109 protein-coding genes, 3 tRNA genes, 1 other RNA gene and 2 pseudogenes (2 of these 115 running past the window's edge) are annotated in these 110,971 nt (G+C 70.0%); 65 read left to right on the forward strand and 50 right to left on the reverse strand.

From position 1 onward, the window contains the following. Positions 1-30, reverse strand: partial view of a potassium channel family protein gene (locus ACLBX9_RS07530; RefSeq protein WP_447718486.1) — the 5' portion only. The gene continues 489 nt to the left of window position 1, outside the view; 30 of the gene's 519 nt are visible here — the first part of the coding sequence; its start codon is at positions 28-30; the stop codon falls past the left edge of the window. Positions 31-216: 186 nt separating this feature from the next. On the opposite strand from ACLBX9_RS07530, the gene ACLBX9_RS07535 reads away from it, so the two are divergent. From ACLBX9_RS07535 to ACLBX9_RS07560, 6 genes and pseudogenes are all read left to right on the forward strand, one after another. After that, entirely contained in the window at positions 217-456 is a 240-nt protein-coding gene (locus tag ACLBX9_RS07535; protein WP_447718487.1) for a biotin/lipoyl-containing protein, read from the forward strand. Positions 457-473: 17 nt separating this feature from the next. Then, positions 474-845: an SPW repeat protein gene (locus ACLBX9_RS07540; protein WP_010684827.1), complete on the forward strand. Its 372-nt coding sequence runs from the start codon at positions 474-476 to the stop codon at positions 843-845. Further along, positions 842-1,195, forward strand: coding sequence for a c-type cytochrome (locus ACLBX9_RS07545; RefSeq protein ID WP_447718488.1), 354 nt, complete (start codon positions 842-844; stop codon positions 1,193-1,195). Before ACLBX9_RS07540 ends, ACLBX9_RS07545 begins: the two co-directional genes overlap by 4 nt. Before the next feature lie 19 nt (positions 1,196-1,214). Further along, on the forward strand, positions 1,215-1,403 hold the full coding sequence (locus ACLBX9_RS07550; protein WP_447718489.1) for a hypothetical protein: 189 nt from the start codon (positions 1,215-1,217) through the stop codon (positions 1,401-1,403). 155 nt (positions 1,404-1,558) lie between these two features. Further along, positions 1,559-1,846, forward strand: a pseudogene (locus tag ACLBX9_RS07555) (glucokinase); the annotation flags it as partial. Between the two features lie 224 nt (positions 1,847-2,070). Continuing rightward, positions 2,071-2,889: a universal stress protein gene (locus tag ACLBX9_RS07560; protein WP_010684830.1), complete on the forward strand. Its 819-nt coding sequence runs from the start codon at positions 2,071-2,073 to the stop codon at positions 2,887-2,889. 92 nt (positions 2,890-2,981) lie between these two features. On the opposite strand, the gene ACLBX9_RS07565 is transcribed toward ACLBX9_RS07560, so the two are convergent. The 3 genes from ACLBX9_RS07565 to ACLBX9_RS07575 form a co-directional block, all read right to left on the reverse strand. Continuing rightward, a complete protein-coding gene (locus ACLBX9_RS07565; RefSeq protein ID WP_447718490.1) occupies positions 2,982-3,110 on the reverse strand; it encodes a hypothetical protein in 129 nt (42 codons plus the stop codon). A gap of 468 nt (positions 3,111-3,578) precedes the next feature. Continuing rightward, positions 3,579-4,334: a Crp/Fnr family transcriptional regulator gene (locus tag ACLBX9_RS07570; RefSeq protein WP_447718604.1), complete on the reverse strand. Its 756-nt coding sequence runs from the start codon at positions 4,332-4,334 to the stop codon at positions 3,579-3,581. 1,362 nt (positions 4,335-5,696) lie between these two features. Then, positions 5,697-5,771: transfer RNA gene (locus tag ACLBX9_RS07575), tRNA-Thr, on the reverse strand. Between the two features lie 581 nt (positions 5,772-6,352). Between ACLBX9_RS07575 and ACLBX9_RS07580 the strand changes: the two genes are divergently transcribed. Then, a complete protein-coding gene (locus ACLBX9_RS07580) occupies positions 6,353-6,586 on the forward strand; it encodes a hypothetical protein (RefSeq protein ID WP_010684835.1) in 234 nt (77 codons plus the stop codon). A 142-nt stretch (positions 6,587-6,728) separates the two neighbouring features. Here ACLBX9_RS07580 and ACLBX9_RS07585 read toward each other — a convergent pair whose 3' ends face one another. Both ACLBX9_RS07585 and ACLBX9_RS07590 read right to left on the reverse strand, forming a co-directional pair. After that, entirely contained in the window at positions 6,729-6,857 is a 129-nt protein-coding gene (locus tag ACLBX9_RS07585) for a hypothetical protein (RefSeq protein ID WP_447718491.1), read from the reverse strand. A gap of 470 nt (positions 6,858-7,327) precedes the next feature. Further along, positions 7,328-7,534 (reverse strand): hypothetical protein, encoded by a 207-nt coding sequence (locus tag ACLBX9_RS07590; RefSeq protein WP_010684836.1) that lies wholly within the window; start codon positions 7,532-7,534, stop codon positions 7,328-7,330. A gap of 520 nt (positions 7,535-8,054) precedes the next feature. On the opposite strand from ACLBX9_RS07590, the gene ACLBX9_RS07595 reads away from it, so the two are divergent. Continuing rightward, on the forward strand, positions 8,055-9,608 hold the full coding sequence (locus ACLBX9_RS07595; protein ID WP_447718492.1) for an alpha/beta hydrolase domain-containing protein: 1,554 nt from the start codon (positions 8,055-8,057) through the stop codon (positions 9,606-9,608). 311 nt (positions 9,609-9,919) lie between these two features. On the opposite strand, the gene ACLBX9_RS07600 is transcribed toward ACLBX9_RS07595, so the two are convergent. After that, positions 9,920-9,995 (reverse strand) — tRNA-Ala (locus ACLBX9_RS07600). A 122-nt stretch (positions 9,996-10,117) separates the two neighbouring features. Between ACLBX9_RS07600 and ACLBX9_RS07605 the strand changes: the two genes are divergently transcribed. The 3 genes from ACLBX9_RS07605 to ACLBX9_RS07615 are packed head-to-tail and all read left to right on the forward strand — an operon-like array spanning position 10,118 to position 12,147. After that, entirely contained in the window at positions 10,118-10,420 is a 303-nt protein-coding gene (locus ACLBX9_RS07605; RefSeq protein WP_010684838.1) for a YggT family protein, read from the forward strand. Positions 10,421-10,432: 12 nt separating this feature from the next. Beyond that, positions 10,433-11,476 carry a MaoC family dehydratase gene (locus ACLBX9_RS07610; protein ID WP_447718493.1) on the forward strand — a complete coding sequence of 348 codons (1,044 nt, stop codon included), beginning with the start codon at positions 10,433-10,435 and terminating at the stop codon, positions 11,474-11,476. Between the two features lie 38 nt (positions 11,477-11,514). Continuing rightward, positions 11,515-12,147, forward strand: coding sequence for an N-acetyltransferase family protein (locus ACLBX9_RS07615; protein ID WP_447718494.1), 633 nt, complete (start codon positions 11,515-11,517; stop codon positions 12,145-12,147). Positions 12,148-12,163: 16 nt separating this feature from the next. Here the strand turns inward: ACLBX9_RS07615 and ACLBX9_RS07620 are convergent, their stop codons facing one another. Together ACLBX9_RS07620 and ACLBX9_RS07625 are read right to left on the reverse strand one after the other, a co-directional pair. Next, positions 12,164-12,796 carry an outer membrane protein gene (locus tag ACLBX9_RS07620; protein WP_447718495.1) on the reverse strand — a complete coding sequence of 211 codons (633 nt, stop codon included), beginning with the start codon at positions 12,794-12,796 and terminating at the stop codon, positions 12,164-12,166. Positions 12,797-13,027: 231 nt separating this feature from the next. Continuing rightward, positions 13,028-13,588: a L,D-transpeptidase gene (locus tag ACLBX9_RS07625; protein ID WP_010684842.1), complete on the reverse strand. Its 561-nt coding sequence runs from the start codon at positions 13,586-13,588 to the stop codon at positions 13,028-13,030. A 170-nt stretch (positions 13,589-13,758) separates the two neighbouring features. Here ACLBX9_RS07625 and ACLBX9_RS07630 point away from each other — a divergent pair, with 170 nt between their 5' ends. The 8 genes from ACLBX9_RS07630 to ACLBX9_RS07665 all read left to right on the forward strand — a co-directional run bounded on the left by ACLBX9_RS07630 (position 13,759) and on the right by ACLBX9_RS07665 (position 24,804). Further along, complete coding sequence (locus ACLBX9_RS07630) at positions 13,759-14,211, forward strand: hypothetical protein (RefSeq protein ID WP_447718496.1); 453 nt, start codon at positions 13,759-13,761, stop codon at positions 14,209-14,211. A gap of 152 nt (positions 14,212-14,363) precedes the next feature. Beyond that, the gene (locus tag ACLBX9_RS07635) at positions 14,364-15,659 is read left to right on the forward strand and encodes an efflux RND transporter periplasmic adaptor subunit (RefSeq protein ID WP_447718497.1); all 1,296 of its coding nucleotides are present in this window, start codon (positions 14,364-14,366) and stop codon (positions 15,657-15,659) included. A gap of 18 nt (positions 15,660-15,677) precedes the next feature. Further along, on the forward strand, positions 15,678-18,836 hold the full coding sequence (locus tag ACLBX9_RS07640; protein WP_010684845.1) for a multidrug efflux RND transporter permease subunit: 3,159 nt from the start codon (positions 15,678-15,680) through the stop codon (positions 18,834-18,836). A 424-nt stretch (positions 18,837-19,260) separates the two neighbouring features. Beyond that, positions 19,261-20,877: an ABC transporter substrate-binding protein gene (locus tag ACLBX9_RS07645; protein WP_447718498.1), complete on the forward strand. Its 1,617-nt coding sequence runs from the start codon at positions 19,261-19,263 to the stop codon at positions 20,875-20,877. A 10-nt stretch (positions 20,878-20,887) separates the two neighbouring features. Continuing rightward, positions 20,888-21,868: an ABC transporter permease gene (locus tag ACLBX9_RS07650; protein WP_447718499.1), complete on the forward strand. Its 981-nt coding sequence runs from the start codon at positions 20,888-20,890 to the stop codon at positions 21,866-21,868. Positions 21,869-21,878: 10 nt separating this feature from the next. Continuing rightward, positions 21,879-22,850: an ABC transporter permease gene (locus ACLBX9_RS07655; RefSeq protein WP_010684848.1), complete on the forward strand. Its 972-nt coding sequence runs from the start codon at positions 21,879-21,881 to the stop codon at positions 22,848-22,850. After that, the gene (locus ACLBX9_RS07660) at positions 22,847-23,827 is read left to right on the forward strand and encodes an ABC transporter ATP-binding protein (protein ID WP_447718500.1); all 981 of its coding nucleotides are present in this window, start codon (positions 22,847-22,849) and stop codon (positions 23,825-23,827) included. Before ACLBX9_RS07655 ends, ACLBX9_RS07660 begins: the two co-directional genes overlap by 4 nt. Next, entirely contained in the window at positions 23,824-24,804 is a 981-nt protein-coding gene (locus ACLBX9_RS07665; protein WP_010684850.1) for an ABC transporter ATP-binding protein, read from the forward strand. The genes ACLBX9_RS07660 and ACLBX9_RS07665 overlap by 4 nt, the downstream gene beginning before the upstream one ends. Before the next feature lie 133 nt (positions 24,805-24,937). Here the strand turns inward: ACLBX9_RS07665 and ACLBX9_RS07670 are convergent, their stop codons facing one another. The 5 genes from ACLBX9_RS07670 to ACLBX9_RS07690 form a co-directional block, all read right to left on the reverse strand. Next, entirely contained in the window at positions 24,938-25,351 is a 414-nt protein-coding gene (locus ACLBX9_RS07670) for a hypothetical protein (RefSeq protein WP_447718501.1), read from the reverse strand. Positions 25,352-25,768: 417 nt separating this feature from the next. Beyond that, on the reverse strand, positions 25,769-25,972 hold the full coding sequence (locus tag ACLBX9_RS07675) for a hypothetical protein (protein WP_010684852.1): 204 nt from the start codon (positions 25,970-25,972) through the stop codon (positions 25,769-25,771). Between the two features lie 130 nt (positions 25,973-26,102). Continuing rightward, entirely contained in the window at positions 26,103-26,918 is an 816-nt protein-coding gene (locus tag ACLBX9_RS07680; protein ID WP_447718502.1) for a YfdX family protein, read from the reverse strand. Between the two features lie 239 nt (positions 26,919-27,157). After that, the gene (locus tag ACLBX9_RS07685; RefSeq protein ID WP_447718503.1) at positions 27,158-27,601 is read right to left on the reverse strand and encodes an MEKHLA domain-containing protein; all 444 of its coding nucleotides are present in this window, start codon (positions 27,599-27,601) and stop codon (positions 27,158-27,160) included. Positions 27,602-27,671: 70 nt separating this feature from the next. Next, a complete protein-coding gene (locus tag ACLBX9_RS07690; protein WP_447718504.1) occupies positions 27,672-28,847 on the reverse strand; it encodes an L-dopachrome tautomerase-related protein in 1,176 nt (391 codons plus the stop codon). A gap of 717 nt (positions 28,848-29,564) precedes the next feature. Between ACLBX9_RS07690 and ACLBX9_RS07695 the strand changes: the two genes are divergently transcribed. Further along, complete coding sequence (locus ACLBX9_RS07695; RefSeq protein WP_447718505.1) at positions 29,565-30,269, forward strand: nucleotide-binding protein; 705 nt, start codon at positions 29,565-29,567, stop codon at positions 30,267-30,269. A gap of 2 nt (positions 30,270-30,271) precedes the next feature. Here ACLBX9_RS07695 and ACLBX9_RS07700 read toward each other — a convergent pair whose 3' ends face one another. Further along, complete coding sequence (locus ACLBX9_RS07700; RefSeq protein ID WP_447718506.1) at positions 30,272-31,654, reverse strand: M20/M25/M40 family metallo-hydrolase; 1,383 nt, start codon at positions 31,652-31,654, stop codon at positions 30,272-30,274. 449 nt (positions 31,655-32,103) lie between these two features. Between ACLBX9_RS07700 and ACLBX9_RS07705 the strand changes: the two genes are divergently transcribed. The 5 genes from ACLBX9_RS07705 to ACLBX9_RS07725 all read left to right on the forward strand — a co-directional run bounded on the left by ACLBX9_RS07705 (position 32,104) and on the right by ACLBX9_RS07725 (position 36,823). Then, positions 32,104-32,628: a (2Fe-2S)-binding protein gene (locus ACLBX9_RS07705; protein ID WP_010684858.1), complete on the forward strand. Its 525-nt coding sequence runs from the start codon at positions 32,104-32,106 to the stop codon at positions 32,626-32,628. Then, positions 32,625-33,632: an FAD binding domain-containing protein gene (locus ACLBX9_RS07710; protein ID WP_010684859.1), complete on the forward strand. Its 1,008-nt coding sequence runs from the start codon at positions 32,625-32,627 to the stop codon at positions 33,630-33,632. Before ACLBX9_RS07705 ends, ACLBX9_RS07710 begins: the two co-directional genes overlap by 4 nt. An 8-nt stretch (positions 33,633-33,640) precedes the next feature. Next, the gene (locus ACLBX9_RS07715) at positions 33,641-35,893 is read left to right on the forward strand and encodes a xanthine dehydrogenase family protein molybdopterin-binding subunit (protein WP_447718507.1); all 2,253 of its coding nucleotides are present in this window, start codon (positions 33,641-33,643) and stop codon (positions 35,891-35,893) included. A gap of 262 nt (positions 35,894-36,155) precedes the next feature. After that, positions 36,156-36,593, forward strand: coding sequence for an EamA family transporter (locus ACLBX9_RS07720; protein WP_447718508.1), 438 nt, complete (start codon positions 36,156-36,158; stop codon positions 36,591-36,593). A 74-nt stretch (positions 36,594-36,667) separates the two neighbouring features. After that, entirely contained in the window at positions 36,668-36,823 is a 156-nt protein-coding gene (locus tag ACLBX9_RS07725; RefSeq protein WP_010684862.1) for a hypothetical protein, read from the forward strand. 28 nt (positions 36,824-36,851) lie between these two features. On the opposite strand, the gene ACLBX9_RS07730 is transcribed toward ACLBX9_RS07725, so the two are convergent. The 3 genes from ACLBX9_RS07730 to ACLBX9_RS07740 form a co-directional block, all read right to left on the reverse strand. Further along, a complete protein-coding gene (locus tag ACLBX9_RS07730) occupies positions 36,852-37,532 on the reverse strand; it encodes a glutathione S-transferase family protein (RefSeq protein WP_039893781.1) in 681 nt (226 codons plus the stop codon). Positions 37,533-37,605: 73 nt separating this feature from the next. Then, on the reverse strand, positions 37,606-39,075 hold the full coding sequence (locus tag ACLBX9_RS07735; protein WP_447718509.1) for a M48 family metalloprotease: 1,470 nt from the start codon (positions 39,073-39,075) through the stop codon (positions 37,606-37,608). A gap of 5 nt (positions 39,076-39,080) precedes the next feature. Then, positions 39,081-39,920 (reverse strand): thermonuclease family protein, encoded by an 840-nt coding sequence (locus tag ACLBX9_RS07740; RefSeq protein ID WP_447718510.1) that lies wholly within the window; start codon positions 39,918-39,920, stop codon positions 39,081-39,083. 561 nt (positions 39,921-40,481) lie between these two features. On the opposite strand from ACLBX9_RS07740, the gene ACLBX9_RS07745 reads away from it, so the two are divergent. The 4 genes from ACLBX9_RS07745 (at position 40,482) to ACLBX9_RS07760 (ending at position 45,466) form a co-directional block, all read left to right on the forward strand. Next, positions 40,482-40,889: a helix-turn-helix domain-containing protein gene (locus ACLBX9_RS07745; RefSeq protein WP_010684866.1), complete on the forward strand. Its 408-nt coding sequence runs from the start codon at positions 40,482-40,484 to the stop codon at positions 40,887-40,889. Positions 40,890-41,335: 446 nt separating this feature from the next. Continuing rightward, on the forward strand, positions 41,336-42,514 hold the full coding sequence (gene metK / locus ACLBX9_RS07750) for a methionine adenosyltransferase (protein WP_010684867.1): 1,179 nt from the start codon (positions 41,336-41,338) through the stop codon (positions 42,512-42,514). A 336-nt stretch (positions 42,515-42,850) separates the two neighbouring features. Beyond that, a complete protein-coding gene (gene trmB, locus ACLBX9_RS07755) occupies positions 42,851-43,588 on the forward strand; it encodes a tRNA (guanine(46)-N(7))-methyltransferase TrmB (protein ID WP_010684868.1) in 738 nt (245 codons plus the stop codon). A gap of 162 nt (positions 43,589-43,750) precedes the next feature. After that, positions 43,751-45,466 carry a sensor histidine kinase gene (locus ACLBX9_RS07760; RefSeq protein ID WP_010684869.1) on the forward strand — a complete coding sequence of 572 codons (1,716 nt, stop codon included), beginning with the start codon at positions 43,751-43,753 and terminating at the stop codon, positions 45,464-45,466. Between the two features lie 63 nt (positions 45,467-45,529). Here ACLBX9_RS07760 and ACLBX9_RS07765 read toward each other — a convergent pair whose 3' ends face one another. Then, a complete protein-coding gene (locus ACLBX9_RS07765; RefSeq protein ID WP_447718511.1) occupies positions 45,530-46,378 on the reverse strand; it encodes a hypothetical protein in 849 nt (282 codons plus the stop codon). Between the two features lie 304 nt (positions 46,379-46,682). Between ACLBX9_RS07765 and ACLBX9_RS07770 the strand changes: the two genes are divergently transcribed. From ACLBX9_RS07770 to ACLBX9_RS07785, 4 genes are all read left to right on the forward strand, one after another. Continuing rightward, complete coding sequence (locus tag ACLBX9_RS07770; RefSeq protein ID WP_010684871.1) at positions 46,683-47,282, forward strand: superoxide dismutase; 600 nt, start codon at positions 46,683-46,685, stop codon at positions 47,280-47,282. A 201-nt stretch (positions 47,283-47,483) separates the two neighbouring features. After that, positions 47,484-49,010, forward strand: coding sequence for a murein biosynthesis integral membrane protein MurJ (gene murJ / locus ACLBX9_RS07775; protein ID WP_447718512.1), 1,527 nt, complete (start codon positions 47,484-47,486; stop codon positions 49,008-49,010). Between the two features lie 71 nt (positions 49,011-49,081). After that, positions 49,082-49,759 carry a haloacid dehalogenase type II gene (locus ACLBX9_RS07780; protein WP_447718513.1) on the forward strand — a complete coding sequence of 226 codons (678 nt, stop codon included), beginning with the start codon at positions 49,082-49,084 and terminating at the stop codon, positions 49,757-49,759. A 281-nt stretch (positions 49,760-50,040) separates the two neighbouring features. Then, positions 50,041-50,400: a hypothetical protein gene (locus tag ACLBX9_RS07785; protein WP_447718514.1), complete on the forward strand. Its 360-nt coding sequence runs from the start codon at positions 50,041-50,043 to the stop codon at positions 50,398-50,400. Positions 50,401-50,471: 71 nt separating this feature from the next. On the opposite strand, the gene ACLBX9_RS07790 is transcribed toward ACLBX9_RS07785, so the two are convergent. From ACLBX9_RS07790 to tlpA, 3 genes are all read right to left on the reverse strand, one after another. After that, on the reverse strand, positions 50,472-52,229 hold the full coding sequence (locus ACLBX9_RS07790) for a carbamoyltransferase family protein (protein ID WP_447718605.1): 1,758 nt from the start codon (positions 52,227-52,229) through the stop codon (positions 50,472-50,474). Positions 52,230-52,341: 112 nt separating this feature from the next. Beyond that, positions 52,342-53,544, reverse strand: coding sequence for a Na+/H+ antiporter NhaA (gene nhaA, locus ACLBX9_RS07795; protein WP_010684876.1), 1,203 nt, complete (start codon positions 53,542-53,544; stop codon positions 52,342-52,344). A gap of 54 nt (positions 53,545-53,598) precedes the next feature. After that, positions 53,599-54,240, reverse strand: coding sequence for a thiol:disulfide interchange protein TlpA (gene tlpA / locus ACLBX9_RS07800; RefSeq protein WP_010684877.1), 642 nt, complete (start codon positions 54,238-54,240; stop codon positions 53,599-53,601). 42 nt (positions 54,241-54,282) lie between these two features. On the opposite strand from tlpA, the gene argH reads away from it, so the two are divergent. From argH to ACLBX9_RS07815, 3 genes are all read left to right on the forward strand, one after another. After that, positions 54,283-55,662, forward strand: coding sequence for an argininosuccinate lyase (gene argH, locus ACLBX9_RS07805; protein WP_158168658.1), 1,380 nt, complete (start codon positions 54,283-54,285; stop codon positions 55,660-55,662). 603 nt (positions 55,663-56,265) lie between these two features. Then, positions 56,266-56,562: a hypothetical protein gene (locus tag ACLBX9_RS07810; RefSeq protein WP_010684878.1), complete on the forward strand. Its 297-nt coding sequence runs from the start codon at positions 56,266-56,268 to the stop codon at positions 56,560-56,562. A 127-nt stretch (positions 56,563-56,689) separates the two neighbouring features. Next, positions 56,690-57,409, forward strand: a complete 720-nt coding sequence (locus tag ACLBX9_RS07815) for an invasion associated locus b family protein (protein ID WP_447718515.1) — start codon at positions 56,690-56,692, stop codon at positions 57,407-57,409. A gap of 30 nt (positions 57,410-57,439) precedes the next feature. Here ACLBX9_RS07815 and ACLBX9_RS07820 read toward each other — a convergent pair whose 3' ends face one another. Both ACLBX9_RS07820 and ACLBX9_RS07825 read right to left on the reverse strand, forming a co-directional pair. After that, on the reverse strand, positions 57,440-57,709 hold the full coding sequence (locus ACLBX9_RS07820; protein ID WP_010684880.1) for a hypothetical protein: 270 nt from the start codon (positions 57,707-57,709) through the stop codon (positions 57,440-57,442). Positions 57,710-58,104: 395 nt separating this feature from the next. Further along, a complete protein-coding gene (locus ACLBX9_RS07825; RefSeq protein WP_010684881.1) occupies positions 58,105-58,782 on the reverse strand; it encodes an HAD family hydrolase in 678 nt (225 codons plus the stop codon). Positions 58,783-58,984: 202 nt separating this feature from the next. Here ACLBX9_RS07825 and ACLBX9_RS07830 point away from each other — a divergent pair, with 202 nt between their 5' ends. Continuing rightward, positions 58,985-59,305: a hypothetical protein gene (locus tag ACLBX9_RS07830; RefSeq protein WP_010684882.1), complete on the forward strand. Its 321-nt coding sequence runs from the start codon at positions 58,985-58,987 to the stop codon at positions 59,303-59,305. A 21-nt stretch (positions 59,306-59,326) separates the two neighbouring features. Here the strand turns inward: ACLBX9_RS07830 and ACLBX9_RS07835 are convergent, their stop codons facing one another. Beyond that, entirely contained in the window at positions 59,327-59,821 is a 495-nt protein-coding gene (locus tag ACLBX9_RS07835; RefSeq protein ID WP_447718516.1) for a PAS domain-containing protein, read from the reverse strand. A gap of 201 nt (positions 59,822-60,022) precedes the next feature. Here ACLBX9_RS07835 and msrA point away from each other — a divergent pair, with 201 nt between their 5' ends. Next, positions 60,023-60,679 (forward strand): peptide-methionine (S)-S-oxide reductase MsrA, encoded by a 657-nt coding sequence (gene msrA / locus ACLBX9_RS07840; protein WP_039893709.1) that lies wholly within the window; start codon positions 60,023-60,025, stop codon positions 60,677-60,679. A 3-nt stretch (positions 60,680-60,682) separates the two neighbouring features. Here the strand turns inward: msrA and ACLBX9_RS07845 are convergent, their stop codons facing one another. Next, positions 60,683-60,838, reverse strand: coding sequence for a hypothetical protein (locus ACLBX9_RS07845; RefSeq protein WP_010684885.1), 156 nt, complete (start codon positions 60,836-60,838; stop codon positions 60,683-60,685). A gap of 291 nt (positions 60,839-61,129) precedes the next feature. Further along, complete coding sequence (gene mepA, locus ACLBX9_RS07850; protein WP_010684886.1) at positions 61,130-62,050, reverse strand: penicillin-insensitive murein endopeptidase; 921 nt, start codon at positions 62,048-62,050, stop codon at positions 61,130-61,132. Between the two features lie 128 nt (positions 62,051-62,178). On the opposite strand from mepA, the gene ACLBX9_RS07855 reads away from it, so the two are divergent. Beyond that, positions 62,179-62,607 (forward strand): PRC-barrel domain-containing protein, encoded by a 429-nt coding sequence (locus ACLBX9_RS07855; protein WP_010684887.1) that lies wholly within the window; start codon positions 62,179-62,181, stop codon positions 62,605-62,607. Positions 62,608-62,620: 13 nt separating this feature from the next. Here the strand turns inward: ACLBX9_RS07855 and ACLBX9_RS07860 are convergent, their stop codons facing one another. The 4 genes from ACLBX9_RS07860 to fumC form a co-directional block, all read right to left on the reverse strand. Further along, complete coding sequence (locus ACLBX9_RS07860; RefSeq protein ID WP_447718517.1) at positions 62,621-63,238, reverse strand: ParB-like protein; 618 nt, start codon at positions 63,236-63,238, stop codon at positions 62,621-62,623. A gap of 81 nt (positions 63,239-63,319) precedes the next feature. Further along, on the reverse strand, positions 63,320-63,550 hold the full coding sequence (locus ACLBX9_RS07865) for a ribbon-helix-helix domain-containing protein (RefSeq protein WP_447718518.1): 231 nt from the start codon (positions 63,548-63,550) through the stop codon (positions 63,320-63,322). Between the two features lie 77 nt (positions 63,551-63,627). Further along, positions 63,628-63,831, reverse strand: a complete 204-nt coding sequence (locus tag ACLBX9_RS07870; RefSeq protein ID WP_010684890.1) for a DUF4169 family protein — start codon at positions 63,829-63,831, stop codon at positions 63,628-63,630. A 53-nt stretch (positions 63,832-63,884) separates the two neighbouring features. Then, complete coding sequence (gene fumC / locus ACLBX9_RS07875) at positions 63,885-65,294, reverse strand: class II fumarate hydratase (protein WP_010684891.1); 1,410 nt, start codon at positions 65,292-65,294, stop codon at positions 63,885-63,887. A gap of 121 nt (positions 65,295-65,415) precedes the next feature. Between fumC and ACLBX9_RS07880 the strand changes: the two genes are divergently transcribed. After that, complete coding sequence (locus tag ACLBX9_RS07880; RefSeq protein WP_447718519.1) at positions 65,416-66,804, forward strand: cytochrome P450; 1,389 nt, start codon at positions 65,416-65,418, stop codon at positions 66,802-66,804. Positions 66,805-66,889: 85 nt separating this feature from the next. Beyond that, positions 66,890-67,168 carry a hypothetical protein gene (locus tag ACLBX9_RS07885; RefSeq protein WP_010684893.1) on the forward strand — a complete coding sequence of 93 codons (279 nt, stop codon included), beginning with the start codon at positions 66,890-66,892 and terminating at the stop codon, positions 67,166-67,168. Between the two features lie 484 nt (positions 67,169-67,652). Here the strand turns inward: ACLBX9_RS07885 and ACLBX9_RS07890 are convergent, their stop codons facing one another. Both ACLBX9_RS07890 and ssrA read right to left on the reverse strand, forming a co-directional pair. Next, the gene (locus ACLBX9_RS07890; protein WP_447718520.1) at positions 67,653-68,273 is read right to left on the reverse strand and encodes an SspB family protein; all 621 of its coding nucleotides are present in this window, start codon (positions 68,271-68,273) and stop codon (positions 67,653-67,655) included. 66 nt (positions 68,274-68,339) lie between these two features. Then, positions 68,340-68,721: a transfer-messenger RNA gene (gene ssrA, locus ACLBX9_RS07895) on the reverse strand. Between ssrA and ACLBX9_RS07900 the strand changes: the two genes are divergently transcribed. The 7 genes from ACLBX9_RS07900 to ACLBX9_RS07930 all read left to right on the forward strand — a co-directional run bounded on the left by ACLBX9_RS07900 (position 68,713) and on the right by ACLBX9_RS07930 (position 75,790). Continuing rightward, positions 68,713-69,570 carry a CPBP family intramembrane glutamic endopeptidase gene (locus ACLBX9_RS07900; RefSeq protein ID WP_010684895.1) on the forward strand — a complete coding sequence of 286 codons (858 nt, stop codon included), beginning with the start codon at positions 68,713-68,715 and terminating at the stop codon, positions 69,568-69,570. The genes ssrA and ACLBX9_RS07900 overlap by 9 nt on opposite strands. 76 nt (positions 69,571-69,646) lie before the next feature. Beyond that, positions 69,647-70,441, forward strand: coding sequence for a thymidylate synthase (locus ACLBX9_RS07905; RefSeq protein WP_447718521.1), 795 nt, complete (start codon positions 69,647-69,649; stop codon positions 70,439-70,441). Next, positions 70,438-70,929, forward strand: coding sequence for a dihydrofolate reductase (locus ACLBX9_RS07910; protein ID WP_447718522.1), 492 nt, complete (start codon positions 70,438-70,440; stop codon positions 70,927-70,929). Before ACLBX9_RS07905 ends, ACLBX9_RS07910 begins: the two co-directional genes overlap by 4 nt. Before the next feature lie 300 nt (positions 70,930-71,229). Then, entirely contained in the window at positions 71,230-72,414 is a 1,185-nt protein-coding gene (gene hflK, locus ACLBX9_RS07915) for an FtsH protease activity modulator HflK (protein ID WP_010684898.1), read from the forward strand. After that, a complete protein-coding gene (gene hflC, locus ACLBX9_RS07920; protein ID WP_010684899.1) occupies positions 72,411-73,379 on the forward strand; it encodes a protease modulator HflC in 969 nt (322 codons plus the stop codon). Before hflK ends, hflC begins: the two co-directional genes overlap by 4 nt. Before the next feature lie 115 nt (positions 73,380-73,494). Then, positions 73,495-75,042 (forward strand): DegQ family serine endoprotease, encoded by a 1,548-nt coding sequence (locus ACLBX9_RS07925; RefSeq protein WP_447718523.1) that lies wholly within the window; start codon positions 73,495-73,497, stop codon positions 75,040-75,042. 307 nt (positions 75,043-75,349) lie between these two features. Beyond that, entirely contained in the window at positions 75,350-75,790 is a 441-nt protein-coding gene (locus tag ACLBX9_RS07930) for a DUF1640 domain-containing protein (protein ID WP_447718524.1), read from the forward strand. A 4-nt stretch (positions 75,791-75,794) separates the two neighbouring features. Here ACLBX9_RS07930 and serB read toward each other — a convergent pair whose 3' ends face one another. Beyond that, the gene (gene serB, locus ACLBX9_RS07935; protein WP_447718525.1) at positions 75,795-76,688 is read right to left on the reverse strand and encodes a phosphoserine phosphatase SerB; all 894 of its coding nucleotides are present in this window, start codon (positions 76,686-76,688) and stop codon (positions 75,795-75,797) included. Between the two features lie 14 nt (positions 76,689-76,702). Here serB and miaA point away from each other — a divergent pair, with 14 nt between their 5' ends. Continuing rightward, entirely contained in the window at positions 76,703-77,617 is a 915-nt protein-coding gene (miaA, locus tag ACLBX9_RS07940; protein WP_447718526.1) for a tRNA (adenosine(37)-N6)-dimethylallyltransferase MiaA, read from the forward strand. 279 nt (positions 77,618-77,896) lie between these two features. Here miaA and ACLBX9_RS07945 read toward each other — a convergent pair whose 3' ends face one another. Then, a complete protein-coding gene (locus tag ACLBX9_RS07945) occupies positions 77,897-78,766 on the reverse strand; it encodes an NAD(P)-dependent oxidoreductase (RefSeq protein ID WP_447718527.1) in 870 nt (289 codons plus the stop codon). Positions 78,767-79,054: 288 nt separating this feature from the next. Between ACLBX9_RS07945 and ACLBX9_RS07950 the strand changes: the two genes are divergently transcribed. The 5 genes from ACLBX9_RS07950 (at position 79,055) to ACLBX9_RS07970 (ending at position 85,729) form a co-directional block, all read left to right on the forward strand. Then, entirely contained in the window at positions 79,055-81,115 is a 2,061-nt protein-coding gene (locus ACLBX9_RS07950) for a carbon starvation CstA family protein (RefSeq protein ID WP_447718606.1), read from the forward strand. A 5-nt stretch (positions 81,116-81,120) separates the two neighbouring features. Continuing rightward, entirely contained in the window at positions 81,121-81,342 is a 222-nt protein-coding gene (locus tag ACLBX9_RS07955) for a YbdD/YjiX family protein (protein ID WP_010684906.1), read from the forward strand. Between the two features lie 74 nt (positions 81,343-81,416). After that, entirely contained in the window at positions 81,417-81,617 is a 201-nt protein-coding gene (locus ACLBX9_RS07960) for a DUF3606 domain-containing protein (RefSeq protein ID WP_010684907.1), read from the forward strand. An 84-nt stretch (positions 81,618-81,701) separates the two neighbouring features. Then, positions 81,702-82,136, forward strand: coding sequence for a tellurite resistance TerB family protein (locus ACLBX9_RS07965; RefSeq protein WP_010684908.1), 435 nt, complete (start codon positions 81,702-81,704; stop codon positions 82,134-82,136). A gap of 320 nt (positions 82,137-82,456) precedes the next feature. After that, on the forward strand, positions 82,457-85,729 hold the full coding sequence (locus ACLBX9_RS07970; protein WP_447718528.1) for an efflux RND transporter permease subunit: 3,273 nt from the start codon (positions 82,457-82,459) through the stop codon (positions 85,727-85,729). Between the two features lie 243 nt (positions 85,730-85,972). Here ACLBX9_RS07970 and cynS read toward each other — a convergent pair whose 3' ends face one another. Continuing rightward, positions 85,973-86,461, reverse strand: a complete 489-nt coding sequence (cynS, locus tag ACLBX9_RS07975; protein ID WP_010684910.1) for a cyanase — start codon at positions 86,459-86,461, stop codon at positions 85,973-85,975. Positions 86,462-86,683: 222 nt separating this feature from the next. Between cynS and tsaE the strand changes: the two genes are divergently transcribed. From tsaE to ACLBX9_RS07990, 3 genes are all read left to right on the forward strand, one after another. After that, positions 86,684-88,273 (forward strand): tRNA (adenosine(37)-N6)-threonylcarbamoyltransferase complex ATPase subunit type 1 TsaE, encoded by a 1,590-nt coding sequence (tsaE, locus tag ACLBX9_RS07980; RefSeq protein ID WP_447718529.1) that lies wholly within the window; start codon positions 86,684-86,686, stop codon positions 88,271-88,273. A gap of 18 nt (positions 88,274-88,291) precedes the next feature. Further along, the gene (locus ACLBX9_RS07985; protein WP_447718530.1) at positions 88,292-89,044 is read left to right on the forward strand and encodes a nucleotidyltransferase family protein; all 753 of its coding nucleotides are present in this window, start codon (positions 88,292-88,294) and stop codon (positions 89,042-89,044) included. A gap of 104 nt (positions 89,045-89,148) precedes the next feature. Then, positions 89,149-89,225: transfer RNA gene (locus ACLBX9_RS07990), tRNA-Arg, on the forward strand. A gap of 112 nt (positions 89,226-89,337) precedes the next feature. Here the strand turns inward: ACLBX9_RS07990 and ACLBX9_RS07995 are convergent. Continuing rightward, positions 89,338-89,895 (reverse strand): annotated as a pseudogene (locus ACLBX9_RS07995) (IS630 family transposase); the annotation flags it as partial. 522 nt (positions 89,896-90,417) lie between these two features. Here ACLBX9_RS07995 and ACLBX9_RS08000 point away from each other — a divergent pair. Beyond that, positions 90,418-91,572, forward strand: coding sequence for a winged helix-turn-helix domain-containing protein (locus ACLBX9_RS08000; RefSeq protein WP_447718607.1), 1,155 nt, complete (start codon positions 90,418-90,420; stop codon positions 91,570-91,572). 90 nt (positions 91,573-91,662) lie between these two features. Here the strand turns inward: ACLBX9_RS08000 and ACLBX9_RS08005 are convergent, their stop codons facing one another. Both ACLBX9_RS08005 and gntA read right to left on the reverse strand, forming a co-directional pair. Continuing rightward, a complete protein-coding gene (locus tag ACLBX9_RS08005) occupies positions 91,663-93,150 on the reverse strand; it encodes an aminotransferase class I/II-fold pyridoxal phosphate-dependent enzyme (protein ID WP_447718531.1) in 1,488 nt (495 codons plus the stop codon). Further along, a complete protein-coding gene (gene gntA, locus ACLBX9_RS08010) occupies positions 93,147-93,932 on the reverse strand; it encodes a guanitoxin biosynthesis heme-dependent pre-guanitoxin N-hydroxylase GntA (protein WP_447718532.1) in 786 nt (261 codons plus the stop codon). Before gntA ends, ACLBX9_RS08005 begins: the two co-directional genes overlap by 4 nt. 417 nt (positions 93,933-94,349) lie before the next feature. On the opposite strand from gntA, the gene ACLBX9_RS08015 reads away from it, so the two are divergent. The 4 genes from ACLBX9_RS08015 to ACLBX9_RS08030 all read left to right on the forward strand — a co-directional run bounded on the left by ACLBX9_RS08015 (position 94,350) and on the right by ACLBX9_RS08030 (position 97,464). Beyond that, complete coding sequence (locus tag ACLBX9_RS08015) at positions 94,350-95,255, forward strand: SDR family oxidoreductase (protein ID WP_447718533.1); 906 nt, start codon at positions 94,350-94,352, stop codon at positions 95,253-95,255. A 260-nt stretch (positions 95,256-95,515) separates the two neighbouring features. Continuing rightward, complete coding sequence (locus ACLBX9_RS08020; protein WP_447718534.1) at positions 95,516-96,376, forward strand: cobalamin B12-binding domain-containing protein; 861 nt, start codon at positions 95,516-95,518, stop codon at positions 96,374-96,376. A 75-nt stretch (positions 96,377-96,451) separates the two neighbouring features. Then, positions 96,452-96,697, forward strand: coding sequence for a DUF6894 family protein (locus ACLBX9_RS08025; RefSeq protein ID WP_447718535.1), 246 nt, complete (start codon positions 96,452-96,454; stop codon positions 96,695-96,697). Between the two features lie 2 nt (positions 96,698-96,699). After that, positions 96,700-97,464 (forward strand): Crp/Fnr family transcriptional regulator, encoded by a 765-nt coding sequence (locus ACLBX9_RS08030; RefSeq protein ID WP_447718536.1) that lies wholly within the window; start codon positions 96,700-96,702, stop codon positions 97,462-97,464. A 5-nt stretch (positions 97,465-97,469) separates the two neighbouring features. Here ACLBX9_RS08030 and ACLBX9_RS08035 read toward each other — a convergent pair whose 3' ends face one another. The 6 genes from ACLBX9_RS08035 to pufL are packed head-to-tail and all read right to left on the reverse strand — an operon-like array spanning position 97,470 to position 102,531. Continuing rightward, on the reverse strand, positions 97,470-97,955 hold the full coding sequence (locus ACLBX9_RS08035; RefSeq protein WP_447718537.1) for an HPP family protein: 486 nt from the start codon (positions 97,953-97,955) through the stop codon (positions 97,470-97,472). A gap of 11 nt (positions 97,956-97,966) precedes the next feature. Then, positions 97,967-98,623: a photosynthetic complex putative assembly protein PuhB gene (gene puhB, locus ACLBX9_RS08040; RefSeq protein ID WP_447718538.1), complete on the reverse strand. Its 657-nt coding sequence runs from the start codon at positions 98,621-98,623 to the stop codon at positions 97,967-97,969. Beyond that, positions 98,620-99,543: a photosynthetic reaction center subunit H gene (gene puhA / locus ACLBX9_RS08045; RefSeq protein WP_447718539.1), complete on the reverse strand. Its 924-nt coding sequence runs from the start codon at positions 99,541-99,543 to the stop codon at positions 98,620-98,622. The genes puhB and puhA overlap by 4 nt, the downstream gene beginning before the upstream one ends. Then, a complete protein-coding gene (pufC, locus tag ACLBX9_RS08050) occupies positions 99,540-100,634 on the reverse strand; it encodes a photosynthetic reaction center cytochrome PufC (protein ID WP_447718540.1) in 1,095 nt (364 codons plus the stop codon). The genes puhA and pufC overlap by 4 nt, the downstream gene beginning before the upstream one ends. Next, positions 100,631-101,632, reverse strand: a complete 1,002-nt coding sequence (gene pufM / locus ACLBX9_RS08055; RefSeq protein WP_100252568.1) for a photosynthetic reaction center subunit M — start codon at positions 101,630-101,632, stop codon at positions 100,631-100,633. The genes pufC and pufM overlap by 4 nt, the downstream gene beginning before the upstream one ends. 59 nt (positions 101,633-101,691) lie before the next feature. Further along, positions 101,692-102,531 carry a photosynthetic reaction center subunit L gene (pufL, locus tag ACLBX9_RS08060; RefSeq protein ID WP_447718541.1) on the reverse strand — a complete coding sequence of 280 codons (840 nt, stop codon included), beginning with the start codon at positions 102,529-102,531 and terminating at the stop codon, positions 101,692-101,694. Positions 102,532-102,676: 145 nt separating this feature from the next. Between pufL and ACLBX9_RS08065 the strand changes: the two genes are divergently transcribed. The 3 genes from ACLBX9_RS08065 (at position 102,677) to ACLBX9_RS08075 (ending at position 104,966) form a co-directional block, all read left to right on the forward strand. Then, the gene (locus tag ACLBX9_RS08065; RefSeq protein ID WP_447718542.1) at positions 102,677-103,036 is read left to right on the forward strand and encodes an SH3 domain-containing protein; all 360 of its coding nucleotides are present in this window, start codon (positions 102,677-102,679) and stop codon (positions 103,034-103,036) included. Positions 103,037-103,123: 87 nt separating this feature from the next. Beyond that, the gene (locus tag ACLBX9_RS08070; protein WP_447718543.1) at positions 103,124-103,798 is read left to right on the forward strand and encodes a DUF6629 family protein; all 675 of its coding nucleotides are present in this window, start codon (positions 103,124-103,126) and stop codon (positions 103,796-103,798) included. A 139-nt stretch (positions 103,799-103,937) separates the two neighbouring features. Further along, the gene (locus tag ACLBX9_RS08075) at positions 103,938-104,966 is read left to right on the forward strand and encodes an SDR family oxidoreductase (protein WP_447718544.1); all 1,029 of its coding nucleotides are present in this window, start codon (positions 103,938-103,940) and stop codon (positions 104,964-104,966) included. A 24-nt stretch (positions 104,967-104,990) separates the two neighbouring features. On the opposite strand, the gene ACLBX9_RS08080 is transcribed toward ACLBX9_RS08075, so the two are convergent. The 5 genes from ACLBX9_RS08080 to ACLBX9_RS08100 form a co-directional block, all read right to left on the reverse strand. Next, positions 104,991-105,431, reverse strand: a complete 441-nt coding sequence (locus tag ACLBX9_RS08080; RefSeq protein ID WP_447718545.1) for a cytochrome o ubiquinol oxidase subunit IV — start codon at positions 105,429-105,431, stop codon at positions 104,991-104,993. Next, entirely contained in the window at positions 105,428-106,054 is a 627-nt protein-coding gene (locus ACLBX9_RS08085; RefSeq protein WP_447718546.1) for a cytochrome c oxidase subunit 3, read from the reverse strand. The genes ACLBX9_RS08080 and ACLBX9_RS08085 overlap by 4 nt, the downstream gene beginning before the upstream one ends. Beyond that, the gene (locus ACLBX9_RS08090; RefSeq protein WP_447718547.1) at positions 106,051-108,153 is read right to left on the reverse strand and encodes a cbb3-type cytochrome c oxidase subunit I; all 2,103 of its coding nucleotides are present in this window, start codon (positions 108,151-108,153) and stop codon (positions 106,051-106,053) included. Before ACLBX9_RS08090 ends, ACLBX9_RS08085 begins: the two co-directional genes overlap by 4 nt. Next, positions 108,150-109,088, reverse strand: a complete 939-nt coding sequence (locus tag ACLBX9_RS08095) for a COX aromatic rich motif-containing protein (RefSeq protein ID WP_447718548.1) — start codon at positions 109,086-109,088, stop codon at positions 108,150-108,152. The genes ACLBX9_RS08090 and ACLBX9_RS08095 overlap by 4 nt, the downstream gene beginning before the upstream one ends. Positions 109,089-109,490: 402 nt before the next feature. Beyond that, positions 109,491-110,971, reverse strand: partial view of a glycoside hydrolase family 15 protein gene (locus ACLBX9_RS08100; RefSeq protein ID WP_447718549.1) — the 3' portion only. 286 nt of this gene lie beyond the right edge of the window; the window shows 1,481 of its 1,767 coding nt (coding positions 287-1,767); its start codon lies beyond the right edge, outside the window — the gene reads right to left on this strand; the stop codon is at positions 109,491-109,493.

Genomic DNA, 110,971 nt, shown 5'->3' on the forward strand with positions numbered 1-110,971 from the left:
GACGACGCTGACCGCGAGGGCGAGGAGCATGGCGCGGGACCGGGTGGATGCTGTCGGTGAGCCTGCACCAGGAGCCGAGAGCCTCATTGACCTGGCTCAAGGCCTCCGAAAGCCGCGCCGTGATCCAGATCAAGGCGGCTTGCCGCCGGATGACCTTCTCTTCCGGAGGTGCCCGCGGATGTGCCCGCGACGGGCGTCCCGACCCGGGAGGCGGCCATGGCCGACGTACAGGGAGCGGAGGAACTCTGGTCCACGGCCCTGCTGCCCGAGGGCGTCCTGGAGCGGTGGTTCGTGGCGGACGGGGCGCGGGTGCGGGCCGGCGAGACCGTAGCCGCCGTGCGCATCGGCGCAGCCCTGCACGACATCGCCTCGCCGGCCGGGGGCCGCCTGACGGTCCTGGCGCCCGTCGACGGATTGGTCGACCCCGGCCGCATCATCGCCGAGGTCAACGCCTGAAACCTTGGAGGCAGCCCATGTCCCACACGAACACGGCCACGCCGTCGCCGACTTGGCGGACGGAAGAGATCCTGGTTGGCATCCTGCAGCACGCGGCCGGCGTCGCGCTGCTTCTGGCGGCGTGGGTGCTGGTCTTCACCGACCATGCTCGCGCGGCCGGGTCCGCGCTCGTGCCGGGTTTGCTCATCATCACGCTCTACGGTGTCAACCAGATCCGCTTCCGGGCCGTGCTCGAACGGGCGGTCCTTCTCGTCGGGGCCTGGACGCTCGTCGCGCCCTGGGCGCTCGGGTTCGCGGCCAATGACGGAGCGACGTGGGCGCATGTTGCGCTCGGTAGCGTGGCCATCGCGACCGCCGTGGCCCTGCTGCGGATCGCGAGGCGGCCATGACGCTCCCGGCGCGCGTCGCCCGTGCGGCCGCCCCGGTCGCCCTTCTGGCGGCCTGTACCGCCAACTCGTCTGCCGGTGCCGCCGAGGACCACCGCATCCGGGGATGGACCATCGCCACGCAGCTCTGCAGTCCGTGTCACGTCATCGGCCGCGCTTCGCAGCCCGGCGAGTTCGTCGGGCCGGCGTTCCTCCGGGTCGCCGGCATGCCCTCGACGACCGGACCGGCGCTCAACGTCTTCCTGCAGAGCCACCATCGGCGGATGCCGAGCCTGCGGCTCGACCGGGACGAGCTGGACGCGGTCATCGACTACATCCTCAGCCTCAAGGAGGCAGAGGCCGTACAACGGTGAGGCCTGTTTCGGAGGGGCGGTGACGAATGAGGCGAAGGCTCAACCAACCGAAGCACGCCCCGCTCTCCAGGTCGCTCTCGACGGCCTCGTGGACGGACAGTCACCGCGCCTGACGAACGCGGAGTGCGATCGCCTCTTCGGCGTCAACGATGCCCTCGTCGGTCGGGTCGCCAACTGCGCGCGTGGCCACCAGGGCATCGTGCTCTGAGGCGCGACCGGCTGACCGTTCGCCGGCAGCCGCGAGCCTTTGGCGAACCCGATTCCGAGGCTCCCGAGATCCAGGTCGGAGGCGCGGCCGTGTTGCCCTATCCCGTGCGCTTGGCCGACATCGGTGGCACTGGCGCCCGCTTCTTCGTCCTGCCCGTGCCGCACGGGCGTCCGGGCGCGATCTGGACGGTGTCGACGACCGCCTTCCCCGGCCCGGTCGATGCCATCAAGGCCTATCTCGCCTGGCATGACGTGGATCGGCCGCGCTCGGCCTTCCTCGCGGTGGCGCGGCGCGTCGACGGCGGGATCGCGGCCGAGAGGCTGCTGTCCGGACCGGGGCTCGTCAGGCTTGCCCGGGCCATCGCGGCGGTCCGCGGCGCGGCTTCCCGCTGGGATCTACCCGCCGCGGTCCTCGACGAGACGAAGGCCGACCCACTCGCCAGAGAGGCGGACTACCAGTTCGCGCGCCTGCTGGGCCGGTTCGCGGGCGATCCCGCGCTTCGTGGTCACCCGCCCGGAGCCGGCCATCGGCGACCTCGCGGCGCTCCCGGCCGACGAGGACCGCTTCCTATTCCCCGGCCAGGACTGGCGGGCTTGAGGCAGGTCAAGGTCGCTCGACCCGGGCGCCCGCACAGTGACGGCCGGAGATTCGATCCCAGGAGACCACCATGTCCTATGCGAGCATCTTGGTCGCGGTCGACGACGGGCGTCACGCGCCGGCACGGGTGCGCCTTGCCGCGGAATTGGCACATCGCCTCAGCGCGCGCCTCGTCGGGGCCGCCGCCTGCGTCCCGGATTATCCCCGGGGCTACGGCGAGACCGCCGTGCCCATGGGTATGGTCATCGAGGAGATCCGCCAAGCGGCACTGGACCGGATCGCGGGTGTCGAACAGGTCTTCAGCCAGGGCTCCTGCCTGAACGACCGCGTCGAGTGGCGCTCGGACCTCGATCATCCCGTGCATTTCCTCGAGCAGCAGTCGCGGGCGGCCGACCTCGTCGTGGTCGGCCGCTACGCAGACGATGAGGGCGTGACGGTCGGCTTAGCCGTCGACGCCGGCGACGTCCTGATGGGGATAGGGAAGCCCGTTCTGGTCGTACCGGCTGGCGTCGAGCACCTGGAGGCCAGGCGCGTGCTCGTCGGCTGGAAGAACACTCCCCAGACGCGGCGGGCGGTGTCGGACGCCCTGCCGCTGCTCAGACGCGCCGAGGCGGTGCAGGTATTCCGCGTGTCGGACGGCGAGGACCGGGCTGAGGTCGAGGACGTGGCCCGATACCTGGCGTTGCACGACGTCAATGCGACGGCGCAACTGGCCAAGCCCTCGGGCTGGACCGTCGCGGACGACGTCCGGAAGGCGACGCGTGATTTCGACGCCGACCTGATCGTGACCGGCGCGTACGGCTACAGCCGGTTGCGCGAGTGGTTCTTCGGAGGGGTCACGCGTGACCTGCTGACGCAGGCGCCTGTCTGCTGCCTGCTGTCCCACTGACCGGAGGGTGTGGCGATGGCCGATCCGGGCAACCCTGGCAATCCTGCGCCGGACTTCCCGCCCCCGTCTCCCGTCCGCCCCCCGGAGCCGGGTCAGAACCCGCTGCCAGAGCCATTGGGCGTGCCGCCCTCGGAGCCGGAAGACGTGCCGCCGGCGAACGAGCCGCTCGGCATCCCGGGCGGGATGCCGCCGGAGATCGTACCCTGAACGCCCGCGCTCACGGGACGCTCGGCTGAATCCTCTGGTCCGTGAACGGCATGGTGGTCGGCGTTTGGATGCGGATGACTTACACGCCGCCGGCCGTGTGGCAGGCATTGCAGGCTGCCGTCAGCTCCGCGAAGGCGATCTGGGACCTCCGTTGCGTCCGTTCGCCGGGCCGCCTCTCGCATGCGAGCGAGGCCGCGGTCCGAGTCCATCACGAACTCGACCGGTATGTCCCTGTACAGCAACGCCCGACGGTCAGATCATCCGAGACGTGACGCAACTGTATGCGACCAACGCCCAGTCCTCCCCCCTGCTGCCAACCAGATCCTGGTAAGACAGGCCGAGATCACGCCAACATCCGGAGCAAAATGTTCTCGAGGCCTGGTTGGGCTCGATTCGGGGACGATGAGGATGGAGGTCGAGCGTACGGAGGCTGCTGACCCGTGGCATCGGTGCAGAGGACGACGCTATCGAGCAGATCGACGCTATCGGGCAGATTGGTAATGGCTCGATCCATAGCGGTAGGTCTCCGGCGGTCGGGCTGGGACCGGGCCAACGGCGTTCGCCGCATTCCGACGACCGAGGTGGAGATAGTTCGGGCGGAACAGTGAGGCGCGCTCCAGCGCGGGCAAGTCGAGGATGGTCAGCCAGCGGCCGCGCAGCGTGATCAGGTCCCGGTCGCGCAGCGCCCTGAGGCAGCGATTGACATGCACCTCCGTCAGGCCCAACGCGTCGGCGAGTTCCGACTGGCGCAGCGGCAACCCGTAACCGAGGTCCCGCGTCAGCCCGACGGCCCGAAGCCGGTGGAACAATTCGCAGAACAAGTGGCCGAGTCGCGCGATCCCTTCACGTCGGGCGATGTTGACCGTCCACTCGCGCTGCACGGAGACTGCGGCGAGCATCTCCCACCACAGCGCCCGGCCGACGATGGGGCGGCTGCCGACGAGGGCGTCCAGCCGGTCGCGGGCGATCTCTGCCAGGGTGACCGGGGTGATCGTTCCGATGGAATGGTCCATCTCGCAAAGCACGTTCACGTGGGTATCGCACAGGTCGCCGGGCAACAGGATGGCGGTGATCTGGCGGCGGCCGTCATCCAGTTGCCTGTATCGGCAGGCCCAGCCATCCAGGATCATCCGGACGGGCCCGTGCGCTTGGCCCTCGTGAGCGATATCCTCCCGCGCCCCGACCTGCCGCCGCTTGGCGGTCGCCCCGTGGAGGGCTAGGCGGTCGGCGTCCGACAAAGGCGTGAACCATTGCAGCTTCGCGATGACGAAGTTCGGCAGTACGGCCTTGAGATTCGAGGGCCTCGTCGCGCGGTGCGATTTTCCGGGCAGGGGAGTCGGCGCGCGCATTCGGCAGGACCCATGCTCGATCTGCGTTGGGGTGGCCCAATCTGATCTTGGCAACGTCCCGCAACATTGAGATGCATCAATCCTTCATTCGCAAAAGACTCCCGCATGCCATCCCGATGGAACCGATCAGGATCGGGACCTCCACGAGGCGCGGCCGGAGGCTTGCTGCGCGCGCACAGCACCGTTCGTTCCGGATGCCGCAGCCCAGCGTGCCACCACGGCTCGAACGCGCGCCCCGAGGCGGGAGGCAGTTCCAGCCGCGCGACCCGTGAGCGCGAAGTCCCGGGCCTGCCCGGGATCCGGCCCAGGCGATCACCGCTTCTCAATCCAGAGATCCTTCGCCATGGAGCGCGTGGCCCAGCACCCGTCCAATGGATCCGGACCGCCGCTGGATGTCTGCTGCGGAGCAGGCGTCATCGTCGTTGGAGCGGCTGTAATGGGCCACCGTATTCGAGGACCGGTGACGGCCCGAGGTGCGACGGAAGGGGAGACGATCCGCTCGCCCATCTCGGCATAACCCGCCGTCGGCGAGCATCAGCCTGTCGTCGTGCTGCTCGCCGTAGCGGATGCCAATGGCATCGCCGGCCTCGGAGGTGGTGCCGACGAGCCGGAACAGGGAAGCGGACGCCGTGCAGCACGCTATCATCCTGAGGGGCCAGGCCGAGGCGCAGGACCGGAACGTGCCTCTGGCCAGCATCCGGAGCCGCGCGCATCGCGGCGCGACGCCTGGCCCTGGCCCGGGGGGCCGGGATGGCTCGGCAAGGAAGGGGTCGGCGACGAGGCCGAGGATGACTGACCGCTCCGCAGGTTCGTCGCGGGCGCCAACGCCCCCGGACGGCGCTGCGCCGCCGCCTATGCTACCCCGGCCGTTCGCACCGCCTGAGTTTCCGCCAGCCCACTACTGCTCGACGGCGACGTGCCGGCTCCCAACCGGGGCCACGCCGCAAACAGCCCCCTGCTAGGAGCCGAGCCCGAGCCGGCGCCCTGGGCGAAGGCAGCGTGCATCACGGCAACGATAAGTCCATTCGCGAGGGCGATGGTCAGGCCGCAGGTTTTCACGGGCGGTTTCCCGTCATCGAGGGTGTAGATCAAGGGTCGTGCTTGGCCGACCCAGCCTTACGGGCACCGTTCCGCATCCGGCGCGTGCGGTCTCGCCGACACGAAATCGGGCCCCCGTAACCGCGTCTGTTATCCAGCGGATGTCGCGGAACGTCTGACCGGCGTGAGATGAAAATCAGTCTTTGTTCTGACTGGTGCCGGTGGAGAGGATCGAACTCCCGACCTTCGGTTTACAAAACCGCTGCACTACCGCTGTGCTACACCGGCGGGCGCTCTGAAACCATTGGAGACGCTCAGGGTTTCGGCGCGTCAGAAGCGCTTTTGACTACGTTTGGGGGCGCTTCGTCAAGGCACAAGATGCGGCATCCCCGTCCACGGCGGGCCGGTGCAGGACGTGGAGCGGGCGTGGCCGATCGAATCCGGCTCGTCGGGAGGCACGGCGGATCGGCCCATGGCCGGACGAGGCTCGTTGACCGCGCGCTGCTGAATCGGACCTCCAACCGCGGCTGCTCGCGCGCGAAGGAGGACCCGGCGCATCCAGCCGCCGGCCTGGCATCGGGTCGCCCGGCCGGGCCGGCGCGGCTGAGCGCGATCTTCGACAGGCTGAGCGATGATCCGTTCCAATACTCACAGGATGTATCTGCCTCATTCGTGCTGCGATCTTGCATCGAATTTCCGGCTTCGCGCGTTTGAACCATCGAAGGACCGATATTTCGGTGTGATAGTCGACAGAATGGAGGCGTCAATGCTCCGCGGTGGTTTGCTGTGGTTGTTGGGAATCCCGCTCCCGATCATCCTGTTGCTGTGGTTCTTCGGCGTCTTCCACTGAGCGCGCGCGGGCCGGCACCATGCCTTACACGGTCGAGATCACGACGCCGTCAGTTGAAGTGAACGGTGCGGAGCAGGCTGCGCGGATGTACCAGCTGCCCGACCCGTTCAGCACGCTGTCCGAGGCCCAGGAGGCGGCGATCGCCCACATTGCGGACCTCGGGCTCGATCCCAGCAAAGTCCTGTACACCGTGTTCGACCGTGAGGGATTCACGGTCGCGTCCAATGCCGATCAGCCGGCCGAGGCCGGGTGACACGCGGGTCGAAGGCGATCCACCCTCGGCCGCCCGATCGGCTCTCGCCGTCGCGCTGGCCGGATACGCATTCGCGCCACGTCGAACGGGGCGGCAGCATCGCCGTGGGCGGCCCTCGGGGACCGGCTTGATGGACGACGCGTCAGTCCGTTGCGGTGGCGATCAGCGAGAATGAGCCGGCGCGCAGGAATGTGCCCGCGATGAGCGACGCGATCGGAAGCAGGTTGGATGCCTCGGGCGCCGAACGGCGCCGCTCCGACAGACCGTCCACGGCTACGCTGGGTTGCTGGTGGGTCCGCGTGGAAGGGGCCGGCCAAGCGGGGGCTGACGACCGGCCGACCTGGTCGCCAGCCCGATCCCATCTTACTCAGCGGCGGCCAGCCCCCCGCGACGCGGCCTTAACGATCCATTTACCATGGGCTCACAAGCATCGGCCTGCAACCGGAGCGCAGTGACCCGCCATGCTTGACGTCGTCTTCTGGTGGTGCGCGATCGTGGCCCTTGTCGGATCTGCCGCATTGGTCGGCATCACGCTCTTGGTCGGGCGCGCACCCAGATCGCACCCGACCGGGCCCAAGCTTCCGAGGCAAGAGCAGCTGATGATGCGGCACTTCGGTCGAGCCTGAGCAGATCTGCCTCGGCAGGCCGACGCTTCGTCCGTGAAAATCTGCGGTTGGCCGCAGGTTGTCGTTGTGGAACCGAGGGCCGCCGTCGCGAGACCGGCTCAGCCCGCGGGGATCTTCAACCGTCGCCGTCGCCGGCCTCGTCGCCCGCCTCCTGCAGCCAATCAGGCAAGCCGGGGATCACCTCGCCGGCCACCTCGCCAGCGCTCTCGAGGGCGCGCCCGGCCTTCGCCTCGGGATGCTCGGCCCGAACCTCGGCGAACAACTTGCGCGCCAGCCGATCGATCTCCTCGTCCGACAGGGACTGGTTTTCCGGGTCCGGCATGAGACGCCTCCTCGAAGTGCAGGGCCGTCCGCTGTGGTCCGCGCCGCTCACGCATCGGGGAGCGCCGGATCCCACGGGCGGTCGGGCCGATCGCGCCGCGGCCCGCGCGCATGATGACGGGAGAGGCTTAGCCAGCCGTGACACGCGCGCGCCGGCGGTTGTGCCGGAATAGGGCGCCGCGTCTCCGGACGAGCGGAACGGATGGGCATGCCGCGGACGCCGAGGTGACTCTCGCGACGGCCAGTTCACTGGCCGCCCCAGCCGGGGCTCCGCGCCGGATCCGCGGCCCGTCCGGCGCTCCGCGGGCCGTGCGCGGCGAGCGGGTCTCGGTCGTGCCCTTCGATTGTGCCCTTCGAGCGGCTCGCGAAGATCCGCCGCTGAAACCGGGGCTGGCGTCATCGTGTGTGGCAGGCTGCGGGAGGATCGGTATCGACTTCGCGCTTCGGAGGTGTATCGATCCGGCAGCCTTGAGCGCCTGAGGACAGCTTTCATGGACATGGCATCCCGGAAGCGAAGCGCGGTGCGTGCAGCCGTGCTGCTCGTCGCCGTGCTGGGCGGGAGCGCCCAGGCCAAGGTCACGCGGCTCGAGATCGCGTCCCGGCAGGCCTATGGCTCGTTCAAGGCCGGGGATTACCTGCGCCTCGACGGGCGTATCGCCGGGGAACTTCCGCCCGACGAAGCCGGCATCCCCGATCTCGACAAGGCGACGCGCAACGCGGCTGGCCGGGTCGCCTACAGTGCGCGCATCATCCTGTTCATCCCCACCAACCCCGCCGCGGGCAACGGCGCGCTGCTGGTCGACGTGCCCAACCGCGGCAAGGCCTACGCGAACGCCCTCTACAACAGCCCGCGCACCCATCCCGCGCAGTCCGGCAATCTCGATGCCGGCACCGGCTTCCTGGAGGATCGCGGCTACGCCGTCGCCGAGGTGTACTGGGAACTCGGCCGCGGAGCGGACCTGCCCGCCTTCGCCGACGCCGACGGAAAGCGGCGCTTCGTCGAGGGCGTCGGCTTCGCCATCGTGCGTGACGCGGCCGACTTCCTGGCGCACGCCGCGTCCGACACGGCCGGGACGCCGAACCCGCTGGCCGGGACGATCAGCCGGACGCTGGCCACCGGCAAATCGCAGGATGGCCGGTTCCTCAAGACGTTCCTGCTCCACGGCTTCAACCTGGCGGAGGGGCGGCGCGTCTTCGACGGCATGCACGTCTTCGTCTCCGGCGCCGGCCTGCTGCCGATTCTGCAATCGGGCACCGGGCCGGACTCGAGCGCCGACAGGACGCCGAACTTCGCCGATCCGGACTTCCCGGGCGTCAATGACGGGCCGCTCACGATCGGTGAGATCGCCGCCGCCGTGGAGTCCCGCGGCGAGGTTCCGCCGAAGATGATGCTGCTCAATTCCACGGTCGATTACGCGTCGCTGCGCGCCTCCCTGGGCCGGACCGGCGCGCACGGCACCGCCGACCTGCCGCTGCCGCCGAGCGTGCGGATGTACGATGTCGCCGGTGCATCGCACGTCACCGTCGTGAAGGCCCCCGCCTGCGAGCGGCCGCCGGGGCGACTCGACTGGGCGCCGGTCGCCCGCGCCACGCTGCAGCGGCTCGACGGATGGGTGGCGCACAACGAGGCGCCCCCCGCCACGCGGCTGATGCCGCTCCAGCCTGCGAAGGACGACCCGGCCGTGCTCCAGGCGCCGCGGACCCTGCCGGAGGCCGTCGTGCAGGTGCCGCAGCGCGACGCGGACGGGAATCCCCTGGGCGGCGTGCGCCTGCCCGACATCGCGGTGCCGCTGGGCGCGCATGGCGGTCAGAACGCGCCCCTGACGACCTTCACGTGCTCGCTGGTCGGAGCCTATCAGCCGTTCGCGCGGGTTCGGGCACCGGGGGAGGGCGGGCCTGCGTCCCTGGCCGAGCGGTACACGGATCAGCAGGACTACGTGAACAAGGTCCGCGTCGCGGCGCGCGCGGCGGAGGCGGACGGCTTTCTGCTGCCGGAGGACGCTGCCGTCATCGTCAACGCGGCGGCCGAAAGCTCCGTTGTCGAACAAAAGGCGCAGGCCGACCCGCCTCGCTGAGCCACGCGCTCCGGACGGCGGACGGGTGATCCGAGCCCCGGCGAGGCCGGACCGGCCTGCGGGCGGCCCCGCTCAGGACCGGTGGTGAAGCGGCCTCGGTCGTCCATGGTGGGCGGGCACGGGCGGACGGGCGCGAGCGGACGTCCCGGACGCCGAAGAGCCCGACCTTGGGCGCGGCCCGGCACAGCCGCAGATTCCGAGGACCCACGGCCAGCGACGATCGCGGGAGCCGCCGTTGACGGCCGCTAAATCCCGACCGCGGCAGAACTTTCGCCGAAAGCGCAGAACGTCGACTTGTCACCAGGAAAGCCTGGTGGAGCTGAGGGGATTCGAACCCCTGACCTCCGCAGTGCGATTGCGGCGCTCTCCCATCTGAGCTACAGCCCCGTCGAGGCGCCGGCCTTGTAGGCGCGGGCGGCTCAGCCTGTCAATTCCTGTTTCACCGTCGCCCGCCGCGCGCCGCTCCGGCGCTGGGGCGCGAGCGCCCCGAGGATAGCGCGCGAACCCGCATGAACGCCCTGATCTGGCTCTTCGACACGGTCGTCCAGCTCTTCATCTACGTCCTCATCGCCAGCGCGGTCCTCAGCTGGCTCGTGGCCTTCAACGTGGTGAACGTGCGCAATCCGATCGTCGCGCAGATCGGCGAGGTGCTCTACCGGCTCACCGAGCCGGTGCTGCGGCCGATCCGCAACCTGCTGCCGAATCTCGGCGGCGTCGACATCTCGCCGATCATCCTGATCCTGCTGCTGCTGTTCATCAGCCGCCTGCTGCACGAGTACGCCGTGCCCGCCACCTACGTTTACGCGCAGTAGGATCGCCCGCCCGTGAAGACAAATCCCGGCCGCTTCTTCGAGGATTTCCGCCTCGGCGAGACCATCCGCCACGCCACACCGCGCACCGTGACGGTCGGCGACGTGGCGCTCTACACGGGGCTCTACGGGCCGCGCTTCGCCGTGCAGTCCTCGGACGCCTTCGCGCGCGCCTTCGGCTACCCGAAGAGCCCGCTGGACGACCTGCTCACCTTCCACATGGTGTTCGGCAAGACCGTGCCGGACGTCTCCCTCAACGCGCTCGCCAATCTCGGCTACGCCGAGGGCGGGTTCCGGCGGCCGGTCTATCCGGGCGAGACCCTCTCGACCGTCTCGGAGGTGATCGGCCTCAAGGAGAGCTCGAACCGCCAGACCGGAATCGTCTACGTCCGCTCGGTCGGCTCCGACGAACGCGGTGAGACCGTGCTGAGCTACTGCCGCTGGGTGCTGGTGCGCAAGCGCGACCCCGAGGCCGTGATCGCCGAGGAGCACGTGCCGAGCCTCGCCAAGGTGGTCGACCCGCAGGATCTCGCGGGCGCCCTGCCGAAGCTCTCGGCGGCCGCCTACGACACGGATCTGGCCGGCAGCCCGCACCGCTTCGCCGACTACGCGGCGGGTGAGAAGATCGACCACGTCGACGGCATGACCGTCGAGGAGGCCGAGCACCAGATCGCCACGCGCCTGTTCCAGAACACCGCCAAGGTGCATTTCGACGGGCTGGCCGCCAAGGACACCCGGTTCGGCCGGCGGCTGATCTACGGCGGCCACGTCATCTCGCTCGCCCGGGCGCTGAGCTTCAACGGGCTCGCCAACGTGTTCGCGATCGCCGGCATCAATGCCGGCCGCCACGTGGCGCCGCTCTTTGCCGGCGACACGGTCTATGCCTGGAGCGAGGTGCTCGCCACCGCCGATGTCGGCCGCGACGATGTGGGGCTCCTGCGCCTGCGCACGGTCGCCACCAAGAATCAGCCCTGCGGCGCCTTCCCGGACCGCGCGGGCGACGGCTACGATTCGGCGGTGATCCTCGACCTCGACTACTGGGCCTTCGTGCCGAAGTAGCGCGGACCCGCACGGCGCGGCGCCCGGATCCGAAGCCCATGGCGGCGACCAGGAGCGCGAGGGCGGCCGCCCTAGCGGTGCGGCGGGCCGGGCCGGAGGATGCGGCCGCGATCGCCGCGATCCACGTTGCCGCCTGGCACGAGACCTATACCGGCCTCCTTCCCGACGAGATGATCTCCACGCTCACCGTCGAGGTGCGGCAGGCGTGGTGGGCGCAGCTTCTGAGCAGTCCGCCGGCGACGCGCGGCGGCGCGGCCTACGTGGCCGGATTCGGCGGGAAGTCCGTCGGCTTCGGCACGTGCAACGCCCAGCGCTCCGAGGTGCTGGCGGCGGCGGGCTTCGACGGCGAGATCAGCAGCCTCTACGTGCTGCGCGCCTTCCAGGGGCGCGGGGTCGGCCAGGCCCTGCTGGCGCGGATGGCGACGCGTCTGCAGAGGGCTGAGTACCGCGCCGCCGGCCTCTGGGTGCTGCGCGAGAGCGAGGTCGCCCGGCGCTTCTACGAGCGCTGCGGTGGCCTCTCGCTCGACGGGGAAGTGGGACTGCGCGTCCAGGGCCGGTTCACGGAGGTCGCCTATGGCTGGCGCGATCTCGCGACGCTGGCGGCCCTCGCGCCGGATCCAGGTTCCCGGCCTCCGGCGCGCGGCACCCGGCGGGCGCGCGCAGGCGATTGACCGACAGCCCGGTGCCTCAGCGGATACCGCCCCCCACCACGCCGGCCTCCACCCCCAGCGAGAGACGGTCCGTGACGGCCCACTCGACGCCGACCCCCGCCACAGGCCGCACCGCGATGTCCTGGCGGGTGAACGGCAGCGTCGACGGCGTCGGCCCGACGCGCAGGGTCTCGTGGAGGGCCACGCCGCCGCCCTTGGCGTAGACCAGCACGTCCGGCGTCAGCAGCGTCCCGACCTTCACCTCCAGGGCGCCGGCGAAGTCGCGGGCATAGGCCAGGCGCCCGAAGCCCGGCGTCAGGTTGCCGTCGAGGCCGGCCAGATAGTCGAACCCGCCGCTGATGCCGTAGAGGATCGGGCCCTCCTGCCACATCCGGCCGCCCTCGAAGCCGAGCGTGGGGCCCGCGTAGCTGCCGAAACGGCGGGAGGTGGTCACGGCATACCCGGTCGACAGCCGCGCGTAGGAGCCGGTCCAGCGGCCATACGCGTCCCCGGCCGGCTCGGGCCACGCGAAGGCGGGCAGCGGCGCGAACCCGATCCCCGGCCATAGCAGGCCCTGGGCCGCGGCCGGGCAGGCCTGAAGCAGGCCGATGCCGAGGCCGAGACCGGCGGCACGGCGGCGGAACGGACGCGAAGCGGCACGGCGACTCATGCGGCCATGCTAGCCGAAGGCATCGGGCCGAAACAGGGCAGAGGGGGCGAGCCCGCCGCATCCCGGCCGGGACGCGCCAGAGCACAGGGACCGCCGCCGGTTCGCAATCGGCGTGGGCCGCCGCGGACGGCCGGAGGTGCGGCGCCCTCGTCCCGGCGGGTGCCGGAGCGCGGGTCTTCGTCACGACGGCGGGGACCTCGCGAACCCCGCCGGTCTCGCTATCGCCGACGATCAGTCGCGCACGACCACCTTGGTGCCGACCCGGGCGCGGTCGTAGAGGTCGACCACGTCCTTGTTGGTCATGCGGATGCAGCCGGAGGACACCGCCGCGCCCATCGTCTCGGGCTCGTTCGAGCCGTGGATGCGGTAGAGCGAGGAGCCGAGATAGAGGGCGCGCGCGCCCAGCGGGTTATCCTGGCCGCCGGCCATGTAGCGCGGCAGGTCGGGGCGGCGGGCCAGCATCTGCTGCGGCGGGCGCCAATCCGGCCATTCCTTCTTCATGGTGACGGTCTTGGTGCCGGACCACGAGAAGCCCTGCCGGCCGACTCCGACGCCGTAGCGGACCGCCGCACCCCCGCCGAGCACGTAGTAGAGCCGTCGCTGGCGGGTGGAGACCACGATGGTGCCGGGCCTCTCCTTGCCGGTCCAGGCCACCGTCTCCCGCGGGATCGCCTGGCTGCGGAAGATGTTGAGGAAGTCGGCGATCGGGCCCCTGTCCAGCGGGTTGGCCGCCGCGGGGGCGCTCCCGAGCAGCAGCCCCGCGAGCCCGAGCATCGCGATCCGTCTCGACATGGTCTTCGTCCTCCATCGGTCGTGGCGCAGACCTTCGCTGAGGCTGCGCGCTCGTCCGGGCGACCCGGCCCGGACTTCGCGGCGAGGTTGAGGCCGGCCCGCGGGGGAGGACACTTCCGCGGGTAGCTGTGTGCTGTACGCAACACTCGCCGGGTGGCGCGACGCTGTGGGTGATTGCGCCCGGCGACGGCCATGCTTATCTCGGGATCGTGATCCGATCCGCCGCCCTCCTGGTCCGCCGCGTCGCGGGCCCGCCGGACCGCCTCGTCCGGGGCCTCGCCGTGCTGGCGCTGCTCGTCCTCGCGACGGCCGCGATGGTCACCGCCCCTGCGCGCGCCGAATCCGCGCGGGCCGAAGGACCGGCCTGCGCCATCGCGGGCCCGCGCCTGGCGATGCTGTCGGGTGCGCCGGATGCGCAGCCCGAGGCCGAGCGCTCCGCCTTCGGCCGCACCGATCTCTGCGCCGCCGATTGCGAGATCCTCACCGAACTGGGCCTGCCGCGCCCGCCTGTCGACGCGCCGCGGCCCCGTCACACCGCCGCCGCATCGTTCGATCACAGGTCCGACACCGTGCCGGCCTCCGCGCCGGACGGGACGTTGCACCGGCCTCCACGGCTGGCCTGACGCGCGTCCGGGCCTGGCGGCCGGCGGGGGCGCACCTGTCCCGATCTCCGCGCGGCCGGCCCCTTGACCGGCCCCGAGATCCGACTCGACGATGCGCGGGCCCCTGCTCCGCGCCAGCCTTCAGACGCATGTTCCCAGGAGCGTCGGTAACCGTGACCCGCACTCTGTCCGCCCAAACCCTGTCCTCGTTCCGCGCGACGACCCGCGCGACCGTTCTCCTGCCCGCTGCCCTGCTCCTGCTCGGGCTCGCAGCCTGCAACCCGAAGCAGGCCGCCGCGCCGACCCCGCCCGTCCCGGAGGTGGGCTTCGTGAAGGTGGAGCCCCAGGCGATCCCGTACCTGCGCGACCTCCCGGGCCGCGTCGCCCCGATGCGCATCGCCGAGGTCCGCTCCCGGGTCTCCGGGCTCGTGGTGAAGCGGCTGTTCGAGCAGGGCAGCATGGTCAAGGAGGGGGACATCCTCTACAAGATCGACCCGGCGCCCTACGAGGTCGAGCTCGCCAGCGCGGAGGCGGCCCTCGCCCGCCAGGAAGCGGCCCTCGTGCTCGCCCGCCAGCAGGCCGACCGGCTGGAGCAGCTGCTCACCCGCGCCACCGCCAGCCAGGCCCAGTACGACGCCGCCTTCGCGGCCAAGAAGCAGGCGGAGGCCGAGGTGGCCGGCGCCAAGGCGACCCGCGACCGGGCGCAGCTCAACCTCGGCTGGACCGACGTGCGCGCGCCGATCACCGGCCGCATCGGCCGGGCGCTGCTCACCGAGGGCACCCTGATCGAGCCCGGCTCCACGGGGGCCCTCGCCACGATCCAGCAGCTCGACCCGATCTACGTCGACATCACCCAGTCGGTGGGCGAGCTGAACCGCCTGCGTCGGGACCTCGCCAGCGGCGAGCTGGCGCGGCTCGAAGACAACACCGCCAACGTCCACCTGATCATGGACGACGGTTCCCTCTACCCGCTGGCGGGCCGGCTGCTGTTCTCGGACGTCACCGCCGACCCGAGCACCGGGCAGGTGACCCTGCGGGTGCAGTTCCCCAACCCGCACGACGAGCTCTTCCCCGGCATGTACGTCCGGGCGCGGATCAAGCAGGGCATCGACTCCGACGCCATCGCGGTGCCGCAGCAGGCGATCCAGCGCACCGACGACGGCCGCGCCGAGGTCTGGATCGTGCGCGCCGACGAGACCGTGATGCGCCAGCCCGTCGAGGTCGGGCCCGTGGTCGGGCAGAACTGGCTGATCCGCTCGGGGCTGAAGGCCGGCGAGCGCGTCGTGATCGACGGTTTCCAGAAGATCACCGTGGGCGCCAAGGTGAAGCCCCTCGACCAGACCCCGGTCCACGGCGAGACCGGCCCGAAGCACGATGCGGACGAGGCCCCCGACGCTGCGAGCGAGCAAAATCCCGGCGATAAGGCGGAGGCCGCCCCGCGGGCCGCCGCCGTCCAGCCGCGCCGCTGAGCCCGGGAGAGCCCGATCATGGCACGCTTCTTCATCGACCGCCCGGTCTTCGCCTGGGTGGTGGCCCTGTTCATCTGCCTGGGCGGCGCCCTCGCCATCCCGAACCTGCCGGTGGCGCAGTACCCGGTAATCGCGCCCCCCTCCATCGCACTGTCGACAGCCTATCCCGGCGCCTCGGTGGAGAGCCTCTACATCGGCACCACCCGGCTCATCGAGGATGAGCTCAACGGCGCGGCCAACATCATGAGCTTCGAGTCGACCACCGACTCGTTCGGCTCGGTCAACATCACCGCCACCTTCCAGCCGGGCACCGACCCGTCGCTCGCCTCGGTCGAGGTGCAGAACCGGCTGAAGCGCGTGGAAGCGCGCCTGCCGGCTGAGGTGCGCCAGCAGGGCATCCTGGTGGAGGAGGCCTCGGCCGCGACCCTCAACATCATCACGCTCGTCTCCAAGGACGGGTCGATGGACGAGGTCGGCCTCGGCGACTTCCTGATCCGCAACGTCATCAACGAGATCCGCCGCATCCCCGGCGTCGGCCGCGCGACGCTCTACTCGACGGAGCGGTCGCTGCGCGTCTGGGTCGATCCCGACAAGCTGCGCGGCCTCTCGCTCAGCGCCTCGGACGTCACCGACGCGATCCGCAACCAGAACGTCCAGGTCGCGTCCGGCTCGGTCGGCGCGCAGCCGAGCCCGACCCGGCAGTCGCTCACCGTGCCGATCATCGTGAAGGGGCAGCTCGGTACGATCGAGGATTTCGGCGCCGTCGTGCTGCGGGCGAATCCGGATGGCTCGAACGTGCGCCTGCGCGACGTCGCCCGGATCGAGCTCGGCGGCGACGCCTACCAGTTCTCCACGCGCCTCAACGGCGGCCCCGCCGCCGGCATCTCGGTGACGCTCGCCCCCGACGGCAACGCGCTCGAGACTGCCAAGGCGATCCGCGCCAAGATGGTGGAGCTGTCCCAGTTCTTCCCGCCGGACCTGAAGTGGGACATCCCGTACGACATCACCCCGGCGGTGGAGGCCTCCATCGAGAAGGTGCTGCACACGCTGGTCGAGGCGGTGGTGCTGGTCTTCCTCGTGATGTTCCTGTTCCTGCAGAACATCCGCTACACCCTGATCCCCACCATCGTGGTGCCGATCGCCCTCATGGGCACGGTCACGGTGATGTGGATCTCGGGCTTCTCGGTGAACGTGCTCACCATGTTCGGCATGGTGCTGGCCATCGGCATCCTGGTCGACGACGCCATCGTGGTGGTGGAGAACGTCGAGCGGATCATGAACGAGGAGGGGCTGCCGCCGAAGGAGGCCACCAAGAAGGCCATGGGGCAGATCACCGGCGCGATCATCGGCATCACCCTGGTGCTGATCGCCGTGTTCATCCCGATGGCGTTCTTCCCCGGCTCGGTGGGCATCATCTACCGGCAGTTCTCGATCGCGATGGTGACTTCCATCGCGTTCTCGGCGCTGCTCGCCCTGTCGCTGACGCCGGCGCTCTGCGCGACCTTCCTGAAGCCGATCGAGAAGGGCCACGGCCACGCCAAGGGCGGCGTGTTCGGGATGTTCAACCGTATCGTCGATCGCGAGACCGCCCGCTACGGCCGCGGCACCGCAGCGTTCATCCGGAAGTCCGGCCGGGTGATGCTGGTCTACGTCGCGCTGGTGGCGGGCACGGCCTACGCCTTCGTCAACCTGCCGGAGGGCTTCCTGCCGGTCGAGGACCAGGGCTTCTTCACGGTCGACATCCAGACGCCCCCGGGTGCCTCCTACAACCGCACCCAGGAGGCGGTGCGCAAGGTCGAGGAGCACCTGCTGGCGCAGCCCGGCGTCGCCACCGTGACGATGCTCAACGGCTTCTCGTTCTCGGGGCAGGCCCCGAGCACCAGCCAGGCCTTCGTCACGCTTAAGCCCTGGTCGGAGCGCGACGCCAAGAACTCGGCCGCCGCCCTCGTCGCCGGCACCAACGCGGCGCTGGCCAGCTACCGCGACGCCACCGTCGATGCCCAGGAGCCGCCGCCGGTGGACAACCTCGGCAATGCGGCGGGCTTCTCGTTCCGCCTGCAGGACCGGGCCAACCGCGGCTACGCGGCGCTGCTGTCGGCCCAGGAGCAGCTCCTGAAGCTGGCCTCGCAGAGCCCGATCCTCCAGAAGGTGAAGATCGAGGGCCTGCCGCCGACGCCGCAGGCGGAGCTGGTCATCGACCGCGAGAAGGCGGCGGCGCTCGGCGTGAAGTTCGAGGACATCAACGCCACGATCCAGCTCAACCTGGGCTCGGTTTACCCGAACGACTTCCCCAACCGGGGCAAGATGCAGCGCGTCTACGTGCAGGCCGAGCAGCTCCAGCGCATGAACGCCTCGGACATCCTCAACTACGCGGTGAAGAACGCCACCAACACGATGGTGCCGATGTCGTCCTTCGCGGAGCTGAAATGGAGCATGGGGCCGAGCCAGATCGTCGGCTTCAACGGCTACCAGTCGGTGCGCTTCACCGGCGAGCCGAACCCCGGCTACACGTCGGGCGACGCCATCGCCGAGATGGAGCGGCTGATGCTGCAGCTGCCGAAGGGCTTCGGCTACGCCTGGACGGGTCAGTCCTACCAGGAGAAGCAGGCGGGCAGCCAGGCGAGCCTGCTGCTGGCCCTCTCGGTGCTGATCGTGTTCCTGTGCCTCGCCGCGCTCTACGAGAGCTGGGCGATCCCGGTCTCGGTGATGCTGGTGATCCCGCTGGGTGTCATCGGCGCGGTGGCGGCCGTGTACCTGCGCGGCATGCCCAACGACGTGTACTTCAAGATCGGGCTGATCACGATCATCGGCCTCTCGGCCAAGAACGCGATCCTGATCGTGGAGTTCGCCAAGGATCTCTGGAAGCCCGGCACCTCCGTGGTGCGGGCCGCGGTCGAGGCGGCCACCCTTCGGTTCCGGCCGATCGTGATGACGTCGCTCGCATTCATCTTCGGCGTGGTGCCGCTGGCCATCGCCACCGGCGCCGCCTCGAAGAGCCAGCAGGCGATCGGCACCGGCGTGATGGGCGGCATGATCACCGCGACCGTGCTGGCGGTGTTCTTCGTGCCGGTCTTCTTCGTCGTGGTCATGCGCCTGTTCCGGCGCAAGGCGGTGACCGAGGGCGAGCGGGCGGAGGCACAGACGCGGCACGAGCCGGCGCGGGTCGCGGCGGAGTGAGGCGGCGATCGCCGGTACGCGGTGTGCCCAGACTAAAACGTTAAGAAGTATAGCACTTTCCCCTCCCCCTTGTGGGGAGGGGTCAGGGGTGGAAGTGGTGCCGGATCGCGCGTGACGGTGCCTCCTGAACCACCCCCACCTCCAACTCCTCCGCACAAGGGGGAGGAGAGCGCGTCCCCGCTAGCGGTGTCGGAATGTCGTAGCCCGCAGAGGGGGCGGGGTGCGCGTGTCGCGCCGCGTCAATTCCGCGATGCGTCAACCATGATCGGGCGGGGAAAACGCACTTTGAAAGTCGACCAATGTCACTCGCCCGCGACAGGCACGGTCCTCGTCTTGTATACAGATGGTCCGATGCTTGCTGACGCCGCGGTGGACACCGCCGGGGTAGCTGGCCGGTGGCGCATTCACGGTCTCGGAGATCCGCTTGTCCCGTTCAGCCCTGAAGACCCTCGCCCGCGGCGTCTCCGCGGTCGCGGTCGCGACGTTCGGGTTCGCCGCGCTGCCCGCGCAGGCCGCCAACGTCTTCCGCTTCGCCTTCCAGGGTGACCTGAAATCCCTCGACCCGTACTCCCTCAAGGAGAGCTTCACCGAGGGGATGCAGCAGGCGGCCTACGAGTCGCTCGTCACCCTCGACAAGAACCTGAAATTTGCGCCGGCCCTCGCGGAATCCTGGGAGACGCCCGAGCCGACCCGCTGGCGCTTCCACCTGCGCAAGAACGTCAAGTTCCACGACGGCACGCCGTTCACCGCCGACGACGTGCTCTTCTCCGCCCAGCGCGTCCGGGCCCCGGGCTCGAACTTCACCACCAACGTCCCGGCCGACGCCGAGTTCGTGAAGGTCGACGACTACACCGTCGACATGGTGCTGAAGAAGCCGAACCCCATCGCCATCGCCCAGTTCCCCACCTGGGTGATCATGTCGAAGGCGTGGTCCGAGAAGAACGGCGTCGTCCAGCCGACGCCCCCCAGCGCCACCAGCCCGAGCTACGCCACGCTGCACGAGAACGGCACCGGCCCGTTCGTGATCGCCGAGCACCAGCCCGGCGTGAAGACGGTGTTCAAGAAGTTCGACGGCTACTGGGGCAAGGTCGAGTCGAACCTCGACGAGGCCATCCTCACCACCATCGCCAACCCGGCGACCCGCGTCGCCGCGCTGCTCTCCGGCGAGGTCGACTGGATCGACCCCGTGCCGCTGCAGGACCAGCAGCGGGTCAATGCCAGCGGCACCGCCACCGTGATGGCGGGGCCTGAGCTGCGCACGATCTTCCTCGGCATGGACCAGGACCGGGACGAGCTGAAGGATTCCAGCGTCAAGGGCAAGAACCCGTTCAAGGACATCAAGGTGCGCGAGGCCTTCTACCTCGCCATCGACGAGGACACGATCGCCAAGCGCGTCATGCGCGGGCAGGCGGTGCCCTCCGCGCTGATGATCGCCCCGGCCCTTTACGACCGCGGCGCCGAGTTCAAGCGCCCGGCCACCGACCTCAAGAAGGCCAAGGAGCTGATGGCCCAGGCGGGCTACCCGGACGGGTTCTCGCTGACCATGGATTGCCCGAACGACCGCTACGTCAACGACGAGGCGATCTGCCAGGCGGTGGTCTCGATGCTGGCCCGCATCAACGTCAAGGTGAACCTGAACGCCCAGCCGAAGGCCAAGTACTTCGCCAAGGTGCTGGCGCCGGCCTACGACACCTCGTTCTACCTGCTGGGCTGGACCCCGTCCTCGCTGGACAGCCACAACATCCTCTACGAGATCGTCGGCTGCCGGAAGCCCGGCGACAAGTCGGGCCGGGGCAGCTGGAACCTCGCGGGCTACTGCGACCCGAAGATCGACGAGATCGCCGACAAGGTCGAATCCGAGACCGACAAGACCAAGCGCGACGCGCTGATCAAGGAGGGGTTCGACGTCCTCAACACCGACTGGGGCTACATCCCGCTGCACCAGCAGGCTCTGGCCTGGGGCGTCTCCAAGAAGGTCCACCTGACGCAGCGCGCCGACAACCTGCTGCTGCTCTACTGGGTGTCGAAAGACCCGCAGTAGGGTCGGAGGCGTGCTCGCCTTCCTCCTGCGCCGGGTGATCCAGGCGGCCGCGGTCCTCGCGGTCGTCGGGCTCATCGCCTTCGCGATGTTCCGGTTCGCGGGCGATCCCGTGAACCAGATCGTCGGGCCCGACACCACCGTGGCCGAGCGGGCTCAGATCCGGACGGATCTCGGCCTCGACGATCCGGTGCTGGTCCAGTTCGTCCGCTACGCCGGCAGCGTGGTGCGGGGCCAGTTCGGTATCTCGTACCAGTTCCGGCAGCCGGTCTCCCAGTTGCTCGCCGAGCGCATGCCGGCGACGCTGGAGCTCGCCTTCTGTGCCACGGTCTTCGCCCTGGTGGTGGGGATCCTGATGGGCGTCTACTGCGCGCTCTTCCGCGACTCCTGGCTCGCCGGGCTGTTCCAGGCGGTCTCGCTGATCGGGATCAGCCTGCCGACCTTCCTGATCGGCATCCTGCTGATCTACCTGTTCTCGGTGACGCTCGGTTGGCTGCCCTCCTACGGGCGCGGCGACACGGTGCGGCTCGGCTGGTGGACCACCGGCTTCCTGACCGCCTCGGGACTCAAGGCGCTGATCCTGCCCTCGGTGACGCTCGGCCTGTTCCAGATGACGCTGATCATGCGGCTGGTCCGCGCCGAGATGCTGGAGGTGCTGCGCACCGACTACGTCCGCTTCGCCCGGGCGCGGGGGCTCACCACCCGCGCCGTCCACCTGCGGCACGCCCTGAAGAACACGCTGGTTCCGGTGATCACCATCGCGGGGCTGCAGCTCGGCTCGGTGATCGCCTTCTCGATCATCACCGAGACGGTGTTCCAGTGGCCCGGCATGGGCCTGCTCTTCGTCCAGGCCGTGCAGAACGTCGATATCCCGATCATGTCGGCATATCTGCTGCTCGTCGCGCTGATCTTCGTGACCATCAACCTCGTGGTCGACATCCTCTACACGGTGGTGGACCCGCGCCTGCGGCTGCCCGCCGGGCGGGCGGCGTGAGGGGCGGGCGATGAGCGGATACGACCTCGACGCGGGCGACGCCCCGCCGGTCCCGCTGCCGGAGGCGAAGCCCTCGCGGCTCGCGCGCTGGCGCGAGTCCGACCTGCTGGCGAACTTCCTGCGCTCGAAAACCGCCGTGGCGGCGCTGATCGCCACGGTGCTGATGGTCGGCCTCGCCTTCGCGTCGCCGTGGATCGCGCCGCAGAACCCCTACGACCCGGCCCAGCTCGACCTGATCAACTCCAACCTGCCGCCGATCTGGCAGGCGGACGGGCAGGCGCCCTATTATCTCGGCACCGACGACCAGGGCCGGGACGTGCTCTCGGCCGTGCTGTACGGCCTGCGCCTGTCGCTGATCGTCGGCGTGCTCGGGGTGGTGACCTCCGGCATCCTCGGCATCGCGCTCGGCCTGATCGCCGGCTACGCGGGCGGCTTCCTCGACACGCTGATCATGCGGGTCGCCGACGTGCAGCTCACCTTCCCGGCGATCCTGATCGCCCTGGTGGTGGACGGCGTCGCCAAGGCGAGCTTCGGCAGTGCCCTCGATGTCGGGCCGCTGATCGGGCTGATCGTGGTCTCGATCGGCCTGTCCTTCTGGGTGCAGTACGCCCGGACCGTGCGCTCCTCCGTGATGGTCGAGAAGGGCAAGGACTACGTCCAGGCGGCGCGGCTGATCGGCCTGTCGCCGCCGGTGATCATGGTCCGCCACGTCCTGCCGAACGTCACCGGCCCGGTCTTCGTGATCGCGACGATCAACCTCGCGCTCGCGATCATCACCGAGGCGACCCTGTCGTTCCTCGGCACCGGCCTGCCCGAGACCATGCCGTCGCTCGGCACGCTGATCCGCACCGGCAACCGGTTCCTGTTCTCCGGCGAGTGGTGGATCGTCGCCTTCCCGGGGCTGGCGCTCGCCGGGCTGGTCATCGCCATCAACCTCCTGGGGGATTGGCTGCGCGACGCGCTCAATCCGAAGCTGCAATGACCGAGACCATCCTCTCCGTGCGCGACCTGACGGTCGCCTTCGACACCCGCCGCGGGCCGCTCACCGCCATCGACCGGGTCTCGTTCGACATCGGCCGCGGCGAGATTTTGGGCGTCGTCGGCGAGTCCGGGGCCGGCAAGTCGGTGACCGGCTCGGCGGTGATCGGACTGATCGACCGGCCCGGACGCATCGCCGGCGGCGAGATCTCCTTACGCGGCGAGCGGATCGACAACCTCTCCCCGGAGGCGATGCGGCGGGTGCGCGGCAAGCGCATCGGCATGATCTTCCAGGATCCGCTGACCTCCCTCGACCCGCTGTTCCGCGTCGGCGACCAGATCGTCGAGACCCTGCGCACCCATACCGACCTCTCCGCGAAGGCGGCCCGGACCCGCGCCATCGATCTGCTCGCCGAGGTCGGCATCCCGGCGCCGGAGCGGCGGATCGACGGCTACCCGCACGAATTCTCCGGCGGCATGCGCCAGCGGGTGGTGATCGCCCTGGCGCTCGCCGCCGAGCCGGAGCTGATCATCGCCGACGAGCCGACCACGGCGCTGGACGTCTCGGTCCAGGCCCAGATCATCACGCTGCTGAAGCGCCTGTGCCGCGAGCACGGCACTGCGGTGATGCTGGTGACCCACGACATGGGGGTGATCGCCGAGGCCGCCGACCGGGTGGCGGTGATGTATGCCGGGCGGGTGGCCGAGATCGGCCCGGTCGCCTCGGTGATCGCCAAGCCCCACCACCCCTACGCGGTCGGCCTGATGGGGGCGATCCCGACCCTGTCGCAGGAGGCCGACCGGCTCAGCCAGATTCCCGGCTCGATGCCGCGGCTCACCGCCATCCCGAAGGGTTGCGCCTTCAACCCGCGCTGCCCGAAGGTCTTCGCGCGGTGCCGCGTCGAGCGGCCCGAGCCGATCCCGGTCGATGCCAGCCGGGTCGCCTGTCACCTGTGCGATGCAGCGGAGCGCGCGGCGTGAGCGCCTACGTCGAGGTCACCGACCTGCGCCGCCGGTTCGACGTCTCCAAACCCTGGCTCAACCGGGTGATCGAGCGCGAGCCCCGCAAATTCCTCACCGCGGTCGACCGGGTCGGCTTCGCGATCGAGAAGGGCGAGACCTTCGCGATCGTGGGTGAATCCGGCTCCGGCAAGTCGACGGTGGCCCGCATGGTGGTCGGCCTGCTGCCGCCCTCCGCCGGCGAGGTCACGATCACCGGCGTCTCGATGACCGACCCGCGCCAGGCTGCCGCCCGGCGGCGCCTGCGCGCCCGCATCCAGATGATTTTCCAGGATCCCTACGCGTCCATGAACCCGCGCTGGCGGGTCGGAAAGATCATCGCCGAGCCGATCCGGGCCTTCGACCTGATCCAGGGGGAGGGGGCGATCCGCGCCCGGGTCAGCGAGCTGCTCGGCCTCGTCGGTCTCCACGCGGATGACGCCAGAAAATACCCGCACGAGTTCTCCGGCGGCCAGCGCCAGCGGGTGGCGATCGCCCGGGCGCTGGCGAGCGAGGCCGAGTTCTTGGTGGGCGACGAGCCGACCTCGGCGCTCGACGTCTCGGTTCAGGCGCAGATCCTCAACCTGATGCGCGATCTGCAGGACCGGCTGGGGCTGACCTACCTGTTCATCTCCCACAACCTCGCCGTGGTGCGCCACATGGCGACCCGGGTGGGCGTGATGTATCTCGGCCGTCTCGTGGAAGTCGCCTCCGCCAGGGACCTGTTCGCGCGGCCGCGCCATCCGTACACGCGGATGCTCCTCGACGCGGTGCCCGACCTCGCCCATGTCGGCCGCGCCCGGGTGCCGGTCTCCGGCGAGATCCCGAACCCGATCGACCCGCCTCCGGGCTGCACCTTCCACCCGCGCTGCCCGCTGGCGAACGAGCGCTGCCGCGCCGAGGTGCCGGCGCTCCTCGACGGCGTCGCCTGCCACGCCGTGCAGGAGGGGCGTGCCTGACCAAGAGCGCGCGATGTCGGATCCATGTCGCCCGCGGCGGCACTCGCGGACGGTGATGGCATTCAGGCCGTCTGCGCTCTTGTCCGGGGATCGAGAATCCGATGCTGAGCCAAGGTCGTCGGTTGCCGGTGCACTACCGGGCGTTGATCTGACTGATGAAGACGTCGCCGCGGCGATCGGATGAACGCCAAGTCCTCGTCGTCCCGAAGGTGGAAACCTGTTCGATGTGAACGCGGTAGCGATCCGGCCCGGCCGATGCGCGCCAGTCGAATTGCTGCGGTACCGTGGCGCTCTCAGCAAGCCCCAGGCGCACCCTCACCTTGGATCTTGCGACCGGGGCGGCGTTGACCGGAGCGGCCAGATGATAGCCTCCGCGCCTGTAATACGGCTCGAGCGATGACGGATCTTCACCATTCGATAAGATTGTCACGGGAAATGCCGGCCTGCCACCTTGCTCGATGAAGAGGCAGTACCGCAGATCGGTCGGATCTGTCAGGAAGGTACAATCGTTGATCTTCGAAGGTAGGGCCTGAGCCCAGCCATACACCGGAACAGTCCATAGGACTGCTGCGAGAATTGTTCTTCCTAAAAGCATCGTCGGGACCAGATTTCAGCCAAGAGATTCGGCTTCAATCAAGCAAATGTCGTGCGCGGTCCGAAAGGCAAGCGGCCGTCGCCCGTTGTACTCGACTTTATACCCGGTCCTGATCGACGCGCAGGCTGCCCGGTGTCCCTGCGCACCGTCGCCGAGCGTTGCAACGGCGGACTGGCGTGGTCGGGAGCACCCGATACAGGTCCTGTTTGAACGCTTCGGGTTGCTGCGTCCCTCCCGTCTTCACGAGCGAAGCGAAGTGGCGCGGGAAAATAACCCGGGGTGGCGCGACCTGATGCGGGCGCACCACCCCTGGATTGCGTCGCGTCCCTCGCGAGGACGGCGATGCCGAGGGGCTCGAGCGGAAGCCGCTCAGCGGCGGTTCTTGATGAGGCTGTCGACGTTCCTGTTGGCCTCCCTGTTCTCCTTCCGCTGCATGGCAATCGCGTGCCGGGTGTCCTTCATCGACATCCGGTCGCGCTTGCCTTGCGGCATCCCGTTCGGCGCCGCCAGGGCCGGCGTGACCGCCCAGAGGGTTGCCAAACACAGGGCAGCGCGCGTCGTCTTCTTGAGCATGATCGATCCTCCATTCGGTCGGTGGGGCAGGATGTCTGCGCGAAACCCTCTGCGGATCAGCGGGTGCCGGTGACCGGTGTCGGCCGGCGCGCCGCGCCGGCCGGGACGGGCTCGGGTCAGCGGGACCCGTTCACTTGCCGGCCTTGGTGCTCGCCGTCGTGCCGGAGGCCTGCGGCGCCGTCGTGCCGGTCGTGGCGGACGTCGTGGCGGACGTCGTGGCGGCCTTGGCCGCCTGAGGCACGGCGACGGCGTCGATCACGTCGAAGCGCATCGCGTCCTGCGCGGTCTTCAGGATCGCGTTCGCCTCATAGTACTTGCCCTGCCCGATCAGCGTCGCCGCCTGATCGACGTCCGCCATGGTCTTGTTGAGCGGCAGGACCGCCATCGTGAAGTTGACGTCCACGTGGGCGAGCTTGAGCTTCTCCAGCGCGCCCTTCTGGTCCCCCTGCGCGAGGTTCTTGTTCGCCTCGGTCACGGCCGAGGCCTTGGCGGGCGTGGCCACGAAGTCGTCGCCCAGGGTGAGCTGCGCATCCACCGGCACCCAGGCGACCGGATCCTTGGACGCCGGCTTCGCGTCGGCCTTCGCGGCCGTCGCCGTCGCCTTCGCCTTGCCGGTCATGTCGGCGGGCGTCTTGAGGTCGGCCTCCGCCCTGTTGAACACCGCGTCGTCCGTCTTCGCCTTGGCGAAGGCCGCCTGTGCCTTGCCGATCATGTCCTTGGCCTGCGCGGGATCGGCCTCGAAGATGGCGATGCGCGTGAGCTGGAGATCCCTGAAGCCCTGCGCGCCGTCCTTCGAGAGCTTGCCGACATCCGCGTCGACCGCCTTCTGGCTCGCGCTGATCGGCATGCTGTTCTGCTGAGCCGCCTGCTCGGCCGCGAAGGCGGTCCCGCCGAGGATGGTGGTGAGCACGAGCGCCGCAGCCATAGACTTGTGGTAAGTCATCATTCGTCTCCATCTGAGCGCCGGATCTAAGGCTTTGCTTTGAATTCGCCTTATTCATTCCGTGTTCAGATAATAGACTTGGGTCGTCTTGGTCGCATGTCCGGACGATTAAAAAACCGCAATGCAGGGCCGGGGGCGTGGCATCGCAAGCCGCGACGCCGACCCAGGTCGGGCATGCCTCTCCGGCGACGCGGACAGGCCCGGCGAAGCGTGGCGTTACGAGCGGGCGGGCGCCCCGGCGTTCACGCGTCGCGCCACTCGGAAAACGTCGCCGCCTGACCCACAGTCACGCCGTTGCGGTCGAGCTGCCAGACCACCGCCCGCTCGATCCAGAAGCGGCGCCCGTCCTTGGCGATGCGCAGGCCGCGGTAGCCGCGGGTGAACCCGTCCCGGGTGACCGCGTCGAGCAGCCGCTGCCGCTCGGCGCGCTCGGGCGCCTCCGCCGAGAGCCGCGACGGCAGGCCGATGAGTTCCTCACGCCCGTAGCCGAAGCAGGCCTGCGCGGCCCGGTTGGCGTAGACGAAGCGCGGATCCGCGCCGCCGTCATGGGCGAGGACCGCGAAGGGCGCCGCGTCGTAGAGCCAGCCGGCATCCCTGCCCGGCGGCACCAGGGGCGTGCCGAGGCGGCGCGCGTAGCTGCCGGCGAGGACGGCGAAGAAGTCCGGGTCGCGCGACAGGTCGGCCATGGCCGGCGGGTGCCTCTCTTGGCGCGCGCGCCCCGGCGCCGAGCCGGGGTCCATAGCGGCGGAGAACGCCTTAGATGACCGGATCGGCGTCGATTCGCATCCTCAGGATCGCGTAGGGGGGCTGTTGCAGGTCCGTGCCGCGGTTGAATTCCGGCCGTCGGTTGACCTGCGCGGCGGAGATGTAGAGCCAGCGATCGGGCGTGATCCAGAACGTGTCGGCCCAGACCAGCCTGTCGTCGGCGGCGAGCACCTCGATGGTGCCGTCCGGAAGGCGTCGGCCGACCGCGTTGTGCTCCTGAAGGCTCAGATAGATCCGGTCCTGGGAATCCGTGGTCAGGCCGCCGGTCATGCCCTTCTCGCCGAGATCCCGGACCGCGGCCGCCACCGCGTCCCCGGAGGCGTTCGGGTCGCGCAGCGCAGCGGTCTCGACCGCGTAGAGGCGCCGGCTCATGAGCGGGGCGTAGTACAGGCGGGTGCCGTCGGGACTGAGCGCGATGCCGTTGGCGCCGCCCTTCGGACTCTTCGGCGGCGCGTCTCCCTTCCGCTCCATCACCGGCCGGCGCTCCACGAACTTGACGAGGCCCTCCTCGGACTTGGTGCTCGGATGCCCGTCGAGCCGCCGCACCACCTGGCCGCTGTCGAGATCGACCGCCAGGATCGCGCCCGTGCCGGCCTGACCCTGATCGGTGATGTAGGCGCGGGCCCGGCCGTCGCGCACGTCGACCCGCAGATCGTTCAGAGACGACGTCGGTACGACCCCGGCATCGAGGGGAATTGTCCGGAGGATCCGGTTCTGCGCGATGTCGATCGCCACGAGCTTCGCACCGTCCGGCACCGGCGTGCCCTTGCCCTCGGGCAGGCCGGCATCCAGCACCCAGAGCGTGTCGTTGCGGTCGAAGACGCCGTTGGGGACATGGAACAGCGTGGATTGCGCCGCCTTCGGATCCGGCCGGTTGGCCGCGGCGTCCGGGTAGGGTGTCACCGAGCCGTCGGGCAGCACCTCGCCGAGGGTCACCGGCTCGGCTCCCGTGAAGCGCGGCATCATCACGAAGATTCGCCCGCCCCGGGCGATCGCCAGCCCGGTGGGCGTGGATGGGGCGTCCGCTGCGATCGCCAAGTCCAGCGTGCCGACGGGCCGGCTCACGGGCGGCTCGCGGCGGGGAGGCGTTCCGGCTCCGGCCAGGTCCGGTCCTGCCGCGAGGACGGCGAGGCCGGATCCGATCAGGCGGCGGCGGTCGAGGGACATGCGTATCCTGTCGTGGCAACGGCTGGCGTGGCGGGCCCGTCGGCTTTCGCGGTCGCGAGGCGCCGTTCCCAGGGCGACACCCATGGTGACTCTCAGGGCGACGTGCCAACGCGCCGCGAAGGCAGGTGATCCCGCGCCGGCCCGGCGGCGCGCATCGGCGGCCGATCATGGGGGCGCTGTCGGGCATGCGGGCGCGGATGTGGCCGTCCGCGCCGACCACGATAGAGCCGGCAGAAATTTTTCCGAGATGGTCGCTTCCGGACAAAGCTGACGATGGAAATTAGATCAATATAAGCCGATCGGATCCGGCTGATGCTGGCAAATAAATTTACATATAATGATCAATATGGGCTGAGAGATCTATAGTGTATCGCGAATAGCGTCGACTTGACGCGAGTGCTGCATGCGCGCTAACAGGACCGAAGTATAAATAATCGATCTTCTCGTCAGAATTTGCCTGTGCATCAGCCCTGTGGTGATGTGGGCGGGTCCAGGTCGCGCCGGTATTGGGTCCTGACCCGCGAGATCTCGGCGCATCGCCAGGATAGTCCGTGTCGATGTTGGATCACCCGTGTGCCGGCCTCCGGTGCGCATGATCTCGACGTCATGTGCCCGGCCTACATTCGACACGGGGAGAGGCGGGGGCGGTGCCAGGACCGGCCGCGTCCCGGCGTTGGTCTCGGGGCCCGGGCATGACATCGGAGAGGTGGGACGCGCATGGATCCTGAAGGATCCGGAGGGAGGCCGGACTTCGCGCCGCGGGGCGCCGACGGGCCGCTGCGGGTGGTGGCGATGGCGGTGCAGAAGGGCGGCACCGGCAAGACCACCCTGGCGGCGTCCCTGGCCGTCGCCGCCGCGGAGGCGGGCGAGCGGGTGACCGCGCTCGACCTCGACCCGCAGGGGTCGCTCGCCGGCTGGGGCGCCCTGCGGCAGGAGGAGTCCGTCGCGGTCGATCGGGTGCAGCCCTGGGAGATGGGCCAGCTCTCGGACATCCTCGGTGTCCTCGCCGCGCAGGGCACGACGCTCGCCGTCCTCGACACCGCCGGCAGTTCGGCCGGCCTCGCGCCGGCCCTGAAGGACGCCGATTTCGTGCTGATGCCGGTGCGGCCGTCCCGGCTCGACATCGTGGCCGCGCGCCCGACGCTCCAGGCCCTGGTCAATCTCGGGCTGCGGCAGCGCTTCGCCCTCGCGCTGAACCAGTGCCCGCCGCCACCCTCGCCGCGCACCAGCGCCTACGCGGCACAGCTGCGGGCGCTGGGCGTGCTGGCCGAGCCCGGCATCATCCACCGGGTCGACCACCAGGATGCCCTGGCCACGGGCCTCGGCGTCACCGAATACGCCCCCGGCAGCCCGGCCGCCGAGGAGGTCCGGGCGCTGTGGACCTGGATCGACGCGAAGATGCGGGCGGCGACCGCCCGCTGAGGTCAGCGCTGACCGAGCGCCGCCAGGATCCGCGCCCAGGAGCGCGTGCCCTTGTGGAAGCTCGTCAGATTGTACTTCTCGTTGGGCGAGTGGATGCGGTCGTCGTCGAGGCCGAAGCCGATCAGCAGGGTGTCGCGCCCGAGGATCCGCTTGAAGTCGCCGACGATCGGTATCGAGCCGCCCGCGCCCACGGTCACCGCCGGCACGCCCCACTCATCCTGCAGCGCCGTCTTGGCGGCGCCGAGCTGCGGCATGTCGAAGGGCAGGCTGATCGCCCGCGAGCCCTTGTAGGTGATGACCTCGACTTGGCAGTCCGCCGGCACCCGCGCGCGCACGAAGGCCTCGAAGCTCTCGGCGAGCCGCTTCGGATCCTGGTCGTCCACGAGGCGGAAGGAGACCTTGGCCGAGGCGGTAGAGGCGATCACCGTCTTGGTGCCCTCGCCGGTATAGCCGCCGATGATGCCGTTGGCGTCGCAGGAGGGGCGCGACTGCACCAGCTCGATCGGCATCCGCCCGCGCTCGCCCGCAGGCTCCTTCAGGCCGATCGGGCCGAGCAGCGTCTCCGCCGTCAGGCCGAGGCCGCGCCACTGCTCCAGAACCTCGGGCGGCCGCTCGTGCACGCCCTCGTAGAAGCCCGGGATCGTCACCCGCCCGTCGGCATCGTGCAGGTCGGCGATGATCTTGGAGAGGACGTGGATCGGGTTGCGCGCCGCGCCGCCGAAGAAGCCGGAATGCAGGTCGCGGTCCGCGCAGGTGACCTTCACCTCGAAATAGGCGAGGCCGCGCAGCGACGACGTGATAGCCGGCGTGGTCTTGTCCCACATGGTGGTGTCGCAGACCAGGACCACGTCGCAGCCGAGCTTCTCCCGGTTGGCCGCGACCCATTCGGGCAGGCCCTGCGAGCCGCTCTCCTCGGCGCCCTCGATCAGGATCGTCACGCCGCAGGGCAGCGCCCCGCTCATGGCGATGTGGGCCCTGCACGCCTCCACGAAGGTCATCACCTGGCCTTTGTCGTCGGAAGAGCCGCGCCCGACGATCGTCTTGCCGCCCGCGCCATCGGTGATGTGCGGCTCGAAGGGCGACGTCTTCCACAGGTCGAGCGGATCGACCGGCTGCACGTCGTAATGGCCGTAGAACAGGACGTGCGGCGCCCCGGGCTTCGGCCTGTGGGCCAGCACCACCGGGTGGAGCGAGGTCTCCTCCACGGAGGTCTCGAACCCGAGCGCCGTCAGGTCCTGGGCGAGCCAGGCGGCGGCCTCGCGGCAATGGCCGGCATAGGCCGGATCGGTGGAGATCGACGGGATCCGCAGGAAGGCGAACAGCCGCTCCAGGGCGTTCTCCAGGTCCGTGTCGATATCGTTGAGGATCGCGTCGAGCGCGGCCATCGGGGGCTCCGGGGTTTTCTCGCGGGACGAGGGTTAGCCGAGGCGGGGCGGAGGGAGCAACGTCGGGGAGCGGAGATCGGATGTTGAGCCGCTCCGCGGCGTATTCCTGCGCTGGGTCCCGGATCGGGGTCCGCTGTCGCTCCACCTGTCCGGGAAAGGGTGGCGCTACGAAGTGAGACGCGACGCCTTCTCCCGGGCGCATGGAGCGCCAGCGGAATGCGACCCGGGGCCTAGCACGAGATTCGGCGCGAAGCGGATCCACGCCACCCAGCAGCATGGGTGCGGAACCGCAGCCTGACCCTCCGATCCCGACGTGAGATCAACCATCCCGGAACAGGCGCAGATTGGAATGGTTATCGACCGAGATCGTCAGGCCGGCGCCAGCACGTTCCGCCTGGGTGCCGATCCGTTCCCGTCCGGCCCCGGCCGGCCCAGACCGTGGACACGCCATGCGCCTCGAGACCCAGCCGCCCGTGTCGGCGGACACGCCCATCGGCATCACGCTCACGATCAACGGGCAGCGGCGCGAGCTCCAGGTCGCCCCGTGGACCACCCTGCTCGATCTGCTGCGCGAAAGACTCGACCTCACCGGCACCAAGAAGGGCTGCGACCACGGCCAGTGCGGCGCCTGCACGGTGCTGGTGAACGGCACCCGGGTGAATTCCTGCCTGACGCTCGCCGTGATGAAGGACGGCGCCGAGATCACCACGGTGGAAGGCCTCGCCGGCCTCGGCGACCGGGCGGGCAGCAACGCCCTCCACCCGATCCAGGAAGCCTTCATCGAGCACGACGCCTTCCAGTGCGGCTACTGCACCCCGGGCCAGCTCTGCTCCTCGGTCGGCCTGATGAACGAGGGTCACGCCCACACAAGGGACGAGATCCGGGAGGCGATGAGCGGCAACATCTGCCGCTGCGGCGCCTACACCAACATCGTCGACGCCATCGAGGACGTCATGCAGGGAGGCGCCCGATGAACCGCTTCGATTACGTCCGCGCCGGCACGGTGGCGGAGGCGGTGCAGGCCTTCGGGGCCGGGGCGCGCTTCATCGCCGGCGGCACCAACCTGATCGACCTGATGAAGTACGAGGTCGAGAAGCCCGGCCGGCTGATCGACATCACCCGGCTGCCGCTGGACCAAATCGAGGACCAGGGCGGCGGCCTGCGGATCGGCGCGCTCGCCACCAACGCCAAGGTGGCGTACGACGATCAGGTCGCGGCGCGCTATCCGCTCCTGCGCAATGCCATCCTGGCCGGCGCCTCGGCACAGCTGCGCAACGCCGCCTCCACGGGTGGCAACCTGCTCCAGCGGACCCGCTGCTACTATTTCTACGACGTCGCGACGCCCTGCAACAAGCGCGCGCCCGGCTCCGGCTGCCCGGCGATCGGCGGGACGAACCGCATCCACGCGATCTTCGGGACGAGCGAGCACTGTATCGCCACCCATCCCTCCGACATGTGTATCGCGCTGGCCGCCCTGGAGGCCACCGTGCAGGTGAGCGGGCCGCAGGGCGACCGGTCGATCCCGTTCTCCGAGTTCCACCGCCTGCCGGGCGACACCCCCGAGACCGACACCAACCTCGCCCCCGGCGAGATCATCGTGTCCGTGGACCTGCCGGAGAGCCGCTTCCCGCAGCACTACACCTACCTGAAGCTGCGCGATCGCCTGTCCTACGCCTTCGCGCTGGTCTCGGTGGCGGCCGCCCTGGAGCTCGACGGCGACACGGTGAAGACCGCCCGCCTCGCGCTCGGCGGCGTCGCCCACAAGCCCTGGCGCAACCGGGAGGCGGAGGCGCTGCTCGCGGGCAAGCCCGCGACCCGCGAGAGCTTCCAGGCGGCGGCCGACCTGATCGTCGCGGAGGCCAAGCCCCAATCGGAGAACGGCTTCAAGATCGATCTCGCCCGGCGCGCCATCGTGCGCGGCCTCGAACAGGCCGCCGCCGGCACGCCCCAGTCGCTCAGCGACAAGCGCATCCAGTAGGGCCCGCCATGACCCAGACCTTCAGCTCCACCGGCCGCGACACCTTCGTGGGCAGCCCGCGCAGCCGCATCGACGGGCCCGCCAAGGTCACGGGCCTCGCCAAATATGCGGGCGAGTTCGCCGCCCCCGACCTCGCCTACGGCTATGTCGTGTCGAGCGCTATCGCCAAGGGCCGGATCACCGCCATCGACTCCGCCGAGGCCGAGGCGGTGCCCGGCGTCCTCAAGGTGATCACCCACGAGAACCGGCCGCGCACCGCGTGGCGTGACAAGAACTTCCAGGATCAGGTGGCGCCGCCCGGCTCGCCGTTCCGCGCCCTCTACGACGACCTGATCGTGTTCAGCGGCCAGCCGGTCGCCCTGGTGGTGGCGGAGGACTTCGAGACCGCGCGCTACGCCGCGTCCCTCGTCGACGTGACCTACGCCATGGAGGAGCCCGGGACCGACCTGGAGGCCCTGCGCGGCACCGCCTACGAGCCGCCCTACAAGCGCATGGGCATCAAGCCGCCGCCGGAGCCCTGGGGCGACGCCGATCAGGCGTTCGGCAGCGCGCCGGTGCGCGTCCAGGGCGCCTACAGCCTCGCCGACGAGCACCACAACCCGATGGAGCCGCACGCCTCGACGGTGGTGGTGGAGCAGGACGGCACCTACACGGTCTACGACAAGATCCAGGGCGTCTCGAACAGCCACCAGTATCTCGCCAACGTGTTCGGCCTGAAGCCCGATCAGGTGCGGGTGCTCAATCCCTATCTCGGCGGCGGCTTCGGCTCGGGCCTGCGCCCGCAATACCAGCTGTTCCTGGCGATGCTGGCCGCGCAGGAGCTGCAGCGCTCCGTGCGGGTGACCCTGACCCGCGACCAGATGTGGAGCTTCACCTACCGGTCCGAGGCCCTGCAGACGATCGCGCTTGGCGCCGAGCCGGACGGAACGCTGACGGCCCTGCGGCACGACGCCGTCCAGGGCACCTCGCAGTTCGAGGACTACCAGGAGGTCGTCGTCAACTGGTCGGGCGTCTTGTACAAATGCGACAACGTCGCGCTCGGCTACCGTCTGGTGAAGCTCGACACGCCGACGCCGGGTGACATGCGCGCGCCCGGCGCGGTCACCGGCGTGTTCGCCATCGAGACCGCCATGGACGAGCTCGCTTACGCGACCAAGCTCGACCCGATCGCCCTGCGGCTCAAGAACTACGCGGAATCGGACGCCACCGCCGAGGGCAAGCCCTTCGGCTCGAAGGAACTGCGGCGCTGCTTCGAGCTCGGTGCCGAGCGCTTCGGCTGGGCCAAGCGCAATCCCGAGCCGCGCTCCACCCGCGAGGGGCGGGAGCTGGTCGGCTGGGGCGTGGCCACCGGCATCTGGGAATCGATGATGATGCAGTCGAGCGCCATCGCGACCCTGACGCCGGACGGCCGGCTGACGGTGGGCAATTCCACTGGCGACATCGGCACCGGCACCTACACGATCCTCACCCAGATCGCCGCCGACACAATCGGCCTGCCGATGGACGCGGTCACCACCAAGCTGGGCGACACCCGGCTGCCGGAGGCCCCGGTCGCGGGTGGCTCCTGGACCGCCGCCTCCTCTGGCACCGCCGTGATGAAGGCTTGCCGCAACGTCGGCGAACAGGTGTTCAAGCTGGCCCGCGCGATGGAGAACTCCCCGCTGGCCAACGTCGATTTCGACCGCGCCGTATTCTCGGACGGGCGCATCTCGGTCGCGGGCGATCCCGGCCGCAGCGTCTCCCTGGTCGAGGTGCTGCAGGCGGCCGGCGTCGACAAGGTTGAGGCGGTCGAGGAGGCGGGTCCCGACAAGGACTTCAATCAGAAATATGAGGCCTACACCCATTCGGCGATTTTCGTGGAGGTGAAAGTCGACGAGGAGTTGGGGCAGGTCCGGGTGACCCGGGTCGTCTCGGCGATCGCGGCCGGCAAGGTGCTGAACCCGAAGACGGCCCGCAGCCAGATCCTCGGCGGCGTGGTGATGGGGATCGGCTCGGCGCTGGAGGAGGAGTCGATGCTCGACCACCGCATCGGCCGGTTCATGAACCACAATCTCGGCGAGTACCACGTGCCGGTGAACGCCGACATCTACGACATCGACGTCATCTTCGTGGACGAGGAGGACAAGGCGAACCCGTTGGGCGTGAAGGGGCTCGGCGAGATCGGCATCGTCGGCGTCGCGGCGGCGATCACCAACGCGGTGTTTCACGCCACCGGCAAGCGGGTGCGCCGCCTCCCCATCACCCCCGACAAATTGTTGTGAGTGGCGAATGTTTCACGGGAAACATTGACGCTCTTGCAAGGAATCGACCGATGAGGGCGCCGAGCCCGGGACTCGGCGGCTCCGTCGCGCCCTGGACCGGCGCGGCTCGCCGTATCGATGCGGATGGCCTGTCATCGCGCGCATAGCCATGCGATCCAAGATAGTAGGCTATGACAGATGCGGTGCCGCTGGATTGCAGCGCCCCGCTCGCGCCGACGATGATGCGTCCGGGCTCAGCAAACAGGAACGGCGCGAGACACCCGTGAGCCACCTCCTGCAATCCTGGCGGTTCTGGGCCCTCGCAGCCGCCGGTTTCGCGGCGCTCACCGCGATCCTCGCCAAGGTCGGGGTCTCGGGCGTCCAGTCGGATGTCGCAACCCTCGTGCGCACCGCGGTGATCCTGATCTTCGCCGGCGCAATCGTCGTGGCCTCAGGGCAGTCGGGCGGGCTGGCGCAGATCTCCGGCCGCAGCCTCGTCTTTCTGATCCTGTCGGGACTCGCGACGGGTGCGTCCTGGCTCTGCTACTTCCGGGCGCTGTCGCTGGGGGACGCCGCCCGGGTCGCACCTCTCGACAAGCTCAGCGTCGTGCTGGTGGCCATCCTCGGCGCCAGCCTGCTCGGCGAGACCTTGAGCCTCGCCGCCTGGACCAGCGTCGCGCTGATCGCCGCCGGGGCCGCCCTCGTGGCCTCCGGCTGGTGAGGAACGCGCGCGGGCGCACCGATCCGTTAACCCGGCCGGCGCATCCTGACGGTCCCTCGTGAAAGGGGACCGCCATGGATTGGGTCTACCGCGGCTTCGAGACCTCTCTGCTCGGCCTCGCCCTGTGTCTCGGCCTCGCCGCCTGCCTGACGTTCGGCACCGTGCGGCCGTCAGGCGACACCCTCTCTATCGCCCTGCCGATGCTCACGGTGACCGCCCCCGCACCCTGAAGGGGCGGCCGTCGCCGCGCAGGCGCCCTCAGGCGGCGCTCCGCGTTGCGGGGAACATGATGCTCCGGGCTTCCGCGTCCATCTCGGCCTTGAAGCTGTGGCGGCCCTTCAGCGCCTCGGCGGCCTGCGCGGCCGGCCGCGCGTTGATCGCGTCGAGGAGACGCTTGACGTTGGGCAGGTCCGCGAAGGCGTTCTCGCCGAGCACGAACGGCACCATCCGGGCCCAGCCCCAGGCCGCCATGTCGACGATCGTGTAGGTGTCGCCCAGGATGTAGGGCCGGTCGGAGAGGCGCTGGTCGAGGATGCCCCAGTGGCGGCGCGCCTCGAAGGTGTAGCGCTCCGTGGCGTAGGCGCCGCCGTCCTGCGCGAAGTGGCGGAAATGCACGCACTGGCCGGAGAACGGCCCGATGCCGGTGGCCACGAACATCAGCCAGGACAGCATCTCGCCCCGCACCGGCTCGCCCTCGGGCAGGAACCGGCCGGTCTTGCCAGCGAGGTAGAGCAGGATGGCATTCGAATCGAACACCGTCACGTCGCCGTCGCGGATCGCCGGGACCTTCCCGTTCGGGTTGACCGCCACGTAGGCGGGATCGAACTGCTCGCCCCTGCGGGTATCGACCGGGACCGCCTCGTAGGGCAGCTCCATCTCCTCCAGGCAGAGTGCAACCTTCATGGGGTTGGGGCTGAGATTGTAGAAGAATCGGATCACGTCGCTCTCCTTGAACGGTGCCGGAAGGATCGCCGGGCTCTCGCCTGGCACAAGCCGCAACCGCGCAGGGCGGCTATTCCGTCACGATCTTGTAGCTGCGGCCCGCCACCAGCGGCGCGCCCCGCTCCAGGCCGTTGAGGACGAGGAACCGGTCGAGCGCGCGATCCGGCACCGCCATGCGGCGGGCGAGATCCTCGGCGCCGGTCGAGGTCGCCTGCACGACCTGCAGCCGCAGGGGCCGCAGGACCACTTCGTCCGACGGCACCGCCGCGAGCGTCGCCGTCCAGCGGCGGAAGGCAGGGTCTGGATCGGCGGCGCCCTTGGCGGCCATGATCATCCGGTAAGTCGAGTCGCCGATCCGGATCGCCGCGAGGCGGAACGTCCACTCCTTGCCCCGCGAGAGCGCGAAGGCGGACGGGTGGCCGGCGACCTCCCGGGTCTCGAAGCCGGCCGGATCGAAGGCGTCGTTCCAGCTCGCCTTCAACACCGCCTCCAGGGATTGGCCCTCCTTCGCGTCGATCTGGTCGAACAGCAGGCGCCGGCTGCCGTCCTGGGTCGTGCCGAGCACGGCCGAGCGGGTATTCTCCAGGGCGAAGCCCTCGGGCACCTCGAAGGCGATGCCGAGGCCCGGATGGATGAAGCGATGGCCCCGCACCGCGCCGTCGCGCGGGTTGTCGCCGTAGGCGAGGCCGTCCACCGCCGCCAGGAAGGTCGCCCGGTCGTCGGTGCCGATCCCGGGGGCGCCGATGCGGCGGGCCGCGCGCGTGACCTGGACGATGCGCTCGGCCGTGCCCGGATGGGTCGCCAGCATGTCGGGCGCGGCGGCGCTGCCGGCTTTCAGGCCCGTCGAGCGGTTGAGGGCGGTGAGGAACCGGCCGGCAGCGAACGGGTCGTAGCCGGCCTTCGCCAGGGTGCGCACGCCGGTGGCATCCGCCTCCAGCTCCTGCTCCCGGGAGAAGCGCGCCAGCGCGAAGCGCGACTGGTGCTGGAGCTGCGCCCCGGTATCGGGGTCGTTCAGGACGTCGGCCACGACGCGGCTGACGAGGGCCGAGCGCAGTTCCAGCTCGCTCCGCGCCGTGGCGTGATTGAGGGTCACGTGGGCCATCTCGTGCGCCAGCACGGCGGCCACCTCCGAGGTGTCGTTGGCGAGCGCCACCAGCCCGCGGGTCACGTAGAGCCGGCCATTCGGCAGCGCGAAGGCGTTGACCACGGGGGAGTCGAGGAGCGTCACCGCGTAGGCCTGGTCCGTCCGGTCGCTGGCCTTCACGAGGCGGTCGGTCACTTCCGTGAGCATCCGCGTCACGTTGGGGGCGCGCGCCTCGCCGCCGAAGGACGCCACGAGCTTGAGGTGATCGGAATCCGCGACGCGCTCCCGGCCGGTGGTGCGCGGCGCCTCGGCCGGCACCCGAACAACCGCCGGCTGCACGACCGCCCCGGTCTGGTCCGCGACGCAGGCGCCGAGCAGGGCGGCCAGGGCACAGAGTGCCGTCACGCCGCCCAGGAGACGCCCCGCCGACCGAAATTGCCCCGTGATCCCGCCCATCGCGATCAGCGCCGCAGCCCCCGTTCCTTCTCCGGTCCGGCCTCCGGCCGTTCCGTCTCGCCCACGAGTTCGATCCCGTCCGCGTCGGCTTCCAGGGTCGGGCCGCGCCAGACCTCCAGGATGCCGCGCACGCGCACGCGCCGGCCTTCGAGCAAGGCCGCACTCAAACCACGCGCGCGCACCATTCGCCAAGTGCGTTTCGATACCGTGACCGTGAGTGCGTCCGATCCGCGGGCGCCGAAATCGATGTAGGTGCGGGCGCTGCGCTCGCCGACGCGGCGCACGTCGCCCTCCACGATCGCGAAGCGTCCGGCCAGCGCCCGGAGCGCCGGCCCGTCCGTGGCGACCGGAATCGGCTCCCGCCACAGGCCGACGCGCCGCGCCCGCGCAGAGGCCTCGACGACGCGCAGCGCCGGGCGGCAGAGCGAATCAGCCTCGCCGGACTCCGCGAAGGCGAGGCCTGCCGCGATCAGGCCGCCCGCGAGATCCTCGTCGCCCTCCGCGAGCTGGATGTCGGCCCGCTGCCGGTCCCAGCGGTCGGGCTGCCCGCGCGGCACCACCGCGACCCGGGCGCCCCGCCGCCCGTCGAGCCAGGCCGCCGCGGCGGCGGCCGCCTCCGGCGCGTCGGGCCAGCGGAGGGAGTCCAGGACCGCGCGGGCGCCCGACCCCAGGCGGATCTCGCCGCGTGGCCCGACCGCCTCCAGGATCTCGAAGCGGACCGGCCCCGCCAGACAAGCCGGCGGGCCGGCGCGCGAGGCCGCGCGGGCCGGCGCCGGACCCACGGCCGCGAGCGCCGCCAGCACCGTCACGACTTGCCGGGTCGCCGTTGCGAGGATCGCCTGCACGGGCAGATCATGCGCCGGGCGCGCGCATCCGCCAATGGGTGCGGTTGGCCTGCGGCAGGGAGGATGCTATGCAGCCGGCGGTCGTCTCCGTAGCTCAGCTGGACAGAGCACAGGTTTCCTAGATCAGGTCGAATTGGGCGTCGCGCCGGGAAACCGCGCGGCGGATCCGCTCAAAGTCGGGGAAAGCTCCAGGCGCCGGCTCGTCCGGGCCCTGCCGATCCCGAGCCAAGCCCGCACGTCGCGCTCGCGGCCTGCGGGAAGGTGTAGAGACTAGACGGGCGGCACCTACAGGCCGGGCGCGAGCCCCGCCCAGGGTGAAGGGATAGTCCAGGCCACGAACGCGGCCCCTTGGGGACGCGGCGGCGAAAGTCGAAGTGGTATGAAACCTGGGGTCGCAGGTTCGAGCCCTGCCGGGGACACCACCATCTTCCACGCGATCACTCCCCGCTCCGGCAGCGCGGGAAATCGTTCACCGCGTCACGCCTGCGCCGGTGACAAGTTCCCGGGGCGGCGCTAAGCTTTGCCAGAGGGAATCACGGCACGGGGGTGGACGAGCTCTTCATGGCGGGTCAGAAAACCGATCAGCGCGACGTCTATGTCGGGCAGCGCATCGCCGAGCAGCGACGCAAGGCGTCCCTCACGCAGCGCCGCGTCGCGCAGAGCTTCGGTATGTCTGCAGCTCAGCTACAGAAGTACGAGAAGGGCACCAACAGGATCAGTGCCGTTCATCTCGACATCTTCTCCCGGATGACCGGTGTGCCGATGGACTACTTCTTCAAGGGCATGCCGCGCAACGACGATTTCACCGCCCCGGGCTTCAGCGAGCCGGACCAGGCGAGCCTCAGCGAAGGCGGCCTCAAGGGCCTGGCCGAGATCGTGGGCCGGCACATCACCGAGAACTTCTCCGAGGAGGCGCGCCGGGACGTGGCCGCGGCCATTCGGGCGCTGGAGAGCAAGCTCGGCGGCTGAGAGTGCCGCGCCGGCCCCGCTGACAAGCGGTCCCGTCGAACGTGCCGGCTTCACCGGGCCCGAACATCTGCTGCGTTGAGCGTCGTACCGCTCCGCTGCGTTGAGAGAGGGCCGGACGCGATAAGTGCTTCCCATGTATGAAGGTCGCGTGCGGGAGCGCGCGGTCCCGCCGCGCCTGACGGGCCGAGACTGCGCGTCGATGCAGGTGCCCGATGGTTCGCGGCCGGCCTGACCAGGGGTGCCGGGCGCGTCGGCCCGAAGTTGCGGTCCCCGTCACCGATCACTCGAAGGGGCGGGCGATTGTCCAGCCACTTCGTTCGTTTTACCGGATTCGTCCGGTGATCCGCCTTGACCCTTCATGGGCCGGGTGCGAGAACCCCCGCCCCATGAAGGGTCAAACGCCGTGATCGCACCGGCGTGCCTGTGAAGCCGGGGCCGTCCGTCCGATGCCGCGTTCCAACTACCTCTTCACCAGCGAATCCGTGTCCGAAGGGCACCCCGACAAGGTCTGCGACCGGATCTCCGACACGGTGGTCGACGCGTACCTGACGGCGATGCCGGAGGCGCGCCTCGGCGTCGAGACGCTCGCCACGACAAACCGGATCGTCATCGCCGGCGAGGTGCGCGGGCCCGACTCGGTGACCTTCAAGGACCTTGAGGCCCTGACCCGCGAGGCGGTAAAGGACATCGGCTACGAGCAGTCGGGCTTCCATTGGAAGAACAACGACGTCGCCATCCACCTGCACGCCCAGTCGGCCGACATCGCGCAGGGCGTGGACGCCGCCGGCAACAAGGACGAGGGCGCGGGCGACCAGGGCATCATGTTCGGCTACGCGGCCGACGAGACGCCCGAGCTGATGCCGGCCCCGATCTTCTACGCCCACCGGATCCTCAAGGATCTCGCCGACGCCCGCCGGGCCAAGCAGGGCGACGCCGCCAAGCTCGGCCCCGACGCCAAGAGCCAGGTCACGGTCCGCTACGAGAACGGCCGCCCGGTCGAGGTCACGCAGATCGTCCTGTCGACCCAGCACCTCGACGAGTCCCTGGACTCGGCGGACGTGCGCGCCATCGTCGAGCCCTATATCCGCAAGGCCCTGCCGGAGGGCTGGGTCAACGAGGGCACGGTCTGGCACGTGAACCCGACCGGCAAGTTCGTGATCGGCGGTCCGGACGGCGATGCCGGCCTCACCGGCCGCAAGATCATCGTCGACACCTACGGCGGCGCGGCCCCGCACGGCGGCGGCGCCTTCTCGGGCAAGGACCCGACCAAGGTCGACCGCTCGGCGGCCTACGCGGCGCGCTACCTGGCCAAGAACGTCGTGGCTGCGGGCCTCGCCCGCCGCGCCACGATCCAGCTCGCCTACGCGATCGGCGTGTCGAAGCCGCTCTCGATCTACGTGGACCTGCACGGCACCGGCAACGTGGACGAGGCCAAACTCGAAGCGGTGCTGATGGACGCCCTGGACCTGTCGCCCCGCGGCATCCGCACGGCGCTCGGCCTCAACAAGCCGATCTATGCCCGCACTTCGGCCTACGGCCATTTCGGCCGCGCCCCGGAGGCCGATGGCGGCTTCTCCTGGGAGCGCACGGACCTCGCCGACAAGCTGAAGTCGGCGCTCGCCTGAGGGCAGCAGGCGGCCGACCCCCGAGCACCGGCCGGCCGCCTGCCGCGTCGCGCAGCGAGCGGACGGAAGCTGGGCGAACAGGGGCCGGGCGAGCAGGGGCGGGCGGTGCGTTCGGCATCGCCCCTCTCCCGGATGCAGGAAGCGTCAGCGGATTGCGATCCGGCGCCCGACTCGGGACGATGCGAAGCGCCCGGCCGGGGCGCCGTTGCGCGCGGATGCCGAATTCCCGCCTCGTGCCGCTTCGCGGCCAATCGGACGTTGAATCCGGATCACCGTCCGCCGACGCTCGGGCGTCCGGGAAGAGGGTCGGTCCACACTCCGGGATGTGCTGAGCCTTTGGACACCGACACCCCAGGACCTTCCCCCGATGCGAACGACGAGCCGGAGCGCGCCTTCTTCGGGCGGCGCAAGGGCAAGCGCCTGCGCGGCGAGCAGGAGCGCCGGCTGACCGAGCTGCTGCCGGCCCTCCGGGTCACCCTGCCGCCGGACGGCGCGCCCCTCGACCCGCGCGCCCTGTTCCCGGCCATGCCGGCGCCGCCGGAGGCGGTCTGGCTGGAGATCGGCTTCGGCGGCGGCGAGCACCTCGCGGCCCAGGCGGAGGCCCAGCCCGGGATCGGCATCATCGGCGCCGAGCCGTTCGTCAACGGCGTGGTCAAGCTGCTCGCCGCGGTCGAGGCGCGGGGCCTGCGCAACGTCCGCATCCGCGACGAGGACGTGACCGCCCTGCTGGCGCGGCTGCCGGATGCCAGCCTGGAGCGGGTGTACCTGCTCTATCCCGATCCCTGGCCCAAGCGGCGCCAGCGCAAGCGCCGCTTCGTCTCGGAGGCGTCCCTGGCCGAGATCGGGCGGGTCCTGAAGGAGGGCGGCCTGTTCCGTTTCGCCAGCGACATCGACGACTACGCCGGCTGGACGCTGGCGCGGGCCGCCCGCTGTCCGACCCTGCGCTGGACGGCGCGGAGCGCGCGGGACTGGACGCAGCCCTTCCCGGGCTGGCCCGGCACGCGCTACGAGGCGAAGGCGCTGGCGGCGGGACGGCGCCCAACCTACCTGGAGTTCGCGCGGCTGCCACGGTGACAGCCGCGGCGCCCGCGGGCGGCGCGCCGCAACCCGCCGGAACGCCTTGCAACGGTCACGCTCGGAGGCCATCCTGATACGCCGTCGCGGTCCCGGATCGCGCCGGGGGAGGGGGCTTACTCCTGCGGGGGCGCGCCACCGCGCGTTCGAGGGTTCTTCCGAGTGAATGAGCGGGTGGGTCAGGAACCGGCGGCGCACGATCCGTATCGCGCCGGCTTCGACGATGCCGCAATCGGCCTCGTCGTGCTGTCGGCCGACGCGACCGTCATCGTCGCCGCCAACCGGGCCCTGCACGATCTGCTCGGCTGGGCGCCGGGCACCCTGGCCGGCCGGCCGACCGGCGCGCTGCTGAACGAGGCCTCCGGGGGCCTCGGTGACGGCCTTCAGTTCTGGCGTCGGGCCGATGGCAGCGCCGTCGACGTGCGGGTGCGGCGCTCCGGGGCGACCCTCGTGGTCGAGTCCGTCGACGTGGACGCGGCGGCCCATTCCGAGGCGAACAGCGAGGCGCTGGCGGCCGCCGGCCTCGGGGAATGGCGCTGGGACCGGGCCACGGGTCTGCTCACCCTGTCGCGGCGCGCCGCCCGGATCCTGGGCCGGCCGCCGGGCCGCTCCGTCTCGTGGGACGAACTGAAGACCGGCCTGTCCCAGACGGAACTCGACCGCCTGAGCGCGATCATCGCCGGGGCGACCGGTACCGGCGAGCCCTACCAGTTCGACACGCCCACCACGGTGGCCGGGCGCACGGTGATCCTGCGGGTGCGCGGTCAGGCCGTGCCGGGCCCGGACGGGACGCCCGCCAGCATGGTCGGCGTCCTCCAGGACATCACCACGCGGGTCGAGGCCCGGGACGAGATCCTGTCCCGCGACCAGCGGCTCCGGGTCGCGACCACGATCGCCAAGCTCGGCATCTTCGAGTGGCACATGCTCGAGGACCAGGCGATCTGGGAGAACGAGCACATGTACGAGATCTTCGGGCACGCGCCCGAGGACGGCACCATCGGCAAGAACGAATTCCTCAACGACATCCTCCACCCGGACGATCGCGCCGCCGTCCGACGGGCGATCTCCAAGGCGCTGCGGGAGGACGGGATCCTGCACATCGGCGGGCGCATCCGGCGCAAGTCCGACGGGGCGTGGCGGACGATCGACATGGCCGGCCGCTTCGAGCGCGACGCCCCCGACCGTCTGCCGCGCCGCCTGATCGGCGTTGTGGCGGACGTGACCGACCGGCGCCTCGCCGAGGAGCGCCAGAGCCTGCTGATCCGCGAGCTGCACCACCGGGTGAAGAATACCCTGGCCACCGTGCAGGCGATCGTGGGCTCCACGGCGCGCACGGCGTCGAGCATCGAGAGCTTCTACGAGGCCTTCGTCGGGCGCATCAAATCGCTGGCCCACACCCATTCGGTTCTGACCGAGGACACGTGGCAGACGGCCTCGCTCGGCAACCTCCTGCTCAACGAGCTGAGGCCCTATGCCGAGGTGGCGCCGGACGGCGCCGCGGAAGGGCGCATCAGCCTCGACGGGCCGGCGATCGACCTGCCCTCCGAGATCGCGGTGCCGATCGGGATGGCGATCCACGAACTCACCACCAACGCCGCCAAGTACGGGGCGCTGTCGAACCGCACCGGGCGGGTCGCGGTGGAATGGTCGCTCGAGCCGGGCGGCCCGGCGGGGATCCTGCGCTTCTCCTGGCGCGAGACCGGCGGCCCCCCGGTCGAGCCGCCGACCCGTCAGGGCTTCGGATCGCGGCTGCTTCAGCGGGTCCTGATCACGCAGGTCCAGGCCGAGGTGACGACCGACTACGCCCCCGGCGGCTTCGCCCTGACCATGCGCGCGCCGATCCCGCCGCGCAACGACAGCCTCAAACCGCTGGTGTGAGCCGGTTGCACAGGCACCTCAGGAGGAGGCGCGGATGGGAAAGCCGCCTGCCCGCCGGCGGCGTCAGGCCGCGCCGCGGGTCCCGGATTCGCCGCCGCCGTCCACGAAGGCCTTCAGCTCGTCCAGCGACGCGAAGGTGAAGCGGCCCTGCGGCGTCTCCGCCTCGATCGAGCCGTCCTCGAACATCACGTAGGTGTTGCCCCCCGAGGCGTAGCGCCCGACGACGGTGCGCGTCGCCGGCTTCGGGGCCGGCACGGGCGCCGGGTCGAGGCTCGAACGCAAAGCGGGGGGCTCCTCCGCGCCCGGGGACGCCTCGGGGGCGGCGAACAGGTCGTCCTCGGGGGCGATCACGCCGGGGCCCTTGGCGTCCGGCTTGGCCTGGGGAGCCGGATCCTGGGCGGCGAGCGGCGGCGGAACCCGCAGGTCCGGCTCCGCCCGGGGCGGCTTCGACGGCTTCGGCGGCTCCGGCAGGGCCGCGTCGGGCTTGTCCGCCTCCGCCGCGAGCAGGGCCAGCTCCGGCAGACCCTCGGGCCGGGGCTCCGGCTTCGGATCGATCCGCGACCGGTCGGGGTCGAAGGGCGGCTCCACGACGGGCGGGACGAGGAAGGCGGGCGCGGCGGGCAGGACCGGCGGCAGCCGGGAGCGGCCCTCGTCGGCGGCAACCGGAGCGGAGACCGGGGCAGCCTCCCGGGCCCGGGACGCGGGGACATGCCCGACCGCCCGCTCGACCCGGCGGAAGGCGAGGGCGAGCACGCCGAGCCCGAACAGGACCGCCCCCGAGGAGGCCGCTACCGAGCCCGCGATGACCATCGCGAGCCCGCTCTCCAGGCGCACATACGGAAAGCCCTGGATCACGGCGGCGCTGCCCCCGATGACCATGGCAGCGGCGAGCGCGAACAGCGCAGCGATCATGATACTCTCTAGCACAGGCCGGCTAACTGCCGGCGCTCAAAGCGTGGCGCACAGTAAGCCCTGGCCGTCATATTGCAAAACCACGCCGCTGGATTGCCTGGGATACCCGGCGCGGCGATCGTCCGGCGGCGGACCCCGGCGGTCCGTTCCGCAGCGCGAAGTTCCGGATCGATCCGGAACTTCGCGTGGAGCCGGGCCGCCACGGCGTTGCCGTCCCGCGGCGACCGACTTACCTAGCGGGCTCTCGACTCGGGAGCCCCCCGCCGGGGACGAGGCCGCCCCCTGCTTAGCGGAGACAGATGCGATGACCTTCACCCTGCCGGAACTGCCCTACGCGTACGACGCGCTCGGGCCGTACATGTCGAAGGAGACCCTCGAGTTTCACCACGACAAGCACCACAAGGCCTATGTCGACACGGGCAACAAGCTGCTCGAAGGCACGGATCTTCAGGGCAAGAGCGTCGAGGAGATCGTCAAGGCCGCCTACAACACCAATCAGCCGCTCTTCAACAATGCCGGCCAGCACTACAACCACATCCACTTCTGGCAGTGGATGAAGCCGAACGGCGGCGGCGCCATCCCCGGCGCGCTCGCCAGGAAGATCGACGAGGATCTCGGCGGGGCCGAGAAGTTCAAGGCGGACTTCATCCAGGCGGGTGTCGGCCAGTTCGGCTCGGGCTGGGCATGGCTCGCCGTGAAGGACGGCAAGCTCGCGATCATGAAGACCCCCAACGGCGAGAACCCGCTGGTCCACGGCGCCAAGCCGATCCTCGGCGTCGACGTGTGGGAGCACTCCTACTACATCGACTACCGAAATCGCCGGCCCGACTACCTCAAGGCGTTCATCGAGAACCTCGTGAACTGGGAGCATGTGGAGAAGATGTACGCCGAGGCGACCCGCTGAGGCATCTCCGCCGGTGCCGCGGGCCCTGTGTCCGCGGCACCCTTGAGGTGGCCGACGAAAGCGGCTCTTGATGCGCCCGACGCCGGATGACCCGGTGCGGAAGGGTCCGGCCATTCCCCCTCGATCGACACGCCCGACGCTTCGACCGTGCTCCCGCCCGCCCCCGCTGCGGGGGGAGGGGGTGGGCGAGCGCCCCGCCCGATGATCCGCTCCATCCTCTCGGTCGGCGGCTGGACGCTGGTCTCCCGCGTCACCGGCTTCGCCCGCGACGTGGTGATGGCCGCGGTCATGGGCGCCGGACCCATGGCCGACGCCTTCGTGGTCGCCTTCCGGCTGCCCAACCATTTCCGCGCGATCTTCGGCGAGGGGGCGTTCAACACCGCCTTCGTGCCGGCCTATGCCGGGCTCGCGGAGGCCGGCGCGCCCGGGGCGGCGCACCAATTCGCCGACCGCGTCTTCACCCTGATGCTGATCGTGCAGCTGGTGCTGCTCAACCTCGCGCTGCCGGCGATGCCCTGGGTGGTCCACGCCCTGGCGCCGGGATTCGCCGAGGACGGCGAGCGCTTCCAGCTCGCCGTTGCGCTGACCCGCATCACCTTCCCGTATCTGCTGTTCATGACCCTGGTGACGCTGCTGTCGGGCATCCTCAACGCCCACCGGCACTTCGCCGTGGCGGCGGGCGCGCCGGTCCTGCTCAACCTCGCCATGCTGGCGGCGTTGGCGTTGAGCTTCCTGTTCCCCAACGCCGCCTACGCGGCCGCCTGGGGCGTCGCCGTCTCGGGCGTGCTCCAGTTCGGCCTGCTGTTGTGGGGCTGCCGCCGGGCCCGGGTGATGCCCGACCTCGCGGTGCCGCGCCTCGATCCGGCGCTGAAGCGCTTCTTCACGGTGCTCGGGCCCGCGGTGATCGGCGCGGCCGGCTTCCAGATCGCCACCTTCGCCGACACGATCATCGCGAGCTGGCTCCCCACCGGGGCGGTCTCGGCCCTCTACTACGCCGACCGGCTCTACCAGCTTCCCTTCGGCGTCATCGCCATCGCGGCCGGCACCGTGCTGCTCCCCGAGATGAGCCGGCGGATTGCCGCGGGCGACGTGGCGGGCGCGCACGCGGCGCAGAATCGGGCTGCGGGCTTTTCCCTGGCGCTGTCGGCGCCATTCACCGTGGCGTTCCTGACGATCCCGGGCCTGATCATGGCGGCGCTGTTCCAGCGCGGCGCCTTCAGCGCCGAGGACGCGGCGCGGGCGGCCTCGGTGCTGGCGGCCTACGGGTTCGCGCTGCCGGCCGTGGTGCTGGTGCGCAGCGCCGTGGCGAGCTTCTACGCCCGCCAGGATACCAGGACGCCGCTCTGGGCCTCCCTGACGGCGATCGCCGTCAACGTCGTCCTGAAGCTCTGGCTCACCGGCCCCTACGGCGTCACCGGTCTGGCGCTCGCCACCGCCGTCGCCCAGTGGGTCAACCTGCTGCTGCTGCTGGTCCTGGCCAAACGCCGGAACTGGACGGCGCCGGGACGCACCCTCGGGCTCACGGTCGCGGGGGTCGCGCTCGCCTGCCTGGGGCTTGCGGCGGTCGCGGTCTACGGCCAGGGACTCGTCCAGGCGCTGGTGCCGGCCCTGCCGCACGGGCGCGATCTCGTCGTCCTGGCGGTGCTCGGCCTCGCCGGGGCGCTGGTCTACGGCGGCCTGCTGGCGGGCCTGCTGCACCTGTTCGGCCTGCGCCTGCGCCGGGCCTGAGTGACCCGGCCGGGCTCGCCGCCGCGCGGGTCCGGCCCCAGATCGGGCGAGAGCACCCAGTGAGGAACGCCATGACCGACGCATCAGGACCCCTCGCGGGCGTGAAGGCCGCGGTGTTCGACGCCTACGGCACGCTGTTCGATGTGAACGCCGCGGTCCAGCGCTACGCCGATGCGGTGGGGCCGGACGCGGCCCACCTCTCCGAGGTCTGGCGCAACAAGCAGCTCGAATACAGCTGGACCCTGTCGCTGATGGGCCACTACGCGGCCTTCTGGGACCTCACCGTGCGGGCCCTCGACTACGCCCTCGCGACCCACCCGAACGTGGACCCCGGCCTTCGGGAGCAACTCCTCGACGCCTACCGCGACCTCGACGCCTATACCGAGGTTCCGGGCGTGCTGGCGGCCCTGCGCAAGCGCGGGATCCGTACGGCGGTGCTCACCAACGGCAACGCCGCCATGGTCGACCGGGCCGTGGCCTCGGCGGGGCTGGCCGACCACCTCGACGCCGTTCTCTCGGTGGACGACGCGCAGGTGTTCAAGTCCCATCCCGACGCCTACCGGATCGCCCTGACCCGGCTGGCGGTGGGGCAGGGCGACGTGCTGTTCTGCTCGTCGAACCGCTGGGACGTGGCGGGGGCGGGGGCTTTCGGCTTCCGGACCGCCTGGGTGAACCGGAGGGGTCTGCCGGACGAGTACGCCGACCTCGCGCCCACGTCGGTGGTGGGATCCCTCGACGGGCTGCTCTGACGGGCGGTCCGCTGAGGCTGGCCCGATCCGAGAAACGGCTGGCGTCGGTACGTCGACAGGGCTATGGCCGCGCCGTCTTCGCGCGGAGCGAAGCAATCCGGCCGCGCCACGATTTCCGATGTCGCGCTGCCCTCCGTTGCTTCGCTCCGCTCGCAAGGACGGCCGCGTCTCGCCGTTGCCGGACCGCTCGCGGGCTCGCCATATCCGGCACACAATTCAATGGGCGACTTCGGGGATTTTTAATCCTCCCGGTGTTGGATCATCCTCAACACGAACGGGAGATGTTTCGCGTGTCTGTCACCGGTTCCTTCACGATGATCCGCGCCGGGGCCGCCGCCCTCGCCGCGACCCTGGTGCTCGGGGCCGTCGCCCCGGCCGTCGCCCGCGACCAGACCGGCGCCATCGTCGGCGGCCTCGCGGCCGGCGTGGTCGGCGGCGTGGTGGGCAGCGCCCTCGTCAACGGCGCCAACAACCCGCCGCCGCCTCCGCCGCCGGAGTACCGCCCGCGCCGCGTCGTGGTCGAGGAGCCCGAGACCGTCGTGGTGCGCGAGCGCCGCGGCCCGATCTGCCACTACGAGCGCCGCAAGGAGTGGCTCGGCGACGGCGAGTTCACCTACCGCCGCGTCGAAGTCTGCGAGTGACGTCCGCGTCCATTTTCACCGGCCGCAGGGTCTGAACGTCCGCGCCGCGTCCCTCCGGGTCGCGGCGCGTCTCATTTCACCACCAGCCAATCCTCGACCACCAGGGCGTCGAGACCGGTGGTGTAGAACATCAGGATCGCGTCCTCGGCGCCGTGCAGGATCGGCTTGCCCATGATGTTGAAGCTGGTGTTGAGCAGGATCGGCACGCCGGTGATCTCCGCGAAGGCGCCGATCAGGGCCGCGTAGGCCGGGTTGCGCGCCGACGTGACGCTCTGGAGCCGGCCGGTGCCGTCCGCGTGGACCACCGCCGGCACGCGGGCGCGGACCGCCTCGCGCCAGACCAAGGTGCGCTCCATGTAGGGGCTGTCGGCGTAATCCTCGAACCAGTCCGGCCCGGCCTCCGCCAGGATCGACGGCGCGAACGGCCGGAACGCCTCCCGGTACTTCACCTTGGCGTTGAGGGCGTCCTTGGCGCCCTCCGGGCGCGGATCGGCCAGGATCGAGCGGTTGCCCAGCGCCCGGGGCCCGAACTCCGCCCGGCCCTGCACCCAGCCGACGAGGCCGCCCTCGGCCAGGATCTGCGCCGCCGCGCGCGTCGCCGCCGCGTGGCCGACGCGCCGGGCCCGCGGCTCCTGCTCGGCGAGCCGCTCCATCGGCCCGGTGGAGACCCCCGAACCCAGATAGGGCGTGAGCGGGCGCTGATCGGGCGGCGGTCCGGCCCAGTCCGCATGATCCTCCGCGAAGGCGAGCCACGCGGCGCCGACCGCGTTGCCGTCGTCGGCCGGTGCCGAGGGGACGTGCAGCCGGGTGAAGCCGGACCGGCCCAGCACCCGGCCGTTGTAGGAGGAGTTCAGCCCGCAGCCGCCCGCGATCACGAGGTTCTCGGACGGCGCCAGCGCGTGGGCCTCGGCCACCAGCGCGTCCATCAGCGTCGCGAACAGGTCCTGGCCGCAGCGGGCGAGGTCCGCCCAGCCGTTCTCCAGGGCATCGGAGGGGCGGCGGGCGCGGATCTCCGCGGCCACCGCCCGGATCGTCTCCGCGTCGGCGTAGCGCAGGCGGTGGCCCTCGACCGTGCAGAGCCGGCCGAGCAGCGCGACGAGATCCGGGTCGGGGTGGCCGTAGGGGGCGAGCCCCATGATCTTCCACTCCTCGCCCTTCACTTGGTCGAAGCCCGCGAGGTCGGTGATCAGCCCGTATAGGAAGCCCAGCGAGCCGCGCCCGCGGTGGCGGCGCAGCTCCGTGATCCGGCCGTCCTCCAGGCGGTAGATCGCCGCCGCGCCGGTCTCGCCCATGCCGTCGACCACCAGGGCGGTGGCCGTCTCGAAGGGGCTGCCCCACAGGCCGTAGGCGGCGTGGCAGAGGTGGTGCGGGTAGCGCCGCTGCCCGGCGATCATCGCCCGGGGCGCCGCGCCGGTGATCCGCGCCTCCTGGTTCAGGGCCAGCAGGGTGCCGTGCCCGGCCCGCTCCTGCGCGCCGTGGAGGTCAGCGATGAAGACCCGCTCGGCCTGCTCGGGCACATAGGAGCGGTTGAGCGCCGTGGTGTAGGCGGACAGCGCCATGAGGTCGAAGGCGCCGGCGCCGGCCTGGCCCCGCAGGAAGTCGGTGAATTGCGGGCCCCAGGTGGAGGCGACGACGAGTTCGGATCCCGGCGGGACGTGCGCCTTCAGCAGCGCCGCCATCGCGGACGGGGCGTCCGGCTCGCAGTTCGGCGCGCGCTTGTACTGCAGGGCGCGCTCCGCCGCCTCGGCGAAGAGCAGGGTGCCGTCGGGCCCGACCAGGGCGAGGGCCGGGTCGTGGAAGGTGGTGGCGAGGCCGAGATAGAAGCGCATGTCCACGGGGGGTAGCGCATTTTCGCGCCGGACGGAGCCCGGCACGTGCGCGAGGTGCCCCTCGTCCTTGCTTCGCTCCGCTCGCAAGGACGGAGAAGCCGACGGCCGCCCGCTAGTGCGGGGTGACGCGGCGCTTCGCGACGAGGAGGATTGCCGCGCCGGCGAGTCCCGACAGGGCCGAGCCCGCGAGCACGCCGAGCTTCACGGCGGTCTCGTGCTCCGGGTCCGGGAAGGCGAGGCCGCCGATGAACAGGCTCATGGTGAAGCCGATGCCGCACAGGACCGCGACCCCGTAGACCTGCCCCCAGCCGGCCCCGGCCGGGCGCTTGGCCCATCCCAGCGCCACGGCCAGCCGCAGGCTCGCGAACACGCCGGCCTGCTTGCCGAGGAACAGCCCGGCCGCGATGCCGAGCGTCACCGGCTGGAGCAGGGCCTCGGGGGTGAGGCCGGAGAGGTCCACGCCGGCATTGGCGAAGCCGAAGACCGGCACCACCCCGTAGGTGATCCAGGGCGCGAGGGCGTGCTCCAGCCGGTGCAGGGGCGAGTGCGCATCCTCCGGCCGGCCCGGGCTGACCCGGATCGGGATCGTGAGCGCGAGCAGCACCCCCGCGATCGTCGCGTGGATCCCGGAGCGGAGCACGAGGACCCACAGCACGAGGCCGAGGAGCCCGTAGGCCGGAAGCCACCCGTTCCCCGCCCGGTTGAGGCCGTAGAGGGCGGCCAGCACGAGGGCGGCGAGGCCCAGCATGGTGAGGTCGAGGCCGGAACTGTAGAACAGCGCGATCACCACCACGGCGCCGAGGTCGTCGACGATGGCGACCGCGCTGAGGAAGATCTTGAGGGAGACCGGCACCCGCGACCCGAGCAGCGCCAGGACGCCCAGCGCGAAGGCGATGTCGGTGGCGGCCGGGATCGCCCAGCCCCGCAGGGTGCCGGCGCCGAGATTGGCCAGCGCGTAGAATCCGGCCGGCACCGCCATGCCGCCGAGCGCCGCGATACCGGGCAGGACCCGGTCGGGCCAGGTCCGCAGCCGCCCGTCGAGCGCCTCGCGCTTGATCTCCAGCCCGACCAGCAGGAAGAACCCGGCCATCAGGCCGTCGTTGATCCAGTGCTGGACGCTCATCGGCCCGAGGGCGGTGTGGAGGGCGTGGGCGTAGGTTTCGGCCAGAGGCCCGTTGGCCACGACGAGCGCCAAGGCCGCCGCCGCCATCAGGATCAGCCCGCCCGCCGCCTCGCCGGCGAGCAGCGTGCGGATGATCGAGAGGGGGCGCGGGCCGCGCCTCGGCGGGGTGCTTTCGGGGGTGGGCGACGTCATCGCGGCAGGCCTTGCCGCGCATCGCGGGGGCGCGCAAGCGCCCGGAGGAAGATCCTACGACGTCCGCCCCAGGGCCGCGCGGATCAGCGCCAGCCCGTCCGCGCTCGACCACGCGGCCGGCCCCTTCATCACCCCGATCGTGCAGCCCTGGGCGTCGACCAGCATCGTGGTCGGCAGGCCGGGCGATTGCGTGTCGCGCTGGAGGATCGGCAGCACGCGGCCGCCGGGATCGGCGTAGAAGGCGAGGTCGTGGATACCCGCCTGCTTCAGCCATTCCGGCGGCTTCTCGAGGTTGCGCGTGTCGACGTTGATGGCGACGACCTGGAAATCGGGCCCGCCGAGCTGCGCCTGGAGCCGGTCGAGGGCCGGCATCTCGGCCTTGCAGGGCGCGCACCACGTCGCCCAGAGATTGACGAGGAGCAGCCGGCCCCTGAGGTCGGCGAGGCCGGTCTCGGCGCCGTCCGGCCCCTTGAACCGGATGTCCGGCGCGGGCCGCGCCTGCGGCGGGGCCTGCATGGCGGCGACCTCGCCCTTCGCGGCCGCGTCGACCCGGGCGAGCGCCGGCTTGGCGGCGGCGCAGGGCTGGAGGGCGCCGCCCGTGTTGCCGGGCAGGAGACCGCTCCCGTATAGGGCGAGGCCGAGGACGGCGAGCGCGGCGACGCCCGCGCCGGCCAGGATGGGCGTGCGGCCGGGCATCAGGCTCGGGCCTCGGGACGGTCAGGGCGCGGAAGGATCGACATGAGCAACCGGATGTGGGGCGGCCGCTTCGCGAGCGGCCCGGCGGAGATCATGGAGGAGATCAACGCCTCCATCGGATTCGACAAGCGCCTCGCGCCCCAGGATATCCGCGGCTCGCTGGCGCATGTGGCGATGCTCGGCCAAGCCGGCATCCTGCCGCCGGAGGATGTGGCCGCGATCGAGGCCGGGCTCAAGTCCGTGCGCGACGAGATCGAGGCCGGAAGCTTCGTGTTCAAGCGCGAGCTCGAGGACATCCATATGTCGGTGGAGAGCCGGCTGACCGAGATCGTCGGCCCGGCGGCCGGCCGCCTGCACACGGCGCGCTCCCGCAACGACCAGGTCGCCACCGACATGAAGCTCTGGGTGCGCGACACCCTCGATTCCCTCGACCAGCAGGCCGCCGACCTGCAGCGCGCCCTGGCCGACAAGGCGCTCCAGCACGCCGGTACCGTGATGCCGGGCTTCACCCATCTCCAGTCGGCCCAGCCGGTGACCTTCGGCCACCATTGCCTCGCCTATGTGGAGATGCTGGCCCGCGACCGCGGCCGGTTCCGCGATGCCCGGGCGCGGCTCAACGAGTGCCCGCTCGGCGCCGCGGCGCTCGCCGGCACCTCCTTCCCGATCGACCGGCACGCCACCGCGGCGGCTTTGGGCTTCGACCGGCCGACCGCCAACTCCCTGGATTCTGTGGCCGACCGCGACTTCGCCCTGGAGGCCCTGGCGGCGGCCTCGATCTGCGCCGTGCACCTGTCGCGCTTCGCCGAGGAGCTGGTGGTCTGGACCTCGGCCCAGTTCAACTTCGTCCGCCTGTCGGACGGGTTCACCACCGGCTCGTCGATCATGCCGCAGAAGCGCAACCCCGACGCCGCCGAGCTGGTGCGGGCGAAGTCCGGCCGGATCATCGGCGCGCTGACCGGCCTGCTCATCGTCATGAAGGGCCTGCCGCTCGCCTATTCGAAGGACATGCAGGAGGACAAGGAGGGCACGTTCGACGCGCTCCAGGCGCTGTCCCTGTGCCTCGCCGCCATGACCGGCATGGTGAAGGATCTGGAGCCCAACGCCGCGGTGCTCAGCCGAGCCGCCGGCTCGGGCTACGCTACGGCCACCGACCTCGCCGACTGGCTGGTGCGCGAACTCGGCCTGCCGTTCCGGCAGGCGCACCATGTCACCGGCCGCCTCGTGGGCGCCGCCTCCGCCAGAGGCGTGGGCCTGGAGGCGCTGTCGCTGTCCGAGATGCAGGAGGCCGAGCCGCGGATCACCGAGGCGGTCTACGCGGTGCTGGGCGTCGAGAACTCCGTGGCGAGCCGCACCAGCCATGGCGGCACCGCGCCCGACAACGTGCGGGCCCAGGCGCAGGGCTGGATCGAGCGGCTGGCCTGACCGCGCCGCCGGCGTGCGAGACGGTCTGGCGACACCGCCCCGGCGGGCGGCAGGGCGGAACCATGACCGTGTGGGCTCACAGCGCAGGGGCCGCGGTTCGCGGCTGCATCCGGGACCCGGTCTGACCCGTCAGGCCGGGCAATCCCGCATGTGAACGCCACCGCGGCCTGCCTGCCGCCGCGTCGACCGCGTTCCCGGCATCGGCCGAGGCCTCGGCCTTCATCCGCGCGGCGGCCTCGACCACGGCGGGCGACACCAAGTCCGGCTGCGTCTCCGCGACTGCGTCATCCCCCGTGCCATCCCCCCGCGCTATGGGCGAACCGGCGGGCGATCACGGCCAGCTCCCGGGCCCTGGGCGGGGCCGCCCCGCGGTTGCCGGAAGCTGCGGCCGCCTGTGACTCCTTGAGCCGCAACAGCCTGCGCTGCGCATTCTGGAGGATGCGGGCCGTGACGGCGCGGCGATCGTCCGGTGATCGGTAACGCCGACTTTCCCACAGCTCTCCACCGGAATTGTGCATTGCAACCATCTCCCGGCCCGCGCGTTCAGGCTCTGGCTAAGTCTACTCAGCTACAAGCTTCGCCGTTTGGATCGGAGTTCGCAGGATGCCTGTCGAGAGTTGGCTGAACCCGGAGGACGTGCCGGATTACGCGGCACACGCCACGGCCATGATCGATGCCGCTTTGACCGGTTCGGGCCTGACGCGGGACTCCTACTGGGCGGCCGTGCGCAAGGGCTACAACACCCCCTACAACGATCCGCCTCGCAGGGAACCGATCCCCCTGCGCGCCGCGCCACCCCAGCCGAACGCGATCGCGACGCCCGCCGGACCGGTGGTCGAGCCCATCGCGGTGCCGGCCGCGGTCATCGCCGCCCTGGCCACGGAGGCCCGCGCCCTTTGAGGCGCCGGTCCGCGCTGTCCCGGGGGCGTAACGCCCACCGCCATCTTGCCGACGCTTTACGCAAGCTTCACTAATCCCGAACCCCGGTCCGGCGCCTCGCGGTGCCGCCCGTCGTTAGGAAGTGAAGATGGTCCGCGTCACCCGCCTGAACCCGGTCGGAGCCCTCGCCCTGCTCGCATCGGGGCTCGCACCTGCGCTCGTCGGAGGGCTCGGCGGCGTGCCCCTGTCCGTGACAGCCGCCTCGGCCCAGGAAGCCGCGCCCGCGTCGGGGGCCGAGGATGCGGCGCCCGCCCGCCGTGGGCGGCGGCGCGGACGCGAGCGGGCTCGGCCGGCGGAGAGGAAGGCGAGCACGCCGCCGGGCATGCAGCAGGCCACCCCCGTGGCGATCTTCGGCGACTGGAACGTGTTCGTGAACGGCGACGGCCGGAACAAGCTCTGCTACGCCATCGCCCAGCCGCAGACGCGCTCGCCCAAGACCCTGAAGCGCGACACCGCCTACCTGTTCGTGAGCGTCCGCAAGGGCGAGAACGTGCAGAACGAGGTGGCGGTGATGCTGGGCTTCCCGTCGAAGCCCGCGGCCTCCCAAACGAGACCCGGCTCCGCCGCCGCGCCGACCGATCCGAGCCTCAATCTCGGCGCCAGCCGCTACGGCCTCGTGGTGAAGGACGGGAATGCGTGGCTGCAGAACCCGGCCGAGGAGGCGCGGGTCGTCTCGGAGATGAGCGCCCGCAACCCGAAGCTCGTGATCAAGACCACCTCGATGCGCGGGAACCCGACGAGCGACGAGTACGCCCTCGGCGGGTTCGCGGAGGCGATGAAGCGCACCCGCGAGGAGTGCGCCAAGTAGCGCGCCGGTCAGGCCCGAGTGGCGCGCCGATCAGGCGCGGCGGAGGCGGGCCCGATCCGGCCGGGCGGTCGACGGCGCGCGCGCGCTCACGCGCTCGCGGGCGGCGCGGGCCGCCTGCGCGGTCGTGCGGAACACCGCGCCATCAAGGCCGTCGAAATCGCGCGCCGATGAGAAGAACCGCACGCCGCGGCCCTCCGGCACGGCGATCCCGGCGGTGATCTCGCCGATCTCGATGACCCGCGCGGGTTCGGCGGCGTCGAAGCGGTCTTCGGGCGCCAACTCTGCTGAGAGACTGGACATGAGCTTGGAACTCCCTGGGCCGGCGTGAAGCCATGCCGGATCGCGATGAAGGCTGCGTGATGGTCGGCGCGTCAGCGTCGACAGCGCCAGGCCTGGGAGCAGGTCGCGAGGGAGCGTGCGAACGAACGGAGTCGGATCACCATCGAATGTCCTCCAGACTGAAGGACCGCGCGGCGCGGGGCCGTCGCAGTGCTTTAGCGTTTGATGACGCGGCGCAAGCTACGCTTCTCAAATCACCGCGGCCCGGGTGGACGACGCAGGGTTGCATTCATCGGCGCCGGGCATCCCTGAAGATGGAGGCGCCGCCGCGGACCGTCAACGGAACAGACTTCCGATTTTGCGGCCGCGCTTGGCAGGAAGCTGGTCCCGTCCGGGGCTCGGGGAGGCTGGACCGTTCAGGCGGCGGCGAGCACGGCGGGGAGGTCGGAGAAATCCGAGAAGATCCGGTCCGCGCCCGCCCGCAGGAGGTCGGCGCCCGCGGGATCGTGGCCCCAGTGGCCGCCGCCGGTGAAGCCGGCGACCCGCATGCCGGCGCTCCGCGCCGCCGTGACACCCGGCACGCTGTCCTCGATCACCAGGCACCCGGCGGGCGCGACTTCCATGCGGCTGGCGGCGAACAGGAACAGGTCGGGAAAGGGCTTGCCCCGCGCGACCTGCGCCGAGGAGAAGACGTGGTCGCCGAACAGCGGCAGCAATCCGGTCAGGGTCAGGGAATGGCGCAGCCGCACCGGATCGCTGCTCGAGGCCACGCAGACCGGCAGGTGCAGCGACGCCACCGCCTGGGCGACGCCCCGCATCGCCCGCAGCTCGGCATCGAACAGCGCCAGAGTCTCGGCCTTCACACCCTCCACGAAGTCCGCCGGCGCCGTGATCCCGTAATCGCGGGCGATGTGCCCCATGATGGACACCATGGAGGTGCCGGTGAAGCGCGCCCGCACGGTGGCGAGGTCGATCGGCACGCCGATGCGGTTCAGGCCGGCGGTGAGGCAGGCGAGGCTCAGGGGCTCGCTGTCGACCAGAACGCCGTCGCAATCGAAGATCACGAGGCCGAGTTTCGTCGCACGCGCGTCCAAGGCCGACCATTCCCGCACGGCCCGCCGCCGCCGGCGCTGCTGTGGCACGGGCCCGGCGCACCGGCAACCGCAGGCGGCCGAGGCATGATGGCAGCGCTTGCGCCGGGCGGCGCGGGCCCATACTCCCTGACGGACGCAGCGGCAGCCGGACCGCACGGCACGCACGGCAAGGCTCGCACGGCAAGGCTCAGAAGATCCCGCGATGTTCCGCTTCCTGGCCCGTGTCCTGGGTTTCCTGCTGATGGCCGGCGGCTTCGTCGCCCTGGTCTATGACGGCGCCCGCTCGATCGCCAACAACGGCCTGCGGGTGACGTCCCTCTCCGACGTGATCGCGATCCTGTTCAAGGACAGGGCGGGCGCCCTGCAGGGCAGCGTGGAGGGGGCGGCGCCGTGGCTCTGGCACATCCTGGGCCTGCCGCTCACCCTGGCGCCGGCCTCGCTGATCGGGCTGGGGCTCGGCGCGGTGCTGCTCTGGCTCGGCCAGCCCGGCCGGGAGCCGATCGGCTTCCTGACCAAGCCCTGACGGGATGGCCCGCGTCCGGCCCTACCGGTCGCCGCGCCCCGCCCGGGCCTCGGCGAGCTCGTCCTTGAGCCGCGCGATCTCGGCCGTGAGCGCGTAGTGCTCGCTGACGTCGACCTGCGAGGCGAAGAAGTAGACGAGCTTGCCCTCCGCGTCCCTGACCGGTCCGACATACAGGGCGTTGTGGAAGGTCGAGCCGTCCTTGCGGTAGTTGAGCAGATCGACCCTGATGTCGACTTCCTGCCGGATCGCCTCCCGGAGGCGGTCGACCGCCTCGAGGTCGGTCTCCGGCCCCTGGAGGAACCGGCAATTGCGGCCCGTCACCTCCATCCGCGTGTAGCCGGTGAGCTTCAGGAAGGAGTCGTTGGCGAACACGATCGGGTTGTCGAACTGGCGCGGATCCGTGACGATCATCGGCATCCGCGTCGCCCGCACGGCGGCGGCGAACGGGTCCCCCGGATGCGAATCCGCCTTGAGGTTGTCCAGCACGTGACTCGTGGTGGTCCAGCCCAGTTCCATGCGGTTTTAGCCCCTCGCGGCGGCACGTTGGCCGCAACCCGCTGCCGTTACAAGCCGGAAATTGCGTGCGAGGTCCAGCCCCTCACCACAGGTTTCAAGGCGGTTGCGATGGACCGGGGCGCCTGATCGGTCCCGCGCCGCTTTCTCGCGGGCGCCGGACTCCCCATATCTGGTGACATCGAGAGACCGGAAGGCAAGCCGATGTTCCTGTTCCGCAAGCGCCCCGAGATGCCCAGCCCCGCGGAGGCCCTGCCGGGGCGCCCGACGCCGCTCCCCACCGCCGAGACCCATTACGTGAACGGCAACCCGCTCAAAGGTCCCTATCCGCCCGGCACCGAGACGATCGTGCTCGGCCTCGGCTGCTTCTGGGGTGCCGAGCGCCGGTTCTGGCAACTGCCCGCGGGCGTGTTCGTGACCGCGGTGGGCTATGCCGGCGGCTACACGCCGAACCCGACCTACGAGGAGGTCTGCACCGGCCAGACCGGCCACAACGAGGTGGTGCTGGTGGCCTTCGACCCGGCGGTGCTGCCGCTGGATTCGGTGCTGCGGACTTTCTTCGAGAGCCACGACCCGACCCAGGGCATGCGCCAGGGCAACGATGTCGGCACGCAGTATCGCTCGGGCATCTACACGAACGGCCCCGCGCAGGAGGCGACCGCGCGGGCGGTGCGCGAGGCCTATGCCGAGGCGCTGCGCGAACGCGGCTTCCCGGACGTGACCACCGAGATCAAGCCGCTGGAGCACTTCTACTTCGCGGAGGGCTACCACCAGCAGTACCTCGCCAAGAACCCGGGCGGCTATTGCGGCCTGGGCGGCACCGGCGTCAGCTGCCCGGTGGGGACCGGCGTCGCCGCCTGACCGTCACGGGTTCCCGCCGGGCCGCGGCTGCGCGGCGGGGCTCGGCGCGTGCGTCCCCAGCGGCGGCGTGCTGTTCGGGCTGCGCAGCACGATCAGCACGCTGCCCAGCACCGAGAGGGCGACGGCCACGGCGAGGAGGATGAAGAGCCAGCGGGGCATCCCGAGGCGTTAGCACATCGGGGCAGAGAGCCGAACCGGCCGCGCACCGACGGCCAGGGTTACTAAGTCGGGCCCACGCATCGCAACGCTTCGGTGTGTCAATGTCCGTTTGACGACCCCACCAGCATTCCGGGGCGCCGCAGGAGAGCCCGGAATCCAGAACCGCAGACGGTGCCAGGATCTGCGCGCGTTGGCGGATCTGGATTCCGGGCCCTGCTGCGCAGTCCCGGAATGACGGGGTTGCCGATCAAAGGTGGCCCAGTCTCGTCGACCCGACTTCTTGGCCCGCGCCTACGGCGCCTTCAGCACCACCCGGCAGGCGGCGGGGAGCGCCGCCATGGTCATGGCGGGCTTCGGCTTCGGCGGCACCTTCGGGGGCTTCGGGTGCAGCACCGCGTCCGAGAACCAGTAGCCGAGGTCGTCGCAGCCGTCGCCCGAGGGTGGCGCGCCCTGCGGCTGGCAATCCTCCTGTCCGGCCGGGCAGGAGAGGCGGATATGGTAGTGGTAGTTGTGCCCGTACATCGGGCGCACCTTGGACATCCACCGGCTGCCCGACGCGTCCCGGCAGAGCGCCTTCTTGATCGCCGCGTTGACGAAGATGCGCTCCACCTCCGGCTGCTCGGCGGTGAGCTTGATCAACTGCAGATGCGTCGGCGTCCAGACCTCCGGATCGATGTCGAGGCGGTCGCGGCGGACCATGTCGGTGGCCGAGGTCTCCTCGCGCTCCGCCCGGCTCATGCGGTGGTCGGGCATCGGCGTCAGCCAGACGTCGGCGTCGATGCCGATCTGGTGCGAGGCGTGGCCGGTGATCATCGGGCCACCCCGGGGCTGGGCCATGTCGCCCACGAGCAGGCCGGGCCAGCCGACCCGGGCGGCCTTCTGCGACAGCCGTTCGATGAAATCGACGAGGTAGGGCGTGCCCCACATCCGGTTGCGGGACGGGCGCATGACCTGCCAGTTCGGCCCGTCGAGCGGCAGGGCCTCACCCCCGGAGAAACAGCCCTTGGCGTAGAAGCCGTAGATATGCGCCGGCCCGGAGGAGGCCCGGCTGACCCGGCCGAACAGGGCCTTGGCGGGGGTCGAGGGCGCGTCCGGATGTTCCAGCGGCGGCAGCGGCTTCGGGTTGACGCTGCCGCGGTCCTGGGCGCCTGCGGCGGCGGGCAGGAGCAGGGCGGCGAGCGCGAGGCTGTGGGCGAGACGCGGCATCGGCATGCGGGGGCTGTTCGTCCAGCTGGAGGAGGCGGGCGCGGGCGCGCACCGGAACGTCGCCCGGCGCCGGGGCGTTTTTCGGGCAGACGGGCCGGGCTCTCGGGCGCGGCGATCACCGCAGGGAGGCGACGATGACGGCGACCGGTCAATCCGCCACGGGACGCGCCGCGACCGGGGATCCGGCACCCGGCCCATCCACGGCCCGGCAGCCCCGGAGCCTGATCGCCAGCGACCGCGTCATCGGGACGGATGTCCGCCGTCCGGACGGGACCCGGGTCGGCCGGATCGAGCGCCTGATGCTCGACAAGGCTTCCGGACGCGTGGCCTACGCGGTGATGAGCTTCGGCGGGTTCCTGGGCCTGGGCGAGGAGTTCTACACGCTGCCCTGGTCGGTGCTGCGCTTCGAGCCGCGGCAGGACGCCTATGTGGTCGACATCACGGAGGCGCAGCTGCGCGCCGCCCCCGCCCGCACCCCAGAGGGCACCGAACCCTCCGAGGACGGCGCCTGGGAGGAGCGCATCCACCGCTACTACGACGCCGCGCCGTATTGGGGGATCTGAGCGCGACGGCCGCTCACCCGCCCGAGGGCCCGCACCAGCCCGGGAGGTAGCCGGCGTGCTTGGACTTGGCCAGCGACAGGGCCTTCTCCAGCGCGTCGGAGAAGTCGTTCTCGATGCGCTTCTCCTTGATGTTGCGCCGCAGGAAATCGGCCCACAGGAACTCGCTGAACGGGGTCGTGTCCTTGGCGAAGCCGCCGGCCCGGCGCAGCTCGCCCGCGAGGCTGCGGTAGGGATCGTCCGCCAGGGCGTCGATCGACTTCGGGATGTCCTTGAAGTGCTGGCGCACGCCCTCGGCGTCGTAGGGATGCACCCAGGACTTGTGATCGCAGACCGTCCAGAACGCCTCCTTCTCGAGGTCGTGCAGGTCGGCCACCACCGTCACCAGCACGTGCTCCACGCCTTCTTCGAGCAGGGCGCGGGCGAGGTGGTGGTGATCGATGAGGTAGTGGTTTTTCTTCGGCCCGAGCAGGGTCGGAATCATGTGGGCGCCGAGGAATTCCTTCTTCTTCTCCCCGTCGTACTCCCGCCAGCGCTTCCGCTTCTCCGCTACCTCCCGGCAGCCCACGGTCATCTGCGTCGGGCGCAGCTCCACGATCGGGATGGGTCTGAGCAGCGGCTCTCGGTTGGCCATGGGATGTCCTTCCTGCGTGGTTTTGTCACGCAGATGTCACAAGGCATCCGGGATCAGAAGCGCGAAGCGCGCAGGAAGCGCTCACGTTTCCGGGATCGCGCCCCCGCGCACCGCATCGAGCACGAACACGCGGATCGCCGAGGACAGGTTCTGCGCGCCGCGCCCGGCGTCGATGCTGCCGACGAGCGCCTGGACCGACTGGCCCCGGGCCGCCGCGATTTCCCGCAGCGCGGCCCAGAACGGATCCTCCAGCGACACGCTGGTGCGGTGACCCGCGATCATCACGGAGCGCTTGGTGATGCCGGCGCTCATGGCGAGGCGGCGACGCGTTCCGTCCTTGCTTCGCGCCGCGCGCACAGACGGTGGGGCTGCTGCATCCGGATCCGCTCTCAGCCCGCCGGGTCAGGGTCCGGCTCGCGCCGCTCCAGGCGGTGGCCCTCGTGGCGCTCGGTCTCCAGGGCCTTGCGGCGCTGCTGGAGGGTCTTGGCCTTCTTCGGCTGGCCGAAGGCGATCCGGTTGGAGTCGGCCTTCGTGTCGGCCTCGGCGCGGGCCTTCGCCTTGCGGACCTGACGCAGGTTGATGATCTCGGCCATGGATCGCCTCCCGTGACCGGCGCAGGAAACCCCGCGCCGGCGAATCCCAAACCTCAATCGGCGCTCGGCGCCAGCATGGTCTCCGGCCGGACCACGCGCTCGAACTCCGCCTCGGTGACGTAGCCGAGGCGCAGGGCCTCCTCCTTGAGGGTGGTGCCGTTCTTGTGCGCCGTCTTGGCGATCTCGGCGGCCTTGTCGTAGCCGATCGAGGGAGCCAGCGCCGTCACCAGCATGAGCGAGCGGCTCATCAGGTCGGCGATCTTGTCCTCGTTGGCCTTGATGCCGACCACGCAATTGTCGGTGAAGCTCACCGCCGCGTCGGCGAGCAGCCGGATCGACTGCAGCACCGCGTTGGCGATCACAGGCTTGAACACGTTGAGCTCGAAATTGCCCTGGCTGCCGGCGAAGCTCACCGTGGTGCCGTTGCCGATCACCTGGGCGCAGACCATGGTCAGGGCCTCGCACTGGGTCGGGTTGACCTTGCCGGGCATGATCGAGGAGCCGGGCTCGTTCTCGGGGAGCGACAGCTCGCCGAGGCCGGAGCGGGGGCCCGAGCCGAGGAAGCGGATGTCCTGGGCGATCTTGAACAGGCCGGCGGCGAGCGCCGACAGCGCCCCCTGCGTGAACACCAGGGCGTCATGGGTGGCGAGCGCCTCGAACTTGTTCTCGGCGGACGTGAACGGCAGGCCGGTCAGCTCCGCGACCTTGGCGGCGAAGCGCTCGGCGAATTCCGGATGGGCGTTGAGGCCGGTGCCGACCGCGGTGCCGCCCTGGGCGAGCGCCAGGACGCCCGGCAGGGTCGCGGCGATGCGCGAGCCGCCGAGCGCCACCTGCGCCACGTAGCCGGAGAATTCCTGCCCCAGCGAGACGGGGGTGGCGTCCTGCAGGTGCGTCCGGCCGATCTTGACGATCGCGTCGAACGCCTTGGCCTTGGCGTCGAGCGCCCCGTGCAGGTGGGAGAGCGCCGGCAGCAGGCGACCCTGGATCTCCCGCGCCACCGCGATGTGCATCGCGGTCGGGAAGGTGTCGTTGGAGGATTGGCCGCGGTTGCAATGGTCGTTCGGGTGGACCGGCGACTTGCCGCCGCGCTGGCCGCCGAGCCGCTCGTTGGCGAGGCTCGCGATCACCTCGTTGGCGTTCATGTTCGACTGGGTGCCCGAGCCGGTCTGGTAGATGACCAGCGGGAACTCGTCGTCGTAGCGGCCCTCGACCACCTCGGCGGCCGAGGCTGCGATGGCGTCGGCGAGCTTCGCGTCGAGGGCGCCGAGATCCTTGTTCACCAGGGCGGCGGCCTGCTTCACCACCCCGAGGGCGTGGACCAGCGGCGCGGGCATCCGGTCGGTACCGATCTTGAAGTTCTGGATCGAGCGCTGCGTCTGCGCGCCCCAGTAGCGATGCGCCGGAACCTCGATCGGCCCGAAGGTGTCGGACTCGGTGCGGGTGGCGGTCTCGGTGGGCGACATCGTGGCCTCTACGTCTGGTGCAGTGCGGTGCCTACTTAAATGAGGCGCGGGGGAATCGCGATGCCGGTTTTCCCGGCGCGCCGACAAGGGCGGGGCTCTGTTCCCGCCGGATAAGGAGCCGATGAGCGCGACGATCGACCTGCCCGAGCCCGCCACCCGGTTCCGCCCCGCCGTGCCGCCGCCCCTGCGCGAGCCGCTCGGCCTGTTCGCGTTCCTGAAGGCTGCGCGGAAGAATCCGATCACCACCTGGATGGACGCGCATTTCAAGCTGCCGGTCGTGGCGGCCGAGGGCGCGATGGGCCGGATCACCGTGGTGAGCGATCCGGCGCTGATCCGCTACCTGCTGATCGAGAACCCCGAGAACTACCGCAAGGACGATCTCCAGCGGCGCGTGCTCGCCCCGGGCCTCGGCAACGGCCTGCTCAGCGCCGAGGGCGACGAGTGGCGGCTCCAGCGCCGGACGCTGGCGCCGATCTTCAACGCCCGCACGGTGCAGGGCTTCTCCGAGGCGATGAATGCCGCCGGCGCGCGCCTGGGGCGCCGCCTTGCCCGCCGCGCGGGCAAGCAGGTCGACGTTGCCCTGGAGATGACCCGCGTCACCCTCGATGTGCTGGAGCGGACGATCTTCACCCACGGCCTGCCCAGCGACCCGGACGCCCTCGGGCGCGCCATCACCCGCTTCCTGGAGGCGGTGGGGCCGATCGACCCCCTCGACGTGTTCGGCGTGCCCGAATTCGTGCCGCGAATCGGCCGCCTGCGTGCCCGCCCGGCGGGACGCTTCTTCGCCGAGGTGGTCGACGAACTGATCGCCCGGCGCAAGGCGCTGATGGACCGGGGCGAGGCCCCCCGGGATCTGCTGACGCTGCTGCTCGCCGCGCAGGATCCGGAGACCGGTAACGGCCTCTCGGATCTCGCCGTGAAGGCCAACATCGTCACCTTCATCGCCGCCGGCCACGAGACGACGGCCAATTCCCTGACCTGGACGCTCTACTGCCTCTCGCAGGATCCGGCCGCCCAGGCGCGGATCGAGGCCGAGATCGACGCCGCCGGGCCCGGTGATTTCGCCGCGGAGCGGCTGCCGTTCACCCGGGCGGCGATCGAGGAGGCGATGCGGCTGTTCCCACCGGTGCCGTTCCTCAGCCGCCAGGCGGTCCGCGACGATCGGTTCGGCCGGATCAAGGTGCCGCGGGGCTCGATGGTGCTGGTGGCGCCCTGGGTGCTCCACCGCCACCACCTGCTCTGGGAGGATCCGGAGGCCTTCGTGCCGGAGCGCTTCCTGCCGGGCGCGCGCGAAAGCATCCCGCGCTTCGCCTACCTGCCGTTCGGGGCGGGACCGCGGGTCTGCATCGGCCAGAGTTTCTCGGTTCAGGAGGCGGTGATTCTGCTGGCGCATATCGTCCGGGCGGTGCGCTTCCGTCTGCCCGAGGATCACCCGCCGGTTACGCCGCTCCACCGCGTGACGCTGCGGCCGGAGCACGGCTTGCGGATGGAGGCCGAGGGGCGGGTTTGAGCGCGTTGACGGGACCCCTGCGGGTTCGCACATTGCGACGAGGAACGAGAGAGTCGCCGTGGCTTGGAATTAGGCACGACCCGCGATGGCCGATACCGCTGCCCCCGCGACGCTGGATTACGCCGAGCAGGTCGCCCGCGTCCTGCGCTCCAACGCGGAGACAGAAAAGTTCGTCGCCGAGCAGCGCAAGCTGATTGACGAGCAAACCAAGCTTCAGGCTGAGGCGGCGAAGCTGCACGCCGAGACGCTGAAACTCGGTCGGGACCGCGTCCTGGCCCCGCTCTCGATCGCGTTCGCCGGCATGGCGGCGGCGGCCGCCTTCTTCGGCGCGGGGGCGGCCTTCGTCAAACTACTGAGCCCGTGATCATCTGAGGCCTGCCGGTTTGTGAGAGTACTGCTGAACGACCGGCATCGACACGGTTCGGAAATCTTTCGACGCGGCTCGTTGCACCGGCGCCCTTCCTTGCGAGCGAAGCGAAGCAATCCAGTCGGCGCCTCGTTGTTCGAGGTTGCGCCGCCCTGGGTCACTTCGCTTCGCTCGTGATGACGAAGGGCGCATCCGGCGAATCCTCAGTCCGAAGGAACAACCGAATCGCGGTCCGTCCGATCGGATGAGGGAGCAGGGCCGCTCGTCGGGAAGTCCAACCCCTGTTGGTCAGCATATCTGAGGGATGCTGGACGGGCGGCGTGATGAACGCCGTCCCAGCGCAGGATCGCCGTGGCTATGAAATGACGGGTCAGTTTCACGCCTTCGTCGAAGCGCTTCGTGTGCGCTCGCCGACAGGCCCGGCTGCGCAGGACTCTCGTCCCTTCCTGAACCCTCGGGCCGTCGATTCAGCCCGGCGCGTTCAGCTCTTCTTGCGGAACGCGTCCAGGCTCACGACCTCGGCGCTGCCCTCCTCGCCCTCCTTCTTGGCGGCGGGGCGGGGTGCCTTCTCGTCGGGCTTGGCGCCGGGCTTGTCGGCCGCAGGCGCCGGCAGACCCTTCGGGGCGCCCGCGCCGATCGTGGCGAGCCCGCCGCTCTTCGGGCGGACCTCGCCGGGCTCGGAGCCCGCGCCGCGCGGACCGGCCTTGGCCGGGGCGGCGTTCGCCTCTTCTGGGGTCTCGCCCGCCTCGCTGAGGTCGAACTTCAGGCCGAACTGCACCGACGGGTCGAAGAAGCCCGACAGGGCCTCGAACGGCACCAGCAGCCGCTCCGGCACGCCCGAGAAGGACAGGCCGACCTCGAAGGCGTGCTCGGTGACGTTGAGGTCCCAGAACTGGTGCTGCAGGACGATGGTCATGTCCTGCGGGTACTTCTCGCGCAGGGCCTGCGACATCCGCACGCCGGGCGCCTCGGTGCGGAACGAGACGTAGAAGTGGTGCTCGCCCAGCAACCCCTCGCGGGCCGCGTCGGTCAGCACCTTGCGCACCACGCCGCGCAGGGCGTCTTGCACCAGGAGATCGTAGCGGATCAGGTCGTCTGCCATCTGCGGTCGCGCTCTTGCCCCGGACTGCCCGGCGCCCCGCCGCGGATGGCCGGACCGAGAGATTCACGTAGAGGCTTCTGTTGCCAGGTGCCTCCGAACCCCGCCTATGCGGTGCTACCCGCTAGGACTTCAGGTCGGTATTGGGGACCGCTTACGCGGCCACCGCCACCGGAGCAAAGTTGTCGTTGGCAACTATTGCAAAGGCCCGATAACGGCGGAACCATGCCGAGCGAAAGCTCAACCTTTACGCCCTCGTCGATCCTATTTCGCCCCCGCCGAAGCCCAGGCCGGTGTCACGCGCCTTGCGGCAGCATGTCCTGGGCTCAGGTGGAGGCGCCGGGTACCGCCCCCGGGTCCGATAGGTTTATTGCGAAGAACGTTTATCGCCATAGCCGGCCTCGCGACCGGCTCCCGAGATATAGAGGGGATCGGTCCGGTTTTGAAGCCCGATCGTGTCGCGCCGCTGTCTCATTTGGAGCCTCCGGGCGAGGCTGTTGCCGGAAGCGCGCAGCCGCGCCTCGACGCGCCGCCGGATCCGGGGCGGCTCGACCGCATCTGGTCGGCGACCTGGCGTCTCGGCGCCCTGGTCGCCCTCGTCATCCTCTATCTCGGTGCGGCGAGCCTGCTCTCGCTCGCCAGTGTGCGCGTCGGGTTCGACCTGTGGAACGGGATCGACCCGTTCCTGCCCCCGGAGCGGCGGCCGTTCCTCGGCGCGGTGGAGCTCGCCCACCGCGCCTTCGCGGTCGACGCCCTGCGGCAGGTCTTCCTCGCCCTGCTGGTGCTCGGCGGCGCGTGGTGGCGCGATCGGGCGGGCTGGCGCCGCCGCCTCGCCCTGGACCGGGAGCGCCCCAACGGGATGCGGCCCGTCGCGCTGCTCGTCCTGCTCCTCGTCTGGCCGGTGCTGCACATCGCCTGGGTGACCGGCACGGCCGAGCTGTTCGGGGCCAGCTTCGGACAGCACGTGCGGCTGTCGCCGTTCATGAGCCAGGCCGCGGTGGCCGCGTGGCTCGCCTATCTGGCGATCCTGGCACCGGTGGCCGAGGAGTTGCTGCTGCGCGGCGAGTCCTTCGCCCGTGCCCAGGCCGCGGTCGGTCCCGTGGGGGCGATCCTGGTCACGGCGATCGTCTTCGCGGCCGCCCACATCTCGTCCTGGGGATTGGCCCGGCCGGTCTCGCTTCTGCCGCTCGCCCTCGCGCTCGGCTGGCTGCGATGGCGCACCGGCCGCCTCTGGCCCTGCATCGCCCTGCATGGCTGGTCGAACCTCGCCCTCGTGAGCTACCTTCTGTGGCCGGCTTGAAGGCATGGGGTGACGGCGGTGGACAGATGTCGGCGGCGCGCTTGCCGGCCGGCGCGCCGACGCGCAGGAATGGCCGATGGACGCTTATCAGGACCTGCTCCGGCGCATCCTCGACGAGGGCGTGGCCAAGGACGACCGCACCGGCACCGGGACGCTCTCGGTCTTCGGCCACCAGATGCGCTTCGACCTGTCGGCGGGCTTCCCCCTCGTCACCACGAAGCGGCTGCACCTGCGCTCGATCATCCACGAGCTCCTCTGGTTCCTGGCCGGCGACACCAACGTGGCCGCGCTGCGGGCGAACGGCGTGACGATCTGGGACGAGTGGGCCGACGCGAACGGCGATCTCGGCCCGGTCTACGGCAAGCAATGGCGCTCCTGGGAGAAGCCCGGCGGCGGCACCGTCGACCAGATCGCCGGTGTGCTGGACGAGATCCGGCGCAACCCCGATTCCCGCCGGCTGATCGTCTCGGCCTGGAACCCGGCCGACCTCGACCGGATGGCGCTCGCCCCCTGCCACTGCCTGTTCCAGTTCTACGTGAGCGAGGGGCGGCTCTCCTGCCAGCTCTACCAGCGCTCGGCGGACGTCTTCCTCGGGGTGCCGTTCAATATCGCGAGCTACGCGCTCCTGACCCACATGATCGCGCAGGTGGCCGGCCTCGGAGTGGGGGACTTCGTCCACACCTTCGGCGACGCGCATCTCTACCGGAACCACCTGGAGCAGACCCGCACCCTCCTGGCCCGGGAGCCGCGCCCCCTGCCGCGACTGCGGCTCAACCCGGCGGTGCGGGACCTGTTCGCCTTCCGGTACGAGGACTTCGCCGTCGAGGGCTACGACCCGCACCCGGCCATCGCGGCCCCGGTCGCGGTATGAGGCCGCGCGTCTCCCTGGTCGTGGCCGTCGCCCGCAACGGCGTCATCGGCCGCGACAACGGCCTCGCCTGGCACCTCTCCAGCGACCTGAAGCGGTTCAAGGCGCTCACCATGGGCAAGCCGATGCTCATGGGCCGGCGCACCTGGGACTCGATCGGCCGGCCGCTGCCGGGACGGCGGTCGCTTGTGCTCACCCGCGACCACAGCTTCCGGGCCGAGGGGGCGGAGGTCGTCCACGGCTGGGACGACGCGCTGGCGGCCGCGTCCGGAGAGGAACTGATGGTGGTGGGCGGCGCCGAGATCTACGCCCTCGCGCTCCCCGAGGCCGACCGCCTCCATCTCACCGAGGTCGCGGCCGACCCGGAGGGCGACGTGCGATTCCCGGATTTCGACCGCGCCCGGTTCCGCGAGACCTTCCGCGAGGCGCACCCGGCCGGTCCCCGCGACGAGCACGCCTTCGCGTTCGTCGACTGGGAGCGCGTCCGCTGAGGCGCGCCGCCGCATTTGCGTTCCGCGTCCCGCGTGCCCACCTGCCAGCCTTGACAGCACGGGGCATGCGCCCGCAGGTGCCAGTGAGGGCGCGCTCGGTCCGGGTGCCGGTCGGGCAGGAAGATGCGCGCGCGCAGGCTCTTAGGCCGTCGATCGGGCCGGACCGCGTCGCGGTCTGCCGGCGGACGGGACTAGGCGGGCGAGCGTGGCCGTTCAGGCAAGGGGCGCGCATCGGCGCGCGCATCGGGGCGCCGTCCGGGATACAGGCCGGGCGCGGACAGGCGGGAGACGACGGCTAGGATGCCTTGGAGCAATCAGAGCGGCGGCGGGGGCCCGTGGGGGCGGCCCGGCGGCAACGGCGGCGGTCCCTGGGGCGGTGGCGGCGGCGGCGGCAAGACGCCGCCGAACCTCGAGGACCTGCTCCGGCGCGGACAGGACCGTCTGCGCAACCTGATTCCGGGCGGCGGCGGCGGGAATGGCGGCTACGGCGGCGGCGGCTCGACGGGTGTCGGCGGCGGCCGCAGCGCGGCGGTGATCGCGGCGCTCGCCGTGGCGATCTGGCTCGCCACCGGCTTCTACACCGTCTACCCGCGCCAGGTCGGCATCGAGACGATCTTCGGCCGCTACGTCGGCACGAAGGGCGAGGGCCTGCGCTACAACTTCCCCTATCCGATCGGCGGCGTGGTCAAGCCGGATGTCGGCTCCCAGAACTCGATCCAGATCGGCTTCCGCGCCGGTCCCGGCGGCCAGGGCCGCAACCGCGACGTCCCGGACGAGAGCCTGATGCTCACCGGCGACGAGAACATCGTCGACCTGGACTTCGAGGTGCAGTGGCGGGTCAACCCGCTCAAGGCCTCGGACTTCGTGTTCAACCTCCAGAACCCGGAGGGCACCATCAAGGCGATCTCCGAGAGCGCGATGCGCGAGGTGATCGGCCGCCGCAACATCCAGGCGATCCTCACCAACGAGCAGTCGAGCATCGCCCAGGAGGTCAAGGAGATGGTCCAGAAGGCGCTGGACGAGTACGGCGCCGGCGTGCGCATCGAGGTGGTCCAGCTCGTCTCGGTGAACCCTCCGCCGGAGGTGCGCCCCGCCTTCATCGACGTGAACGCCGCCCAGCAGGACGCCGACACGGCGCAGAACGAGGCCAAGACCTACGCGAGCCGCGAGGTGCCGCAGGCCCGCGGTAAGGCGTCACAGATCGTCCAGCAGGCCGAGGCCTACCGGACCAAGGCGACCGCCGACGCCACCGGCCAGGCGGCCCGATTCAGCGAGGTTTACGCCTCCTACAAGGCCGCCCCGGCCGTCAGCCGCGAGCGGATCTTCCTGGAGACGATGGAGAAGGTTCTGGGCTCCGTGAACAAGGTGATCATCGACCAGAACGGGGCGCAGCCCGGGACGGCGAGCGCGGCCGGCGTCCTGCCCGTGCTGCCGCTCTCCGAGTTCGGCGCCCGCGCCCAGAGCCAGACGGGAGCCGCCCGATGAAACAGGCGCTCCGCACAGGCCTGATCGCCATCGCGGCGATCGTGGCGATCGGCCTCTACGCCTCGATCTTCACCGTCGGCCAGATGCAGCAGGCGCTGGTCCTGCAGTTCGGCCGCGTCCGCGCCGTGCTCAACGCCACCGGCGAGGACAAGCCCGGCCTCTACTTCAAGGTCCCGTTCGTCGAGAACGTCGTGATCTTCGACAAGCGGGTCCTCGACCTCGACCTGCCGGTGCAGACGGTGCTCACCGCCGACCGGCAGAACCTGGAGGTGGACGCCTTCGCCCGCTACCGGATCCTCGATCCGCTGCGGTTCTATCAGGCGGTGGGCAATATCGGGCTGGCCAACCAGCGGCTCGCGAGCTTCACCAATTCGAGCCTGCGCAACGTGCTGGCCCGCTCGACCCGCGACGCCATCGTGAAGACCGATCGCGGCCAGCTGATGCACCAGATCCAGGAGGACGTGAACCGGCAGGCCAAGGCGCTCGGCATCGAGATCGTCGACCTGCGCATGACCCGCGTCGACCTGCCCGCGCAGAACTCGGCCGCGGTCTACAAGCGGATGAAGACCGAGCGCGAGCGCGAGGCCGCCGACATCCGCGCCAACGGCGACCAGATCGCCGCCACGATCCGCGCCAAGGCGGACCGCGAGGTCACGGTCATCCTCGCCGAGGCGACGCAGAAATCCGAGCAGCTGCGCGGACAGGGCGACGCCGACAAGAACCGCATCCTCGCGGAGGCGTTCGGCAAGGATGCGGACTTCTTCAGCTTCTACCGGTCGATGCAGGCCTACGAGGTGGGGCTGAAGGGATCCGACACGCGTCTGGTGATCAGCCCGAGCTCGGACTTCTTCCGGTACTTCAGCGACCCGCAGGGCCGGGCGGCGGCGTCTGCCGCACCCCGCGCCCCGCGTGGGCCCGCCGATCCGAGCGCGACGACAGGGTCGACGACCGGGGCGGCGCGCTGACCGGCCGCGTGTTGGCGGAGCGGCGCCCGAGGACTACCTTGCGCGACAAGAAGCGGGCCCCGATCTCGGGTCGTGGGCCCGCAAACCTGGAAACGCGTTCTTGAAGAGGTCGACCATGCACCCCGTCGCGAGCGCCCACGGGGCGCCCTTCGGCCGCGCCAAGGCGCAGCCCCGCTCCCGCGCCCGCACCCTGATGGCATCGATCCTGATCGGCGCCTCGGTGGCGACGGCGGCCCTTCCGGTGCCGGCCTTCGCCAAGGGGCCGGCCTCGCTCGCCGACCTCGCCGAGCAGGTCACCGACGCGGTGGTGAACATCTCGGCCTCCACCACGGTCGAGGCGCGCAGCAACCGCGCCGGACCGCAGGTGCCGCCCGGCACGCCGTTCGAGGACCTGTTCGAGGAATTCTTCAACCGGCGCGGCGGCCGCGGCGGCGGCGGCGGGGAGCGGGGCGACAACGACACGCCGCGTCAGCAGCGCAAGTCCAACTCCCTGGGCTCCGGCTTCATCATCGACGCGTCCGGGATCGTGGTGACCAACAACCACGTCATCGGCGACGCCAACGACATCCAGGTGATCCTGCACGACGGCACGAAGCTGAAGGCCGAGATCGTCGGCAAGGATTCGAAGATCGACCTCGCGGTGCTGCGGGTGAAGCCCACGGCGGAGCGGCCGCTCAAGGCCGTGCCGTTCGGCGATTCCGACAAGATGCGGCCGGGCGACTGGGTCATCGCCATCGGCAACCCGTTCGGCCTCGGCGGCTCCGTCTCGGCCGGCATCGTCTCGGCCCGGGGCCGGAACATCGAGTCCGGACCCTACGACAACTACATCCAGACCGACGCGGCCATCAACAAGGGCAATTCGGGCGGTCCGCTGTTCAACATGGACGGCGAGGTGATCGGCATCAACACCGCCATCCTGTCGCCGACCGGCGGCTCGGTGGGCATCGGCTTCGCGGTGCCCTCCGGCACGGCGAAGCCCGTGATCGACCAGCTCCGCGACTTCGGCGAGGTCCGCCGCGGCTGGCTCGGCGTGCGCATCCAGAACGTCGACGACGCCACCGCGGAGGCCCTCAACCTCAAGGGCGGGCCGCGGGGCGCGCTGGTGGCCGGCGTCGACGAGAAGGGCCCGGCCAAGACCGCCGGGATCGAGGTCGGCGACGTGATCCTGAAGTTCAACGGCGCGCCGGTGAAGGCCTCGGGCGACCTGCCGCGGATCGTCGCCTCGACGCCGGTGGGCCAGAAGGTCGACGTGGTGGTCATGCGCAAGGGCGAGGAGGTGACGAAGCCCGTCACCCTCGGCCGCCTGGAGGACGGCGACAAGCCGCAGCTCGCCAACCTGCGGCAGCCGGAGCCCGAGAGCGCGACCCGTCAGGCGCTCGGCCTGAACCTCTCCGGCATAACCGACGAGCTGCGCAAGAAGTACTCCATCAAGGACACCGTGAAGGGGGTGGTCGTCACCCGGGTCGACCCGAACTCGACGGCGGCCGACAAGCGGATCCAGCCCGGCGAGGTGATCGTCGAGGTCGGCCAGGAGGCGGTGAGCAGCCCGGCCGACGTGACCAAGCGCGTCGACGCCCTGAAGAAGGACGGGCGCAAGTCGGTTCTGCTGCTGGTGGCGAGCGCGACGGGCGACGTGCGCTTCGTGGCCATCGGGCTCGACTGAGCGGCCTCATACCGTTTCCGGTTGAACGCTTCGGTCGGTTCAGCCCGCTCCGTCATTGCGAGCGCAGCGAAGCAACCCAGGGCTGCGGTACCTCAGGGAGCGTGGCGCTGTCTGGATTGCTTCGCTGCGCTCGCAAAGACGGCGGAACCGACCTGATCAACCGGAAACGGTATCATCTGCAACATCGAAGGCCGTCGCTCAGCGAGGAGCGGCGGCCTTCGTGCATTCGGAGAGCTCGCATTGACGTGGCGCGACGGGGCGGCACACTGGTGCCGCGAGTCGGTGCGGCTCGGACGATTCTGAACCCATGACGGCCGTCGCCTTCGATACCCTGAAATTCGCCCGCGCCTTGCGGGAGAAGGCGAAGCTGTCGCCCGAGCAGGCGGAGGGCTTGGCCGACGCGCTGGTCGATGTCTTCGACGGTAACATCGCCACAAAAGCGGATATCCGCGATGTACAGGCCGACATCCAGGTCGTTCGCAGCGACATCGAGGCTCTGAAGATCCAGACGCGTGCCGATATCGAGGCGCTGCGACTCACGACTCAAGCGGATATCGAGGCGCTTCGCCTCTCGACGAAGTCCGACATCGACGGACTTCGTCTGGAGACCAAGGCTGACATCGAGATCGTGAAGGGCGCGATCGCCGCCGCGAAGGTCGAGACGGTGCGCTGGCTCGTCGGCGCGATCGGCTTTCAGACGCTCGCCGTCCTCGGCGCCGTGGTGGCCCTGACCCGGACCATCCACTGAGCGCTCACCCCACGAACTCCGCCGCCGCATAGCCCTGGAGGTACAGGAGCGCGGTGAGGTCCCCGTGCTCGACGCGGACCTGCGCCGCGGCCGCGACCGCGGGCTTCGCCCGGAACGCCACGCCGAGGCCCGCCTCCTGCAGCATGTCGAGGTCGTTGGCGCCGTCGCCCACCGCCAGCGTGTCGGCAGGGCCGAGGCCCAGCGTCTCGCGCAGCTCGATCAGGGCCGCGCGCTTCTCCGCCTTGCCGACGATCGGGTCCTCCACGACGCCGGTGAGCCGCCCGTCCGCCACGCCCAGCACGTTGGACCGGTGCTTATGGAAGCCGATCGTCGCGGCGATCGGGCCGGTGAACAGGGTGAAGCCGCCCGAGACCAGGCAGGTTCGGGCGCCGTGCGCCCGCATCGTCTGGACGAGCGTGCGGCCGCCCGGCGTCAGAGTGAGACGCTCGGCGATCAGCCCGTCAACCGCCTCCACGGGAATGTCCTTCAGGAGCGCGACGCGCTCGCGGAGCGCCGGCTCGAAGGCGATCTCGCCGCGCATCGCCCGCTCGGTGATCGCCGCCACGTGGTCCTTGAGGCCGAGCGTCCCGGCGAGTTCGTCGATGCATTCCTGCTCGATCATGGTGGAGTCCATGTCGGCCAGGAACAGGCGCTTGCGCCGGTGCGCGTCGGCGGGGAGGACGGCAAGGTCGATCGGCTCGCCGGCCAGCGCCGTCCGCAGCCGCTCCGTGAGGGAGGCCGCCGCGGCAGCCTCGCCCGGGACGAGAACCTCGGCCGCGATCTCCCCGTGCAGGATCCGCGGCTGGTGCTCCGTCCGCAGCACGGCGCGGGTCTCGGCCAGCACCGCGTCGGTGATGGACGGCCGATCCGGGTTTGCTATCAGGACCGCGACCAGCATCGTGGAGGTTCGCCTTGCCAGACCGAGAGGCCGGGGGGCGCCCGGCGGCGATCCTCATCGCAGGGCCCACCGCGTCGGGCAAGTCGGCGCTCGCCGCCCGGCTGGCGGAGCGCCATGGCGGCGTGGTGGTCAACACCGATTCCATGCAGGTCTATGCCGATCTGCGCCGCCTCACCGCCCGGCCCGAGCCGGACGAGGAGGCGCGGGTGCCCCACCGGCTCTACGGCCATGTGGACGGGGGCGTGAACTACTCCGTGGGGCACTTCTCGCGGGACGCGGCGGCTCTGCTCGCGACGCTCGACGGTCACCTGCCGGTCTTCGTGGGCGGGACAGGCCTGTATTTCCGGGCCCTGGAGCAGGGTTTTTCGGAGCTGCCGCCGGTGCCGGACGCCGTGCGGGCGCAGGTGCGGGCGGAGGCCGAGGGGCGCCCGACCGAGGCGCTGCACGCCGCGCTCGCCCGGCACGATCCCGAAGGCGCGGCGCGGCTCCGTCCGAGCGACCGGATGCGGGTGATGCGCGCCCTGGAGGTTTTCTCCGCCACCGGCCGCCCGATCGCGAGCTTCTACGGTGACCCGGTGCCGGGTCCGCTCGCCGGATGGAAGCTCCAAAAAATCTTCCTCGCGCCCGACCGCGCGGTGCTGCGCGCCCGGATCGACGCCCGTTTTCGGGCGATGATCGCGGAGGGCGCGCTGGACGAGGTCGCCCGCCTGCGGTCGCGAAAACTCGATCCGATGCTGCCGGTGATGCGCGCCCACGGCGTGCCGGGCCTGATCGCCCATCTCGACGGGGCGATCAGCCTCGAAGAGGCGATCATGCGGGGGCAGGCGGATACGCGGGCCTACGCCAAGCGCCAGTTCACGTGGTTCCGCCACCAGATGGGGGAGGGGTGGCGGTGGATGGATCCCGAGGGGGCGGAGGTCGAGCTGTGAGGCTTCCGCGGGAGCCCTCCCCCCTCTGCGGGGGAGGGTGGCCCAATGGGGGCCCTCTGCGTCAGCAGGGGTCGGGCCGGGACGCAGTCCCGCAAGGGGGGAACCCGGGGTCAGGAAAGGGCAGGCCTTCACGCGGCGCGACGCTACGTTCTGCACCATCGCTCCCCCCTCGCGGGACTTCGTCCCGACCCGACCCCCTTCGGGGGCCACCCTCTCCCCCAGAGGGGAGAGGGAGCGCGCGGAGCTGCCTCCGTCTCTTCCTGACCGCGAAAAGAGCCTTCAGCGCTCCAGCCGCGCGACCAGGCTCGACGTGTCCCAGCGGTTGCCGCCCATGGCCTGCACCTCGGCGTAGAACTGATCGACCAGCGCCGAGACCGGCAGCTTGGCGCCGTTGCGGCGGGCCTCGTCCAGCAGGATGCCGAGATCCTTGCGCATCCAGTCGACCGCGAAGCCGAAGTCGAACTGGCCCTGGTTCATGGTCTTGCCGCGGTTCTCCATCTGCCAGGAACCGGCCGCGCCCTTGGAGATCACGTCGAGCACCGCCTCGACGTCGAGGCCGGCCCGCTTGGCGAAGTGGACGCCCTCCGACAGGCCCTGGACGAGGCCCGCGATGCAGATCTGGTTGACCATCTTGGTGAGCTGGCCGGCCCCCGCCGGACCCATCAGCCGGCAGGCCCGCGCGAAGGACCCGATCGCCGCCTCGACCTTGGCGTAGGTCGCCGCGTCGCCGCCGCACATGACGGTGAGCACGCCGTTCTCGGCGCCGGCCTGACCGCCGGAGACCGGGGCGTCGATGAAGCCGAGCCCCTTGGCCTCGGCCGCCGCGGCGAGCTCCCGGGCGACCTCGGCCGAGGCCGTGGTGTGGTCGACGAACACCGCGCCGGGCTTCATGCCGGCGAGCGCCCCGTCGTCGCCCAGCACGACGCTGCGCAGGTCGTCGTCGTTGCCCACGCAGGCGAACACGATCTCGGCGCCCTCGACGGCCTGCCGGGGCGTGGGCGCGAAGGCGCCGCCATAGGTCTTCACCCAGGCTTCCGCCTTGGCGGTCGTGCGGTTGTAGACGGTGACGTCGTGGCCACCCTTCTTGGCGAGGTGGCCGGCCATCGGGCCGCCCATCACGCCGAGACCCAGGAATGCGACCTTCGCCATGGTTGTCCGCTCCTCGCAGGGCCGGATCGCGCCGGCGCTCTTCCTTCGCTCACGGCAGGCGGGGACGGGACTCGGCCGCAGGCCCGCGACGCTGGGCGGGGCCGTGCCGGAGACCCGATGTGACAGATTGGGCGTCGTGCCGCCGCCAGAGCTGCATCACAGCTCGGATCGCTTGCGTCAACGTCGGACGAAGAGGATAAACCGCCCGTGTAGCCCGGGACCCGCGAGTCCCAGCCGGAGGCCCCCGTGGCCCTCGCGCGCGAGGCGTTCGGTCAGGGAGGCGGAATGATGGGTACGGCGCTCGGCAGGCATGGGCTCTGGGCCCTCGTTGGCGCGCTCGGCGCCGCGGCGCTGGCGGTCGTGGCGACCCAGCGCGGCGAGACCATCAACGCCCTCTGGATCGTGGTCGCCGCGGTCTGCGTCTACCTGATCGCCTACCGCTACTATTCCAAGTTCATCGCCGACAAGGTGATGCAGCTCGACCCGAAGCGCGCGACGCCTGCGGTGCGCCACAATGACGGGCTCGACTACGTGCCCACCAACCGAGGCGTCCTGTTCGGCCACCACTTCGCGGCGATCGCCGGCGCGGGCCCGCTGGTCGGCCCGGTGCTGGCCGCCCAGATGGGTTATCTGCCCGGCATGCTCTGGATCCTGGCCGGCGTGGTCCTCGCCGGCGCCGTGCAGGACTTCATGGTCCTGTTCGTGTCGATGCGCCGGGACGGGCGCTCGCTCGGCGAGCTGATCCGGGCCGAGCTCGGCACCGTGCCGGGCATCATCGCCCTGTTCGGCACCTTCCTGATCATGGTGATCCTGCTCGCCGTGCTGGCGCTGATCGTCGTCAAGGCGCTCGCCGAGAGCCCCTGGGGCACCTTCACGGTGATGTCGACGATCCCGATCGCCATGCTGATGGGCGTCTATTCCCGCTACATCCGCCCCGGCAAGATCGGCGAGGTCTCGATCCTCGGCTTCGTCCTGCTGATGCTGGCGATCATGGCCGGCGGCTCGGTGGCGGCGAGCCCGGTCTGGGGCCCGGCCTTCACCTTCACGGGCCCGCAGCTCTGCTGGATGCTGATCGGCTACGGCTTCGTCGCCTCGATCCTGCCGGTCTGGCTGCTGCTGGCCCCGCGCGACTACCTGTCGACCTTCCTCAAGATCGGCACCATCGTCGGGCTGGCGCTCGGCATCGCCTTCGTCGCCCCGCACATGCAGATGCCGGCGATCACCAAGTTCGTGGACGGCACCGGCCCGGTCTGGGCCGGCAGCCTGTTCCCGTTCCTGTTCATCACCATCGCGTGCGGCTCGGTCTCGGGTTTCCACGCCCTGATCTCGTCGGGCACCACCCCGAAGCTGATCGCCAGCGAGTCCGACGCGCGCTTCATCGGCTACGGCGGCATGCTGATGGAATCCTTCGTGGCGATCATGGCGCTGGTCTCGGCCTGCGTGATCGACCCCGGCGTGTACTTCACCATGAACTCGCCCGCGGCCCTCATCGGCACCACGCCCGAGACCGCGGCCGCGGCCGTGACCAAGCTCGGCTTCGCCACGACGCCGGAGGTGATCAGCCAGACCGCCGCCGACGTCGGCGAGCACACGATCATCTCCCGCGCCGGCGGCGCGCCGACGCTCGCGGTGGGCATGGCCCACATCATCTCGTCGGCCATCGGCGGCAAGGCGATGATGGCCTTCTGGTACCACTTCGCGATCCTGTTCGAGGCGTTGTTCATCCTCACGGCGGTGGATGCGGGCACCCGTGCCTGCCGGTTCATGGTGCAGGATCTCGTCGCCTTGGCGATCCCGTCGTTCAAGAACACCACGTCGTGGGGGCCGAGCATCGCGGCGACCGCCATCTCGGTGGGGGCCTGGGGCTACTTCCTGTACCAGGGCGTGACCGACCCGCTGGGCGGCATCAACACCCTGTGGCCGCTCTTCGGCATCTCGAACCAGATGCTGGCCGCGGTGGCGCTGACGCTCTGCACGGTGGTGATCTTCAAGATGAAGCGCGAGCGCTACGCGTTCGTGACCATCATCCCGACCGCGTGGCTGTGCCTGTGCACCCTCACGGCCGGCTGGCAGAAGATCTTCTCCGCCGATCCGAAGATCGGGTTCCTGGCCCATGCCGAGCGCTACGCGGCCGCCGCCGCGGAGGGCAAGATCCTGGCCCCGGCCAAGAACGCCGACCAGATGAGCCAGATCATCCTCAACGACCGGATCGACGCGGTGCTGGCGGCGCTGTTCATCGGCCTCGTCGTCGCCATCGCGGGCTTCGGCATCGCCGCCTGCCTGAAGGCGTGGCGCGCCGATCGCTGGACCGCGCTGGAGACCGAGCCCCGCATGGTCGCGGCGGAGTAGGGCGCATGCAGCAGCAGCCGAACCTGCGGGACCGCCTCCGGACGCTGTCCAAATGCGTCTGCGACGGCGCCCGGCTGATGGTGGGCCAGGGGGACTACGCGGCCTATGCCGAGCACATCCGCCGCACCCATCCCGACCGGGCGCCGATGACCGAGGTGGAGTTTTTTCGCAATCGCGAGAACGCCCGCTTCGGGGTGGGGAACACCTCGGGCTTCCGCTGCTGCTGAGGGGACCCGATCTGCCCCGAACGGCGTTCTCCCCGCCGGAGGGCCGCCCGGCCCTCGCCAGACGCGGAGGGCCGATGGCCGAAGACAGCGTGCAGGATCCCCCTGAACCCAGGGCCGTCAACATCGCCCATGCCTGGGAGCGCGCCTATTGGGCGCGCCGCTTCATGGTGCCGGTGGAACAGGTGGAGGCCGCGGTGGTGGCGGTGGGGGACGAACCGGCCCGCGTGGCGGCCCATCTCGGGCGGGACTGGCCCGGCCACGAGCCGGCCACGTGAAGCCGACATCCCAGGCTTAAGCTCGGCCGCATCTTGACTCGGCCGCCACAATATCCGCCATCTCCGACCTGACAGGAGGTGGGCATGAGCATTTTCCAGGACGCCATCCTTCGCTTCGGCCGCACGATCATGTCGTATGCGGGCGACGCGGTCTTCCTGCAGGCCGCGGTCTCGTCGGCCGCCAACGTCATCGTCGCGGACGGGGATGTGGGCGAGGAGGAGATCGAGTCGGCGATCAGCGGCATCCGCGCCAACCCGATCCTCGAGAAGTCCTACGACACGCTGCGCGTCGAGCAGGAACTCTACGAAGCCATCGCCCGGGCCAAGACCCGCGCCGGGCGGCTGGAGAACCTGCGCCAGGTCGGTGCCATCGCGGAGCGGCCGATCGAGCAGCGCCAGGACGTGTTCCTGATCGGCGCCGACGTGGCCGACATCGACGGCATCAGCGAGGTCGAGCACAAGGCGCTCGACGAGATCGCGGGCGCGCTGCAGGTCGATAAGACGGCGTTGCTGCGCTGATCCGGGAGGCGCGGCGTCCCAGGGCCGAGACGCGTTCCAGCCGCGCCTCGTCCTGAGGTGCTCGCATCAGCGGGCCTCGAAGGAACCCTCCAAGCCGGTTGCGCGATCCCTGCAGGTCTCCTGCGAGGCCTGCGCTGCGCTCCGGCACCTCACGCTGAGGGCGAGGTTGGGATCGATCCGTTCGGTGGGAGACACGCCGCCCTGCGGCGACGCGGCCCGCCTCTTGCCTGCCTGGACGTGATAGCGAAACAGTCCGGGTGTAGCGGCTCGCCGGTACACAACGCGGAGTTGCCGGCTCGCCGCCGGCCGGCGGAGACCGCATGGGCCTCGTCCTCTACGCGCTCAAGTTCCGGATCACGACCTACGTGCTCGCCGTGCTGATGATGCTCGGCGGCGTCGGCGCCATCATCGTCACGCCGAAGGACGTGCTGCCGGTCGTCGACATCCCGGTCGTCGTGGTGGTCTGGACCTATACCGGCCTGTCCGCGCCGGAGATGGAGCAGCGCGTCACGACCTATGCCGAGTACGGCATCTCCAACAACGTCAACAACATCCGCCGCATGGAGTCGACGACGCTCCAGGGCACGGCGGTCCAGCGGATCTACTTCGACCCCTCGGTCAGCCTCGATCTCGCCATCGCCCAGGTGGTCTCCTCCACCAACTCGATCCGCGCCGTGATGCCCCCCGGGACGCAGCCGCCGGTGATCGTGCGCTACTCGGCCTCCTCGGTGCCGGTGATCCAGCTCGCCCTGACCTCCGCCAAGCAGAGCCTCAACGAGGTCTACGACTACGCCCAGTACCGGATCCGCCAGACGCTCGCGCAGGTGCCGGGCTCGACCCTGCCGTCGCCCTTCGGCGGCGCGCCCCGGCAGATCATGGTCGATCTCGACCTCAACGCCCTGCAGGCGCTCGGCCTGACGCCGCTCGACGTCACCAACGCCATGACGGCCCAGAACCTGACGGTGCCGTCCGGCCTCGCCAAGATCGGCGAGCAGCAATACCCGGTCCAGCTCAACGCCACGCCGCCCTCGATCGAGACCCTCAACACCGCGCCCATCAAGGTGGTGGCCGGCCAGCCCGTGCTGGTGCGCGACGTGGCCTATGTCCGCGACGGCGGCCCGCCGCAGGTCAACGTGGTCAGCGCCGACGGCCAGCAGGCCGTGCTGATGCAGATCATCAAGAACGGCACCGCCTCGACGCTGAACGTCGTCAACAACGTCAAGGCGGCGATGCCGACGATCCGCGCGGCGGCGCCCGACGGGTTGTCGATCAAGCAGCTGTTCGACCAGTCGGTCTTCGTCTCGAACGCCATCGAGGGCGTGCTGCACGAGGCGCTGACCGCGGCGGCCCTGACGGGCCTGGCCATCCTGCTGTTCCTCGGCTCCTGGCGCTCGACGATCATCGTGCTGATCTCGATCCCGCTCTGCGTCATGACCTCGCTGGCCGTGCTGGCGGCACTCGGCGAGACCATCAACGTGATGACGCTGGGCGGGCTGGCGCTCGCGGTCGGCATCCTGGTGGACGACGCCACGGTGGCGATCGAGAATACTTACCGCCTGTTCGAGGAGGGCGAGGAGTTCCGCAAGAGCGTGGTGCACGGCGCCGCCGGCATCGCCAAGCCCGCGCTGATCTCGACGCTGGCGATCTGCGCGGCCTTCACGGCGGTGTTCGCCCTGACCGACACGCCGAAGTACCTGTTCACCCCGCAGGCGCTCGCGGTGGTGTTCGCGATGCTGACCTCCTACCTGCTGTCGCGGACCCTGGTCCCGCTGCTCATCGACGTGATCGTGGCGCCGGAATACCGGCAGAAGCACGCCAAGGATCGGAGTGAGCATGAGCCGCCGCGGCGGGGCCGGATCGCGCGCGCCGTCGGCCTGATTGGCGCCCCGGTGATGCGGCTCGCCGGCCGGATTCACGGCGCCTTCGAGCGCGGGTTCGCGCGGTTTCACAGGAGCTATGTCGGCCTGCTGCACGCGGTACTGCGCCACCGGATCGTCACCCTGGGGGTCGCCGGCTTCGTGCTCGGGATGACCGGCGTGCTGTTCACCTTCGTCGGACAGGATTACTTCCCGCAGATCGAGGCGAGCCAGATGACCATGCATCTGCGCACCCGCACCGGCATGCGTATCGAGACCGCCCGGCAGGTCTTCGCCGAGGTCGAGGACACGGTCCGCGAGGTCATCCCGCCCGGCGAGGTCGACCAGATCCTCCAGAACCTCGGCCTGCCGTCGAACAACTACAATTTCGCGTTCTCGGACGGCTCGTTCGTCTCCTACAACGACGGGCAGATGCTCATCAGCCTCAAGGAGGGCCATGGCTCGGCGGCGGGCTACACCAAGCGGCTGCGCGCGGTGCTGATGAAGCGCTTCCCCGACATGGTCGTCTACTTCCAGCCCGCCGACATGATCACCCAGATCCTGAACTTCGGCGTCATCACGCCGATCGACGTGCAGGTCTCCGGGCGGCACAAGGAGAAGGACCTGGAGGTCGCCCAGCGCATCGTCCAGCGGCTGAAGCACACCAAGGGGCTGGTGGACGTCCACCTGCAGCAGATCGTCAACGAGCCGCAATTCTACGTCGACGTCGACCGGCGCCTCGCCTCCGAACTCGGCCTGACCGAGCAGCAGGTGGCGCAGAACATGAACATCTCGCTCTCGGGCAGCTACCAGGTGACGCCCAACTTCTGGCCCGATCCGAAGACCGGCATCCCCTATCAGCTCTGGGTGCAGACGCCCGAGTACCGCAACAGCTCGCTGAACGACCTGCGCAACACGCCGATGTTCGTGCGCGCGGCCGCGACCTCCGGCTCCGGCCCCGGGGTGCTGACGCTTCTCTCCAGCCTCGCCGACCTGCGCCGGACGCCGACGCAGACCATGATCAGCCACGTCAACATCCAGCCGACCTTCGACATCTACGCCGCGGTGCAGGACCGGGATCTCGGATCCGTGGCGCGGGACATCGACGCCATCGTGCAGGACGAGCAGAAGAACCTGGAGGCGCCCGACAAGATCGCGGTGCGCGGTCAGATCGAGAACATGCGCTCGGCCTTCTTCCGGCTGGAGATCGGCCTCGGCATCGCGCTGATCGCCGTCTATCTGCTGATGGCGGTGAACTACCAGAGCTGGGGCGACCCGTTCGTGGTCATCGCCGCCCTGCCGATGGCGTTCTGCGGCATCACCTTCGCGCTGTTCGTGACCGGCACGACCTTCTCGATCCCGTCGATCTTCGGGGCGATCATGTCGGTGGGCATCGCCTCGGCGAACTCGATCCTGCTCGTGACCTTCGCCAAGGAGCACCGGGAGGAGACGGGCTGCGGCGCCCTGGAGGCGGCGATCACGGCGGGCGAGACCCGGCTGCGGCCGGTGCTGATGACCGCCTCGGCGATGTTTCTGGGGTTGATCCCGATGGCCTTGGGCACCGGCGAGGGGGGCGAGCAGAACGCCGCCCTCGCCCGCGCCGTGATGGGCGGCATCGCCTTCGCGACGCCGGCGACGCTGCTGTTGGTGCCGTTCCTCTACGTGCTGATGCGCGGCGGGCCGGCGCAGCCGGTGCAGGATTATCTGGAGCCGGAGGGGCAGCCGGCGGTGGGGTAGGGCGATACGGCCTCCACCGCATCTCCCTTCCCCGCAGAGCTGATATTCACACTTCGTAGGCCGAGGCGCTCTCTCCTCCCCCTTGCGGGGAGGAGTTGGAGGTGGGGGTGGTGCAGAAGGCACCGGACCGCTCGATCCTGAACCACCCCCACCCCTGACCCCTGACCCCTCCCCGCAAGGGGGAGGGGAAAAGCGCCCTGCTTCAATGGCGTTGGTGCCGAATGGAGAAGCCCTCCGGACCGCTCAGCCCTCCTTGAACCCATATTCCGGCGTCTCATCGTCGTTGCCGTAATACTTGTACGGCAGGAACTTGCCCGACATGGTGAGTTTCACCCGGTCGCCCTTGTTGTTGGCCTCCCGGGCCATGTCCATGTTGAAGTCGATCGCCGACATGATGCCGTCGCCGAATTCCTCCTGGATCAGCTCCTTGAAAGTCGTGCCGTAGACCATCACCAGCTCGTAGAACCGGTAGATCAGCGGGTCGGTCGGCGGCATCGTGGGGATCGAGCCGCGGTAGGGCGGCTCGTTGAGCATCCGCTCCTCCGCCTCGGTCAGCCCGAACAGCTCGGCCGCGCGCTTCGCCTGTGCCTTCGGCAGCTTCATCTGGCCCATGCAGGCCGCCGTGATCAGGAACGGCGAGAGGCCGCCGATCGCCTCGTGGATGTGCTTCCAGCTCCAGCCCTTCTCGCGCTTGATGTCGAGCAGCTTCTCGGTGAGGTCCTCGCGCTTCATCGTTCTCTCCCTGCCTGATCACGGACGGGCAACAAGGCGCCCCGCCCGCGCCCCTCGGCAAGGCGTGTGCCAAGCGCGGCACGCCGACGGCGATCGGTGACGGGCCCGCACGAGCGTGCTTTCGGTGCACCGGGCGGGCGGGAAGCGCACAACCGTGGCCGGAAACGCTTGCATCCGTGGCGTGTTTCCGGACCATGCGCCCTCGGGTCTCGGAGGCGGGCGTTGGGCGGAGACGAACAAGACGGGCACACGGCCGACGGGGCACCGGGCGCATCCGCGCCGCCGGCCCCGTGGGAATTCGTGTTGCCGGAGGAGACGGCCACCGAGGATCTCGGACTGTTCCTGTCCGAGTTCCTGCTGCCGGGCGACGTCGTGGCGCTCTCGGGCGGCCTCGGCGGTGGCAAGACGACGCTCGCCCGCGCGGTGATCCGCGAGCTGGCCGGCGCGCCGCGGCTTGAGGTGCCGAGCCCGACCTTCACGCTGATCCAGCCCTACACGGCCCGCGACGGCCGCGCGATCATCCACGCCGACCTCTACCGGCTGCGCGACCCCGACGAGCTGGTGGAGCTCGGCTTCGACGAGATGGCCGAAGGCGCGATCACCCTGGTCGAGTGGCCGGACCGGATGCCGCCCCGCGACGGCCCGGTGCTCACCGTCGACCTGTCCCTGCGGGCGGAGTTCGGACCCGAGGCCCGGCTCGCCCGGGTCGACGGCACCGGCGGCATGCGCGCGCGCCTGGACCGGGCCCGGGCGGTACGCCGGCTCCTCGACCGGAGCGGCTGGGACATCGCCGAGCGCACGCTGATGCAGGGGGACGCCTCCTCCCGCGCCTACGAGCGCCTGACCAAGCCCGATGGTACCAGCGCCGTGCTGATGATCGCGCCGCCCCGGCCGGACGGGCCGCCCGTGCGCGACGGCAAGCCCTACAGCGCGATCGTCCATCTGGCCGAGAGCGTCCACGCCTTCGTGGCCCTCGACCGCGGCCTTCGGGCGCTCGGCTTCTCGGCGCCCAGGATCTACGGCGAGGACCTTGCCGAGGGGCTGCTGATCCTGGAGGATCTCGGCACCGAGCCCGTGGTGGAGGCCGGCGCCCCCCGGCCCGAGCGCTATTCCGAGGCCGTGCGGCTGCTCGCCAAGCTCCACGCCACGCCGCTGCCCTCGGTCCTGCCGGTGGCGGACGGGATCGAGCACGTGCTGCCGCCCTACGACGTCGAGGCCCTGCTGTTCGAGGCGGAGTTGATGCCCGACTGGTACGCGCCGGCGATCCGCGACGTCACGCTGTCGGCGGCGGCGCGGGGCGCCTTCGTGGACCTGTGGCGCGAGGCCCTGCAGGGCGCGGTCCCGGACCGGCCGACCTGGACCCTGCGTGACTACCACTCGCCGAACCTGATCTGGCTGCCGGAACGGGACGGGCTGGAGCGGGTCGGCCTGATCGACTTCCAGGACGCCGTGATGGGCCACCCGGCCTACGACGTCGCATCGCTGCTGCAGGATGCCCGGGTCGATACCAGCGCGGAGTTCGAGCTGCGGCTGCTCGGCCTCTACGCCCGCGAGCGCCGGGGGAAGGATCCGGCTTTCGATGTCGGCGCCTTCGCCACCGCCTACGCGCTGCTGGCCGCGCAGCGCGCCACCAAGATCCTCGGCATCTTCGCCCGGCTCGATCGGCGCGACGGCAAGCCCGGCTACCTCGCCCACCTGCCGCGGATCGAGGGTTACCTCGCGCGCAACCTCGCCCATCCGGCGCTGGCCGGGCTGCGGGCCTGGCACGCGGACCATCTGCCGGGCCTCGTCGCCCCCGCCCCCGAACCCTGACCACCGGACCCTGACCGCATGAGCGAGCCCGTTCCCGCCGTCAGCCGCGCCTTCGTCCTGGCCGCGGGCCTGGGCAAGCGCATGCGGCCGGTGACCGCCACGGTGCCGAAACCCCTGGTGGAGGTGGCCGGCAAGGCGCTCCTCGACCACGCCCTGGACCGGATAGACGAGGCCGGGATTGGGACCGCGATCGTCAACGTCCACTATCTCGCCGACCTCATCGAGGGCCATCTCGCCCGCCGGGCCGAAGGGGGCGCCTCAGGACCGGCCACGCGCGTGTCCGACGAGCGGGCGGCGCTGCTGGAGACGGGCGGCGGCATCCGCAAGGCGCTGCCGATGCTGGGGAACGCGCCCTTCGTGGTGCTGAACTCGGACTCGTTCTGGCTCGAAGGGCCGGCCTCGAACCTGCGGCGGCTGATCGAGACCTGGGACGGGGCGCGCATGGACGGTCTCCTGCTGGTGGCGCCCACCGCCACGAGCCTCGGCTACGAGGGCGCCGGGGATTTCGTGATGGATCCGGACGGCCGCCTGGAGCGGCGCGGCGAGCGCGAGGTGGCGCCCTTCATCTACGCCGGCGTGGCGATCCTGGACCCGGCGCTGTTTGCCGACACGCCGGAGGGCGCCTTCTCGCTCAACCTGCTGTTCGACCGGGCGATCACGAAGGGCCGGCTGTTCGGCATGCGCCTCGACGGCCAGTGGCTGCATGTCGGCACCCCGGAGGCGATCCGGGCCGCGGAGGAGCGGGTGAAGGCGAGTGCGCGGATCCTGTAGCCCGGCGTGATGGGCCGGCGTCGCGCAAGGTGTCTTGCCAAGCCCGATCCGAGCCTCTAGAAGCCCCCTCACACCGGCGAGCCGAGAGCCCGCCGCCGTGTCAGGCGCCCGTAGCTCAGCTGGATAGAGCACCAGACTACGAATCTGGGGGTCAGAGGTTCGAATCCTTTCGGGCGCGCCATATATCTCAATCACTTGGACAATATTTGATAGGCTTCTAAAGCTGGTGGGGTAACGCTCCGGGTAACGAAAACATTTGGCGGATGCGACGGCAAGCCGCAGCAAGGCGCAGATAGCACTTGTGGCGGGCGGATTTCCTCATAAGCACCTGGTCCGGCGTAGGCCTGGAAGGTCTTACGATTGACCGGTCCGTCCAGCACGAACGGCGCGACCATCTCGAAGAGACGTAGGCCCACCACGAAGGTAGTGGTCTGCCAATCGCCGTGCGGCACACCCGAGCGCAGGCGCTCGCCCCAGACACAGCGCCCGCGCGTCATGTTAGCCGTCGTACCCGTCGCGTTGATGAACACCAGTCGGCTCGGGTCGAGATCGGGCTGGCCCACGAACCACGCCTGGCGTACTGCCCTCACAGCTGGGTGGTCCTGCTCAGCTGCATGGGCGGTCTTTTTCGGAGGTGTGATCGCGCGCGTCGAGGAACCGCCACAGATTGCCGAGCTCCACCGTCAGATTTCGATCCTCGCCGAGCCGGTGCGCATCTCTTCCAGATTGATGTCATCCTGTTCTGCGATCCGCTCGCGTAGGAAAGCCTCATACGGGTCGAGCTTCGAGCGGCACGGTCGGCCCTGTGGGCGAGCTGCCACCGCCTCGGTCGCCTCGAGGGATGCCATCCAGGAATACAGGATCTCGGCTGTCGTCAGGCTGCAAACACCATCAAGCTGTACAACGAAGGAGACCAGCAGTTCTCTCCCATTCGCGCCTGCATGACCGAAGGACCGCGATGCGCCATGAGCAGAAGTTGGCTCCACGCCCGGTAGCGGACGTTCAGCCGCGCGAAGCCATCCGTCCGGTGTCGACCCAACGCAGTCGTTCATGCGTACTCCTTCGGATCCCAATAGCGGACGTGTACTGGACGGCTCCTCTGGCTGCTTCGCGCCCATCCCGGTCACTCAACAGTTTCCTTCAACTTCTCCAAAGCAGACAAACCCCGGGCCGCAGATCGTCCGCGAAATGGCGGTCCGGCAGGTCGAGCGCACGACGCCGGCTCGTTCATCATCGGTCCGAGGATGGGACGACAGTCTCAGCCGTCTTGAGAACCCGGATTGCCATGAACTATCCCAGAGACCTATCGATCGCGAAATGCGGATGATCTGGCTCCGCCTTGCCTGTCAGCCGCACGGGATCCGGAGGGCATCCTGACAACCGAACTGTCAGACTCCGAGGCACGCCGCATCGCCCTGACCGCACAGGGTTTCGGTGCGCGGCCGCGATCGCTCGATGTGGACGCCGCACGGATGCGCCGGGTGATCGGCCGGCTCGGCCTCCTTCAAATCGACAGCGTGAACATCTTGGTCCGTGCCCACTACATGCCGCTGTTTTCGCGTCTGGGAGCCTACGATCGCGGCACACTCGACATCCTGACGATCGCCCGATCGAAATGCGTCTTCGAGTACTGGGGCCACGAGGCGTCCCTGCTGCCGATCGAACTCCAGCCCCTGCTACGCTGGCGCATGGACCGCGCGCGCGAGGGCCGTGGCGTCTGGAGCCGGCTCGAACCGTTCGCGGGCGCGCGCCGCGCGGAGGCCGACGCCCTGCTCGCCCGAATTGAACGGGAAGGCCCGTTGGCGGCATCGGAGATCGCGTCACCGAAGTCTTCCAAGGGCATGTGGGCCTGGAGCGATGCCAAGCACGCGCTCGAATGGCTCTTCTGGGCCGGCCTGATCGCGTCGACGCATCGGCGGAGTAGCTTTGAGCGCGTGTACGACCTACCCGAACGGGTGCTGCCCCGGTCCGTCCTCGCCCGGCCGACCCCAGATCCCGCGGATGCCCGTCGGGAGCTCGTCGCGCGATCGGCGCGGGCGCTCGGCGTCGGAACCGCGAACGACCTGCGCGACTACTACCGTCTACCGCCGACTGACGCGCGGCTGGCCATCGAGCAGCTCGTCGAGGAGGGCGTCCTTGTCCCGGCGACCGTCCGCGGGAGGCGGCAGCAGACCTATCTGCACCGGGATGCGCGGTCCGGCCGCCGGCACCGCGGGGCGGTTCTCCTGTCGCCGTTCGACCCGCTCGTCTGGCACCGTCCGCGGACCGAGCGGCTGTTCGGGTTCCGGTACCGTCTCGAGATTTACACGCCCGCCCATAAGCGCGAGCACGGCTACTACGTTTTGCCGTTCCTGCTGGACGGCGCGCTCGTCGCCCGCGTCGACCTGAAGGCGGACCGCAGGGCCGGCGCGCTGATCGTCCTGCGCACGCACCTTGAGCCCGGGGCGCCGGCGGAGACGATGGAGCGGTTGTCCGAAGAGCTGAGGTCGATGGCGACGTGGCTCGGGTTGTCCGGTGTCCTGATCTGAGCGGCTGTCGATCCCGAAGGGGTTCGACTTCGTCGGCCCAAGTCGGGTCGCATCGAGGGCACGCGCCCTTTTTCTCCGCCCGTTGGCGGGTCAGTTCTCGCGCACGACGCGGACCAAACCGTCGCCATGCTCGTCCGGGTCGAGGATGAACGCTCCGGCCCCCAGGTTCGCCCGGAGAAAGGCGACCTGCGCGGCGGTGATCATCTGCCCCGGGAGCAGGCGGGGAATGGCGGGGGGTACGACCGCGACCGACTGCCCGGCGATCCGTCCGACAGCCTGCTCGTAGGGTACGCGATCGAACTTCGCCGCTGCGGCCTGCGGGGGTGGAAGTGCAGGCGCCGTCGGGATTGCTGGCGCGAGCGAGGCGTAGTCCGGCGCGTCGTCCGGGATCGCGTGGAAGCGGGCATCGCCCCTTTTGGCCGCAGCGGCCAAGTCGCGGACGCCCTCAACGAGACGCTCGGCGTCCGCATCGGTCGTGCCGAGCGAGAAGCTGAACCCAATGTGGCGCAGGTCGCCCAGCACTGCGCTCACCTTCCATTCGGCCTGGAGCCACTCGTCGGCCTCGTAGCCGGACATCCCAAGCCCGCGTACGTCGAGAATCAGGAAGGTCGGATCGAGGTCGTGCGCGCCGGGACCGCCGATCATCTCCCGTCCGTAGATCGCGATCCCGTCGACGGACGCGAGACGATCCCGGACCGAGTCGGCGAGGTCGACCACGCGCTGCCAGAGCCGCTGCCCCTCGGCGACATGGACACGTCGGGTCGCGTCCAGCGACGCCAGGATCGGCACCGAGGGGCTCGTGCACTGGAGCATCTCGAATGCCCAGACGAACCGCTCGCGGTCGATCAGGTCGCCGGAGACCAGCATGAATGAGCCCTGCGCGAGCGCGCCCATCGTCTTGTGTACGCTCACCACCATGACGTCCGCGCCGAGGGCCATCGGGTTGTCCGGCAGGCGGTCGCAGAACGGGTAGGCCGCGCCCCAGGCGGCGTCGACGATCAGGGGAACGCCGCGGGCGTGGCAGACCTCCGCAAGGGCACGGATGTCGCTCGTCACGCCGAAGAAGGTCGGGCTGATCACGAGCGCGGCCTTCGCGTTCGGATGGAGGTCCAGAAGCCGGGCGAGCGCCGCGGGATCGGTGCCGTGCTCGACGTCCCGCTCCCGGTCGATCACCGGCGGGATCGCCACGAGGTTCACGCCCGCGTAGACGGCCGTGCTGAAGGCCGCCTTGTGCTCGTTGGCGGCGATCAGCACCGTGTCGCCGGGGCCCGCGACGGCCGCGACGGCGGTCTGAATGCTCTGCGTCGAGCCACCGGTCGAGAAGCGGCAGAGCTCCGCGCCCCAGGCCTCGGCCGCAAGGCGGTAGGCCTGCTGCATCACCCCGAAGGACTCCGTGCGGTCGTCGAGCCCCTTGGGTGTCAGCACGTCGGCCCGGAATGCCCGTTCGCCGAGGAGGGCGACGATGTCGGCTGAGGCCGCCCGCCCCTCGTCGTGGCCGGGACCGCCGAAGCCCGCGATGCTGCCGCGCTCGACGGCGGCCAGCGCATCGAGGATCGGTGCCTTGGACTGGTCCATCATCGCGTCTTCTCCCCAGCCTGCGCCGAGCGCCATGGACCGCCGACCGGAAACAGCTGGTCGAACGGCAGGTCGTGTTGCGGTCGTCCGGCCTTGTCCCGCGATGTGTCCGGCCGCCCTCGGAACGGGCAGCGCCACTCGTCGCCGACCGCCCGCTTGCTGTACTGGCGGGCCTCGGACGTCTCGCCGTGGCGCGCGAGCATCGGGTTGAGGCTGCCCGCCAAATCGAGGTCGCGGTCTAGGATCGAGGTCCGCAGCTTCTCGTAGCGCCCTTCGGCGCGCAGGCGCTCGAATTGCGCGTGCAGATTGAAGACGAGCGCCGGCGATGCGAACCGCCGCGCGGGACGGCTCGCCCGGGGGTGGAGGCCGACGACGAAGAAGGCCTCGCCGCCGAAACTCAGCGAGAAATGCGGGTTCTCGGGATCGCTGGCGACCCGATCGTCGTGGGGAAGACCGAGGGACGCGTCTTTGTCCGAAAACGACTGGACGCGGCGCCAGAGCCGATCCTCGAACCCCGCCTCGTCGAGGTCGCCCGGCCCCTCGAAGACGACGGCGAAGCTCTGGAACAGATCGGGCTGCGCCTTGTAGCTCGCGATGAAGGCGAGCAGGGCGGGGTAGATCCGCATGTCGTCCCAGCTCGACCGGATGTCGCGGGCGACGACAATCCTCAACCGCCCATGCGAGAGGGCGGATTTCGCACCTACGCAGGGAAACGGGGCATCGCGGATGAAGGCGCGGAACGCCTCCGCGCTGGAGTGCACGCGATCATCCGGTGGCAGTCGCATGGCGCAGGAAGCCTCAGACGGACGCAGTGTTGCGCGGAACGGCAGCACATGGCGGCTGCGATTTGGGCAACTGGGCGCGCCTGACCTCGTTTCCGAGCCGTAAGGTCGAGAGCCTGCGGCATTTGAGACTAGATCTCGCGTCGCCAGATGAAGGTACTGCGGCGCATTTGACCCATGTGTCCTAGTTTCACGAAGGATGCGAACGAGTTGGCGACGTTAAGAGCGCGATCTGTTTTCGGGTGATGACAACTGCGTGATCCTGCGTGGCCGGCTTCCATGCCTCGATCGGCTGGATCCGAGAGTGCGACTTCGGATGCGCGGGCAGGAACATCCTCGTTCGGCCTGGGATTACGACCCACTCTATTGCGACCGCGACGATGGTCGTCCCGGTCGCGCATTCAGATCCCAGGACATCCGATGACTGACTCCGCCGACAAGCGCCTCGCGATGCAGGACCCCCGCACGCAGTACCCACAGCCTCCGTTCCCGCGGCAGCCGCAAGAGGCGCCGGGGCTGGCTGAGGCGATGGACCCGAAGCCCGACCACGGCGAGACCAGCTACAGAGGGCATGGACGTCTCGCAGGCCGGAAGGCCCTGGTGACCGGCGCCGATTCCGGCATCGGGCGGGCGGCTGCCATCGCGTTCGCCCGCGAGGGTGCCGACGTGGCGCTCAGCTTCGTCGAGGACGAGATGCCTGACGCCCGGGAGGTCGCCAAGCTGATCGAGGCGGAAGGCCGCAAGGCCGTCCTGATGCCGGGCGACATCACCGACAGGGCGTTCTGCGACATGCTCGTGAAAAAGGCCGTCGCCGATCTGGGCGGCCTCGACATCCTGGTCAACAACGCTGGCAAGCAGACGAACCAGAAGGACATCGGCGACATCACGGACGAGCAATTCGACCGGACGCTCAAGACCAACCTCTACGCGATGTTCTGGATCACCAAGGCCGCCCTGCCGCACATGCCGGCGGGCGCGTCGATCATCAACACGGCCTCGGTCGTGGCCTACAACCCGCCGCAGATCCTGGTGGACTACGCGACCACCAAGGCCGGCATCGTCGCCTTCTCGAAGGCGCTGGCCAAGCAGCAGATCGCCAAGGGCATCCGCGTGAATGCGGTGGCGCCGGGCCCGTTCTGGACAGCCTTGCAGCCCTCGGGCGGTCAGCCGCAGGAGAATGTCGAGAAGTTCGGTTCCGACGTGCCGCTGGGTCGGCCCGGCCAGCCGGTCGAGCTCGCGCCGGTCTACGTGTTCCTGGCAAGCCAGGAGGCGAGCTACGTGACCGGAGAGGTCTACGGGGCGACCGGCGGAAACGGCACCGCCTGATTCGAACGACGTGATCCCGATCGGCCGCCTTCGCGGACGAACGAAGGCGGTCGGCTGATGAATTGAAGGGAGGCGGCTCACCAAGCTTGGCTCGACAGCCGCAACCCTATCTACCTGTCGTTGAAGGTAACAAAATTTGGACCCCTATACGAAGTGATGCCGCCGGCTTATCGGCCAGCATGATCAACCTGCATGCGCGGGAAAAGGTCGGTTGACTTTTATCAATGTGGCTCATTTTGGCATGTGCCATCGATTGATCGATGAGTATGCCGTTTCCAGACGATCCTGTTCGACCGCAGGGATCGTCATCGATATATCTTGACGCGAGACGATGCCGAATTTCCTGCCGCCTATCGCTGGAGCCTGAGAGGCGAGCGCCCAGTGTCGCCGTCGGCGCGTCCACCAACATCCTTTCGGACCTCGTCGAGCAAGAGATCCTTCCGAAACTTCGCGATATCCATCGCCCGCATGTCCAGGCCGCCGCGCGGGATATTCACGAATTGACGAGGCTTCTGCTCGACAATCCTGGCGGGTTTCAAACGGAAATCACCCGGCACGCGGTCAGCGGCACCCCATGGCACGTTCTGGCCGGGGAGATACTGGTGCCGGTGGCGCAAAATCTCGGCGTGATGTGGGAGCAGGATTTCTGTGACCTCCTCCAAGTCACCGAGGCGATGGGACGGCTCCAATCCCTCCTGCGAGAGGCGATCGGGTCGCGGGTCGAGCATGGGGTTGGGCAGCCCAAGGGCCATATTCTTCTCGCTGCAGCGCCAGGGGAGACCCACACCTTCGGCCTCTGCACCGTGGCCGGGCACTTCCGCGATGCGGGCTGGGCGACCGCGATCGTCGGCGGAACGACCCCCAATTCCCTGGCAACGCTTCTCGCGGACCTCGCCAACGGCTGGTACGATGTCCTCGGTCTCTCCCTCGCCTGCGAAGTCCATTCGATCGCCCTGAGCCAGGCGATGCCGGCGATCCGTCGGGCCTCGCGCAATCCCGCCTTGCGCGTCGTCGTCGGAGGCGCCCTCGTCGCCCGGGGTGGCGCAGCGCCCGCGATGTGGGGCGCCGATGCCTGTCTCACTGATCCCACCCAGCTGCGGCTCGCGCAGCCGGCCGTGTGAACGCAAGCGGACGACCTGCAACCATTCCTGTTGCGCTCAGTTTGGACCGAACCGGCCCGCCCCGAGACTTTCGCATTGGCACGCTATTTCTTCGAGATTGAGAACGGTGGCCTGCATAAGGACGAGACCGGTACAGAATGCCGTGATCTCGACGAGGTCCGAGCCATCGCCGTGCGGACGCTCACGGGCATCGCGGGGGAGGAGTCCGTCGTTGACGACCGGCATACGATCGCGGTCGTCGTCCGGGATGCGACCGGGGCCTCCGTACTGGATGCGACCCTGACCTTGACGACTGTCTGGTCGAACGGGCCCGAGGCGTGACGGTGGCTGACTCTCAACCCCCGACCCTGGCGCCACTCCTTCGCAAGCTCGACAGCGTCATCCGTCTGAACGACGAGGAGCGACGAGCCGTGCTCGCCCTGCCGCACATGATCCGGCAGGTCGGCCCCCACGAGGATGTCGCCACGGTCGGCGAGCGACCCGCCCATTGCTGCCTCGTCCTCAAGGGCTGGGCTCACCGCTACGCCTATACGGCGACGGGCGACCGCCAGATCCTGTCGTTCTACATCGCCGGGGACATTCCGGATCTGCAGCATCTCTACCTGCCGGTGATGGATCATTCGCTGGCGAGCCTCACGGCCTGCACGCTAGCCTTCATCCCACATGAGGCGATGCGCGCCCTCGTCGTCGGCCGGCCGGGGGTCATGGCGGCGCTCTGGCGCGACACGCTGGTAGATGCCTCGGTCTACCGCGAGCGGATCATGACGCTCGGCCGCCGGCAATCCCTGGGCCGTACGGCCCATCTCTTCTGCGAGATGTACATGCGCCAGCGCGCCGTGGGACTGGCCGGCGACCTGTCCTGTCCCCTACCGCCGACGCAGGCGGAGCTGGCCGATGCGGTCGGTGTCACGGCGGTGCACTTCAACCGGTCACTGCGGACCCTGCGCGCGCAGCGCCGGATCGTCCTGCAGGGTGGCCACCTGACCATCCACGACTGGCCGGGCCTCGTAACCACGGCCGAGTTCGATCCCGTCTACCTGCACTTCAATGAGGACCGACGCCGTTCCGACGAAAGGGCTTCGGCCTAGGGGATTCAGCGGCGAAGCCGCAGCGAGAGGCGGCGCGCCCCTTCCCCGAGGGCGGTCAGGAGCAGCACGGCGGCCGTCAGACGCGCCGCCCCCACCCAGGTGGCGGCCTCCGAGCCGAGGGTGACGATGAGCACCGTCGCGCCACCGGCCGGGTTGATCGCGCCGAGGAGGGCCTGCGACAGCAGGGTTCCGGCCACGGCCGCCGTCGTCGCCGCCACCCGTCCGGCCGTCAGGGGATGAAGCCCGCTGAAGCTCGGGTCGTGCGCGGCGCCGAGCGCGGCGAGCGCCGCGAAACCGCAGGCGGCCCCGCAGAGCTGGCCGACGGCCGTGTTCCACGCTCGCGCGCTCGGCAGGTCCGGCAGGTGGACCTGCAGCAGGATCGCAGCGCCGAGGCTCGGCACCAGCAGCGGCTCGCCCACGGCGATGGAGAGAATGCCGACGAGGCCGAGCGCCAGCGCGGCCATGAGGGCCTGGAGGAGATCCGTCGCCAAGGCCGCGCCCGTCAGGCCGCCGTCGCGTGGGGCGACATCAGAGGCCGGACGTCCTGTTCGCTCAGGGCCGGGGCGGGACCGTCAAGACGGCGCGCGAGCTGGGTCCCGAGGACGGCGGCGTCCGGCAAGCCGCGCAGCATCGGAACCGGGGCGGACAGGTTGAGGCCCCGGACATGCGGCCACAGCTTACTGAGGCCGACCCCGGCGCCGTCCCGCACGGTCAGCGCTACGTCCCCGGTCCCGTCGTGATGGATCCGCACGGCGACATTGCGGATCGCGCGCATGGGGATGTCGACGGTCCCCTGGAGGGCGATGCCGTGTCGGATGACGATCCGCAGGCTCGTCACGGTGTAGGTCGTGCTGCGGGCGAGGGCCCAGGCGAGGTAGGCGAGGATCCCCGCGAGGGCCGCGCCCTGGGCGAGCAGCACGGCGGTGTCGAACACCTCCTGGGGGCGCAGGCCCCGGAGGGCCACGATTAGCGCGAGCTTCCAGCCGAGGAGGAGCGCGAAGTAGGCGGCGAGCCAGCGGCCTTTCAGGAGGTGGCGGCGCAGGGCCGAGGCCAGCGGCCTCCCCTGCCACAGGATCCGCTCCCCCGGCTCCAGGCGGACGCCCACGGGGCGGGTGGGAGCGCCGGCCGGGGCGGCGGGGTGGGGAATGCGCATCGTCATGCCGTCGTCCTCCGGCCAAATCCGTCCCGGGACGAGCCACCGAACGCCCCCCGGCGCACGCCCTCGGCGAACATCTTGCCCCCGGCGAAGTACGCGCTGATCCGATCCTCCTCCCGGGCGGTGATCCGGTCGGGATCCTTGAGCTCGGGGATAGCGGCGAACTGCTCGGCGTAGATCGAGCGCGTCTTCACCCGGCGGAACTTCGGGCTGACATTGGCGAAGAAGACCGGCATCAGGCGGCGGCGCCCGTCGTTCAACTCCACTTCGAGGTAGCGCAGCAGCTTGGCGCCGCGATCCACCCAGAGGTCGCGGACATGTCCGGCGACCTTGTTGTCGCGACCGACCACCGGCATTCCCACCGGATCGGAATCGCCCCCCTGGACGTGCCACGCGTCGCCGACCTCGCGCAGGGGCACGAGTTGCAGCTTCTCGCCCTCCAACAGAAGAGGCTCCTCGTCGCGCAGGACGTAGGAGGCCGGACCGACGGGGTCGCGCATCGGGTTGGCGCCGGTCGGCACGAGAGCCGAGCCGGGGAAGGGATGGAGGTGGCGGGCGGGCACCTCCGGGGGCGAGATGAAGTTCGGGAGCGTGACCGTCCCGCCCTTCTGAAGCGTGAAGGTCTTGGGCGCGGGGGGCGGCGGGAAGCCGACCAGGGGATGGGCGCGCGGGGGCTGCGTCGGATCCTCCATCGGATAGCCCTCGCGCTTGTCCTCCGCCCGGAGATACCAGCACAGGGTTCCGAAGAAGAGCGCGAAGGCCCAGAACAGCACCACGACGCCGTCGATGTGCTGCGTCACCGCCCCAAGGTGGAAGCCCCAGGCGCCCACGGCTTCGGTGGCGTTGGTGCTGCCGAGGAGTCCGGTGGCCGGGGGGATCCCGTGGCCGGCGGCCCCGGCGATCTGGCTGACGCCCTCGTTCACGGCTGGCCTCCCTGGTCGGTGGCGGAGGCGGCGTGTTCGCGGCCGGGGCCCTTCAGCCCGGGGAAGACCGTGAGCAGCTCCTGCGCGTGGTCGGCGGGCTTCGGCAGCCCGTAATGGCAGGTGGCGCAGAGGACGAAGCCGTTGCCCTCCTGCAGGCCGCGCATCCGGTCGGGCAGCACGATCGTGTGCGGGTCGTCCGCCGTTTCCCGGGTCTGCGGCATCCGCACCGCCAAGGGCAGCAGCACGTTGCGGTTGATGTCCCGGACCATCTGGATACCGGAATAGCCGGTCCAGCGGGCGGGCAGGCTCTGGCCCCAATCGTAGAAGGCGCGGGAGTTGTGGCAGTAGGTGCAGTTCACGCCCATGCCGGCGGACATCTGCATCATCACCTCATAGAGGCGCTTCACCACGACCTGATCGGCCACCTGCCCGTTGGGCAGCGCCGTATAGGACTGGGCGAGGCCCGGCGTGTCCTGGAGCAGGTAGAGTTCGTAGCCGGCATTGGGGAAGAACTGGCGCACGCTGTCGCCGGACTCGTTCCAGTTCTCCGGCTTGTCCATGTGGGCGCCCTGCGGGTGGGGCGGGCGCGAGAACCAGATCTCCGCCGGCACCGGCTGACCCCGGTGGCAGGACCAGCAGGTCACGCCGGCGGCACCGACATGCTCGGTCCAGTCCGCGTTGAGGTGGCGGACCATCTTGAGCATGTCCCGGGCGGCTGCCTTGGTCGGTTTCTCGTCCGAGGCGAAATCGGCTCCCGCGTGGCAGAAATCGCAGCCCTGCTGCGGAGCGACCCAGTTGGTGATCGCCTGCTGCAGCCGCATGAACTCGCCGGCATTCAGGTCGGTGAGCACCGTGACGTTCTTGTAGGCGTCCGTCGCCCTGCGGGTGTCCTCGATCAGCGGCGGATTGGCCGGCGGCGGGCCGTTCCGGGTCTGGAACAGGGGGCTGCCGGTGGGGGCGTACTGCACGAGGGATGGGCCGTTCGGCCCGGTCTGGGTGCCCTGCGTCGGCAGGTTCCAGGTCGGCACGAACAGGGTGAACAGGCCGGCGCAGACGAGGCCGACCGCCAGGATGGGTGGGCCGATCCTCATCGTCCGAGTACCTTGTCCTGCATGGTCTTGAGCGCTTGCGCCGGCGGCGCTGCCGGGAGGTCTGGAGCTGGCCGGTATTGCGGGGCGAGCCCGTTCTTGACGCCCCAAAGGTACCAGTTGTCGACGAGGGTGCCGGTGGCGAGGATGCCGATGCCGCCGGTCAGGGTGACCAGGGTTGCGAACCAGTAGAGCCAGCGGTGGATCGACTCGTAGTTCGAGTTGAAACCCATGGTCCAGCGCCAGAACAGAGCCGCGCGCTCGGCGGCCGTGCCCCGGTCGGTGATCTGATGGGTCTCGCGCTCGCCGCCGAGCGGCGTCACCGCCAGGATCGTCCCGGCATGCATGGCGAACAGCATCGTCGATCCGTAGAGGAACGAGATCGAGAGCATGTGGAACGGGTTGTAGAAGATGTTGCCGTAGCGAACCGAGAACGTCGCGGTCCAGTTGAGGTGCGGAATCACCCCGAACGGCACCGCCTCGGACCACGAGCCCATGGCGATGGGGCGGATGAAGCCGAGCACGAGGTAGAGCCAGATCGCGCTGGCGAAGCACCACGGGATGTGGGTGCCCATGCCCAGCGCCCGGGCGCGGCGGTACATCTTCACCCACCACAGCAGAATCGCGGCGGTGAGGAAGAACCCGGCCATCAGCCACCACCCGCCCTCGCGCAGGGGTGGGAACGGGTTGAGGCCGTACTTCGCCGGCGGCGGATCGAGGGACAGGAACGGCAGCAGGCGGATGAACCGCACCGGGTTCCAGTCCACCGAGGCCAGCATGTTCAGGCCGATGATCTCGATGGCGATGAAGCCGCACAGCAGCGAGGCGACGCCGGTCGGCCCGAGATGGGTCGGCAGCACCTGCATCTCGCCGATGCGCCCGAGCCATTGCGAGTGGAACGGCTTGCCGATCCGGCCGGGGGAGCCGATCTGCAGCGGCGGCCCGGCCTCGTCGGGGCCGCGCAGCTCGATATGCGTCCACAGGGTGTGGAACTGCGGCATCTGCGTGATCTCCGTCGGACAGTCTTCGGCAGAAGCAGGAGGGGTCGGGGACGAGGTGGCTAGATCTTGCCGCCCGTGCTCCAGACCGGGAGGTTCAGGTACCAGTCCCACCAGTAGGGCCAGCCCTGGGTCCAGAACGGCCCGGAGATGATGATGCAGACCGCGCTCCACAGCCCCGCATTGAGGGCGAGGAAGTAGCCGAGCCGGTGAATGCCGATCTCGCCGATCGAATACATGATCGTGTCGCGGAAATAGGCGCTCTCGTACTCGTCGTACTTCACCGGCTTGCCCTTGCCCGGGTTGGCCGCCGCCAGGATCTCGCCAGCATGGAGGCCCAGCGCGAAGGTCGTGGTGAAGAAGCACGTCACCGCGATCATGTGCGCAGGATTGTAGTGGAAGTGGAGGTGCTGGTAGCCGACGTTCGACACCCAATCGAGGTGGCTCATGATGCCGTAGGGGAAGCCGTAGCCCCAGGCTCCAAGCAGGATCGGCCGCACCACGTTGAGCGAGGCGTAAGCGAGGATCGCGAAGGAGAACGCCACCGGCACGTGGTAGCCCATGCCGAGCTTGCGGCAGATCTCCACCTGTCGCAGCGCCCAGGAGACGAAGGCGCCGAGCGCGCAGACCGTGATGATTTGCCAGAGGCCACCTTGTTTGAGCGGCGCGAAGGCCAGCCCGTTGGCGATGGGCGGGGGATCGATGCTGATCTGAAACAGCGCCCAGGTCGGGCCGATAGCAGCCCCGTAGACAATGAGCAGCGTGCCGAGCAGGGCGAAGAACGCCGCCGTGACGCCGAAGAAGCCGACGTAGAACGGCCCCACCCAGAAATCGAACAGGCTCCCGCCCACCAGCGTCCCGCCGGCGATCCGGTACTTTCGCTCGAACGAGAGCATCGCCATGCCTGCGGCCCCTGGCACCCCATGTGTCAGACTGGAATGACATCTCTGCCGTCAGTTCGGCATGACATTTATCAAGTCATCCCTGCGGCGGACGCGATAGCGTGCGGCCTGCCGACAGGATCGGCGCCAGCAGGAAACGGTGTCGATGAGACGGATCTGGCCGATGGCCCTGATGGCCGGCGTGCTTGGTTGGGCGGTGGCACCAGCCTCGGCCGCACCGGAGGCGGCCCGGTGGGACACATATTTCTACGCGGCCCCGCGCAGCAGCGCCCGCGTCCTCGATGAGGTGGAACGCGAGACGCCTCTCAACGTCCGGTCGTGCGAAGCGGGCTGGTGCCGGGTCGTCTACGGCGCGACGGAAGGCTTCGTGCGCGAGGAGATCGTGCACGGGCCGTCGAACGACGTCCTACCGGGCGGCCAGCAGCCGAAGGGCGCCTGCTTCACGGCGGTGCAGCCGGGTGGCGGGGCATGGCAGGACGAGCGGTTCTGCCCATCCAAACGATAGAGAAGCGCTGCCGGTCGCCGGCGGAGCCGGATCGTGCGCCTTCGCGCCGTCTGGAGGCGGCCCACCATCTATCCTGAGGATCTCCAGATGTGCTTTTCGCCCGAGGTGGATTTCCTCGCGAGTGGAATCATCGGGCTCGTAGGCGTCGCGACCCTCGCGCAGGTGAAGCATCCGCGGACCGTGCTGTTCGCGGCGACACCGGTGTTCTTCGCCCTGCACCAGTTCACGGAAGGTTTCGTGTGGCTCGGCCTCAGGGGCGAGATCCGGCAGGAGGCGCAAGGGCACCTCGTCTTCCTTTACATGCTCTATGCCCAGGGCATCCTTCCGCTGCTGATGCCCCTGGCCGTCCTCCTGATGGAGCCCCCCGGCTGGCGCCGCCGACTGATCGGCGGGCTGACGCTAATTGGGGCCGGGCTCGCCGCTTTCGTGTTCCGCGGCCTCGTCGTCTATCCGAGCACGGCCTGCATCGAGCATCACTCGATCCACTACGACAACCCTGGCACGGCCCTCTCGGCCGTAGCGGCGATCTACGTCCTGGCGACGTGCGGCGCGCTGATCCTGTCGAGCCACCGGATCGTGCGCTGGTTTGGCCTGCTCAATTTCGTCGGGGTGATCGCGACCCTGGTGGTGAAGGGCTACGCCTTCACCTCCGTCTGGTGCCTCTATGCGGCGGCAGCCAGCGTGATCCTCTACTCGCAGTTCCGGGCCCAGCGCATCGCCATCCCCGGCCCGGAGCCTGCCGATGCGTCCGCGGCGGCGTGAGCGGCGACCGTGACCATCCCTGTTCGGGCGGGATCGCATTCCGGCGACGCGCTGAGCTGAAATCGAAGGGCGTCCGCACCCTGCAGAGCCGCTCCCGCCCGTGGATCGGACTTCACTGTATCGAGCTTGAGAGGTCAAGGTGACACACGAGAAGCAGCAGCGCCGGCAACCGACCGTCGTCGTCACGGGGGGCAGCGCCGGCGTCGGTCGAGCCATCGCTCACGAATTCGCCCGGCACGGCTGGAACGTCGCGGTGCTGGCCCGAGGCGAGGCCGGTCTGAACGGGACGGTGCAGGACATCGAGCGGGCCGGGGGACGCGCCCTGGCGCACAAGGTCGATGTCGCAGATGCCGACGGGGTGATGCAGGCGGCGGATCGGACTGTCGAGAAATTCGGCGGCATCGACGTCTGGGTCAATGTCGCGATGGTCACGATCTACGCCCCGGTCCAGGAGACCACGCCGGACGAATTCAAGCGGGCGACCGAGGTCACCTATCTCGGGCAGGTCTACGGCACGCTGGCGGCCCTCAAGCACATGCAGCCCCACAATACCGGCTCGGTCATCTGCATCGGGTCGGCCCTCGCCTACCGGTCGATCCCGCTGCAAGCGAGCTACTGCGCCGGCAAGGCGGCTATCCGGGGCTTCCTCGACAGCCTGCGCAGCGAATTGCTGCATGACGGAAGCCGGGTGCGGTTGACCATGGTCCAACTGCCGGCGGTGAACACGCCGCAATTCGATTGGGCCCGCACCCGCATGCCCCGCCGGCTGGAGCCGGTCCCGCCGATCTATCAGCCGGAGGCGATCGCCCGCCACGTCTACCGCGCGGCCCAAACCATGCCCCGCGAGCTCTGGATCGGTGTCCCGACCTGGAAGGCGATCATCGGCAACATGATCATTCCCGGTTGGATCGATGGCTACCTCGCCCGCCATGGCTATCGCGGCGAGATGACGAGCCAAGCGGCCCTCGAAGGGCGCCCGGACAATCTGGATCGACCGGTCGATACGGATCCGGGGGCGCATGGGCGCTTCGACGGTCGTGCGCTCACCTCCGTGCCGGCGGTAGACCCCCGCTGGCTGAAGCTCGGGCTCGCTGCCGCGCTCGGCGCGGCGTTCGTCGGCGCCGTGGCCGTGGCCCGCGCGACCGAGCCGCCCCGCAGGCTGCGGTGACGGCCCTGGCGGCGCCCGGTCCGGCTACATCATCCGCATGCGCAGATTGAACAGCACGACCAGGGTGCCGCCCACCATCAGGAAGACGATGAGGCTCGAGAACAAGAGCAATTGAAGGTCGTCGCGGTGTGAGCGCCGCAGGTCGATGTGCAGGAAGCAGCGGAAGTGGACGATGGCCTGGAGGAGGGCCAGGGCGAAGACGATGCCGAGGGCCGTCGAGCCTGCGGCCCAGCCCCACGTCACAACCGCGAAGGCGAGGCCCGTGAGCCCCAGCGCCAGGGCATAGCCGATCCCATAGGTGGCGAGGTCGCGCTGCTTCGCGGCGGTCCCGTCAGGCCGGGGCCCCGCACGGTCCGGACGTGGCGCGCCCGAGCCGCCCGAGACGGCACGCGCTGCGGAGAGCAGCGCCGCCGCCCCCAAGGCCCTCAGCAGCACCGATCCTCTGGACGGGTGTTGCGCGCTCATCCGAGTATCCCCTGCAGGTAGACGATCGAGAAGATCGCGATCCAGATGATGTCGAGGAAGTGCCAGAACAGGCCGAGCCTCAGAAGGTCGAGCTTCACCCGCGCATCGGTCCCGTGGACCCCGATCTGGACGAGCATCACGACGATCCAGATGCAGCCGGCGGCGACGTGAAGTCCGTGGGTGGGCACCAGGGCGAAGAAGGCCGAGAGGAAGCCGCTCCGATCCGGCGTGGCGCCATCCCCGAACATCGTCGCGAAGTCGCGGACTTCGAACCCCAGGAAAGCGAGGCCGAGGAGGAGCGTCACGCCGAGCCACAGCACGAGGGCGGTGCGGGTCCGGTCGTACTTCAGGGCGATCCCGGACAGTCCGAAGGTCAGGCTGCTGGTCAGCAGGATCACCGTCTCGATGAAGGCGGGGCCGAGCTTGAATTCCGCCGCCGGCCCGAGGGCGCCGGCGGTGGCGGCAAGCTGCGTGCCGTAGATCGCGAACAGCAGCGCGAACAGCACCGCATCGCTCATCAGGAAGATCCAGAACCCGTAGATGCCGAGTTCGGCATCATCCGGCGGGCTCTGGTCCGGGCTGTCGAGGTGCAGCCCGATATGGGCCTGGGTCGATCCGCTCACGCCGCGACCTCCGCCGGGAAAGGCTCGGCCAAACCGAGGTTGTCAGAACTCTCCTCCAAGCGGCGCGGAACCGGCCGGGTCCTCGCCGCGAGGGCGAGCCAGCGCTCCTCCCTGGCCTTCACCTCGGCGGCAGGGATCGTCCGGTGGGTATCGCGCACGAAACTGCGGGCGATCACCGCGAGCCACGCCAGCGCAAAGCCGAGAAGGCTCATCCAGCCGATGTGCCAGACGAGGCCGAAGGCGCAGACCGCCCCGGCGCCGCCGACGATCGGCCCGACCCAGCTGTTCCTCGGCACCACGATATCGGTGTAGGTCGCGGCGGGCTTGTAAGCCCGTCCGTCTGCCTTGAACCAGTAGAACGCGTCGAGGCGGTGCACCGTGGGAATGGTCGCGAAATTGTACTCGGGCGGCGGGGCGGGGATCGACCATTCGAGGCCGCGCCCGTCCCAGGGATCGCCCACCGGCACGCGGTTCTGCTCACGGTCGCGCACGCTGACGACAAGCTGGATGAACAGCGTCACCAGACCTGCGAGCAGGATGAAGGCACCGATCACCGCCACGGTGAGCCACGGCTGGAAATCCGGATCGAGGATCGATTGCGTCCGGCGGGCCATGCCGCCGAGCCCGAGGACGTAGAGCGGCATGAAGGCGAGGTAGAACCCGACCACCCAGCAGCCGAACGAGACCTTGCCCCAGCCTTCGGACAGCCGGAACCCGAACGCCTTGGGAAACCAGTATTGGTATCCAGCGATCATCCCGTAGAGGAGGCCAGGGATCAGCACGTTATGGAAGTGGGCAACCAGGAACACCGAGTTATGGACCACGAAGTCGATCGGCGGAACGGCGAGCATGACGCCGGTGATGCCGCCGAGGACGAAGGTCATGATGAAGGCGACCGAGAACAGCATCGGCGGCGTGAACCGGAGTTCGCCGCGAAACATCGTCCAGATCCAATCGTAGACCTTGACCCCGGTCGGGACGGCGATCGTCATCGTCGCGACGCCGAAGAAGGCGTTGACGTTGGCGCTCTGGCCCATCGTGAAGAAATGGTGCAGCCATACCGTGAACGAGAGCACGGCGATGGCCATCGTCGCGATGATGAGGGACTTGTAGCCGTAGAGTTCCTTCGACGAGAAAGCCGAGATCACCTCCGAGAAGACGCCGAAGGCGGGCAGGATGAGAATGTAGACCTCCGGATGGCCGAACAGCCAGAAGAGGTTGACATAATTCATCATGTTGCCGCCGAGGTCGTTCGTGAAGAAGTGGAACCCCAGGTAGCGGTCGAGGGCCAGCAGCGCGGTGGCCAGCGTCAGCGGCGGCATCGCGAAGATCATCAGGATCGAGGTGCACAACGCCGTCCAGCAGAACAGCGGCATCCGGGTGAGACGCATCCCCGGGCAGCGCTTCTTGTAGATTGTCGCGGCGAAGTTCAGCCCCGAGAGGGTCGTCCCCAGTGAGGACAGGGTGATCGCCCAGATCCAGTAATCCGGACCGACGCCGGGCTGGAACGCCCTCTCCGTGTAGGGCGGGTAGCCGGACCAGCCTCCGGTCGAGAATTCCCCGATCGCCAGGGAGATCATCACGAGGCCCGCGCCCCCCGCCGTCAGCATCAGGCTGATCGAGTTGAGGAGGGGGAAGGCGACGTCCCGGGCGCCGATCTGGAGCGGCACGACGTAGTTGATGAGCCCGGTCAGGAACGGCATCGCCATGAAGAAGATCATGATGGTGCCGTGCGTGCTGAAAAGCTGCGCGAAGTGTTCGGGCGCGACGATCCCCGGGGCGTTCACCGCGAGCGACTGCTGCGCGCGCATCAGCACCGCCTCGATCAGCGCCCGGCTGAGCATCACGCCGGCGATGACGATGTACATGATGCCGATCTTCTTGTGATCGAGGCTCGTCAGCCAGTCGAGGAACAGCGGGCGCCACCAGCGCATCCAGGTGAGGAGCGCCACGAGCACCACGGCGCCGATCACCACCATCGCGCCAGCGGCAGCGCCGATGATCTCGCTGAGGTTGGGGTTCTCCCAGGCGCGGACGAAGGGCAGCGCGTGCGCGTCGAGGCGGCCGAGGAGCGCGTAGCGGAGGGCGGGATCGGTCATCGGCGGTCCTGCCCCTCGGGGGCGCACATGTTGGGGTCGTTCATCGCGACGATGGCCCGGAACAGGTCGGGGCTGACCGTCCCGAACACGCTGGGCGAGGCCTGGACGGAGCGGGCGGAGAGGGCCTTGAACGCTGCCATGTCGAGGGTCGAACCGGTCGCCCGTGCCCGGTCGACGAAGGCGCGGTAGCCGTCGTCGGCCTCCGCGCGGACGGGGAATTTCTGGTTCTGGAAGCCCATCCCGTTGAACTGGGCGTTTTCCCCACGGAACACGCCCGGACGGCTCGCCGCAAAATTCAGCTGCGTCGTCATGCCGGCCATGGCGTAGATCTGTCCGGCAAGCTGCGGGACGAAGAAGGACTGCATCACCGTGGTGCTGGTCAGGCTGAGATGCACCGGCCGGCCGACGGGGATGACGAGTTCGTTGACGCTGGCGATCCCCTCGTCGGGGTAGAGGAACAGCCACTTCCAATCGAGGGCGACCACCTCCACCTCCACCGGAGGCAGGGTCGAGGCGAGGGGCTTGTAGGGATCGAGCCTGTGGGTGTCCCGCCACAGGAACACCGCGAGGATCATTACGATGATGATCGGCGGGATCCAGATCAGCCCTTCGAGGGGCCAGTTGAAGCCCCATTGGGGCCGATAGGCGCTCTTGGTGTTGGACAGGCGGTAGTGCCACGCGAAGATCGGGGTCAGCACCAGCACCGGTCCGACGACGAAGAGCAGGATGAGGCAGACGGTCAGGAACAGGCTGCGGGTCTGCTCGGCCACGGGACCGGCGGCGCCGAGCATGCCGTGATCGAGGACGGCGCAGCCACCGAGCGGCGCCAGAGCGAGTGCGATTAGTAGCATGGCCGGGCGCATGCGGGAGCGGATCGCCCGGCTGCGGCGGGCGGCGTCATGACCGGTCGCGGGCGGTGACATCGGGTCAGGCATTGCCGCGGTGTCCGTCTTGGACCGCGGCTCGCCTCTGGCCTTCGGTGCCATCGGACAGGCCGACCGTCCCCACCCCCCGTTCGGCGACATGCGTCCAGCAGGCGTTGGCGACGGAGGCGGTCATGACGATGTCCAGGGGAGAAGGGCCACACCGGCAGAATGGCCGCTGACGCAGGGAAGGACCGCGCCGCGCCGTGGGCAGCATCAAGTCTTCCGAAAGCTTTACGCGATGACCGATCCGATCCCGCTTGATCTACATCTAGTCTGACGGTCTTGTGAGCGCCCGATGTCGCTCGCTGTGCGAAAGCGGGCAGCCTGATCCCGTGACGTCTGCCATCCCTCGGACCGAGCCAGCGCGGCGACAGACGCCGTAACGGGGACATCCGGTCGCGCGAAGGGATCTCAACCACCGCCGCGGTCGATGACCGGGCCGCACAGGCCGAGCGCCGTGTTGACGATACCGAGATGGGTCAGTGCCTGCGGGAAATTCCCGGCCAGACAGCGGCCGGCCCCGTCGTATTCTTCCGAGAGGAGACCGACGTCGTTGGCGACCCCGAGCACGCGTTCGAGGTAGGATTCGGCTAGTTCCTGGCGTCCCTGGAGGCGGAGGCAATCAGCCATCCAGAGCGAGCAAGGCAGGAAAGCGCCCTCGTCGTTGTCCTCCCCCGTCGCTCGCTGTCGCCGGATGAGGCCATCCTGGTCGAGATCGGAGCGGATCCGTTCGATCGTCGCCGCCATGCGAGGCTCGTCCGCCGGCAGGAAGCGGACGAGGGGAAGGAGCAGGAGGCTCGCGTCGAGGGCGCGACTGCCATAGCTCTGCGTGAAGGTCCCGAGCCCGGCGTTCCAGCCGTCGTGGCAGATCTGCGCATGAGCCTTATCGCGGTACGCCGCGAGCGCGGCGCGCAGGGCATCCGGCAGGTCGCCGGTCCGCAGTGCCCGGTCGAAGCCGACCCAGCACATCACCTTGGAATAGGTGTATCGCTTGGGCTCCCCCCGCGATTCCCAGATCCCCGCGTCGCGCTCCTCCCAGATCCGCCCGAGATGCTCGGCCAGACGCCGCTCCACGTCGCGCTGGTGGTCCGTAGCTGCAATGCCGGCCCGCCGGGCCAGCAGCAGGGTGTCGAGAACCTCGCCGTAGACGTCAAGTTGCAACTGGGTTGAGGCGGCGTTGCCGATCCGCACGGGGCGAGCCTCCCGGTACCCCGGCAGGGCATCCACGGTCCACTCCGACAGGTGCCGGGAGCCGTCGCTGCGGTACATGATGCGCAGTTGCTGGGGATCGCCCGCGACGGCTCTGAGAAGCCAATCGCGCCATGCCATGGCCTCCACATGGAAGCCGGCGTTGAGGAAGGCCCCGAGGGTGAAGGTCGAGTCGCGCAGCCACGAGTAGCGGTAGTCCCAGTTCATGCCTCCGGCGGGCACCTCAGGGAGGCTGGTCGTCGCCGCAGCGATCAGGCCGCCGGAGCGGCTATGGGTCAGAGCTTTTAGGGTCAGCAGCGAGCGCTTGACCGCGGCGGGCCACCGGGTTCGTCCGGCATCGAACGCCGCGATCCAGCGTTCCCAATGACCTTGCGTCGCCATGAGCGCCGCCCCGGGGTCGAGATCCGGAACGCGCGCCGCCCAGGCGTCGGTGCGGGTCAGTATGAAGGTGTGGCGCTCGCCCTCTCGTAGGGAAAACGCCGCCTGCGCCGCGCCTTCGGCGAGTGTCACGGGCACGCTCGCCCGTAAGGTCAGGCGATGCCGGCCCGCGCGGGCTACCGCTCCGCCCTCGCAGGTCTCCCACCAGGGACTGAGGGTCCCATAGTCGAAGCGAGGCCGCAGATCGCAGGTCATCGCAAGCGTGCCCGACAGGCCCTCGACGATCCGCACCAGCGCCGATACCG

This window comes from Methylobacterium sp. A49B (assembly GCF_053346215.1).

Excerpts from the sequence above, each read along its gene's own strand:
- ACLBX9_RS07535 (WP_447718487.1), top strand. The coding sequence starts at position 217 with ATGGCCGACGTACAGGGAGCGGAGGAACTCTGGTCCACGGCCCTGCTG.
- ACLBX9_RS07540 (WP_010684827.1), top strand. The coding sequence starts at position 474 with ATGTCCCACACGAACACGGCCACGCCGTCGCCGACTTGGCGGACGGAA.
- ACLBX9_RS07545 (WP_447718488.1), top strand. The coding sequence starts at position 842 with ATGACGCTCCCGGCGCGCGTCGCCCGTGCGGCCGCCCCGGTCGCCCTT.
- ACLBX9_RS07560 (WP_010684830.1), top strand. The coding sequence starts at position 2,071 with ATGTCCTATGCGAGCATCTTGGTCGCGGTCGACGACGGGCGTCACGCG.
- ACLBX9_RS07580 (WP_010684835.1), top strand. The coding sequence starts at position 6,353 with ATGCCTTACACGGTCGAGATCACGACGCCGTCAGTTGAAGTGAACGGT.
- ACLBX9_RS07590 (WP_010684836.1), bottom strand. The coding sequence starts at position 7,534 with ATGCCGGACCCGGAAAACCAGTCCCTGTCGGACGAGGAGATCGATCGG.
- ACLBX9_RS07605 (WP_010684838.1), top strand. The coding sequence starts at position 10,118 with ATGAACGCCCTGATCTGGCTCTTCGACACGGTCGTCCAGCTCTTCATC.
- ACLBX9_RS07615 (WP_447718494.1), top strand. The coding sequence starts at position 11,515 with ATGGCGGCGACCAGGAGCGCGAGGGCGGCCGCCCTAGCGGTGCGGCGG.
- ACLBX9_RS07620 (WP_447718495.1), bottom strand. The coding sequence starts at position 12,796 with ATGAGTCGCCGTGCCGCTTCGCGTCCGTTCCGCCGCCGTGCCGCCGGT.
- ACLBX9_RS07625 (WP_010684842.1), bottom strand. The coding sequence starts at position 13,588 with ATGTCGAGACGGATCGCGATGCTCGGGCTCGCGGGGCTGCTGCTCGGG.
- ACLBX9_RS07640 (WP_010684845.1), top strand. The coding sequence starts at position 15,678 with ATGGCACGCTTCTTCATCGACCGCCCGGTCTTCGCCTGGGTGGTGGCC.
- ACLBX9_RS07655 (WP_010684848.1), top strand. The coding sequence starts at position 21,879 with ATGAGCGGATACGACCTCGACGCGGGCGACGCCCCGCCGGTCCCGCTG.
- ACLBX9_RS07660 (WP_447718500.1), top strand. The coding sequence starts at position 22,847 with ATGACCGAGACCATCCTCTCCGTGCGCGACCTGACGGTCGCCTTCGAC.
- ACLBX9_RS07675 (WP_010684852.1), bottom strand. The coding sequence starts at position 25,972 with ATGCTCAAGAAGACGACGCGCGCTGCCCTGTGTTTGGCAACCCTCTGG.
- ACLBX9_RS07680 (WP_447718502.1), bottom strand. The coding sequence starts at position 26,918 with ATGATGACTTACCACAAGTCTATGGCTGCGGCGCTCGTGCTCACCACC.
- ACLBX9_RS07685 (WP_447718503.1), bottom strand. The coding sequence starts at position 27,601 with ATGGCCGACCTGTCGCGCGACCCGGACTTCTTCGCCGTCCTCGCCGGC.
- ACLBX9_RS07690 (WP_447718504.1), bottom strand. The coding sequence starts at position 28,847 with ATGTCCCTCGACCGCCGCCGCCTGATCGGATCCGGCCTCGCCGTCCTC.
- ACLBX9_RS07695 (WP_447718505.1), top strand. The coding sequence starts at position 29,565 with ATGGATCCTGAAGGATCCGGAGGGAGGCCGGACTTCGCGCCGCGGGGC.
- ACLBX9_RS07700 (WP_447718506.1), bottom strand. The coding sequence starts at position 31,654 with ATGGCCGCGCTCGACGCGATCCTCAACGATATCGACACGGACCTGGAG.
- ACLBX9_RS07705 (WP_010684858.1), top strand. The coding sequence starts at position 32,104 with ATGCGCCTCGAGACCCAGCCGCCCGTGTCGGCGGACACGCCCATCGGC.
- ACLBX9_RS07710 (WP_010684859.1), top strand. The coding sequence starts at position 32,625 with ATGAACCGCTTCGATTACGTCCGCGCCGGCACGGTGGCGGAGGCGGTG.
- ACLBX9_RS07715 (WP_447718507.1), top strand. The coding sequence starts at position 33,641 with ATGACCCAGACCTTCAGCTCCACCGGCCGCGACACCTTCGTGGGCAGC.
- ACLBX9_RS07725 (WP_010684862.1), top strand. The coding sequence starts at position 36,668 with ATGGATTGGGTCTACCGCGGCTTCGAGACCTCTCTGCTCGGCCTCGCC.
- ACLBX9_RS07735 (WP_447718509.1), bottom strand. The coding sequence starts at position 39,075 with ATGGGCGGGATCACGGGGCAATTTCGGTCGGCGGGGCGTCTCCTGGGC.
- ACLBX9_RS07745 (WP_010684866.1), top strand. The coding sequence starts at position 40,482 with ATGGCGGGTCAGAAAACCGATCAGCGCGACGTCTATGTCGGGCAGCGC.
- metK (WP_010684867.1), top strand. The coding sequence starts at position 41,336 with ATGCCGCGTTCCAACTACCTCTTCACCAGCGAATCCGTGTCCGAAGGG.
- ACLBX9_RS07765 (WP_447718511.1), bottom strand. The coding sequence starts at position 46,378 with ATGATCGCTGCGCTGTTCGCGCTCGCCGCTGCCATGGTCATCGGGGGC.
- ACLBX9_RS07770 (WP_010684871.1), top strand. The coding sequence starts at position 46,683 with ATGACCTTCACCCTGCCGGAACTGCCCTACGCGTACGACGCGCTCGGG.
- murJ (WP_447718512.1), top strand. The coding sequence starts at position 47,484 with ATGATCCGCTCCATCCTCTCGGTCGGCGGCTGGACGCTGGTCTCCCGC.
- ACLBX9_RS07780 (WP_447718513.1), top strand. The coding sequence starts at position 49,082 with ATGACCGACGCATCAGGACCCCTCGCGGGCGTGAAGGCCGCGGTGTTC.
- ACLBX9_RS07785 (WP_447718514.1), top strand. The coding sequence starts at position 50,041 with ATGTTTCGCGTGTCTGTCACCGGTTCCTTCACGATGATCCGCGCCGGG.
- ACLBX9_RS07790 (WP_447718605.1), bottom strand. The coding sequence starts at position 52,229 with ATGCGCTTCTATCTCGGCCTCGCCACCACCTTCCACGACCCGGCCCTC.
- nhaA (WP_010684876.1), bottom strand. The coding sequence starts at position 53,544 with ATGACGTCGCCCACCCCCGAAAGCACCCCGCCGAGGCGCGGCCCGCGC.
- tlpA (WP_010684877.1), bottom strand. The coding sequence starts at position 54,240 with ATGCCCGGCCGCACGCCCATCCTGGCCGGCGCGGGCGTCGCCGCGCTC.
- argH (WP_158168658.1), top strand. The coding sequence starts at position 54,283 with ATGAGCAACCGGATGTGGGGCGGCCGCTTCGCGAGCGGCCCGGCGGAG.
- ACLBX9_RS07810 (WP_010684878.1), top strand. The coding sequence starts at position 56,266 with ATGCCTGTCGAGAGTTGGCTGAACCCGGAGGACGTGCCGGATTACGCG.
- ACLBX9_RS07815 (WP_447718515.1), top strand. The coding sequence starts at position 56,690 with ATGGTCCGCGTCACCCGCCTGAACCCGGTCGGAGCCCTCGCCCTGCTC.
- ACLBX9_RS07820 (WP_010684880.1), bottom strand. The coding sequence starts at position 57,709 with ATGTCCAGTCTCTCAGCAGAGTTGGCGCCCGAAGACCGCTTCGACGCC.
- ACLBX9_RS07830 (WP_010684882.1), top strand. The coding sequence starts at position 58,985 with ATGTTCCGCTTCCTGGCCCGTGTCCTGGGTTTCCTGCTGATGGCCGGC.
- ACLBX9_RS07835 (WP_447718516.1), bottom strand. The coding sequence starts at position 59,821 with ATGGAACTGGGCTGGACCACCACGAGTCACGTGCTGGACAACCTCAAG.
- msrA (WP_039893709.1), top strand. The coding sequence starts at position 60,023 with ATGTTCCTGTTCCGCAAGCGCCCCGAGATGCCCAGCCCCGCGGAGGCC.
- ACLBX9_RS07845 (WP_010684885.1), bottom strand. The coding sequence starts at position 60,838 with ATGCCCCGCTGGCTCTTCATCCTCCTCGCCGTGGCCGTCGCCCTCTCG.
- mepA (WP_010684886.1), bottom strand. The coding sequence starts at position 62,050 with ATGCCGATGCCGCGTCTCGCCCACAGCCTCGCGCTCGCCGCCCTGCTC.
- ACLBX9_RS07855 (WP_010684887.1), top strand. The coding sequence starts at position 62,179 with ATGACGGCGACCGGTCAATCCGCCACGGGACGCGCCGCGACCGGGGAT.
- ACLBX9_RS07860 (WP_447718517.1), bottom strand. The coding sequence starts at position 63,238 with ATGGCCAACCGAGAGCCGCTGCTCAGACCCATCCCGATCGTGGAGCTG.
- ACLBX9_RS07865 (WP_447718518.1), bottom strand. The coding sequence starts at position 63,550 with ATGAGCGCCGGCATCACCAAGCGCTCCGTGATGATCGCGGGTCACCGC.
- ACLBX9_RS07870 (WP_010684890.1), bottom strand. The coding sequence starts at position 63,831 with ATGGCCGAGATCATCAACCTGCGTCAGGTCCGCAAGGCGAAGGCCCGC.
- fumC (WP_010684891.1), bottom strand. The coding sequence starts at position 65,294 with ATGTCGCCCACCGAGACCGCCACCCGCACCGAGTCCGACACCTTCGGG.
- ACLBX9_RS07880 (WP_447718519.1), top strand. The coding sequence starts at position 65,416 with ATGAGCGCGACGATCGACCTGCCCGAGCCCGCCACCCGGTTCCGCCCC.
- ACLBX9_RS07885 (WP_010684893.1), top strand. The coding sequence starts at position 66,890 with ATGGCCGATACCGCTGCCCCCGCGACGCTGGATTACGCCGAGCAGGTC.
- ACLBX9_RS07890 (WP_447718520.1), bottom strand. The coding sequence starts at position 68,273 with ATGGCAGACGACCTGATCCGCTACGATCTCCTGGTGCAAGACGCCCTG.
- ACLBX9_RS07905 (WP_447718521.1), top strand. The coding sequence starts at position 69,647 with ATGGACGCTTATCAGGACCTGCTCCGGCGCATCCTCGACGAGGGCGTG.
- ACLBX9_RS07910 (WP_447718522.1), top strand. The coding sequence starts at position 70,438 with ATGAGGCCGCGCGTCTCCCTGGTCGTGGCCGTCGCCCGCAACGGCGTC.
- hflK (WP_010684898.1), top strand. The coding sequence starts at position 71,230 with ATGCCTTGGAGCAATCAGAGCGGCGGCGGGGGCCCGTGGGGGCGGCCC.
- hflC (WP_010684899.1), top strand. The coding sequence starts at position 72,411 with ATGAAACAGGCGCTCCGCACAGGCCTGATCGCCATCGCGGCGATCGTG.
- ACLBX9_RS07925 (WP_447718523.1), top strand. The coding sequence starts at position 73,495 with ATGCACCCCGTCGCGAGCGCCCACGGGGCGCCCTTCGGCCGCGCCAAG.
- ACLBX9_RS07930 (WP_447718524.1), top strand. The coding sequence starts at position 75,350 with ATGACGGCCGTCGCCTTCGATACCCTGAAATTCGCCCGCGCCTTGCGG.
- serB (WP_447718525.1), bottom strand. The coding sequence starts at position 76,688 with ATGCTGGTCGCGGTCCTGATAGCAAACCCGGATCGGCCGTCCATCACC.
- ACLBX9_RS07945 (WP_447718527.1), bottom strand. The coding sequence starts at position 78,766 with ATGGCGAAGGTCGCATTCCTGGGTCTCGGCGTGATGGGCGGCCCGATG.
- ACLBX9_RS07950 (WP_447718606.1), top strand. The coding sequence starts at position 79,055 with ATGGGTACGGCGCTCGGCAGGCATGGGCTCTGGGCCCTCGTTGGCGCG.
- ACLBX9_RS07955 (WP_010684906.1), top strand. The coding sequence starts at position 81,121 with ATGCAGCAGCAGCCGAACCTGCGGGACCGCCTCCGGACGCTGTCCAAA.
- ACLBX9_RS07960 (WP_010684907.1), top strand. The coding sequence starts at position 81,417 with ATGGCCGAAGACAGCGTGCAGGATCCCCCTGAACCCAGGGCCGTCAAC.
- ACLBX9_RS07965 (WP_010684908.1), top strand. The coding sequence starts at position 81,702 with ATGAGCATTTTCCAGGACGCCATCCTTCGCTTCGGCCGCACGATCATG.
- ACLBX9_RS07970 (WP_447718528.1), top strand. The coding sequence starts at position 82,457 with ATGGGCCTCGTCCTCTACGCGCTCAAGTTCCGGATCACGACCTACGTG.
- cynS (WP_010684910.1), bottom strand. The coding sequence starts at position 86,461 with ATGAAGCGCGAGGACCTCACCGAGAAGCTGCTCGACATCAAGCGCGAG.
- ACLBX9_RS07985 (WP_447718530.1), top strand. The coding sequence starts at position 88,292 with ATGAGCGAGCCCGTTCCCGCCGTCAGCCGCGCCTTCGTCCTGGCCGCG.
- ACLBX9_RS08005 (WP_447718531.1), bottom strand. The coding sequence starts at position 93,150 with ATGATGGACCAGTCCAAGGCACCGATCCTCGATGCGCTGGCCGCCGTC.
- gntA (WP_447718532.1), bottom strand. The coding sequence starts at position 93,932 with ATGCGACTGCCACCGGATGATCGCGTGCACTCCAGCGCGGAGGCGTTC.
- ACLBX9_RS08015 (WP_447718533.1), top strand. The coding sequence starts at position 94,350 with ATGACTGACTCCGCCGACAAGCGCCTCGCGATGCAGGACCCCCGCACG.
- ACLBX9_RS08020 (WP_447718534.1), top strand. The coding sequence starts at position 95,516 with ATGAGTATGCCGTTTCCAGACGATCCTGTTCGACCGCAGGGATCGTCA.
- puhB (WP_447718538.1), bottom strand. The coding sequence starts at position 98,623 with ATGACGATGCGCATTCCCCACCCCGCCGCCCCGGCCGGCGCTCCCACC.
- pufC (WP_447718540.1), bottom strand. The coding sequence starts at position 100,634 with ATGAGGATCGGCCCACCCATCCTGGCGGTCGGCCTCGTCTGCGCCGGC.
- pufM (WP_100252568.1), bottom strand. The coding sequence starts at position 101,632 with ATGCCGCAGTTCCACACCCTGTGGACGCATATCGAGCTGCGCGGCCCC.
- pufL (WP_447718541.1), bottom strand. The coding sequence starts at position 102,531 with ATGGCGATGCTCTCGTTCGAGCGAAAGTACCGGATCGCCGGCGGGACG.
- ACLBX9_RS08065 (WP_447718542.1), top strand. The coding sequence starts at position 102,677 with ATGAGACGGATCTGGCCGATGGCCCTGATGGCCGGCGTGCTTGGTTGG.
- ACLBX9_RS08070 (WP_447718543.1), top strand. The coding sequence starts at position 103,124 with ATGTGCTTTTCGCCCGAGGTGGATTTCCTCGCGAGTGGAATCATCGGG.
- ACLBX9_RS08080 (WP_447718545.1), bottom strand. The coding sequence starts at position 105,431 with ATGAGCGCGCAACACCCGTCCAGAGGATCGGTGCTGCTGAGGGCCTTG.
- ACLBX9_RS08090 (WP_447718547.1), bottom strand. The coding sequence starts at position 108,153 with ATGACCGATCCCGCCCTCCGCTACGCGCTCCTCGGCCGCCTCGACGCG.
- ACLBX9_RS08095 (WP_447718548.1), bottom strand. The coding sequence starts at position 109,088 with ATGCCTGACCCGATGTCACCGCCCGCGACCGGTCATGACGCCGCCCGC.